Consider the following 111,284-nt stretch of genomic DNA (forward strand, 5'->3'; position numbering starts at 1 on the left):
CTGGCCATCTCGTCGAGCAGCCCCTCCATCAGCATCAGTACCAACTGATGCGGATCAGCGCTAGCAGCCTTGGCCTGAGTAGCGGCAAACTGATAAGCATCGTAACCATCTTGATGTTCAAACATGTAAAACTCGCTTGCTCCGGATGAGGCAGCCAAATAGCAAGACCCCTTACAGGGCGCCCATGGTCTGCATCATCTGATTCATGGTGGTAAATTGGTTGAGGTAGCGCTTATACGCGGAATTCATACGGCGATCCAGCGCTTCCATTCGCTCATTCACCCGCTTTTCACTGGCTTCCAAGCCACTCTTGCGCCCTTTGAGTGCGCCATCGCGCTTGGTGTAGGGATCGAGTGAAGTGCTCATCCGCTTGAGCAGACCATCATCCCCCATCAGTGCCTTGCCCAGCAGCTCGGGATCTTTCTCCAGTGCCTTGTTGAAGTCAGTCTCGTTGAAGGATAGCTTGCCGGTCTTGTCTGTTTTGATGCCAAGGCTGCTCAGGCTGAGCCCATTGGGCAGATCTCGCACACTGTTGGAAAGCACGCTCTTGAGGCTGCGTACTCCGCTATCGGAAGAGAGCGCCCCGGGAGCCTTGGGGTCACTGGACATCATCTTGGCCAGTTCGTCGATCAGCTCGTTATAACTATCGGTGAACTTCTTGAGAGAGCCGGTGACCGCCTCTTTATCCTGTTCGACAGTCACCTGCAGAGGCGCATCGCCGCTCTTCTGTGCTTTGGTGAGCTGGAGGGTCAGGCCATCGACCACATTTTCAATCTTGTTGCTGGCCGAGGTGATGGTTAGCGGATTGTTCCCGCCCATCTGCAACTTGGCATTCTGGGCTTTGGTGATCTCGCTCTTGTTGGCAATGGCAGTTCCCAAGGAAGAGCTTGCATCACCGCTGTAATTCACCGTAATGGCATTCTCTTCACCACTATCCTTGCTGGTCAACACCATGTTGACCTTGCCATCAGTCCGAACCAGTGTGGCTTTCACACCCGGGTTATCCTTGGCATTGTTAATATGGGAAACTAGATCCTTCACTGTCGATCCAGCAGGCAGGGTAGCCAGATCGATATCGAGCGTCTTGCCTTTGACTGTGAGAGAAAAGATACCATCCGCAGGCAGGGGGGCCGTCTCGCTATCAAGGCTAAGACCAACCTGGTGAGACTGGGCTAACTGCTCCACAAAGAAGTTGTATTGCCCCGAGCTGGCCTTTCCATTGCTCGTCACCGTCATGAGCCCTTCTTGGGACATGGTGGCCTTCTGGGCTTGCAGGTTGGATGCCTTATTCAGATCCTTGAGCATGGTCTGGAAGGTCGACAGCTTGGTCGTGAGTGTGCTGATTGCACTCTGCTGCCCCTTGATACTGTCCATCTGCTTTTTCAGCAGCTTATCCATATTCTGGCGCTCGATAGCTACCAGTTGCATTGCCATGCTGGCCGGATCTACTTGCATCACTACACCCTTATTCTGTGGCATGCCTGTTGGAAAATGTCCTTTAATCCCTTTCCAACCGACACGTAATGGCTAAACAAAAGGCCGCCCCCATAGGAGCGGCTATATCACCTGTTAACGCAGCAGGGAAGTGACCATGCCGGTCATCTGGTTGGAGTTGGACAGCACGGACATGCCAGCCTGCATCAGCATCTGGTTCTTGGTCATGTTGGTGCTCTCCTGGGCGAAGTCGGCATCCATGATACGGCCGTTCGCCATATCGGTGTTCTCTTTCATGTTGGAGAGGTTGTTGACGGTGTGCTCCAGACGGTTGATGTTGGCACCGAAAGCAGAACGAGCCTCACCGATCCCCTTAGAGAAAGTATCCAAATCTGTCATCGCTGCCGTTGCTTTGGCCTGGTCAGCAATGCCAGCCTTCACATTAGTACCATCGGTACCTTTACCAGTACCAATCACACTTTTCAGGGCTGTAGCCAGTGTACCTGTATCTTTTAATTCCAGTTTTTCAGCGGTGGTGCCCCCGATCTGGAAAGTTACGTTCCCTTGGAAACCACTACTTGCAGCAAGCAGTTTCTGACCACCAAAAGTGGTGTTGTTGGTGATGTTATCAAGCTCGGAGCGCAGCTCAGTAAATTCTGAGTTCATAGCTGTGCGATCTGCAGAAGTGCTTGTTCCGTTTGCAGACTGGGTGGCCAGATCCTTCATGCGTTGCACGATATTGCTCATCTCGTCCATAGCACCTTCAGCAGTCTGCATCATGGAGATGGCATCCTGAGAGTTACGCATACCAACTTTCTGACCGCTGGACTGCGCTTGCAGACGAGTAGCCATCTGCAGACCTGCGGCATCATCGGCAGCGGAGTTGATACGCAGACCAGTGCCCAGACGCTGCATGGCGGTGCCCAGCATCTTGTTGGTGGAGTTCAGCTGGTTCTGAGTAGTCAGAGAAGCGAAATTGGTGTGAATAGACAAACCCATAACATGATCCTCATTTAAAGCTGCGTTCGCAGCAAATAACTGTACAAAAGTAAGAAGCGACAGCTGTGAGCAAAGACTTGAATCAGGAAATAGAAATTAGAGGAATAGAGGCAAAACAGAAGAAAATAAGAGCGGGCTGAAGAGAGAAAATAAAAAAGGCACCCACACCAAAAATCAGGATGAGTGCCGCACAGAATTAACGCAGCAGGGAAGTTACCATGCCGGTCATCTGGTTGGAGTTGGAAAGCACGGACATGCCAGCCTGCATCAGCATCTGGTTCTTGGTCATGTTGGTGCTCTCCTGAGCGAAATCAGCATCCATAATGCGGCCATTCGCCATGTCAGTGTTCTCCTTCATGTTGGAGAGGTTGTTGACGGTGTGCTCCAGACGGTTGATGTTGGCACCAAATGCAGAACGAGACTCACCGATTTTCTGGGAGAAAGTATCCAGCTTAGCCATAGCATCGGTAGCTTTCTTTTGATCCCCGATCCCTGCAGCAATATCAGTGTCCAAGGTACCCTTACCAGTGCCAACGACCTCCGCCAGAGCCTTGGCTAGGGTTCCTGTTTTTTTCAACTCAAGCTTCTCAGCGGAAGTACCGCCTATCTGGAATGTCACATCTTCCTGGAAGCCCTTGCCAGTCTTGAGCAGTTCTTGCCCGCCGAAAGTGGTGTTGTTGGTGATGTTGTCAAGCTCAGAGCGCAATTCGGTAAACTCGGCATCCATGGCTTTACGGTCTTCTGCGGTACTGGTGCCGTTAGCAGACTGGGTAGCCAGATCCTTCATACGCTGAACGATATTGCTCATCTCATCCATAGCACCTTCAGCAGTCTGCATCATGGAGATGGCATCCTGAGAGTTACGCATACCAACCTTCTGACCGCTGGACTGGGACTGCAGGCGGGTAGCCATTTGCAGGCCGGCAGCGTCGTCAGCTGCGGAGTTGATGCGCAGACCGGTGCCCAGACGCTGCATGGCGGTACCCAGCATCTTGTTGGTGGTATTGAGCTGACTTTGAGTAGTCAGGGAAGCAAAGTTGGTATGAATAGACAAGCCCATGATGTAATCCTCGATATGACGCTGCGGCGCAGCATGGTTAGGTTGACATCAGATAGAGACGACAACTTTTTGCCGGAAATTTAGGGCTCTGTTCTTATATTTTTTCAGGTTGCTCAATGGATAGGAATGGCCGTGCTAAACTCGCCGGATTAATTTATAGGCATGTTTATTGCTTTGAATTGCAATCCTTCACTATCGGAAAGCGACATGGCAGCATTTCTATATACCCCTCTGTTTGTCACGCAATTTCAATGCATTGGAGATGGCTGCAAAGACAACTGCTGTCATAGCTGGACCATCAGTATCGATAAAGCGACGCTCCGCAGTTATGAAAAACACCCGGATCCCGTAATACAATCGCTGAGCAAACAACACATCCGCAAAGTAAAGAGAAGCAATGAACAGTGGGGTGTCATAACCCTTGACGAGCAGGGAGCCTGCCCTTTTCTTGACGAGAAGCGATTGTGTCAGATCCACGGCAAAGCAGGGCCAGATGCACTGAGCCAGACTTGCAAGGCCTACCCCAGAACCCAAACTCGGCTAGCCAACCAGCTCAAGAAATCTCTGGTTCTCTCCTGTCCCGAGGTCTGCCGACACCTGTTGCTAGATCCAATGGCAATGCAGACTGAGGAGACCCCGCTCAGACAGCCTCTCCCCTTTACCACGCCGCCCTCCACGGCAATGGCAACCCTGCATAGTCTGAGCATCCACGTGCTGACAGCCACCGGTCTCCCGGTCGAACTACGCCTATGGCTCATCGGACTGCTGCTTCATCGGGATGCAACCTCCTTGTCGCACGAAGCATTTCTCGAGCAGGTCGCGGTAATGGCCGACCAGGGGGAACTTCACGTCATATTCGAACAGTTGCCCTCCATGCCCACATTGCAGTGGTGGGGACTGAGAACGATCACCCATCAGCTCCTTGCATATTCGCAGGGAAGACGTGGCCGGCAGACCATGCAGTTCTGCCTAGACAAAATAAATCAGGTACTAGAGGGCGTTTATGACGAAGGCAAGCTGGCATTGCTGCAACAAGCCTGGAACAACAAGGTAGCCCCCTTTCTGGCCATAAGGCCTCACATTCTCAACAACTATCTGCTCTATTACGTCTACAACAACAACTTCCCACTGCAGCAGACCACCCCGTTCCAGGCCTATCAGCTCCTGGTGATCGATTACTTCCTGCTGCGTAACTACCTATGTCTTCTAGCAATGGACAAGGAGCTGGAAGAACAGGATGTCATCGATCTTTTCTACAGTTATCACACCATACGCCAGCACAACCGGAACTTTCTCAAGACCATAGAAGAGGGACTAAGTACCTCAGTTTTTTCATCCGACCTCACTCTATACGCCTTGCTGAAACCCTGAAAAAGAGACCGCCAGCATGTTGCTGGCGGTCTCTTTTTCCATCTTGGCGGTGATGTAGCACGTCATCCCTTATGTGAGCAGTGCCACCACATTCTGGCGCGATACGTTGGCCTGAGCCAGCAGACCTGACATGGTTCCCATAAAACCACCCTCCCTGAGCTGCTCACCCAGCTTGCCCTGAAGCTGCTCAAGCTCCTGCTGTTTCATATTCTGGCTACGCGCCTTGACCCGATCGAGCTGCTTGACCATCCGCTGGCGGAACTGCTTCAGCTCCCGCACAGACTGTTCGATCTCCCCAAGCAATCTTTTCAGGCGCTGTTGCTCCTGTCGCAACTCACCTTTGTCGATACCTTCACTCAGCTGGGTCAACTGCCCCGGCTTTGCCTTAAATTGCACCGGAACAGGGTTTCCGGCAGGAATGCGAATGCCTTCCCCACTAAGCAGAACAGGTTCGTCCAGTTTGCGCCGATGTAACTCAGGCACACTTAACTCCAGCTTGCCCAACTCGTTGAGGCGCGCCTGAATATGCTCTTTGCGTAGTGCACGATCCAGCCGGGTGACCACTTCCGATTCATTGGCTCCAGCAGGCAACATCACTTCAACTGCACTGCTGCTCTGTGGGAAAGAGAACACCAGGCGCTCGGCGCCCGACTTGGGGGTGAGCAGGTCAAGCCGCTCTGACCCGTAACTCACCCGACTGTCCCCTGCAGATGCCAGCAAACGTGGCTTTAATTCGGTATTAAGGGGAGCTTGGGGTTGGGTCAACTTCTCTTCCAACACTTTCAGGCGTGACACCAGATCGCCGCTCGCCGCCCGATTCTGGCCGAGTTGCTGTTCGAGGCGCTTCAATTCACCCCAAATCTGGCTCAAAGCCTGCTCTCCCCCTTGAGCCTGAGCGATCCGCTGCTGCGCAGTCCCGATCAAAGCCCACCGATCCAGCCGGACGATATTGGGGTGACGCTCAGTTTCGCCGGTTGGCCGGGACGCACTCTGAGCAGTTAGGCGCCCGTGCAATCTGGGCTGGGCAGGTGTTTCGACCACTCCACCCAAACGGGTTTGCTGAATCTGCATCATGGCTCCCTGAACCTGAATTTATGGCATGTAGTTGAAGAGGCTGAGTCCGTTAACCTTGGCAAATGCCTGCTGCTGAACTTGCAAAGCCATCAACACATGGGCCTGCTGGGTAACAGCACTGGCATAGTCGAGGGACTCTATCTGATTGCTCACTTCCTTGCTATAGACCCCTTTCTCGGCATGCCCCTCATCGACCTGATCAAGCAGGTTCATACGTGCACCGATGGTGCTCACCATCTGGCTGATATCGTCCTGCAACACCTTGCTACGATCCAGCATGCCGCGAGCCTGATCGGCAGCATCGGGGGCTCCGCTCTCCATCGCGGCGACCATGGAATCCAGCTGTTTGAAAAAGTCGCCATTGTCGATAAACAGCTTGTCCGCAGTCTGGTTGAGCCCCACCGTCACACCATTGGCAATGCTGACTTCGCGAACCAGACTATCGCCCTGGTACTTGTAACTGCCGAAGTCAGGATCTGCCGGATCTGTGACCTTGACCAAGGCAGGCTGATCGACCTTGCTACCGGTAAACAGGCTGGAACCACTCTCATTGCGCGCATTGGCAAGATCGAACAAGCCATCTTTGATAATCGCCGCCTCGGTCGCCACGGCACGGCGATCATCTTCAGAAAGCGAGCCGTTTGCAGCAGTCTGGGTCAACTCACGCAAGCGCATCAGCATGTTGGTCATCGACTCCAGCTGGATTTCGCCCTGAGAAAGCTGGCTTTTGGCATTGGCAATATTCTTCTGATACTGCTCCATCGCTACCTGCTCCTTCTTGAGGCCGAGCAGCCGCACACTTCCCACAGGATCATCGGAAGGCTGAAGGATCCGTTTGTTTGAGGAGATCTGGCGATCGAGGCGGGCATACTCGCCGAAACCGTGCTGCAGATTATCAAGCATGCTGAGCTGGATCTGGTTGGTACTGATGCGCATGGTCACTCCGTCAGAACATGTTCAGGATGGAATTGAAGAGCTGATCCGAGGTGCTGATCACCTTGGCATTGGCCTGATAAACCTTGGTGTATGCCATGATCTTGACCCCCTCTTCATCGGTGTTGACCCCACTCACGCTGCTCAGCTTGGTGGCCATCTGCTTCTCCATATTGGCATCAGCCTGCATGGTCGCCTTAGCCTGTCCACTCTGGACCGCAATCCGGCCAAGCAGAGCACTGTACGCGTCGTACTGGCCTTCCTTGATGGTGATGATCTCCTGCAAATTGCGATTGTCACCTTTACCACCGCCGGCCTTTGCAAAGGCAAGATGATCGCCGGTAAAACCATCGGCAACCTTCAAGGTTCCGGAAGGGTTGAGCGGATCGTAGCTAAACAGGGGTTTACCTGGATCACCATTCAAATCGACGCCACCGGCCTGTTTGGCATTGAAGTCATCAGCCAGCTTCTTCGCCATCTGATTAAGCTCGTCGCGAAGCGGACGCAGCACATTGGCGCGATAATCCATCACCCCGGCCAGAGACCCGCCATGCAGCGCTGGAACCTCAAAGGTTTGCGGACCAAAACTCAGGCTAAGTTTGTCACCGGCCAGCGAAAGGGTACTGCTGCTTCCGGATAGTACCAACGGCTGCCCCTGAGGCAGACTGATCGAGAACGAACCATCGCTCTGCCGGTTAACCCTCACCTCCATATAGGTTGAAAGCTCGCGCACGACCTGTTCACGACTGTCTTCCAGTGTGGATGTATTAACCCCTTTGGAAGTCTGCTCGCTGATCTGGGTATTCAGTTCGGCAACCTGCTTCAGATAACTGTTGACCTGAGAAACCGTGCTGTTCAGCTGATCGTCGATCTGCTTCTCCTGGGTCAACATACTCTCGTTGAGCTGACCAAAACGGTTCGCTAACGCACCGGCCGAGCTGACGATTTGGCTGCGTTGTGCCGGGGTTTCCGGGCTGTCGAGCGCAGCGCTGAGGGAGGCAAAGAAGCTGTCGAGCCCCTTGGTGATATTCATCGATTCACTACCCAGCAGCTGCTCTGTAGTGTTGATGTACTGGTAAAACGAGTAGGAGGAGCCTGTCGCCGAGCGGCTACGCCAATGCTGGGAAACCAGATAATCATCCGTGATCCTGCGAACACCGGTTACCTCTACCCCCTGGCCATTATCCAGCCGACCAAAACCGGACAGGCTGCCCATCATGGCCTCCTGGCGACTGTAGCCGATGGTGTTGACGTTGGCGATATTCTGGGCGGTGACATTCAACGCGATTTGGGCCGCGTTAAGTCCGCTAAAACCGATATTGAGCAGCGACATCAATCAACCTTCTTCATTTTTACCGAGTTGAGAGGCTGGCTGAACGCAGCCAGGGTCTGCTGCTCTGAAGCGACCACCCCGTCCGGATTCTTTAATGACGGAGCCAGCTGGTTGACCATCTGCTCCCGCAGACCTATGCCACCTCGCTTGACCATGCTCATCGCCAACTGGCTGTCATACATATCGCGATAGAGGGATTGCCCCTTGATAATCTTGTCGTCCTCATCCTGCAGGGCATCCGTCGCCGAGCGCATATGTTTGAGCACGGTTTGCAAAAAACTGACTTCAAACTGACCGGCTGCAGCATCCAGCGCGGCACGCTGATCCGGGTTGCTTTTGATTTGCTGCAATTCATTGAGATCCTGATAAAAACCGGGATCCGAGCTAATTCTGGTCATGATAATCCTTAGATAACCACCAACTCACCTTCGAGGGCGCCAGCCTCATCAAGCGCTTGCAAGATGGCCATGACATCATCGGGGGTTGCCCCGAGTGAATTGACAGCCTTGACGATCACCTCCAAAGAGGTGCCATCCGGCCAGACAAACATGTTGTTACGTTCCCGATCGACCTGGATCTTGGAGTTGGGGGTAGTCGTGGTTTGCCCATTGGAGAAGGCGTTGGGCTGACTGACCGTCTGACTCTCGCCAATCGTCACCGTCAGACTGCCATGACTGACGGCAGCTTTGTGAACCTTGACCCCCTGCCCCATCACCACAGTGCCGGTTCGACTGTTGAAGACCACCTTCGGCCGCTCCTGACCCGGATCCACCTTGATATCCTCCAGCAGGGCCATAAACGCGATGCGCTGGCTCTCGTCCCTGGGGGCTGCAATCTGAACCCGCCCGGCACTCACCGCTCGGGCAACCGGCCCCAGCTGATGGTTGATGGCGCGCTCCACATTACGGGCCGTCTTGAAGTTGGGTTGATGCAAATTGAGGGTCACTTCCGGCTTTTCGGCAAAATTGCTTACCACCTCTCGCTCGATGGTGGCGCCATTGGGGATAATCCCGGCTGTCGGCACGTTAATCGTGACCGATGAACCTGATTGCCCTTCCGCTTTCACCCCGGCGACGACCAGATTGCCCTGCGCCACGGCATAGACTTCACCGTCGATACCACGCAGGGGGGTCAGCAGCAGAGAACCACCGCGCAGACTCTTGGCATCACCAATGGAAGTCACGGTCACATCGAGCAACTGCCCCTTGCCAGCCAAGGCGGGTAGCGTGGCCTGAACCGAAACGGCTGCCACGTTCTTGAGCTTGGGATCGATATCGTCCGGTAACTGCACGCCAAACTGCTTGAGCATGTTGGCCATGGATTGGCCGGTAAATTTGACCTGGCTTTTGTCACCGGTCCCGGAGAGACCGACCACCAGACCATAACCCACCAGCTGGTTGGTTCTCAGCCCCTGTACATCGGCAATATCCAGCAAGGCTCGTTTGGCCGGTGCGGCAGCCTGACTAACCCAGGGCAAGCAGAGACACAGCAGGGCGATAAACCATCTGTTCATGTGATTCCTCAAAATGGCGCAAACGCCGAGCTAAAGAAGCGGCCCAGCCACCCCATCTGGTTACTGTCGGCGAGGGCACCACGACCGGCATAGGTGATGCGGGCATCAGCAATGCGCTGGGACGAGATACGGTTGCTCTGGTCAATATCCTCGACCCGAACCATGCCGCCCAATCGGATATACTCATCCCCCTGATTGAGGCGGATCCACTTTTCACCGCGGATCCCCAGCACTCCGTTGGGCATCACTTCCGCGACAGTCACGGTTATGGAACCAGCCAGGGTATTTTGCTGGCTGGAGGTCGCACCGCCATCAAAATCCCGATCAGTACTGAGGGTCGCCCCCCAGTCGGGGCGCAGTTTACCGCCAATAGAGGGGGCCGGCACATTCATGCTGCTGTTTTTGCTCATGCTGGTATTGGCTTTCTTGCTCGACTGGGTACGCTCTTCCAGCACCACGGTGAGAATGTCACCAACACGGTAAGCTCGCCGATCCTGAAACAGGGTCATCATGTAGTTGCCACGATAGAGGCCACCATCTTCGCTCTGCGCAGCCGTGGTCACCTTGGGACGGGATGGCGCCCATTTCTCGTCACCTGGCTCGGGCGCCTGCAGCTCATAGGTGGCACAGCCGCCCAACAGCAATACCAACCAGATATAACGCAGCATCGACTTCATCATTACAGTGCCTGAGTGACAAACTTGAGCATCTGGTCGGCGGAAGAGACCACCTTGGCATTCATCTCGTAAGCCCGCTGGGTCGTGATCATGTCAACCATCTCCTCGACCACGTTCACGTTGGAACTCTCCAGCGTGAATTGCTTGACGGCCCCCATCGCCTCTTCACCCGGTACACCTTCAATGGGCTCACCGGACGCGCCGGTTGCACGGTAGAGGTTGCCACCGAGGGCTTCCAGACCAGCCGGGTTGGCGAAATTGGTCAAGGTGATGCGGCCCAGCTCGACGTTCTCTTGCTGACCGGGCAACGAGGCGCTGACAGTGCCGTCGGTACCAATGGAGATCTTGGTTGCGTTATCAGGGATCTGGATCTGCGGCACCATGGGCAAACCATCCGCGTTAACCAGCTGCCCCTCGGCATTGCGATGCCATTGACCATTACGGGTATAGGCCGTCTCGCCATCCGGGCGCTCGACGCCGAAGAAACCGGCACCGACCACCGCCATATCCAGCTCCTGATTGGTATTCTGGAATTGGCCGGAGGTGAAGACCTTCTGGGTACCCACCACCCGCACACCATTACCCATCTGAATACCGATAGGCGCCAGATTCTGCTGATCCTGCTGGGCACCCGGCTGGCGCTGCACCTGATAAAAGAGATCTTCAAACGCTACCCGATCACGCTTGAAACCAACCGTGTTCACGTTAGCCAGGTTGTTGGAGATACTGGACATCTTGGCATCTTGTGCCGACAGACCTGTTTTACTGACCCATAATGCTGCGTGCATTGTTATTCCACCTTGTTCATCAAGCCCAATCCATAAAGAAGTGGCCAGATACCGGACATCAGCCCGATACCGTCAATCTCAACCCTGACCGGAAATCAATTTGGCCCCTTGACGAGCCTGATCATCCGCCGCTTTCATCAACTTGACCTGCAGTTCGAAATTGCGGGTCAATGACATACTGCTGACCAGCTCATCCACAGCATTGACGTTGGCCCCTTCCAAAAAGCCGGATGCCATTACCACCTGCTCGCTACTTTCGGCATCCCCCCCCTGGCGCATCCGGAACAGACCATCGTGGCCTTTTACCAGCTCAGCCGGATCAGGATTGACCAGCTTCAAGCGGCCTACATCAAGCCGGGCGCCACCACCCGGAGGAGTGATGCTCAGTGTGCCATCCTTGCCGAAACTGATGTCACGATAAGCGGGCAGCACCAGCTCGCCCCCCTCCCCCAGCACCGGCCGGCCATTGAGGGTCAACAGCCCGTCGGCATCGGCCTCCAGGTTACCAGCACGGGTATAGGCCTCTTTGCCATCAGGCGTCTGCACCGCCAGAAAACCCTCGCCACGAATCGCCACATCCAGCTTGCGACCGGTCTGCATCAGAGGGCCAGCTTTGAAGTTGGTCCCGGCCATCTCTTCTCTGGCCATTACCCGACTCTGGTAACCATCGCCCGTCAGGGCATAAGCAGAAACCCGCTCAAAGTCAGCCCGAAAACCGGCAGTATTGACGTTGGCCAGGTTATTGGCCCGGATTTGCTGGGCCATCAGGGTATGCTGCGCCCCAGACATGGCGGTGTAGATAAGCTTTTCCACGGGTTACCCTTAGAAGGAGTTGAACAGAACCTGGGTCATCTTGTCAGCGGAACTGATGGTCTTGGCGTTGGCCTGATAGTTACGCTGGGAAGTCATCAGGCTAACCAGTTCACCGGTCAGATCCACGTTGGAGCTCTCGTAGGCCCCGGCAGTCAACTGACCCATGGTGCCGGTTCCCGGCGCCCCCAGTACAGGCTGACCCGAGCTGAAAGATTGCTGCCAGGTGGTGTTGTTGGTCTGCAGCAGACCATTGGGGTTGGCGAAGTTTGCCATGACCACCTGACCCTGCTTCAGGCTCTGACCGTTGGTAAAGGTGGCATAGACACCACCATCGGCATCAACCCGTATACCGGTCAAATCGCCAGCGGTGTAACCGTTGGACTGGTTACGAGTCGCGTTGAAGTCAGAGGCATACTGGCTGACACGTGCAATGTCCACCTGCAGCGAAATGGGGTCTGCCCCCGCTGGGGCAAGTGCCAGAACCGGAGAGGTAGTCGGCGCCTTGAGCGTCCCGTTGCTGTTGAACTCCATAGTCACCGGAGCTCCGGTCGTGGTGCCATTGAAGGCATAGTTGACCTGCCAGGTGTTGGCTCCGGTTTTGACAAAATACTGGGTGACCGTGTGCTCAACCCCGAGCGAGTCATAGACCTTGCTGGATTGGGAGTAGCTGAAACTGTCTGACTTGGCTGGATCGAAGGGATGAAGAGCGGGATCGATCACGCTGGCATCCGCTTTCAGGTTGGCAACAAACTCCAGCTTGTCGGATGCCTTGGCAGGCAGGCTGCCAGCTTTTACCTGAATGTCACCGATCACGCCGGATTGCAGCTCACCAGCGTCATTGGTGGTATAACCCTGCAGTCGGTTGCCATTGGCTGTTGTCAGATAATTATTCGGATCCCGCTGGAACATACCGGCTCTGGTATAAGAGGTCTGTCCGCTGCCATCTTTCAGCACAAAAAAGCCACTGCCAGAAATCGCCAGATCGAGCCCACGCCCGGTCCGCATCACATCGCCGTTACGATCAAAGTTCTGAGAGACGTTGTTCATCTCGACACCGCCAGCCTGACCACCACCATAAATGGCGGCAAACTCGGCACGGCTGGATTTGAAGCCTGCGGTACTGGCGTTGGCCACGTTGTTACTGATTACACTCAATTCCTGGTTCACGGCGCGCAGGCCGCTCAATCCGATACTGAAAGACACAGTGTCGCTCCTCTCTGATTACGCCGATTTACCGAACTGGATTGCACTGAACAGCGGGACATCGCCCACACCGGCAACCTGCAGCATGATTTCACCCGTACCGGGCAAAGTGACGCGTTCCACCTTGCTGGCAACATAATTTTTGGATGTGGTGGCAACTCCGTTGAGTGACGCCTTGACCTCGAAGCTGTACTCCCCGGCAGGCAGCTCCGGCAGTTCATAATCCAGACCGCCAGCCTTGCTTTCGCCCCAGCTCTTGGTCGCCACCAAAGTGCCGTGTTCGTCATACACCTTGAGCTCAACCTGATCGGCGGCCCCCGCCAGCTCGACCTGCCCGCGAATAGCTTTGTCATCACTCTTGGTCAAGGTCTTGCTAGGTACCATCACCTCTTTGTCGATCAGATCCGTGCTCTGCAGTACCTGCTGGGTATCCATCATGTTGATGGACTTCTGCTGCAGAAGCTTCAGGCTCTCGACCCCTTCCACCATGCTGAACTGGGCCAGCTGGGTGACATATTGGGCCCCATCAAGCGGGTTGGTGGGATCTTGGTTCTGGATCTGTGCCACCATCATCTGCAGGAATTCGTTACGTAGCTGCATCCCGCTATTCTGGTTGGCTTGCGTTTCCTGAGCAGCAGCGGCGCCATTGGTGGCGATCTTGGGGTCAGCAACAGCCTGACCCGTACCACGCGCCGTATCCAGACTGCTTATCTGTGGCAGACTCATGGCTTAGGCTCCCTGACCAAGACGCAACAAACCTTGCTGCATGCTGTTGATCCGGTTGATAACCTCTACCGAGGTTTCAAAACCGCGGGAGGCGCTCATCATGTCGGCCATCTCTTCCACCACGTTGACGTTGGAGTAGTAAACAAAGCCATCCTGATCGGCCATCGGGTTGGTCGGCTCCAGCCGTTTCTCGACCTGACGGTCGGACTGTACGATACCCGCCACTTGCACCGACGCGGCTCCGAGGCCATCGGCATCCTGAATCTGCTGATAGAGAGTGGAAAAAACCGGCTTGATGGCACGAAACGCGGAGTCTTCACTGGCGGCCGCGCTATCCACGTTGGCCAGGTTGGAGGCTACGGTATCCAGCCGCACGGTCTGGGCGCGCATGGCACTGCCGGCGATGTCATAAATCTTGTTGAACGACATGGTTAACGGCCCTCGATCGCCTTGGCGATCCCGGTAATCTTCATATTGAGGAAAGTGAGACTGGTCTGAAAATCGGTGGCGTTGTTAGCAAATTTGCCCTGCTCAACCCCCAATTCGGCGGTATTGCCATCCATGGAGACCTGATAAGGAATGCGATAGAGGGGGTGACGCATATCGTCACGCATGGCGCCCAGGCTGATGGCCTGACTCTCCTCGCCCGCAGCAACTTGCTGCGCGACACGGCCCAGAATCGTCTTATAATCGACATCCCGAGCCAGATAGCCCGGTGTATCCACGTTGGCCAGATTTCCCGCCAGAATACGCGCCCGCTCCGCCCTGACATCGAGGGCATAAGGGTGTACGCCGAGGGCGCTGTCAAATGAGATACTCATGCTTCATCCTTTATCGTTCACTCAGACCGGGGTTACCCTTATCAAGACTCATGCCAACCATGAAGATACCTAGTTTCAAGCGGTTACCATGCTCCATCCGCCGCAAGCAGATGAGAAATGAGGAAGTGCGACTTCCCGTGTGGAAATGGAGTGGCATCCTCTGGCTACTGCTGAGCGCATTGACTCACGGTGCCCCACAGGCGCAAAGCGCCATGCTTGAACAGTTGCTTGAACAAGATGCCCGCCAGAATCTTGATGACTACGTCACTCAACAGGGATGGCCTGCAACCTCAGGGGAGTTTCGGGTCTGGCTTGCCCCTTCCGCCGAGCACCTTCCTCCCTGCCCCTCACACTCACTCTCGTTACAAGCAGGCGGTCAGTATCGGCAACCCTGGGGACGACGCCCCTATCTCATCGAATGCACAGATCCCGCCTGGCAAGTGCGCGGACGGGTAGAGGTCTCGTTGCTGTTGCCGGTCTGGGTTGCTGCACGGGATATCGCAAAAGGCCAGGCCATCAGCGCCAGCGATCTAGTGGAGAAAGAGCTGGATGTCAGCCGCATACAGCGCGGGTTTACCCCGAGCAATCACTCCCTGCTGGGCCATAAAAGCAACCGGCATCTGAGAAGCGGACAGCTCATCGGTGAGCTGGACTTACAAAAAAGTTGGGCGGTCAAACAGGGGGAAGGGGTACTGATCCGCGCAGGGAAAGGTGAGTTCTCCGCCACAACCAGAGGAGAGGCCCTCGATAATGGCGGAATAGGCGACGGGGTCAGAGTGAAAAATCTTAGCTCTGGCAAAGAGATACAGGCATGGGTGACTGATATAGGGGAAGTTGAAACCCGTTTTTGAACCAAGATCGCAATTTGATTCAAGTTCGACAAGCCTTGGGTCGCTTGTCATAGACAGACCATCAGGAATTTATGTTATGAAAATTACCCGTACTGACTCGCTCTATATTCAAAACCAGCCTGGCCGCAAACCGGATGTCACGACCAAGCCGGAAACCAGGTCCGCACAGTCATCCGAAACCCGGATCAGCAGCACAGCGCAGTCAGTAGCCAACGCCCGCAGCCAGCTGGCAACCACATCCGACGTCGACATGGACAAGGTCAACGAGATCCGCAAAGCCATCAGTGAAGGCAAACTGGAGATCGATCTGGATGCGCTGGGTCAGGCCATTCTGGATATGCATCGCCGATGAGCGTGGATACCAAGGCCACCGTCAAGGCATTGATCCTCGGGATCCAGCAGGATAACGGCCACTACACCGAGCTTACAGCCTTGTTGCTGCGCCAACATGCACTGCTGGCAAGCCATGATGTCGATGGCCTGCAAGTCCATAACGAGCAGCAGACAGCGCTGATGGCCAAGGTGACACAACAGGCAAAGTTACGCTGCCAGCAGCTGCAGACATTGGGCCTCAAACCCGATGAGAAGGGGATGGCCACCCTGATAGCCAAGCTGCCACTTCCCCTGCGCACCACGGTAACCAATCAATGGCAACAGCTTGAACAGCTGCTGCACCAGTGTCTGCGCCAGAATGATCTCAATGGCCGCCTGCTGGCAGGCCAGATGGAGACGATTCATTCGCTGTTGGGACAAGAGTCAGGTTATCGCGACCCGGACAGCATCACGGATTAACCTTCCGTCTTACTCTTTGCGGGTCAGGTGACGCAAACTCGCCAGCTCATCCAGCTGCAGTTGATCCCGCCTCTCCTGCTGCTGGCGAGCAACATCATCACGTCGTGCCAGCAATAGCTCCAGCCCCTTGACCCGCCCGAACTGCCGGACAAGTTCCCCTTCGTGGCGCTCCAGATCCAGTCTGGCCAGCGCAGATTGCTGCACCTGATGGGAGAGCAAGCGGCGCAACTGGCCATCCATCTGTTGCTTGTTTTGCCATAGCAAAGGGTGAAACTTGTCGGAACCGGGCCGCAGCGAGGAGATCACTTCCTGCAATTTGTGTGCTCGCTGCTCTTCCCGCAACGCCAGCTCCCGCAAGCGTCGACGCTCGGCGCCAAGATTTTCCAGTTCTTCCTGTTGCAACCCCAGATAAGACTTCAGCATAACGAATCCTTATCCCTGCCCCAGCACCTGCTTGAGCCCAACCATCACCTGTTCAAAGGCCATCTCTTCATGCAAGCCTTGCTGCAGAAATGCCGCAATCCCCGGATAACGCTGAACAGCTTCATCCATCTGCGGATCGGCCCCGGGTTGATAACCACCCAGTGGCAGCAGTTCACGCACCTGCTGATAGCGTCCCCACAGCTGGCGCAAGGTGACCGCCAGCTTTTGCCATTCGGCAGGTACGACTTGCGGCATAACCCGACTGACCGAGGCACCGATATCGATGGCAGGATAGTGGCCCTCTTCTGCAAGACGGCGGGTCAGCACGATATGACCATCGAGAATGGCGCGCGCCGCATCGACCACCGGATCCTGCTGGTCATCCCCTTCAGCCAGCACTGTGTAGAACGCACTCAGACTGCCATCCGGATGCGTGCCGTTACCGGCTCGCTCCACCAGCTGGGTCAGCATGCTGAATACCGAGGGCGGATAGCCCCGGGTCGCGGGGGGTTCACCGATAGCCAGCGCGATTTCCCGCTGCGCCTGGGCATAGCGGGTCAGCGAATCCATCAGCAGCAGCACATCCTGCCCCTGCTCACGGAAATACTCGGCAATCCGGTGGCATAGCTGGGCCGCTCGCAACCGCATCAGGGGAGATTGATCCGCTGGCGCCGCAATGACCACGGCGCGAGCCAGACCATCGGCCCCCAGACTGTGTTCGATGAATTCGCGCACTTCACGGCCCCGCTCACCAATCAGTCCCACCACCACAATCTGGGCTGCGGTATTGCGGGTCATCATGCCCAGCAACATACTCTTGCCGACCCCCGAGCCGGCGAACAGCCCCAAACGTTGCCCCTTGCCAACCGTCAGCAGGCCATTGATGGCGCGGATACCGACATCCAGCGGTTCACGTACCGGGGTTCGCAATAGCGGATTGGGGGGAAAAGCAAACAGGGGGACACTGTCACCAACGTCGGGTAACGGCAGCCCGTCGAGGGGCTGCAGCAGGCCATCGAGTACCCGCCCCAGCAGATGACGACCAAGCCGAACAGTTTCCTCTCCATCGATCGGTTCGACCTGAGCCCCCGCGAAGAGGCCACTCATCGGCTGCAGCGGCATCAGGTAAGAGATATCCCGGTTAAAACCGACGACCTCGGCCAGCAAGGGGGCGCCACTTGCCGTGCTGACACGACAACGCTGCCCCATCACAAGTTGGCAGCCGACTACTTCCAGAGTCAAACCGGTCACTCGCACCAACCGGCCAAAGTGACGAAATGCGGGTAGCTCATCCAAATTGTCCAGCGCACTGGTCAGTGCCTGCTGCAAGGCTTCATGCATCTTGCGGCACGTCCAGCGAGCTGTTGAGCTGTTCGATGCAGGTTGCCAGGCGGGAGCTGGTGCTTACCTCGACGACAGCAGCGCGGGTCTCGATACGGGCATCGCCTACCCCAAGCGCGGCATCAACTTGCAATGGCCACCCTTCGCAGCGAGTCACCCCCTGCTCGGCGAGTCGCTGTCGATCTCCCTCATTGAGATAGATCACCAGCTCTTCCGACTCACTCGGCAAGGTAGCCAGCGCCTGCTCGACCTGATTCATCACCTGCTGCGGATTGAGGGTGAACTCGGCCATGATGACCCGCTTGGCCACCTGCGCCACCAGCTGGGCAATCAGCTCTTTCTGCTCGGCCATCCGGGCCCGGCTCAGTGACTCCCACTGCTCTTGCAGCTTGGCAAACGGCACCATTGCCTGTTCGAAGGCAGCGCGTCCCTCCGAAAGGCCCTGAGCAAACCCGCGGGTTTGCCCTTGTTGCAAACCGGTGCTCTCGCCTTCCTGCAGGCCGCTGGTCAGCCCTTGCTGATAGCCGGCTTGATAACCTTCGTCATGACCTTGCTCCAGCCCCTGCTGATAGCCGAATTCAAACTGTTCTTGCTGGCTCCGGGCCTCTTCCCCACTCTGACCGAGCGCAGGGAAACGATACAGACGGGTCGCCCCAGGCATCAATTTGCGCACATTGTGACTCATGAATGCCTCCTGTTAACTGACGGTGGGCTCTTCGAACAGCTGGAACTCGATCTCGCCCTGCTCCACCAACTCGCGGACCAGTTGCATGACCTCTTCCCTTGCCTGTTCGACCTTGCGCAAAGAGACACTGCCCTGGTTCTGGATCTGATCGTCCAGCGCCTGAGCCATCCGCTTCGGCATGGCACCCAACACCACCTTGCGGAAGCTGGTTTCGGTGTTCTTGAGAGCCAATGCCAGCAATTCGCTGGGCAGCTCCTGCACCAACCGTTGCAAGGTGTCGTCGCTCTGACGGCGCAACGCCATGAAATCGAACATGTTCTTCTCAATTTCAAGCGCCATATCACCATCGTGTTCCCGCAACAGGGAGAGCATCTGCTCCTTGTCACCCTGATAACGGTTGAGAATATCGGCTACCTGCCGTACCCCGTTTACCTTGGCACCGGATTGATCTGCCACGTAGGTGAGACAGCGATCCAGTGTCAGCCTGAGTTCGCCCAGCACATGTTCACTGACACTGCTGAGACTGGCGACGCGCACCAGCAAATCGTCATGCACCGAGCCGGGCAAGGCATCGAGCACGGCTGATGCGGTCTGGGGCGGCAGGAAGGCCAGCAGCACAGCCTGCATCTGGGGATGCTCGTTGCGGAAGAAACGGGCAAGCACATCGGCAGGCACCCATTGCAGGCGCTGGATATCCTGACTCATCACATCGCCGTACAGACTGTCGAGCAGACTACGGGAGAGTCGTTGCCCCAGAGCAAGATCCAGCGTCTGTTCCAGATACTCCCGTGAGGCACTGCCAATTCCGCTCTGCTCACGGTAGTGATTGAAGAACTGCTGCAACGTCCACTTGGCTTCCATCGAGCTGACGCCAGAGAGAGAGGCCATCTTGGAAATCAAACGCTGCACTTCGTCACGGGAGAGCTTTTGCATTACCTTGGCTGCTGACTCTGTCCCCATGCTCAGCAACAAGATGGCGGCCTTCTCAAGGTTGTCGATATCGATATCAACGGCACTTTGATTCAAGTTAACGCTGTTCATTGCCACTCACCCATGCTCTGACAACCTCCGCCACCCGGGCGGTATCTTTTTCAACCAGCAACTGCAAATGCTTGAGCTGAACCTCCAGCTCGGATCCAGGTTCCGGCAACGACTCCATATCGAGTGACGAGAACTGGGGCTCCATCTTGTTGTCAGTACGGATCAGACTATTTGAAAGTGCAGACGTCAGCTGGGGATCATCGTCATCCCTGCGCATGGACAATCCGACTGTGGGCTCCAGATCTTCCTCAGTCTCACTCATTTCCATATCCGGCTGTTGCTGGGTGCGAACCAGATGTTTCACCAACGGCCGAATACCGAAGAAGACCAGTGTCAGGCCAAGCAAACCGCCGACCAGATAACGCAGGGAGTCTTGCCAGTAAGGGGTCTCCCACCAACTGGATTCGGGAGCGGCTACTTGTACTGCACCATTGAAATCGAAGGCCTGCAGACTAATCTGATCGCCACGCGTCTCATCGAAACCGACAGCACGCTCTACCATCTGACGGATCTGTTCCAGTTGCTCGGCACTCCAACCACCTTTCGGAGCGATCTGCTGATTGAGCAGAATGGAGACGTTAATTCGCTCCAGCCGCCCCTGCTGGTAACGGGTGTGCACTATGGTGCGACTGTTTTCGTACTGCTTGCTGACTTCCTGACGCTCGGTACGAGTGTCATTCTGTTGTGTAGCGGTATTGGCATTGCCTTTGTCAGCACCAGCCTTTTCATCTTTTGCCGCCGTTTCAGGCGGGCGGTTGGATAACGCCCCCGGGATCCCCATCGCCAACGCATCGATGGTCTTGTCTGACTTGTTGGACTCGCGAGTCACCACACCTTGCGGATCGAGCTGCTGCTGGGTCTCTTCGACAGCGTTGAAGTTAACGTCTGCCGCAATCTGCACCTTGAAATTGGTGCTGCCCAGTATGGGATAGAGCATGTCATTGGCACGCTGACGAATGTATTGTTCCAGCTTGCGGACATACTCCATCTGTTGAACGCTCTGCTTGCCAAAACCGACCTTGTCCCCCAGCTCTGCGCTGAGCAACTGGCCAGATTGGTCCACCACGGTCACGGCACCAGGTTTCATTCCGGAAATACTGCCCGCCACCAGATTGGCAATCGCCTCGACCTGACCCGCTTCGATGGATTGGCCCGGTTGCATATCGAGCATTACCGATGCGCTGGGTTTCTCCTCATCGCGCCCCACGAACAACGTGCGTTTCGGAATAGCCAGATGAACGCGGGCACTGCGCACGGCATCGAGGGCTATGATGGTACGGGCCAGCTCCCCTTCCAGGGCATGACGATAACGCGCCCCTTCCATAAATTCGCTGGTACCCAGTCCGGTTACGTTGTCCAGCCCTTCCAGACCAGACGGCATGGCTGCACGCACCCCTCGTGCAGCAAGCGCCATCCGGACATGAGCAAGCTGGTTTTCAGGAACCAGTACCTGACCAGTACTCTTTTCCAGACGGAAAGGCACCTGCTCTTTCTCCAGCATCTCCATGATGTTGGCGGTATCGTATAGCTCCTGTTTGCCATACAGGGGTACATAGTTTTTGCTGGAGGTCCACAGGATAACGACTATGGTGCCTGCCACAATGGCAGCCAGCAGAGCAATGGTCAGGATCGATTTGTTGTCACGGGAGAGGGTACGCCAGTTGCGTAATCCCTCTTGTAGCCTGATTTTGAGCGAATCAGGGGCTGCCCCCTGAGGAGACGTTACCAGTTCAGTCATCTGTTACCTCAGAGCGGCATGCGCATAATGTCGTCAAAACCGGTCATCAGCTTGTTGCGAACCTGCATCAAGGCTGAAAAACTCAAGCCGGCTTTTTGACTCGCCACCATGGCGCCCACCAGATCATCGCTCTGCCCAGCATCAACCGATGCCATTAATTTTGACGCGACATTCTGCTGTTCATTGACACGCCCGACCACATCCCGCATGGCATCGGTAAATGATGCTCCCGACAGATCATTGGATTCGATAGAAGGGGTCTGACTTGCGACACGCTGCATCTCCTGCATCTGCTGCAGTAGCGTCACCTGTGATGACATCATCTGAATCTTCACTCTTTATCCCTCTGCTTGAATCTGCTGTTCAATATCAATGCCTTGCTCACGCATCGCCGCAAGCTTGTAGCGCAATGCCCGGGTTGTCATGCCCAGTGCATCGGCTGTGCGGGTACGATGGCCACGAAAGCGGCGCAAGGTCTCTAATACAAATTGGAACTCGGCATGCCGCCGGGTTTCACTCAACCCCTCCGGAACATGCCACGCCTCTGATTCAACCATTTCTGGCTCTGCCACACAGTGTGGCAGCATCAGATCGACCGCTTGAATATGCAAACCACGCGCCATAATTAATGACCGTTGAATGACATTATCCAGCTCTCGTACATTTCCTGGCCATTCATATGACAGCAATAGCTGACAGGCACGTTCACTCAGGCGATAGCCCCGCTGGGATGCATAACGTTCAATAAAGTAGTTGGCCAGCGGAATAATATCGTCAGGGCGCTCCCGCAATGCGGGCCAATTCATCGGCAATACATCCAGACGATAGAAAAGGTCTTCACGAAACAATCCATCGGCAACCAGTTTACGCAGATCTTTATTGCTGGCGGCAATGATTCGAACATCAAGAGCAATCGTTTGATTGCTGCCAAGTCGCTCAACTTCTTTTTCTTGCAGCACCCGTAATAATTTTGCCTGCAGGTTCAAAGGAAGCTCTGATATTTCATCCAGCAACAAGGTTCCCCCCTGTGCCAACTCAAATTTGCCGGGCTGGGCAGAAACAGCACCGGTAAATGCACCTTTATTGTGGCCAAAAAGAATTGACTCAAGCATTGCCTCAGGAATGGCTGCACAATTAATCGCCAAAAAAGGTTTTTCCGCTCTGGCAGACATTTCGTGAATATAACGGGCTAACCGCTCTTTACCTGTTCCTGACTCACCACCAATCAGAATGGTGGCAGAGGTTTTGGCTGCTCGTCGGGCCAGTTGCAACACCTGCAGGCTCATGGGAGAAACGGCGATAAGATTAGGGATTGCCTGACGAAGGCGTAAAGCACCACGGACAGCATCGAGCAATTGCTGGGGGCAGAAGGGTTTGACTATATAGTCGATAGCTCCGGCACACATGGCCTCAGCAGCAATGGCTGCCTGATGTTCATTGACAATGATGACACAATCGAGACCATTAAATTCACGCAGAATACGCGGCCCGAGCTCGGTCATGGCATCCATATCGAGCAGGATCAAATTGACACTATCATCAGCGATAATGCCCTTTGATTGTTTAACAGAATTTACACTTGATACCCTGAATCCCTCTGTGGACAAGGCCTGTTTGACATCATTTTCAGCCGTTAATACTGGCTGTATCAATAATATATGTGGTGTGGAACTGCGACTACACACCCCGACTGTTGTATTTATGGATAATCCCGAAAACATAGAAGTCTGACACCTGTTACAGTGGATAGAACAATCAATAAAAATGGAGAGTCAGACACAAAGACGCTGTACAAAATCACACCAAAAACGGCGTGATTTTGTTTAGAGATGGTATCAAGGATATGTCCAGATACACCTTGGTAACCCCGCTGTCATTAGCTTTCCTGCTGTTAGACCGGAGGCTTTGCGTCCTGACTTTTCAGTTCAGTTTGCCCTTATCATGTGATAGTCCGGAACCGGACGACACGGCCAGAATGTTCAATTGACCGTGAAGTAACACATTGTATTGTCTTTTTTGTTATTTATATTGCACACATTGCTGCGTCAAATTTCGCCACATAATATAGTATTCATACGGCAATTCAAGCCAAATGCGGAAAAATCACTTCCCTTTAGGATATTAATTAAGCACACATCAACCCAGCGTACCAATTACTTCCACACGTAACTCTTCCGGTATTTCGTTATAAGAAAGCACTTTGAGTCCCTTTGAAAATGATCGGGCATAACGGGCTATTAATGGTCTCAGTTGCGGCATAACAACCAATACGGGAGCATGTCCCAACTGCTGCAACTGCTCCTTCACCAACGGCATATTTTGCTGCAATTGGGCCAGCAGTTGTGGATCAACCGGGAAGCTGTCCAGCTGGATTTTGCCCTGCTGTTGTGACTGATTCATTGCAGCCAGCAATGTCTGCTCAAGGCGATCATCCAGCGTAAACGTAGCCAACACATCGCGATTACCAATGGCCTGCCGTACAATCTGGCGCTTCAAGGCACAGCGCACATCGGATGCCAGCAAGACAGGGTCTTTGGTCAGCTCGCTCGCATCCAGCAGCGTCGTGGCAACGGTTCGTATATCGGTAAGACTGACCTGCTCCTTTAGCAATTGACGAAACACTCTCAATTGCTGCATCTGGGTCAGCGCCAGATTCAGCTCTTCAGCCAACCGGGGGGACTGACTGGCGAGATATTGGCCCAGTTTGCCAACTTCATCGTGACCAAACAGTGCATCAAGCTGTTCACGCAACAGCTTGCTGGCGTGAGTGGCAATCACGGTGGCCGAATCTACCACCGAGTAACCAAGATTAAGGGCCTTGGCCTTTTGCTCCGGGGAGATCCAGACCGCACTCATGCCGTAGGCCGGGTCCTGGGTCAACTCGCCATCTAGCGCGCCATAGGTCTCACCACTGCTGATGGCCATCAAGCGCTGGCAATCCACATTCCCCATCGCCAACGCGACACCGGACAACTTGATCCGGTACTGATCCGGCTGCAACTGCAGATTGTCGCGCACCCGAATCTCGGGGAGCAGAAAACCGTACTGCTCGGAGAGGGTTTTGCGGATCCCGCGCACTCGTGCAAGCAGTTCAGCCCCTTTATCCGTTTCAGCCAATGGCACCAGACGATAACCAAGCTCGATGGCGACTGTATCGACTGGCGGCAAATCCTGCCACTCCAGTGCCTGCTGTTCAGGCAGAATCATTTGACGAGTCAGCTCTTGCGCTGCATCTAGATCCGGCACATTGACGGCTCGCTTGCTGACACTCCAGCCAGTCCAGGCCAGTACAGCTGCGAAACTGAGGAATGCGAGCATCGGCATCCCGGGCACCAGACCCAGGATCAGCATGATGGTTGCCGAGGTATAGATAACGCGAGGGGATGCCAGGATCTGCTGACCAACCTGATCAGCCATCTCCCCCTCATCACTGACCCGGGTCACGATAATGGCCGCAGCAGTCGACATCAGCAGGGACGGGATCTGGGCAACCAGACCATCACCAATGGTCAGCAGTGCATAGCGCTGGAAGGCCTCCGCGACGGGCAAGGCATGCTGGAAGATACCGATGGCCAACCCACCCACCAGGTTGATGATCAGTACCAACATGCCAGCTATCGCGTCACCACGAACGAACTTGGAAGCACCATCCATTGCACCATAGAAGTCCGCCTCGCGCGCGATCTCCTCACGGCGAGCCCTGGCCTGATGCTGATCCATGGTGCCGGCATTCAAGTCGGCATCGATGGCCATCTGCTTGCCCGGCATGGCATCCAGAGTGAAGCGGGCGGATACTTCCGAAATCCGCTCGCCACCCTTGGTGATCACCACAAAGTTGATGATCATCAGGATCACAAAGACCACCAGACCGACGACATAGTTGCCACCGATCACGACTTCACCGAATGCCTGGATGACCTTACCGGCTGCTTCATGCCCTTCGTGACCGTGCAGCAACACCACCCGGGTAGAGGCCACGTTCAGCGACAGCCGCATCAAGGTGGCAACCAGCAACACGGTTGGGAATACCGAGAAATCGAGTGGTCTGCGGGCCGAGACAGATACCAGCAACACCAGAACCGCCAACACGATGTTGAAGGTAAAGAGCGCATCCAGCAGCCAACCGGGCAGAGGCAGGATCATCATGGCCAGAATGGCCAATAACATCAGCGGAATTGCGGTATAGGATTGGGTGAATACACGCCAGTTCACAACTTACCTCTCAGGTTGACGTAACTCGGGCGGTACATATAACGGGGCAAGAGGGGTCGGTTTCCTCCCCTTGCCTGCCTCATACGCCCTTAACTGCAATACATGGTTCAATACATAGGCAACTGCCGTGTACAGCCCTGCGGGGACTTCCTGATCCACCTTGGTCGAGTGATAGATGGCTCGCGTCAACTCAGGCAAGCTCATCACCATCTTGTCATGCTGCTTGGCAACCTGACGGATCCGCTCAGCCATACTGTCGACCCCTTTGGCAATCACGAAAGGGGCATTGGCACGAGTCGCATCATATTTTATTGCCACCGCATAATGGGTCGGGTTAACGATAATCACATCTGCCTGCGGTACCCGCTGCTCGATACGCGCACGAGCAAGCATTCCCTGTACCTGGCGGATTTTAGCTTTGATTTCGGGACGCCCTTCGCTGTTCTTGTGCTCATCCTTGACCTCTTGTTTGGTCATCCTGAGCTGCTTGTTAAGCGACCAGCGCTGATAGGGCACATCCAGCACGGCAATCAGCATCTGTACACTCCCCAGCAGAATAAATGCCTGGGAGAGGATTCGTAGCGCCTGTTCGAGGGCCGCCTGAGGGGGCATCCGGTTCATCATCAACAAGGAAGGCCATTGATGATTTAACATCAACGCCAGCGTGCCGCCGATCAGCGTCACCTTGAGCAGTGACTTCAGCAACTCCATCAGGCTGTTCTTGGAGAACATGCGCCCCAGCCCCTTCAAAGGGTTCATCTTCTCGCCACTGGGTAGCAGCTTTTTCCAGGTCAACGCCATACCGCCCGGCACTATGCTGAGCAACACCAGCATCAGAGCCAGAAAACCAAACAGGGGCAGCAGCACCCACAGCATGTTTATGAGCGCTTCCCCCAGCCAATGGATCATCATCTGCGGGTCACGGGCACCTTGCCAGTCAAAACGCTGCGGACGCTTCATCAACTCGGCAAAGAACTGGCCAAACCCCGGCACCATCCACTGCATCACCAACCCGCCAAGCAGCAGCAAACCGGCAGAACTGAGCTCTTTTGAGCGGGCGATCTGCCCCTCATCTCTCGCTTTCTGGCGTTTCTGGCTGGAGGCCTCTTCGGTTTTGTCCTGTGCGCTGTTCTGACTCATGCCGGGGTCAAGCCTCGCAGCTGTTCAAGCACATGGGTAACCAAATCCAGATAACGGGAGGGCACACCACTGATGGAGAGCGCCATGGTGAGCAACCCGAGCAACAGGGTCATGGGAAAACCGAGGGAGAAGATATTGAGCGAAGGGGCGGTCCGGTTCATCACCCCGAAGGTCAGGTTAACCATCAACATGGCAACAACGGCAGGCAACGTCAGCAACAGGGCGGCACCGATAGACCAGCCAAACAACCCGATCACACCTTTCATATCGATCAGATCCAGAGATGAACCCGGCGGCCAGCTACGCAGGCTCTGCACCAGAATATCCAGTACCACCAGATGGCCATTCAGCCCCAGAAAGAGCAAGGCGCAGAACACCATCATGACCTGACTGATGATGGGGGCAGAATCCCCGTTGACCGGATCATTCATCACCGCCATCGCGAGCCCCATCTGCATGGAGAGGATCTGCCCCGCAGTGGTCATCACCATATAGAGCAACTGGACACACAGACCAAACAGCAAACCAAACAGCAGCTGCTCCACCGCCAGAACCAGCGCACCGGCACTGAAAGGATCGACAACCGGCATATCTTTCATCATGGGGGCAAGCAGCAGGCTGATGATGAACGCCAGCATCAGGCGAACTTGCGCAGGCACCCGGGTATCCCCAAAGACCGGCATCACCCAGAATGCCATGCCGATCCGGATAAACGGCCACCACCACTGTCCCAACCATGCGGTCAGGTCAGCAGCACTGAGGGACAGCAGCGAATTCATCCGATAAACCCGGGGATTTTAAGAAAAAGATCCTGGAACAAAGTGGTGATCTGCGACAACAGCCAGTTACCCGTAAAGATAAGGGTCATCAGAGTCACGATAAAACGGGGAAGAAAACTGAGTGTCTGCTCCTGGATCTGGGTGGCCGCCTGAAAAATACTGACCACCAAACCTACGATCAGGCCCGGTACAATCAGCACCGAGACCATGGTCACCACCAGATTGACCGCGCCACCAACCAGGGCAACGCTCTGCTCAGGGGTCATATCAGCCTCCCCCACCAAAGCTGGCAGCCAAAGTGCCGACGGTCATCGACCAGCCATCGACCAGCACAAACACCATCAGTTTGAAGGGTAACGAGATGATCAGCGGTGAGAGCATCATCATCCCCATCGCCATCAAGACGCTGGCGACCACCAAGTCAATCACCAGAAAGGGGATAAACAGCATAAAGCCAATCTGAAATGCGGTATTCAACTCACTCAAGACAAACGCGGGTAACAGCACACCGAAAGGCACATCCTCTTTGGCGACCGTAGTTGGTTCGCCAGAGATGCGCAGCATCTGCTCCAGATCCGGTTCACGGGTTTGGGCCAGCATGAATTTACGCAGGGGTTTTTCTGCCTTGGCGATCCCCTCTGACAGGGTTATTTCATTCTGGTCATAAGGGACAAATGCATTTTGATACATGTCCGTCCAGACCGGACGCATAATCACCACAGTCAGGATGAGGCTGATGCCGATCAGCACCCGGTTGGGAGGGCTCTGCTGCAAGCCAAGTGCCTGTCTCAATATGGCCAGTACGATGATGATCCGGGTAAAACTGGTCATCATCAGTAACAAGGTCGGAAGCAGACCCAACAGGGTCATGAAGAAGAGGATCTGCAACTTGATGTTGTAGTCCTCGCCCCCTGAAGCGCCTGGCGATACCGAGAACAGGGTCATGTCCGCCCCCCAGCCGGGCAGCGAAAATAACAGCAGCGTCAGCAGCAGATAGCGCATCAGTCGTCCATGCCACCCAGCAGGTTGGTATCGATGACATCGACCAGGCGCAGACCATATTTGCCATTCACGACGACGACTTCGCCCTTGGCAAGCAGACGGCCATTCACCCGCACATCCAGCGGTTCACCCGCCAGCTTGTCCAGCTCAATGACAGCCCCCTCCTCGACGCGCATCAAATCGCCGAGCGGCACTTCGGTACTGGCCACTTCCAGCGTCACCTTGACCGGGATCTGGCGAAAGAAGGAGAGATCCCGCTGTTTGCTGCTACTGGTGGGGGCCAAGTAGTCTGCAGCGCTAGGCATGCTGATGTCGTCACCAAACAGTTGATCCAGTCCATCCAGATCCAGCGGATCATTCATATTGTGCTCGCTCATGATTCAATTTACTCCTCTACAACCGTCGCAACCTGATAGACCAGGCTGCCTTTGTGTTCTGCGATTCGTCCACTGAAGCAGGGACGGCTGCCAATCAGTGCTGGCACCACCTCAGGCAGGTCCAGTGACAGCACATCACCCACCTTGAGACACTCAAGATCCGCCAGTGTCATGGACAATTGGCCCATCACCACCCGCAGACGAACCGGGACATGAGTCAGAGCCTGTTCCAGCTGACCTTGCGGCAATGAATGACTGACCTGAGAAATGGACTCCTCGGGGGGAAGCAGCCACATCTGCCAGTGATGCGTGCAATTACCTGCATGCAGGGTTGCCTGCGTGGTCCAGAGCTGACGGTGGGCGATGGAATCCCGTGGCACGACATGCAACTGCCACTTCAAATCCCCCAACCCCAGACAAGCACACCAGATATCAACCTGATACTGGCAAAGCCGCAATAACAGCCGCTGTTCGGTATCGGTCAGCCCTTTGCCAGACTGAACGGGCTCCTCTTTTTGCTGCAAGGTGCCACCGAAAAAGAGGACCGCCAGACGATAGATGACCAGAGGTGCGATCGAGAAATAGACGGCGCGCTGAGGTTCAAGCGGACTTCTCGCCTCGACCCAGATATGAGCGTCATCTATCTCTGCCGGACCGGAAAAGGCGAACTCGCCATAATTCAGTTCGCACTCTGCACTATTGAACAGCTGGGCCATACAACTCGCAGCTTGCAGGGAAAATGTGCTCAACTGGCCATTGACCTGCTTCAAGCGGGCGTGATTAAGCCGCTCGACACCCAACAGATCATAATGAGGCAGGGTTCTGCCACGTTCTGCGCTAAGCAGCCGGGAAGGTGTGAGCATTGCGCTGCTTGATGACATTAATAATCCACCTTAACCATTTCATCTCGCCTTATTGCCACAGGGTCGCTCATCAGGCCAGCAGTGTGATAGATACAGACAGTCCAGCCGACGTATATCGACCAAAAAGGGTGAGAACTTTATTACAAATTCCAGAAAGCCGCCATGCAGTGCATCTCGGCGTGAATAATAAAAATCCCGGTGCCGTTAGGCACCGGGATTTTAGCGTGACGGTTCACGCGGAATGAGGTCGGAGTCGGCCTGTAAGCCGGGTTCTGTACCGGGTTGCCCCGGGTAGCAATCATTCCTCTAGGCCAGCAATCGCTCGCTGGCTCAAGCAACCTACCCGCCCCCAACGCGGGCCGCGCCAATAGGGGCCTATTTGGTCTTGCTTCGGGTGGAGTTTACCGTGCCACGAACTGTTACCAGTCGCGCGGTGCGCTCTTACCGCACCCTTTCACCCTTACCTGATCCCTTGCGGGCCATCGGCGGTCTGCTCTCTGTTGCACTGGTCGTAGGCTCACGCCCCCCAGGCGTTACCTGGCACCCTGCCCTGTGAAGCCCGGACTTTCCTCCCCTCCGCCCGTCTGTCCCGAGGGACACAACGACGAAGCAGCGATTGCCCAGCCAACTCCGAGGCGCGAATTATAGCCTTGCGATACGCACGGGGTAAACCGGCAATTCCCGTTTACAGCCATTTATCGCGCTTTGGCCCCCGTTTACAGGCTGACTAATTGTCGATACAAGGGATTGCACAGGTCAAAAAGCAGTCAGCCAGACTATTTCATCGGCTCAATAGTGCTCGAGACCGTACTTGTAGAGGGCATTCTTCTTCACGCCGTGGATCTCGGCGGTTAGCGCTGCTGCTTTTTTGAGCGGCAGCTCGGCAACCAGCAGACCCAGAGTGCGGATCGCCTCGGCCGGCAGCTCCTCTTCCTCTTTACTGGCACCGGCAACCACCAGCACGATCTCGCCGCGGCAGCGGTTGTCATCTTCACCAAGCCAGGCCAGCATTTCAGAGGCTGGCAGACCGTGGATCGACTCGAAGGTCTTGGTCAACTCGCGGCAAACTACCACCTGACGCTCACCGAGAATGCGAGCAATCGCTTCCACTGTATCCTGCACACGGCGCGGAGATTCGTAAAACACCAGCGAACGGGTATCTTCGATAACGGCTTGCAGGCGATCGTCACGCCCCTTGCTCTTAGCGGGCAGGAAGCCTTCAAAGGCAAAGCGATCAGTGGGCAGACCGGCCGCGCTCAGGGCGGTAATGGCGGCACAGGGCCCAGGCAGCGGCACCACTTTGACCCCGGCTTCACGACAGCGGGTGACCAAGTGATAACCGGGGTCGCTGATGAGCGGGGTGCCGGCATCGGAGACCAGCGCAACACTCTTACCCTCTTTGATCCGGCCGATCAGCACATCGGCTTTCTGCTGCTCGTTGTGATCGTGCAGGGCGAAGGTCGGCACCGAGATTTGGTAGTGGCTGAGCAGGATACCGGTATGACGGGTATCTTCAGCTGCCACCAGATCGACACTGCGTAAAATGTCCAATGCACGCTGGGTGATGTCCGCCAGATTGCCGATCGGAGTGGGGACTATATACAGGGTTGGGATGTCACTCATGGGATCTCCGAGTGCCCCGACAATTGTGTCGCCATATTGGCCCGTTTACACTATGGGGAACTTCAACACTGGTCGGGGAATGAACTTGAACCGGGTTACAAAGCAGCTAAGTGTATCACGACTCTTCGGCATCATACTCGCGGCAGTACTGCTCGCCGCCTGTGCGTCGGAGCCCAATCAACCGTCAGGGCAGTCAGGCATGCCCTCAGCGTTCTCCAATCTGACCAAGAATGCCCAGTGGTATCTTGAGCAGGTGGACCCGGCCAAGCCAGCCGAAGCCTTTACTTGGCAGATGCTGGCGGCACGCAGCTATCTGGCGCTGGGCCAGGCCAAACCGGCCTCGGCACTGTTCCAGCAATTGCAGAAGCAGGCCAAGGATCCCGTTCAGAAGGCGCAGTTGCAACTGCTGCAAGCCCATCTGTTGCTGGCGCAAGGCCACGCCAATCAGGCGCTGATCCTGCTGGAAGGCAAACCCGAGGTGGCGCTGGATGCCGATACCCAGAAGGATTGGTATCGCCAGCGCGTAGTGCTGCAGCTCGACATCAACAACAAGTTTGGCGCAGCCAAGTCGTTGATTGCACTGGAGCCCTACCTCAATCAGAGCGAGCAGGCGACCAACCATCAGCAGATCTGGTCGTTACTCAAAAGCATGACCCCCTCCACCCTGCAAGCGCTGGAAGAGGCTCCGGCCCCTGATGTGACCACCGGCTGGCTACGACTGGCGGCACTGGTCAACGAGTTTGGCGCCCAGCCGAACTTGCTGGCCCGCCAGCTGGCAGGCTGGAAGCGCGACTTCCCCAACCATCCAGCCCAGAAGGATATGCCGGCAGGATTGGGCGATCTGGCGGCCACTGCCAGCACCTCGGTGCAACAGATCGCTGTGCTGCTGCCCCTCTCCGGCAATCTGGAGCCGCAGGGTGCCGCCATCCGTAACGGTATGCTGATGTCTTATAAGGAAAATCAGGGGCAATTCACTCTGAACTTCTACGACACCCAGAGCAAGTCGACCGGCGAGCTTTACAAGCAGGCGATTCAGGAAGGGGCGGACATGATCATCGGCCCGCTGCTGAAAGACCGGGTCGAGGAGCTGCTCAAGGCCAATCCGACCGTGCCGGTACTGGCGCTCAACGAGCTGGACAAGCCGGTCGTCAACGACACCACCTACTACTTCTCCCTCTCTGCCGCCGCAGATGCCGCGCAGGCAGCCCAGTACCTCTACACCCAGGGCTACCGCAAACCGCTGCTGATTGCCGCTCAGGGGCGGATCGGTTACAGCAGTATCAAAGCGTTCGAGCAGAGCTGGGCCACCCTGAGCCAGGATAAGCCGGTCGTTGCCACCTTCGGTGCCCGCAACGAAGTGCAGGGGATGGTCAAGAATGCCCTGAGCGGCCGTTCTACCGCCCGAGCTGGTGAAGTGGTGCAACTCTCTGATGCCGCACCGCGCAGCATCGATGCCGTTTATGTGGTGGCCAACAGCCTGGAAACCCGGATGATCAAGCCCTACGTTGATATCTCGGTCAATCCGATGGGCAGCCTGCCCATCTACACCAGCTCCCGTGGCTACGACAGCGCCGCAACCGAGGTCGCCTCCGAGCTCAACGGCATGCATATCGCCGATATGCCGCTGCTGCTGGGTGGCTACGAGAAACAGCGCGAGCAAATCGCCCTGCTCTGGCCGCAGACTCAGGGTGACCTGTTGCGTCTGTTTGCCATGGGCTACGATGCCGTCAGCCTGGCTGAGAACCTGCAGCAGATGCGCAAGGTGGGTGGCATGCAGCAGGCCGGCATGAGCGGTCAGCTGAGCGTGGATGCCCAGGGCAATATCGTGCGGATGCTGAGCTGGGGTACTTACCAGAACGGCAAACTGGTCGACGAGAACGCCGTTCAGCAACTGGAGGAGCCCTCCAATGAAGGAACTATGGAAACGGATACGCCAGCAGTTGCCGAACCTGTTCCCCTCACCAACGAGCAAGGGACAGCACTTTGAACAAGTCGCTGAACGCTGGTTGCAGGCTCGGGGCCTGCAACCGGTAGCTCGCAACTACCGCTGTCGTGGCGGTGAAATTGATCTCATCATGCACCAGGGCCAGACCCTGGTGTTTGTTGAGGTGCGCTACCGGGCCACCGGCAGCCATGGCGGGGCCGCCAGCTCGGTCACCCGCAGCAAACAGCACAAGATCATGCTGGCAGCGCGCCACTATTTGAAGCAACATGCCATCAACGAGGCCAATCAGGCCTGCCGATTCGATGTGATTGCGTTCGAGGGCGACCAACCAGCCTGGATCCAGAACGCATTTTAAGAGGACCCTATGACTGACCGCATCAAAGAGAACTACACCGAAAGCATCCAGACCAAGATAGCCGCCGCCGAGGCGTTGCCGGATGCCATCCATACTGCAGCCCAGATGATCACCATCTGCCTGCTCAATGGCCACAAGGTGCTGGCATGCGGTAACGGTCCTTCTGCCGCACTGGCGCAACTGTTTATCTCCGAGCTGGTCAACTGCTACGAGACCCAGCGCCCCTCCCTGCCCGGCATGGCCCTGACCCCGGACATGGCAACCATCAGCGCCATCGCCACCGACCACGGTTTTGAAGAGGTCTACTCCAAGCAGATCCGCGCGCTGGGCCAGCCTGGCGACATTCTGGTGGTCATCACCACCTCCGGCCACAGCCGCAGCCTGATCAAGGCCGCCGAGGCTGCCCTCTCCCGCGACATGACCATAGTGGTGCTGAGCGGGGGTGACGGTGGCGAAATGGCAGGTCTGCTCGGCCCAAACGATGTGGAGATCCGTGTTCCCTCCGCCCGTCGCCCTCGCATTCTGGAAGTGAACCTGTTGACCCTGCACTGCCTGTGTGATCTCATCGACCAGACACTTTTCCCGCAACAGGAAGATTGAAACCATGAAAAAGCACACTATCCTGCTCGGTCTGCTGGTTAGCACCCTGCTGCTGCAAGGCTGCGCAGCCCTGGTTGTTGGCGGCGCCGCAGGGACTGCCAAGGCCTCTGGCGATCGCCGAACCCTGGGCGCGCAGTGGGATGACCAGACCATCGAGCTGAAAGCGGCCAATCTGCTGGCCGACAACAAACCCCTCAGCGCAGCCAGCAAGATCAGCGTCTACAGCAACAATGGCCGCGTCCTGCTGGTCGGCCAGACACCTTCTGACGTTTACAAGATTGAGGCGGGCAAAATTGTCAGTCGCATCGAAGGGGTCCGCCACGTCTACAACGAATTGCGCATCGGCCAACCTGCCAGTTTCACCACCCGCAGCAATGACTCCTGGATCACCTCCAAGGTGAAAGCCGACATGTTCGGCACCAAGAACTTCGACAGCACCAAGGTCAAGGTGGTCACCGAGAACGGCGAGGTGTTCCTGATTGGTCTGGTGACTCGCCAGGAGGGAGAGCAGGCAGTCAACATCGCCCGCCATGTCACCGGCGTGAAGCGCGTGATCAAGGCCTTCGAATTCGCCCAGAACTAAGCCCGACCGCACATAAAAAAACGCAGCCAATCGGCTGCGTTTTTTATTTGATCACCTTCAGGGTCGGACGACCGCTTGGACGCGGCGGTTCCGGCTCAGGCTCCACCGGCGCTTCAGCCTGCTCCAGCCAGATATCGTAACCCGGCTCAGGCGGGAACATGGTGCCCACGCCGTTCTCCCGGGCATGGATAGCCAGTACGGCTGCCATCGGGATGTAAACCTGCTGGGAGACCCCGCCAAAGCGAGCACTGAAGCTGATAGCCTCGTTATCCATGTGAAATTGCATCACGGCTCGGGGCGCGATATTCAGCACAATTTGCCCGTCCTGAGCAAACTGCATCGGCACCATCACATGGGGAATGTTGACGTTGACCACCAGATGAGGGGTCAGATCGTTGTCCAGCAACCAGTCAAAGAACGCCCGTAACAAGTACGGGCGGCTCGGTGTCATTGTCGGTTCCATGCTCATACGCCAGCACGGATCTCGCGTTCGGCTTCGGTCAGGGAAGCCTGGAAGGACTCACGCTCGAACAGACGAACCATGTAGGCCTTCAGCTCTTTGGCACCACGACCGGTCAGGTCGATACCAAGACTCGGCAGACGCCACAGCAGCGGTGCCATGTAGCAATCCACCAGACCGAACTCTTCGCTCATGAAATAGGGCATTTCACCGAAGATCGGCGCGATGGCCAGCAGGTTGTCACGCAGTTCGTTGCGTGCTGCTTCAGCATCGGTACCGGCCATGATCTTGTCGGCCAGGGAGTACCAGTCCAGCTCGATGCGGTGCATCATCAGACGGCTGTTACCACGGGCAACCGGGTAAACAGGCATCAAGGGCGGATGCGGGAAGCGCTCGTCCAGATACTCCATGATGATGCGCGAGGTGTAGAGTGCCAGCTCACGATCAACCAGGGTCGGTACAGAGTTGTACGGGTTCAGCTCGGCCAGCTCATCCGGCAGATTGGCTGGATCAACCTGGCAGATATCCACGCTAACACCCTTCTCCGCCAGGACAATACGCACCTGATGGCTGAACATATCGTTGGCACCGGAAAACAGCGTCATTACCGAACGCTTATTGGCAGCTACAGCCATTGAACCCTCCCGTCATTAAAAAGCAGAAACGGCAATGAAGCATCTTGGTCTTCATTGCCGTGCATTATATTACCCGTATCTGGTCGCTTAGTGAACGTCGCGCCAGAATTCCTTCTTCAACAGCACAGTGAAGATGAAGAAGATCACGATGAAACCAAGCACCCAGAAGCCCATGCGTTCACGCTCCTGTTGTACCGGTTCAGCCGAGTAGACCAAGAAGTTTACCAGATCCAGTACCGTCTGATCATACTCTTCGTCATCCATTTCACCATTACCGTCAGATTTGATGCTGACAACCTGCTGGGTTTCCACTCCATCGACCGTGTGAGTGACGAACTCGGCACGGGGGGTTCCCTGCAACGGTTCCAACACATGAGGCATACCCACAGACGGGAACACCACATTATTCACCCCAAACGGACGAGTCGGATCCACGTAAAAAGAACGCAGATAGGTGTAAATCCAGTCCGCACCACGTACCCGGGCAACCAGAGTCAGATCCGGAGGGGGAGCACCAAACCACTTGGCGGCATCCTTCTCGGACATGGCGCTCTTCATCAGATCACCCACTTTGGCGCCGGTGAAGATGAGGTTCTCCTTCATCAGCTCCTCGGGGATCTCCAGATCGGCAGCAACCCGGTTGTAGCGTTGATACTGGGTAGAGTGGCAGCCTGCACAATAGTTCATGAAGGTGGCAGCTCCACGTTGCAGGGATGCCTTGTCGCTCAGATCATAATTGGCTTTGTCCAGATGCACGGCCCCAGCATTGGCAAACACCAGTGATGGCAGCAGGGTCAGCACTGCAAATATTATTTTTTTCATTTAAATGTAACCCTCTCCGGCAGCGGCTTGGTGCGTTCGTTTTTGCTGTAGAAGAACAACAGCACGAAGAAACCGAAATAACCCAAGGTACAAATCTGGGCAGCCAGCGTCAGGGTCGGCGTCGACGGCAGTACACCCAGCACCCCCAGGATGATAAAGCAGACCACGAACTGGGCGATGTTAAGCTTGTGCAGCTTGCTGCGATAGCGAACAGAACGCACCTTGCAGCGATCCAGCCAAGGCAGCAGGAACAACACCACAATAGAGAGGCCCATCATGATGACGCCCAGAAGCTTGTCGGGTACGGCACGCAAAATCGCGTAGAAGGGAGTGAAGTACCACACAGGCGCGATGTGAGCAGGAGTCTTCAGGCCGTTGGCCACTTCAAAGTTCGGCTTCTCGAGGAAGTAACCCCACATATCCGGCTTGAAGAAAATGATGGCGCAGAAGAAGAACAGGAAGCCCGCCACACCGATCATGTCCTTGACGGTGAAATAAGGGTGGAACGCCACCGCATCCAGCGGCCAGCCGTTTTCGTCCTTGTGCTTCTTGATGTCGATACCATCCGGGTTGTTGGAGCCCACTTCGTGCAACGCCAGAATGTGCATGGCAACCAGCATCACCAGCACCAGCGGCAACGCGATGACGTGCAGCGCGAAGAAGCGGTTCAGGGTCGCACCGGAGATCACGTAGTCACCGCGGATCCACAGGGTCAGATCGTCACCGATGACCGGAATGGCGCCAAACAGCGAGATGATGACCTGAGCCCCCCAGAATGACATCTGGCCCCAGGGCAGCAAGTAGCCCATAAAGGCCTCTGCCATCAGCACCAGGAAGATCAGCATGCCGAAGATCCACAACAGTTCACGAGGCTTCTGATAAGAGCCATAGATCATGCCGCGGAACATGTGCATGTAGACCACGATGAAGAATGCAGACGCACCGGTTGAGTGCATGTAACGCAGCAGCCAGCCGTACTCCACATCGCGCATGATGTACTCCACGGAGGCAAACGCACCTTCCGCAGAGGGGTTGTAGTTCATGGTCAACCAGATACCGGTGATGATCTGGTTAACCAGCACCAGCATGGCCAGCGAGCCGAAGAAGTACCAGAAGTTCAGGTTCTTCGGTGCCGGATACTTGGCCATGTGGTCGTTGTACATGGCCGTGAGCGGGAATCGATAATCGATCCAGCCCATCAGTTTACTCAACATGGTCAGGCCTCCTTGCCATCGGCACCGACCAGGATGGTGGTGTCATTATTAATGAATTGATAGGGCGGAATGACCAAGTTCAGCGGTGCAGGCACCCCCTGGAACACACGGCCGGCCATGTCGAACTTGGAGCCATGGCACGGGCAGAAGAAGCCGGACGTAACGCCCTGCACCTGCTCGCCAAAGCTGTCAGGCAGATAGGAAGGTGAACACCCCAAGTGGGTGCAAATACCGACCGCGACAAAAATTTCGGGCTTGATCGATCTGTACCCGTTATGGGCATAGTCAGGCTGCTGCGGCTCTTCAGATGAGGGATCCCGCAGCTTGTCATCATGCGCGGCCAAGGCATCCAGCGTCTGTTTGGTGCGTTTCACCACCCAGACAGGCTTGCCTCGCCACTCGACACGGATGAGCTGACCCGGTTCCAACTTGCTGATATCGACTTCAACCGGCGCACCGGCTGCTTTGGCCTTGGCGCTCGGATTCCATGACTTTATAAACGGCACTGCGGTAAACGCAGCTCCTACCCCACCAACGGCAACCGTTGACCAGGTAAGAAATCTGCGGCGACCGGTATCAACTGGCGCATTGCTCATCCAAAAACTCTCCCATGTGGACTCCGCACATTCTTATAGTGTCCCTGTTCCCCATTTTTCCCGTGACAACAGCGGCGGAAGCTGGATTTACAATTGCCACAGAAAACAGGGGAAATTTTAAAGAAAAGATAACAACTTGACAAGAAAGAGCGGTGAGCAATGAAAACAATAAAGAAACAATTTTTTGTCTTTTGTGACGCGTGGTTAGCATTGATGTCGGTAATATTACCAATAAAAAAAGCCTGGCAACCGCCAGGCTTTTTTGACACTCGAAAGAGTGAGTACCAAAAGCGAATTAACGCTTGGAGTACTGCGGACGCTTACGAGCTTTGTGCAGACCAACTTTCTTACGCTCAACCTTACGGGCATCACGAGTAACAAAGCCAGCTTTACGCAGTTCGGAACGCAGGGTTTCGTCGTACTGCATCAGAGCACGAGTGATACCGTGGCGGATCGCACCAGCTTGACCAGAGATGCCACCACCGTTAACGGTGATGTACAGGTCCAGTTTCTCGGTCATCTCAACCAGTTCCAGCGGCTGACGAACTACCATGCGGGCAGTCGGACGGCCGAAGTACTGCTCCAGGGAGCGCTGGTTGATTACGATCTTGCCGCTACCCGCTTTGATAAATACGCGAGCAGTGGAGCTTTTGCGACGGCCGGTACCGTAGTATTGATTTTCTGCCATGTTGCCAGTTCCCGATTAGATATCCAGTACTTGAGGTTGCTGAGCAGCATGAGCATGCTCGGCGCCTGCGTAAACTTTCAGTTTACGGAACATGGCACGGCCCAGAGGACCTTTCGGCAGCATGCCTTTGACGGCTGCTTCGATTACCATTTCCGGTTTACGCTGAATCAGCTTGTCGAAGCTGATTGACTTGATACCACCCGGGAAACCGGAGTGAGCGTGGTACATTTTGTCGGTAAATTTCTTACCGGTTACGTGTACCTTCTCAGCGTTTACAACGATGATGTAATCACCGGTGTCAACGTGCGGAGTGTACTCAGCTTTGTGCTTACCACGCAGACGAGCAGCGATCTCGGTTGCGATACGACCCAGAGTTTTACCTTCTGCGTCCACAATGTACCAGTCACGTTTTACGGTTTCTGGCTTGGCAACGAAAGTTTTCATTAAGTTAAACCCAATTACCTGTTACAGACCCAATTGCTTATGGGGGCTCTCCCACAAACAACAAACGATGGCCTACCTGTACCCCTTCGAATACAAGTAAAGCTTAAAGTGTTGCTGTCTTATCGACAGCTGTAACGTGGGCCGAGCGATTATAAGTGAAGTTGCCTTAAATATCACCTGCTAATTTCACTGCCATGAAACCAGCAAATGTCGCCCGGCCCTACCTGCCGCAGATGCCCATCCGACTGGCAGGCGCGGTATTGTGACTAAGGAAGGTGCACTCTGGCAAGGTATTCGTGCGATTGCATTTCCTGAAGCCGCGAAAGACAGCGTTTGAATTCGAAATTCAGCAGCCCTTCGCCGTAGAGTTCTGTCATGGGAACCGCTGCCGACATGATGAGTTTGACGTGCCGTTCGTAAAACTCATCGACCATGGCAATGAAGCGGCGAGCCGCGTCATCCGTGCCTGTGCCCATTGGTTGCACATTGGCCAACAGAACAGTATGGAACAGCCTGGCCAGCTCGATATAGTCGTTCTGGGAGCGGGGAGTACAGCAAAGTTGCTCAAATTCCATGTAGAGCACCCCTTCCCCCATCCCGAGCGACGCCAGCTGACGATGATTGACCTCGAACGTCCCCTCGCAAGCCGTGTGCCCACCGGTTAATTGCTGAAAATAGTGGTCAAGATTGGCTTTTGCCTGCAAGTCCAGCGGGCAGTGATAAATCTCCGCTTGTTCCAGCGTACGCAGGCGATAGTCGATACCGCCATCCACGTTAAGTACCTCGCAATGACGCTCGATAAGCTCGATAGCTGGCAGAAAACGGGCTCGCTGCAGCCCGTTGCGATAAAGATCCTGCGGCGGAATATTTGAAGTGGCGACCAGCACAACACCGTGACCAAACAGCTCCTGAAACAGCGTGCCCAACAACATGGCATCGGTGATGTCGGAGACAAAAAATTCGTCGAAACAGATGATGTCTGTTTCACTGGCAAGCTTGCTGGCCACCAGCTTGAGGGGATCGGACTGCCCGCTCAGCTCCTGCAGTTCATCGTGAATGCGGTGCATGAAACGGTGGAAATGGCTGCGCATCTTGCGCGTCCCAGGCAGGCTGTCGAAAAAAGTATCCATCAGCCAGGTCTTGCCTCGGCCCACTCCGCCCCACATATAGATACCGAGGACGGGCTCCGGCGGCTTGGGCTTTTGCAGCCAACCCAGCAGCCCTCGAGATCTGGTCGGAGTCGGGCGCCGTAGCAAATCCTGATACAGTCGCTCCAGCCTGCTAATGGCCATCCCCTGCGCGGGGTCGGCCACAAAGCCGGGGCGCAGCAGATCCTGCTGGTATTTTTGCTGCGGTGTCATCCTTGAGCGCCTCTCCAAGTACCTGAATCGAGGACAAAATGGTATCACGGCCTCAGGACGCACGGTATAGTGCCATCAAGGCATGGCGGTTATGACGACCGCATAAACCCACTCTGTTTTAGCTGTAACAAGGAGCATCTATGAGTCTGTTAACTGGGATCCTGCTGGCTGTCACGGCCTTGATTATCGGTATCGTTCTCGGCCGTTTTTCGGTGCGTAGCCGCGATGCTGGCCGTCTGGAACAGGAACTGAAGAAGGCCCACAAGGAGCTCGAGAGTTATCAGGGCCAGATCAACACCCACTTCGCCGACAGCGCTGCCCTGATGGAGCAACTGGCCGAGCAGTATCAGACCCTCTATCGCCACATGGCCGAGCAGAGCAAATTCCTGGCCAAGGCGCAGGAACCGCTGTTCCGCGAGTCATTGGTAGAAGAAGCCCCTGCCAATGTGGCAGAAGAACCGGGCGTTCCGCCTCGCGACTATGCTGGCGCCTCTTCCGGACTGCTCAAGCAACCAAACTAGTTCCTCGCGGAACTAATTGGCCAGTCCCGTGGTCTGACCTTGACGATTGCAATGCAACTTTTTCTGGGAGCTGTTTTTCATATGCGTAAACCTCTTTCCATGCTCAGTGTGCTAGCCCTCAGTGTCGGTATCGCCATGTCTGCGGCCCCTGCTCAGGCTGCACTGCCTTCCCTGTTAGGTTCAAATCAGGAGATGCCAAGCCTGGCGCCTGTTCTCGAACAGGTCACCCCGGCGGTGGTCAATATCTCGGTTTCTGGCAAAAAAATTACCCGTCAGCGTCTGCCGGAACAGTTCAAGTTCTTCTTCGGCCCCAACATGCCCGATGAACAGGTGAGCGAGCAGCCGTTCCAGGCGCTCGGCTCCGGTGTCATAGTCGATGCCAAGAAGGGTTACGTGATCACCAACGCCCATGTGGTTCACGAGGCGGACGAGATCAAGGTCAACCTGAAGGATGGTCGTGAGTACGCGGCCAAGAAGATCGGTGAAGACAAGCAGTCCGACATCGCCCTGCTGCAAATCAAGGCCGAGGATCTGGTGCAGATCAAGTTTGCCGACTCCGACGAGCTGCGGGTGGGTGACTATGCGCTGGCCATCGGCAACCCGTTTGGTCTGGGTCAGACCGTCACCTCCGGTATTGTCAGTGCGCTGGGTCGCAGCGGCCTCAACATCGAGAATCTGGAGAACTTCATCCAGACCGATGCGGCCATCAACTCCGGTAACTCCGGCGGCGCTCTGCTCAACCTGCGTGGCGAGCTGATCGGTATCAACACCGCGATTCTGGGCCCGAACGGCGGCAACATTGGCATCGGCTTTGCCATCCCCTCCAACATGGTGCGGGATCTGACCGAGCAGATCGTCAAGTACGGTGAAGTGCGTCGTGGCCAGCTGGGGATTACCGGCACCGAGCTCACCTCCGACATCGCTAAAACCTTCGGCTACAACAAGAAGGATGGTGCCTTCGTCAATCAGGTCATGCCTGATTCGGCGGCCGACAAGGCGGGCATCAAGGCTGGCGATATCATCGTCAGCATCGATGGCAAACCGGTTCGCTCCTTTGGCGAGCTGCGTGCCAAGATCGCTACCATGGGCGCTGGCAAGCAGGTCGAGCTGGGACTGATCCGCGATGGCAAGTCACAAACGGCCAAGGTGACCCTGAAGCAGGCTGATGACAGCGAAGTACGCGCCAGCGCGCTGCATCCGGCACTGGAAGGGGCCAAGCTGAGCACCACTACCGACCCGGTCTCCGGCGTCGCGGTGGCCGATATTGATCCGCGCTCTCCGGCAGCCGCTTCCGGCCTGCAGAAGGGTGATATCATCATCGGGGTCAACCGCCTGCGCATCAACACCCTGGGCGAGCTGACCAAGGCGCTCAAGAACAAGCCTGACGTGCTGGCGCTCAACATCCAGCGCGGCGACTCCTCGCTCTATCTGGTGATCCGCTAACGCTCAAGTTGTTCGCTACTCTCTCTATCACCCGCGGCCTTCACCGCGGGTGATTTTTATCCATCGATAGTGTTATTCTCTGCGCGCAGCCTGTACGGATGAGAATGACATGAAAATCCCCCCTTTAGTCAGTTACTTGGGCAAGTCTGTCGGTTTTGGATTGACCGTCGCAGCGCTGCTGTTGCTGCTGTTTCCCCATTTTCGCGGTGGTGCCCAACTGCCCGGCATCATCACCAATGCCCGTGAACTGAGTTTCTCCTATGCCGCCCATCGGGCAGGCCCTGCCGTCGTCAACATCTACACCCGCAGCTTTGCCCCCAATCAGGGCAATCAGGGGGAACTGCGCCCGCAAGGGCTGGGTTCTGGCGTCATCATGAATCAGCGCGGCTATGTACTGACCAACTACCACGTCATCGCCGATGCCGACCAGATCATCGTCGCGTTGCAGGATGGTCGGGTCTTCAGTGCCGAGCTGGTCGGCACCGATCAGCTCACCGACCTCGCCGTGCTCTATATCGAGTCAGACAACCTGCCGGTGATCCCGCAGGATCCCGAGCGGCTACCAGAAGTGGGGGATGTGGTGCTCGCCATCGGCAACCCCTACAACGTCGGCCAGACCATCACTCAGGGCATCATCAGTGCGACCGGCCGTACCGGCCTCTCCAGCATGGGACCCGACAGCAATGGCCGTCAGGATCTGCTGCAGACCGATGCCGCCATCAACGAGGGCAACTCGGGTGGCGCGCTGGTCAACGGCCGTGGCGATCTGGTGGGTATCAACACCGCCACCTATCACCTCAACGGCAATCAGGAGAGCTACGGCATCAGCTTCGCCATCCCCTACCGACTGGCAAAACGGATCATGGATGAGCTGATCGCCAACGGCCGGGTGATCCGCGGCTACCTCGGGATCTCCAGTGTCGAGATCAACCCCATAGTCGCGCGGATGATGAACCTCGGCGACCTGCGTGGTCTGGTGGTGGAAAGTCTGGATCCCAACGGCCCGGCGGCCAAAGGCGGCCTGCAGCGAGGGGATGTGCTGCTCAAGATCAACGGAGAGGCCATCAGTGGCGTACGCAGCGCCATGGACAAGATTGTCGAGAGCCGCCCCGGCACCAAGCTGACCATCTCGGTATTCCGCTCCGGCAAGCCGCTGGAAGTGGTGGTCACCATAGAGGAAGACCTGCGCTATCAGCAGAGAACGGCCAGCTCGAGCGCAGCATCGGCCAGCTAGCGTAACTCCTTTTAATGAGAAGGGCGGGAAACCGCCCTTTTCCATATCTGTCCCCTCGGCTACGTCTCTTATCGTGAGATGACTCACAGTTTCCCGCAACGCTTGCCCTGCCCCCGCCCCCCTATTTGTGCGCTACCGATCACACAAAACAGGCCCCAATAAGCACTCCTTTTGTCTTTTCAGTATCCAAACGATCACTTTGGGGCCATTTCCTCAGGAATTTCCGCTTCGAATCGGAAAAACGCTGCCTCCTCCACATCGACGCGCAGGCTTAGGGTAACGCCATACCTTCTGCCAGCCTTGGAGAGCAGACATTGCAAACAGAGACTCACGACCAGACCCTGACCCCGAACAGCCCGGAGTTGCTGCGCCAGACCGATCATATCCTCGCGCGCATTTATCCCCTGCTGGCCGAACAGGGCATCATCCCCAACGAGGTGCAACGGCAGATGCTGGCCTCCCATGTCAAAGCCATGGTGTGGCGCTCCCACAGCGGCGAGCCCCTGCCGGAGGTTGACCTCAGCCTGTTTGAAGAGATCTCCCCCCTCTCACTGCGTCTCGCCGAACAGGTCGTCAGCTGGCTGGATCAGCTTGCTTATGAGGAGGCACACCTCTTGTCCGTCCATTTTGAAGTCGCCAAAGAAAACGAACTCAGCTCGGTGCAGAACCCGTAACTCAAGGAGAAATCGATATGACAGCCATCAAACTCGTGATTGGAGACCGTCTCGGCAAGGGTCAGAAAGTGGGCGCAGGCGCGGAAGCTGCCGGGGCCAACGTGACCATCATCCCAGGCATGGCCGCTGACATGAAGCTCGGCGACGTGATGAACAAGGAGCAGGCGGATCTCGGCATCTCCTTCTGCGGCAGCGGCGGCGCCGGGGCGATCACCGCCCAGACCAAATACGGCTACAAGTGCCGCTACGGCATGCGCTCTGTTGAAGAGGGCGTCACCGCCATCAACGAAGGGTGCGTGGTGCTGGGCTTCGGTTTCATGGACAAGGAAGAGCTGGGCCAGAAGCTGGTCGAAGCCTTCGCCAAGAAGCACGGACGCGCCTGATGAAAGAGAACTTCACCACCCAGGTCATCGTCAACGGCAAGGGGACGACACGCCAGCAGGCGTTTGCCTCCGCCCTCAGCCAGGTGCAACCCACACTGCTCAAGGACAACCAGCAGGTACTGCTGCGCATTGAGCCGGTCGATGTACAGGTGCTCAAAGCCGAGGAGTCGGTCCGGGTGGAGAAGTTCCTGTTCTTCTTCCTGCCGCGCCAGCGCCGCGAATACCGCGTCCAGCTGGAGATCAAGGTTCAGGTCACCAGTCTGGATGTCGCCAAGGTGACGTTCACCCAGGTGTGATGCCTGCGCAGGCACAACCCCACAAGAAGGATACGTTGGATGTTTCTAATCATTTTTATCAAGTCACTCATCATTGGCGGCCTGGTTGGCGTCGGGGTGGGGGCCGGCGCGGCGCGGATGTTCCACGCCCCGACCGTACAGGGCATGGGTGCCTTCCGCACCCTGGGCGAACTTAACTCCTGCGAAGGGGATCCCGCTTCCCACTTCTCGTTTGGTCTGGGCTTCTTCTTCAACGCCTGGGCCTCGACCGTGGCGGCAGGCGCCTTCACCCAGGATGTGGATCACCGCATCATCCCGCACTGGGCCACGGCGGCACTGCTGTTCAAAAATCGGGATCTCGCCACCACCCTGCACGACCCGAAAAAGATGGCCATCGCCGGCGGCATCATAGGTGCCATCGTGGTTGCCTTTCTCAACAGCACGGCCGCAGCCGTCCCGGCCGCCCTGCAGGTCACTGCGGTCAAGGTGCTGGTACCGGCCGCCAACCTGCTGGTCAACACCGTTATGCCGGTGATCTTCTGGCTCGCTGCCATCGAGGCGGGCAAGAAATCCGGTTTCTGGGCCACCATCTTCGGCGGTCTGGCCCAGCTCATCATGGGCAACGCGGTACCGGGTCTGGTGCTCGGCATCCTGATCGGCAAGGGTGTGGAAGAGAGCGGTTGGAACCATGTCACCAAGGTGATGATGGCAGCCATTGTCCTGCTGTTCGTGCTGAGCGGCTTCTTCCGCGGCTTCGACATGAAACTGATTGAATCCTTCCATATGGGCGTCCCCCTGTGGCTGGAAAACGTCCATAACCTGCTGAGCGGCAAATAAGGGGTCACACCATGGATGAGAAACTGAAAAACAACTTCTGGTATGCCGACTGGTCATTCCCTATCTTCGTCGGCCTGCTCTCGGCCGGGGTCTTTGCCGGTACCCACATGTTCTATCTGTACGGGGTCGGTGCCTTCAACGAGGTAGCCTTCGTCGCCATGCTGAAAGCCGGAATGGACACGGGTGCCTACGGCGCGGTAGCCGCGTTCGGTGCCAGCTTCCTGTTCGCCCGCATCATCGAGGGATCCCTGGTGGGGATCCTGGATATCGGCGGTGCCATCCAGACCGGGGTCGGACTGGGCGTTCCCGCCCTGCTGTTGGGGGCCGGCATCGTCTATCCGGTGGAGAACTTCGGTGCCTCGCTGGCAACAGGCATGGGGATTGGTCTGGCCATCGGCTACGTCATCATTCTGGCGCGCAAGTTCACCATCAACCAGAGCAACTCCACTTATGGTGCTGACGTGATGATGGGTGCTGGCAACAGCTCTGGCCGCTTCCTCGGCCCCCTCATCATCCTCTCCGCCATGGGCGCCTCCATTCCCATCGGCATCGGTTCCCTGCTGGGTGCGCTGCTGTTCTACGTGTGGGGCAAGCCCATCACCGGCGGTGCCATTCTGGGAGCCATGCTGCTGGGTACCTTCTTCCCGGTCGCCCTTGTGTAAGTACCAGCCGCCCTGCGGGGCGGCTCGCCAGAGGTTCTCAGCATGTACGACATCATCATCAAAGCGGGGCGCCAGGGAGATGGCCAGCTCGTCGATATCGCCATCAGGGAGGGCAAAATCGCCGCCATCGGCTCCCTGCCGGAGATGGCAGCGGCGCAGCAGACCCTGGATCTCGGCGGCAGGGTGCATGTGAGCGCTGGCTGGATCGATGGCCACACCCACTGCTACCCCGCCTCCCCCATCTATCACGATGAGCCGGACAAGGTGGGCGTAGAGTCCGGCGTCACCACCGTCATCGACGCCGGCAGCACCGGAGCCGATGATGTGGATGACTTCCAGCAGATCGCTGCGGGCTGCAAGACCCGGGTGCATGCCCTGCTCAACATCTCCCGCATCGGTCTGCTGCGCCAGAACGAGCTGGCGGATAGCCGGGACCTCGATATGGATCTCGCCTCGGCAGCCATTCGCCGCCACCCCGACTTTATCGTTGGTATCAAGGCGCGGATGAGCGGTAGCGTGGTAGGCGAGAACGGTCTGCAACCGCTGCGCATGGCCAAGGCGCTGCAACAGGCTCACGACCAGCTGCCGCTGATGGTGCACGTGGGTAACACACCGCCGGATCTGGACGAGATCGTCGCCCTGCTGGGGGATGGCGATCTGCTGACCCACTGCTTCAACGGCAAACCGAACCGCATCCTGACTCCGGCTGGCGAGCTGCGGGTCGCGGTGCGCGAGGCGATGAAACGGGGCCTTTTGCTCGACATCGGCCACGGCGGCGCCAGCTTCAGCTTCGAGGTGGCGGAGCTGGCTATCCGGCAGGGGATCCTGCCCCGCACCATCAGCTCCGACATCTACTGCAAGAACCGCATCAAGGGGCCGGTCTACAGTCTGGCCCACGTGATGTCGAAGTTTCTCGCCATCGGCATGACGCTGGAGCAGGTGATCGCCTGCGTCACCCATCAGGCCGCCGATGCCCTGCGCCTTTCCGGCAAGGGGCGGCTCGAGGTGGGCGCCGATGCCGATCTGACCCTGTTCGAGGTCACCAGCGGCCCGACCCTGTTTATGGATACCGAAGCCCAGTCCCGCAGCGGTGACCAACAACTGCAGCCTCTCGCCGCCCTGGTCGGTGGCGAACTGGTTCTGACTCACTATGGGAAATCACACCATGCCTTCTGTTTATGAGAAATATCAGCTCAAACCTGTGATCAACGCCTCCGGGCGCATGACCATTCTCGGCGTCTCCACCCCCGAGCAGGAGGTGGTCGATGCGGTCAATTTTGGCCTGGGCCACTACTTCGAGGTCAAGGATCTGGTCAACAAGACCGGCGCCTATCTGGCTGGTTTACTGGATGTGGAAGATGCGGTGGTGGTCTCCTGTGCCAGTGCCGGCATCGCCCAGTCAGTCGCCGCCATGATAGTGCGCGGCGATCCCTACCGCCTCGAGCACCTGCATGCCCATCCCCATGAGGTGCCGAGTGAAATCGTGCTGCCCAAGGGGCATAACGTCAACTTCGGCGCCCCGGTCGGTACCATGGTCAATCTGGGTGGCGGCAAAGTAGTGGAAGCCGGTTACGCCAACGAGTGCTCCCCTTCCCAGCTGGCAGCCGCCATCAATGCCAACACCGCTGCGATCCTCTATATCAAGTCCCACCACTGCGTGCAGAAGAGCATTCTGTCGGTGGCAGAGGCCGCCGAGGTCGCCAAGACCCACGGGCTCCCGCTCATCGTCGATGCGGCTGCCGAAGAGGATCTGCGCCTCTACTACAACCAGGGAGCGGATCTGGTCATCTACAGCGGCGCCAAGGCCATTGAAGGCCCCACCAGCGGGCTGGTAGTTGGCAAGCGTCAGTACGTGGAGTGGGTCAAGCAGCAAGCCAATGGCATCGGTCGCGCCATGAAGGTGGGCAAGGAGGGGATCCTCGGCCTGACCCACGCTATCGAGCGCTATCTGGCCAAAGAGAAAGAGAGCGGCGCCGCCATGGTCGCCAAGATGAGCCCCTTCATCGAGCGCCTCAACCTGCTGCCCGGCGTCACCGCCAAGGTGGTGTGGGACAGCGCAGGGCGCGACATCGCCCGCACCGATATCGCCTTCGACCACCAGCAGCTCGGCATGACCACAGTGCAGGTCGTCACCCGTCTGCAACAGGGCACGCCTGCCATCTACTGCCGCGGCTACAAGGCCAACGAGGAGCACATCGAGATCGATGTGCGCAGCGTCACCGTGCCCCAGCTCGACCAAATCCACTCCGCCATTGCCAACCTCGTTCAGGAGAATCGCTGATGTCCCTTACCCCCAACTACTACCGTGATCGGGTCTGTCTCAACGTGCTGGCAGGTTCCAAGGAGAATGCCGTCGAGGTATACGACGCAGCCGAAGGCCACGTGCTGGTCGGTGTGCTCTCCAAAAACTACCCGGATATTCCCTCCGCAGTTGCCGATATGAAGGAGTACGCCAAGCTTATCGACAACGCCCTCTCCATCGGACTGGGCGCTGGCGATCCACGCCAATCCGCCATGGTGGCCGAGCTGGCCTGCCAGCTGCAGCCCCAGCACGTCAATCAGGTGTTCACCGGTGTCGGCGCCAGCCGGGCGCTGCTCGGCCAATCACAAACGCTGGTGAATGGGCTGATCTCCCCTACCGGCATGCCGGGCATGGTAAAGATCTCCACCGGTCCACTCAGCGCCGGGCAGCCGGATGGCATAGTGCCCATCGATACCGCCATTGCCTTGCTCAAGGACATGGGCGGCAGCTCGGTCAAGTTCTTCCCCATGGGCGGGCTGGCCTGCCGCGACGAGTATCAGGCAGTAGCCGAGGCTTGTGCCCGCCACGGCTTCTGGCTAGAGCCCACCGGCGGCATCGATCTGGAGAACTTCGAGGAGATAGTGCGGATTGCGCTGGATGCCGGAGTCGAGAAGATGATCCCTCACGTCTACAGCTCCATCATCGACAGCGCGAGCGGGCACACTCGCCCCGAGGATGTGCGCGCTCTGCTGGCCATAGTGAAACGACTGTTGGCCTGATGGCAGTCACGGCACCGGTTCAATCACTGACCGGTGCCTGGCTTGTTGATGACCCACTTGTTAACATCGACCCTTTATCTCGCAACAGGAGTCTTGCATACCCCCTATGATCAAGCTGCCACACCCCAGGCTCCATCAACTGCTGATCCAGCTCCATGCCGAACCACTGCCACAGGAGGAGCTGGCTCGCCGCCTCAATGTCTCCACCCGCACGGTGCGCACCGATGTGGCGACCCTCAACGAACTGATTGCCACGCACGGCGCTCACCTGATCCACCAACGTGGCAGCGGCTACCAGCTGAAAATCTACAATCAGGGACTGTTCGAGGCTCTGCTGGCGGCACAGGGTCAGGATAGCGGCCTGCCACGCACCAGCCGCGAGCGGGTGCTGCACCTGCAGATCCTGCTATTGACGGCAGAGCAGGGGATCAAGCTCGATGAGCTGGCTGATACCTGGTATCTGAGCCGGGCGGCACTGCAGGGGGATATGGCGGAAGTCCGTGAGCAACTCAGCCACTTCAGGCTCAGCGTTGAGAGCAAACCCCGCCTGGGGATGCGCATTCAGGGTGAGGAGACGGCGATCCGGGCCTGCCTGACCCAGCTGCTCTATCAGGAGTTGCTGCACAACAACCAGTTGCAAACCCTGCTACCCAACCTCTGCCCCAGCAAGACGATGGAGGTAGTGGGCAATCACATCCATGCCCAGCTTGCCCGACATCAGCTGCGTCTCGCTGACGAGAGCCTGCAGCAGCTCACCATCTACTGCGCCGTTGCCCTGCTGCGTCAGGCATCCGGTCACGAGTTGCGCCACTTCGCCAGCGAGGATCTGACTCTGCCGCTGCTGGCAGTATCTCGCGATATATATGCGGTATTGCCAACCTTGACGCCCCCCGTAGAGGACGAGATCGCCGGTCTCGCCATCCAGATCCAGGCGCGCCTGATTGCCGATACTCCCCAGCTCAGCCCGGCAATGGCCGCCGAGAGCGAACAGCTGGTGGAGCATCTGCTGACCTACATTCATCAACACTACCCTTACGACCTGCGAGGCGACCAACAGCTGCGGGCCGACCTGCAAACCCATATCAGCGCCATGCTGCTGCGGGTCAAATACCAGATTGGCAACCACAACCCGCTGGCCGATCACATCAAGCAGTACTACCCGCTCGCCTATGACATCACGTTGGCGGCCATTTCGGAGTGGATCAAGCAGACCCCCTACCGACTGACCCACCACGAGATCGGTTATCTGGTGATCCACATCGGGGTCGGGCTGGAGCGCCATTACGACATCGGCTATACCAGACGCCCGCAGGCATTGCTGCTGTGCGATGCGGGTAACGCCACCTTCCGGGTGCTGGAGGCGCGCATCAAGCGGGAGTATCCCCAGTTGCAGCTGACCACGCTGGAGTCGGTGCGGGATTACGAAGGGCTGGCGCAAATCGCGCAGGACTTTGTCATCAGTACCGTCAAGGTGAACGAAAAAAACGCCCCCGTGGTACTCGTTGCCCCCTTCCCGACCCAATATCAGCTGGAGCAGCTTGGCAAGCTGGTGCTGATCGACCGCACCCGCCCCTACATGCTCGACAAATATTTCGATGCCGACCACTTCATGGTGGTCAAAGAGCCCCTCACCCAGGCCGAACTGTTTGCCCGTATCTGTGATCAGCTGGAGGCTGAAGACCTGGTGGAGAGCGGCTTCAGAGCCTCACTGCAGGAGCGGGAGCGGATCGTCTCCACCATGCTGGGAGAAGGGATCGCCCTGCCCCACTCCCTCGGTCTGCTGGCGCGCCGCACTCTGGTTTACACCGTACTGGCCCCGCAGGGGATCGACTGGGGCAACGGAGAAATCGCGACGCTCATCTTCGTGCTGGCCATCAGCAAGGCCGACTACGAGGAGGCGATGGGTCTCTACGACCTGTTTCTGGCACTGATGAACGAAAAAGCCAGCAGGAATCTGCTGGCTTGTCGGGATTTTGCCAGCTTCAAAGCGCTGGCGCGTACCGGTTCATAACATAAAACGAGGAGTGACTACTCCTCATTGAAGCCGGAGGTGAACAGCTCCACCACGGCGGCCAGGGCCTCGACCTCTTCGGGCCCCTCAACCTGCACTTCCACCTGCCGCCCTTGCGCGGAATCCAGCATCAGCAGGCCGATGATGCTGTCAGCATCGGCCTCCACACCATCTTCATTGCGCAGTAGCACGTGGGCATCGAAACCCTGCACCAGCTCGAACAGCATCATGGCTGGTCTGGCATGAATACCCAGCTTGTTTTTCACTTCAACCGAGGCGGAAACAGTCATCGGGTCGTCCTATTGGTCCGTCAGGATTGGGGAGCACTCTTGTCGAGAGTGCGGTGGCGGATCTGCACGTTCTTGCCGAGCAAACGAAATGCACTGGCCAGCCGTTCTGCAATAAAGACCGAGCGGTGCTGACCGCCGGTGCAACCGATGCCGACAGTGAGGTAGCTGCGATTGTTACGCTCCAGATGGGGCAACCATGTCACCAGCATGTTTTCGATCTGCTGGGTAAACAGCATCACATCGGCCTGCGCCGAGAGGTAGTTGGCAACCGGCTCATCCTTGCCGGTGAACGGCTTGAGCTCGGTGATCCAGTGCGGGTTAGGCAGGAAGCGGGCATCGAACACGAAGTCGGCATCCTTGGGAATGCCGTACTTGAAGCCGAACGACTCGAACACCAGCACCAACTCATTCTCTTTCTTGCCGAGTACCCGGGTCTTGATGAGCTCGCTCAGGTCGTGAATGCTGAGGGTGGTGGTGTCGATACGCAGGTCAGCAGTCGAGGAGAGTGGCGCCAGCAGGTGGGTCTCCTCCCGAATCGCCTCATCCAGCGACAGCTTGTTGCGCGAGAGGGGGTGCAAACGGCGGCTCTCGCCATAGCGCTTGAGCAGGGTGCCGTTGTCGGCGTCGAAGAAAAAGCTGGAGAACTCTACCCGCCCCTCATTGCGCACCTGTGCCAGCAGATTTTCCAGTTTCTCCGGATCGCTCGGCAGGTTGCGCACATCGATGCTGACCGCCAGCTTGTCATACTGGCTCTCGACCGAGACGATCAGCTGGGGCAGCAGATTGACCGGCAGGTTGTCCACACAGTAGTAACCCAGATCTTCCAGCACTCGCAGGGCTACCGTTTTACCGGAGCCCGAACGTCCACTTACCACGATTAACTGCATCTTGTTCCCTCACGCCAAAACGGGTGTTTCATCCTTGGCCTGCTGTCAGGCCGAGGTCATGATCTGATAGAGCTCTTCGTCGCTGGTTGCCTGACGCAACTGGCGGCAAACCGCCTTGTCACCCAGCTTGGAAGCCATCAGAGAAAGGGTCTTGAGATGCTGCTTGCACTCGCTTTCCGGCACCAGCAAGGCAAACAGCAGGTCAACCGGTTGATTGTCGATGGAGTCGAAAGGAATAGGGTCGGCAAAGGTCATCAGGATCGCGGTTGGCGGGAACTCATCGTCAATGCGACCGTGGGGGATCGCAATACCGGCACCGATCCCGGTACTACCCATTTTTTCGCGGGCCAGCAAGCATTCAAACAGCGCCTGACGGGAGGTGCCAAGGCGTTCGGCGGCCAGCTCGCTGATGATTTCGAGGGCGCGTTTCTTGCTGGTACAAGGGACTGCACTCTTGGTGCAGTCCCGACTCAGTATGTGTTCAAGTTGCATGGTTATTTTTTATTTAACTTATCTTTGTGCTTGATGATCTGCCTGTCCAGCTTGTCGAGCAAGGTGTCTATCGCAGCATACATATCGGCATGTTCAGAGTTGGCAAACACTTCGCCACCGCTGACGTGCAATTTGGCTTCCGCTATCTGGTTCAGTTTTTCCACGCTAAGCACCACATGAACATTGTTGATGTGGTCGAAGTGACGCTCGAGTTTGGCAAATTTGTTATTCACATAATCACGCAGAGCTTCGGTGATCTCGACATGGTGTCCGGTCAGGTTAATTTGCATAACATCATCCTTTTGTTTGCCTAAACCAGGCGTTTGCGCTGATTGGAAGGTGGGATAAACAAGGATTCGCGATACTTAGCGATCGTGCGTCTCGCCACCATAATACCCTGTTCGGCCAGCAAATCCGCGATCTTGCTATCACTTAACGGCTTGGCAGGATTCTCTGCCGTGACCAGCTTCTTGATGAGCGCGCGAATTGCGGTCGATGAGCACTCTCCTCCTCCTTCGGTGTTCACATGGCTGGAGAAAAAAAACTTCAATTCGAAGATACCACGGGGGGTATGCATGTACTTCTGGGTCGTCACCCGGGAGATGGTCGACTCATGCATCTCCACCGCTTCGGCGATATCATTGAGCACCATCGGCTTCATCGCCTCTTCACCATACTCGAAAAAGGCCTGTTGCTGCTCGACAATGCAACTGGCCACTTTCAGCAGGGTGTCATTGCGACTTTCCAGGCTCTTGATGAACCACTTGGCTTCCTGCAAATGGGAGCGGATAAACTGGGTGTCGGTGCTGCTTCGGGCGTTGCGGGCCATGGCGGCATAGGTCTCGTTGACCCGAATGCGGGGGGCAGAGTCGGGATTGAGCTCGACCACCCACTTGCTGCCCTTCTTGACCACGGAGACGTCGGGGATCACGTACTGGGAGTCGCTCTGGATGATGCCGTTGCCGGGACGCGGCTCCAGTAGCTGGATCAGATCCAGCACCTCCTTGAGGTCGCTCTCTTTGAGTTTTGTCTTGCGGGCGAGGGTGCGGTAATCCCGGTTGCCGAGCAGCTCCATGTGCTCGAGGATCACCTCCTTGGCCTCGTTGAGCCAGGGGGTCTGCGGGTCATACTGATCCAGCTGAATGAGCAAACACTCCTGCACAGAACGGGCAGCAATGCCGACCGGATCGAAGTGCTGCACCCGCTTGAGTACCGCTTCGACCTCATCGAGCTCCACCTCTACGTCATCACTGGTGACGGCAGCCTGGATATCCTCCAGCTCAACGGTCAGATAACCGGATTCGTCGATGGCATCGATGATGGCGAGCGCGATGGCGGCATCCACATCGCTGAACGGTGTGAGCCGCATCTGCCACAGCAGATAATCCTGCAGGTTTTCGGTGGTTTCCCCCTGATAGACGCTATCTTCCCCATCATGGATGGGGCCCGCGCTCTGGGCGGTGCCGGCAGAGTAAACCTCGTCCCAGGTGGTATCCACCGGTAACTCGTCCGGCATCTGCTCCTGAGCCATGGCATCGCTGGAATCCAGCTGGCTGGCATCGACCGGCGCTTCCGGACTGGTCTCTTGCGCCTCGCTCTCTTCCTGCTCCAGCAGAGGGTTGTTTTCGAGCGCTTGCTGAATTTCCTGCTGAAGTTCCAGAGTGGAGAGCTGGAGCAGACGAATCGCTTGTTGTAATTGCGGCGTCATGGTCAGGGACTGACCGAGACGCAACTGTAATGTCGGCTTCATCTACGTCGGGATATCCTTATGTTCAGCGAGGCACTCGTCAAAGGAAATGAAGGCATGCCCCCTTACTATAGACTGAATTGATCGCCCAAATAGACGCGCTTGACCTGCTCATCGGCAAGGATGTCAGCCGGTGCACCTTCGGCAATCATCTTGCCGTGGCTGACGATATAGGCCTTCTCACATACGTCCAGAGTCTCTCTGACGTTGTGGTCGGTAATCAAGACGCCAAGGCCTCTATCTTTCAGATGCTGAATGATCTTCTTGATGTCTATCACAGAAATCGGGTCAACCCCTGCAAAGGGTTCATCCAGCAGAATAAAACGCGGCTCGGCCGCCAGCGCACGGGCGATCTCGACCCGACGGCGCTCACCGCCGGAGAGGCTCTGACCCAGGTTGTCGCGAATGTGGGTGATATTGAACTCTTCCAGCAGTTGCTGAACTTTGTCCTCACGCTCCTCGCGACTCAACCCTTTGCGGGTCTGCATCACTCCCATCAGGTTGTCGAATACCGACAGGCGACGGAAGATGGAGGCCTCCTGCGGCAGGTAACCGATGCCGTTGCGCGCCCGCACATGCATGGGCTGCAGGCTGATGTCCTGATCGTCGATGGTGATGAGACCGGCATCGCGCTGCACCAGCCCCACGATCATGTAGAAGGAAGTGGTCTTGCCCGCCCCGTTGGGGCCGAGCAGGCCGACAATCTGGCCAGTGCCCACTTCAAGGCTGACGTCACTCACCACCATGCGGCGCTTGTAGCTCTTCTGCAGGCCCACTGCTTTTAACACTGCCATGGCTTATTTTCCCTGCTGCTTCTGGTCGGCGGGCTTGTCGAAATTCTCTACCTGATCCGGCAGGAACACGGTTTTGACCCGCTGGCTCGGGCTTTTGCTCTCGGCGATCATCTTCTGTTTGACGATGTCGTAGCGGATCAGATCGCCATTGACCTGACTATCTTCCTGCTTGAGCTGACCGTTGCCGGTGATGGTCACCAGCCGGTTCTTCAGCTCGTAGCGGATGGTATTGCCGTGGGCATTGACCGGCTTGCCGTTATCCAGGATCTGGAAGAAGGTGGCGGGCTTGCCGTAGGCAGTCATCACCTCCGCCCCTTTCTCGCCGGAGCGGGTCACTACCACCTTGTCAGCCTTGATCCGGATGGTGCCCTGATTGATGGTCACATCCTCTTCGAAGGTGATGCGGTTGTCCTGCATCTCGGCCACCTGTTTGACGGCATCGACGTAGACCTTCTCGGCAAAGTCGGACTCTTTGGCAGTCACCGCACCACACAACAACAGGGCTACGAGGGCCAGATTAGCGTTTTTCATTGAAATAGATGGCATGGCCTTGATCCAGTAACTCAAAATATTTGCGGTCCAGATGGCCCTTGAGGCCAACCCCTTGGGTCTGGAAATCCCGACCCAGAATGTTCACTTCCCGGTTGCTGCGCACATCCTGTGTCACCAGATCCAGCTCCAGATAGGGGGTATCCAGTGTGGAGATAAAGGAGGTGGGTAGCAGACCATCCAGATGCACCTTGTCCCGCAGGATGACGTTGTCGCCGGTGTTGAGCACGCCGGTTTCGGCGGTCACCTTCCACTCGGCGGCACCCTGATTGTCATACATGTAGACCACCGGCTTGTCGAAGGTGGCCTGCTCGAGGATTTGATAATACTCGGCGTAGGTCGACTCCAGCCGCTCGGTGCGCTTGCCATTGATATCAAAACGGGTGGTCACCAGATCTTTGGCGACAAAATCCGGCTGATAGTTTTCGATTTTGACGGCGCTCTCAGGCACCAGCTCCACCTTGCCCAACTGCCAGGCAACAAGCGCAACCAGAAACAGCAGGGCAAACAACAGGGTCTGTCTGCTCATACCGAGGCCTCGGGCTGATAATCGTCGTGGCCCTGCGCCTGCAAAATGAGGTCACACACCTCGCGCACCGCGCCCATGCCACCGCCAAGCCGGGTCACCATATCGGCACGACTCAGCACCAGCGGATGGGCATCGGCCACCGCGATACCCAGGCCGCAAGCGGCCATCACCGGCAGATCGATGGTGTCATCGCCCATATAGGCGGCCTGTTCAGCAGTCAGCCCCAGCTTGGCCAGCAGCGCTTCGAAGTTAGGCAGCTTTTTATCAGCCCCCTGCACCACATGAGCCACCCCCAGGCTTTTCATCCGATCGCTGACGATACGGGAGTTGCGCCCGGTGATAATGGCGATCTCGATCCCGGCATTGAGCAATGCTCGCATGCCCGCACCATCGCGGGTACAGAAGGTTTTCAGCTCTTCGCCGTTGTTTCCCATGTAGATGAGGCCGTTGGAGAGCACCCCGTCCACATCGCACACCAGCAGGCGGATTTGCGCCGCCTTGTCGAACTGGCTGCGCGTCACCGGACCATAGAGGGTCGGTACGTTTTGCATCAAATTACTCCGGCTTTCAGCAGGTCGTGCATGTTGAAGGCGCCGAGCAGGCGTTTCTCTTCATCCACGACCAGTAATCCGTTGATTTTTCTCGTTTCCATCAGCTTGACGGCTTCTGCAGCCATCATCTCTGGACCTACGGTAACACAGTTGGCCGTCATCACACGGCTGATGGGGGTGTGATGGATATCGATCTGCTGGTCAAGAATGCGGCGCAGGTCGCCATCGGTAAAGAGCCCGGCCAGCAGGCCATTGCCATCGACCACCGCCGTCATACCGAGCCCCTTGCGGCTCACTTCCAGCAGCGCTTGGCTGATGGTGGCATCTATCCCCACCCGGGGCAACAGCTCGCCGCTGTGCATCAGATCGCCAACCCGCAGCAACAGACGCTTGCCAAGGGAACCGCCCGGGTGAGAGAGGGCGAAGTCATCGGCGGTAAAACCGCGTGCTTCCAGCAGGGCGACCGCCAGGGCATCGCCCATGACTAAGGTTGCCGTGGTGCTGGAAGTGGGTGCCAGACCCAGCGGGCAGGCCTCTTTCTCCACCTTGATACACAGGTGCACGTTGGCCTCTTTGGCCATGGTGGAGGCGGGATTGCCAGTCATGCAGATGAGCGGAATGCCGCGGCGCTTGAGTACCGGCAGCAGGGCCAGGATTTCGTCACTCTCGCCGGAGTTGGAGATGGCGATAATAAGGTCGCCACTGGAGATCATCCCCAGATCGCCGTGACTCGCTTCTCCCGGGTGAAGGAAGAAGGCCGGGGTGCCGGTGCTGGCGAGGGTGGCGGCGATCTTGCTGCCGATATGGCCCGATTTGCCCATGCCGGTGACCACTATCTTGCCACCGCAGCGCAGCACCATTTCGCACGCCTTGTCGAAGGCGTCATTCAGATACTGATAGAGTCCATCAATGGCTTGCTTTTCTGTGTCCAGCACCGCGCGGGCACTGCGACGAAAATCGAACAGTTCAGACACTTTCTCAGGCTTTACAGACATAAAGACACAGCTCCGGGCCGAAATTAGCTGCGGGATTATAAAAAAGTCTGCCCGGATAAGCGAATCGGATGGCGAGTCCCGCTCTCAATGACGCACTTTGTTACAGAAAACTGTCGTGCAAATGGGCTTGCAGCCTGTTCAATAGTTGTTCCTTGCTGTTGCTTAGACCTAGACTACCCCATAAAATTCGCACCTCATTTACACCGGATGGACAATTGTTTGAACAATGACCTGATCACCATCTCCGATCTGACCTTCAGTCACGGAGATCGGCTGTTGTATGACGGGATCAACCTGACCATTCCTCGTGGCAAGGTGACCGCCGTCATGGGCCCGAGCGGCATCGGTAAAACCACCCTGCTGCGGCTGATCGGTGGCCAGCTCAAGCCGGAGTCCGGTCACATTCTGTTTGACGGGGAAGATATCCCCACCCTCTCCCGTTCGCGCCTCTATGAAGTGCGCAAACGGATGAGCATGCTGTTCCAGAGCGGCGCCCTGTTTACCGGCATGACGGTCTACGACAACGTGGCCTTCCCGCTGCGGGAACACTCCGGCCTGCCGGAGGAGCTGATCCACACCATCGTCATGATGAAGCTGCAGGCGGTGGGCTTGCGCGGCGCGGCGAAACTGATGCCCTCCGAGCTCTCCGGCGGCATGGCGCGCCGGGCGGCGCTGGCACGGGCAATTGCGCTCGATCCTGACCTCATCATGTATGACGAGCCGTTCGTCGGGCAGGACCCCATCACCATGGCGGTGCTGGTCAAGCTGATCAAGGAGCTGAACGATGCCCTCGGTATCACCTCCGTCATCGTCACCCACGATGTGAAAGAGGTGCTGAGCATCGCCGATTACGCCTACATCATTGCCAATCGCAAGGTGGTGGCGCACGGTACGCCGGATCAGCTGCGCGAGGAGCACAATCCCGAAGTCGAGCAGTTCCTCAAAGGATTGCCCGATGGTCCTGTCCCGTTTCATTTTCCGGCAGGCGATCTGCTACAGGATCTCTGATGTTGATAAGTCAAATAAGCAAGCTGGGGCGGGTCGGAGTGCGGTTTATCAGCTCCGTCGGTCGCGCCACCATCATGTTGTTCCATGCGCTGGCGGGCAAACCCGAGCCGCACAAGCACTTCCCGCTGCTTGTCCAGCAGCTCTATGTGGTGGGTGTGCAGTCGGTGGCCATCATTCTGGTCTCCGGCCTGTTCATCGGCATGGTGCTCTCGCTGCAGGGTTACAACGTATTGAAGGATTTCGGCGCCGAGCAGAGCCTGGGACCGCTGGTCTCCCTCTCCCTGCTGCGTGAGCTGGGCCCTGTAGTCACGGCGCTGCTGTTTGCCGGCCGTGCCGGTTCGGCCCTGACCGCTGAAATCGGCCTGATGAAAGCCACCGAGCAGCTTTCAAGCCTCGAGATGATGGCGGTCGACCCGCTGCGTCGAGTGGTTGCCCCCCGCTTCTGGGCTGGCGTCATCAGCATGCCGCTGCTGGCCTTTATGTTCAGCCTGATCGGTATCTTCGGCGGCAAGCTGGTCGGTGTGGACTGGCTCGGCGTGGACGAAGGGGGCTTCTGGTCTGCCATGCAGGCCTCCGTCGACTGGCATGAAGACATCATGCAGGGCGCCATCAAGAGCCTGATTTTCGCCCTGGTGGTCACCTGGATTGCGCTCTTTAACGGCTATGATGCCAAGCCGACCTCGGCCGGGATCAGTCAGGCCACGACCCGTACCGTGGTCCACTCATCCCTCGCCGTGCTCGGCCTGGATTTTATACTCACTGCAGTCATGTTTGGATAAGGTAAAGATGAAGTTCAGCAAAGTAGAATTCTTGGTCGGCACCTTCATGCTGGCTGGCATCGGTGCCATTCTGGCACTGGCCCTGCAAGTGGCCGGTTTGAGCTTCAAACCGGAAGGAGAAACCTATACCCTGCGCGCGCATTTCGATAATATCGGCGGCCTGAAAGTCCGTTCGCCGGTCAAGGTCGGCGGCGTGGTGGTAGGCCGGGTCAGCGACATCGTACTGGACCCGAAAACCCAGGTGCCCGAAGTGACCCTGATGATGCAAAAGAGCGCTGGCCAGTTTGCCGATACCAGTTCCCTCTCCATCCTCACCTCCGGTCTGCTCGGCGAGCAGTACATCGGTCTGGCCCCCGGCTTCAGCGATGAGGAGATGGGCACCGAGATGCTCAAGGATGGCGACCTGATTGAAGACACCAAATCCGCCATCGTGCTGGAAGATCTGATTGGCAAGTTCCTCTACAGCCAATCCTCCGACAGCAAATCAGACAGCAAGAAGGAGTAACCATGTTCAAGAAAATCGCCCTGCTGCTGGGTCTGATGACCAGCATGCTCTTTTCCCTGTCTGCCCAGGCCGCAGTCGATGCCACCGACCCCAACGCGCTGGTGGACCAGGCTGCCAAGCAGACCTTTGCCCGCCTGAAAGCCGATCAGGCCCAAGTGAAGAGCAATCCGGATCACCTGCGGGTGATCATCCGCGAAGAGCTGCTGCCCTATGTGGACAACCGCTTCGCCGCCTACAAGGTGCTTGGCAACCAGATTAAAGAGACCACCGAAGCGCAGCGCAATGCCTTCGTCGAGGTGTTCACCGAGTACATGGTGAGCTCCTACGCCGATGCGCTGGCCCATTTTGACAAGCAGACCGTCAAGGTCGAGCCGGGCAAAGCCCCCAGCGGCAATATCACCGCCGTCAACGTCAGCGTGAAAGAGGCCGGCAAGCCGGACATCTTCCTCGAGTTCAAGCTGCGCAAGAACAACAAGACCGGCGAGTGGAAAGCCTTCGACATGGTGGCAGAGGGGATCAGCCTGCTCTCCGCCAAGCAGAGCGAGCTGGGCGGTTTGATCCGCCAGAACGGCATCGATGCGGTGATCGCCCAGTTGCGCGAGCACAACGCCAAGCCGCTGGTACTCAAACCATGACCCTCAGCGGTGAGCTGCAGGCGCCACAGGTCAATGACCTGTGGCAACGCCGCGCTGAATGGTGGCAGGACGACCAGCTTGAGCTCGGCGGCGTCACCACCCTCGACTCTGCCGGACTGGCCCTGCTGGTCAAATGGGCCAAAGCCGTATTAGCGCGAGGCGCCACACCGCAACTGGTGGGCGCCTCCAGTGATTTCTATACCCTGGCCAACCTCTACGGGGTGGCCGGGCTGTTTCAGTCAACCCCGCTCACAACTGAGGACGCATAATGCAAGTCTCTGAAATTGAAGCGATACTCCTTGAGGCTCTGCCATTGTCCGAAGTCCATGTCAAAGGGGACGGTAGTCACTACCAAGTGATCGCCGTCGGTGACATGTTTGACGGCATGAGCCGGGTCAAGAAGCAGCAAGCCATCTATGCCCCGCTGATGGACAAGATCGCCAGCAACGCCATTCACGCCCTCTCCATCAAGGCGTTCACCGACGCCGAGTGGAAACGCGAACGTAAATTCCTATTGCCCTCCTGATTTGGTAACGAAGTAAAAATGGACAAATTCAAAATCGATGGTCGTTGTACTCTCAACGGCGAAGTGACCATCTCCGGCGCCAAAAACGCCGCACTGCCGATCCTGTTCGCGACCCTGCTCTGTGATGAAGAGGTACACCTCTCCAACGTGCCGCGCCTGAAAGATGTGGGCACCACCATCAAGCTGCTGGAGATGCTGGGCGCGACCACCAAGGTCAACGGCAACGTCACCGTGCTGACCGGTGCGGTGAACAACCATGTCGCTCCCTACGAGCTGGTGAAGACCATGCGCGCCTCCATTCTGGCGCTGGGCCCGCTGGCTGCCCGTTTCGGCGCCGCTGATGTCTCCCTGCCCGGCGGCTGCGCCATCGGTGCCCGTCCGGTCAACCTGCACGTCCACGGCCTGGAGTTGATGGGTGCCAAGATCACCATCGAAGATGGTTACATCAAGGCCCGTGTCGATGGCCGCCTGAAAGGCGCCCACATCCTTATGGATATGGTCTCCGTGACCGGTACCGAAAACCTGATGATGGCTGCGGCCCTGGCTGATGGCCGCACCGTGATCGAAAACGCCGCGCGCGAGCCGGAAGTAGTCGATCTGGCCAACTTCCTCAATACTCTGGGCGCCAAGATCCAGGGCGCGGGCACCGATACTCTGACCATCGACGGTGTCGAGCGTCTGCACGGCGGCAACTACAGCGTGCAGCCTGACCGCATCGAAACCGGTACCTTCCTGGTGGGTGCAGCGGTCACCGGCGGCAAGATCACCTGCCGCAAGACCGACCCGACCCTGCTGGAAGCGGTACTGGTCAAGCTGGAAGAAGCTGGCGCCCTGATTGAGAAGGGTGAAGACTGGATCACCCTCGACATGACTGGCCGCACCCTCAAGCCGGTCACCATCAAGACTGCCCCTTATCCGGCCTTCCCGACCGACATGCAGGCCCAGTTCACCGTGCTGAACGCCGTCGCCAAAGGCACCGGCATGGTCACCGAGACCATCTTCGAGAACCGCTTCATGCACGTTCCCGAGCTGGTACGGATGGGCGCAGACATCGAACTGCAGGGCAACGTAGCCATCTGCCGTGACACCGAGCAGCTCAAGGGTGCCCAGGTGATGGCGACCGATCTGCGCGCCTCCGCCAGTCTGGTGCTGGCCGGCTTCGTGGCCGAAGGCTCCACCATCGTCGACCGTATCTATCACATCGACCGTGGCTACGAAGACATCGAGCAGAAGCTTCAGGGTCTGGGTGGCCGCATCGAGCGTATCAAGGGCTGATAGCCCACTGATCGCCAGCCGATAAAAAGGCCCCCTCGCGTTGGCGAGAGGGCCTTTTTCATGGCTTCGGTTCTGTTGAAACCGGGATCAGTGACCCGCCAGCTTCATATTCTCTACCAGCACCGAGCCGGTCTTGAGACTGGAGCGCTCATCCTCGTCACGACCCACCGCCACGATATGGCTGAACATCTCGGCCAGATTGCCGGCGATGGTGATCTCCTCGACCGGATAGGCTATCTCGCCATTCTCGACCCAGAAACCGGCAGCACCGCGGGAGTAGTCACCATTGACGATATTGACCCCCTGCCCCATCAGCTCGGTCACCAGCAGACCGGTGCCCATCTCTTGCAGCATGCCTTGAAAATCCTGGCCGGTATTGGAGACCTGCCAGTTGTGGATGCCACCGGCGTGACCCGTAGTGGTCAGCCCCAGCTTGCGCGCAGAGTAGGAGGTAAGCAGCCAGCTCATCAGCTCGCCGTTACGGATGATATCCATGTCGCGGGTACGCACCCCTTCGCCATCGAACGGGGTACTGGCGAGCCCGCCCAGCAGGTGGGGGAACTCCTGAATGGTGAGCCACTCGGGCAGGATCTGCTTGCCCAATTTGTCGAGCAGGAAGCTCGACTTGCGATAGAGGTTGCCACCGCTGATGGCCATCACCAGATGGCCCCACAGACCGGAGGCTGTGTCAGGGTGGAACAGCACAGGGGCATGACGGGTAGAGATCTTGCGGGCGCCGAGGCGGGAGACGGTACGCTCAACGGCTTCGTCGGCAATGCGCTGCGGGCTCCAGAGCCCGTCGAGGGTACGGCTGGAGGAGTAGCCGTAATCACGCTGCATATCGCCATCCTGCTCGCCGATCAGCACGCAGCTCAGTGAGTTGCGCGACGCCGCGTAGCCTTTGACGAAGCCGTGGCTGTTGCCATAGACCTTGATGCCGAGATGGCTGGAGAAACCGGCACCGTCGGAGTGCTTGATGCGGGCATCGCGACCCAGAGCGAGTCGTTCGCACTCGATGGCCAGTTCGATGCCGCGCTGGGGATCCAGTTCGATTTGGTGACACAGTTGCAGATCGGGGGCATCCCAGGCCAGCAGCTCGGCGTCCGCCAGACCGGCGCAATCATCGGCCGAGGTGTGGCGAGCAATCTCGATGGCCGCTTCAACGGCGGCACGAATGGCGGGTTTGCTCAGATCGGTGGTCGAGGAGGATCCCTTGCAACCATCGCGATAGACGGCGATACCGAGGGCGCCATCCTTATTGAATTCAATGCTTTCCAGTTCACAACCCCGGGTGTTCACCGACAACCCGGTCTGCTTGCTGATGGAGACTTCGGCCAGCGAGGCGCCCAGTCCTTTGGCTATCTCCAGGGCTTCGGCAACCACGGCCTCGAGATGGGCTTGATCCTGGCGGATTTGGTCTTGCTGATCCATAACTCACATCTGTATGAAAGAAGGAAAGGGGGGTAAGCATATCAGACCCCTGCGCCCAGCGGGAGAAGCTGGTAACATATCCGCCAAACGTGAATGACAGGAATCAAGAGACCGATGAGTCAATATCAAGACGACAACGAGTTCGAAGACTGGGGCCCCAGCAAGAGCCAGCTCAAGCGCGATGCCGAAGCATTGCAGAAAATGGGGGAAGAGATCGTCTCCCTCAGCCACAGCGAACTGGAAAAAATCCCGTTGGATGAAGAGCTTGCAGAAGCTGTCGAGCTGGGTCGCAAACTCAAGCCGAAGAAGGATGAGTCCTTCCGTCGCCATCTGCAGTTCATCGGCCGCCTGATGCGCAGCCGCGATATCGAGCCGATTGCCGAAGCGCTCTCTATCATCAAGAACCGTCACTCCACCGTGAATGCCCGCCTGCATCGCCTGGAGCAGTGGCGCGAGCGCCTGATCACCGAAGGTGACAGCGCCCTCAACGAGCTGATGTCCCAGTTCCACGAGCTGGATCGCCAGAAGCTGCGCCAGCTGATCCGCTCCGCCAACAAGGAGCGGGAGCTGAACAAGCCGCCTGTCGCCTACCGCGAGATGTACCAGTATCTGCGCGGCGAGATCGAAGACCTGCTGTGATCCCCGAAACACGCCTCCCCTTGCGGAGGCGTGCTTCTATTGATGCCTTTTCCTCTCCACATCCCTGTGCGTTTAATATATCCACCATTTTTCTACCCCAGCCATAACGGCCCATCTCAACAACCCCGTTAAATCGGCGCTTCAGAGCAGACCAAAACAGACACGTTAACAATTTGGTATCATTTTGTTTGACATATTGAACGGCCTTGGCAGACTGAAGAGAGGATCCAGGCTATCGCTGCCCAGGCTGACCAACGATTCTGCCACCCGGCCCGACGCGGGATCCCATGACCATGCCTTGAGGCATGCCCTTGCCCTGACGGTTTGCAAGGGCCTGCCCAAGGCGAAGGATGAGACTTCAACGCCAAGGATAATCAAGGTGCCCTATGCCAAATCCCCAGCCTCCCGCCACCCGTAAACCTGTCGTGCTGATGACCATGGGCGCCCAGCCCCGCAACGGCCACGCCTATCAGGTGATGACCCACAAATACATCATGCCGCTGGTGGAGATAAGCGGCTGCGTCCCGCTGCTGGTACCCACCTGCTGCGGCACCGCCGATCTGGAGCAGTATCTGGATCTCGCCGATGGGGTCTATCTGAGCGGCGCCGGCTCCAACATCGATCCAGCCCTCTACGGCCAAGAGAACCTCACGCCGGAGAAACAGCAGGACAGGGATCGCGATCTGTTCGATCTGCCCCTCATCAAGGGGGCGCTCGCCCGTGGCTTGCCGCTCCTCGGGATCTGCCGCGGAATGCAGGAGATCAACGTGGCGCTGGGGGGAGACATCCATCAGAAGGTCTACAGCGAGCCGGGTTATGACGATCACCGGGAGGATGCCGACGATCCGGTCGACGAGCAGTATGGGCCGAGCCATCAGATCAAACTGCTGCCCGGCAGCTGGTTTGCCGAACTGATGGGGGAAGAACAGATTCCGGTCAACTCCCTGCATGGGCAGGGCATCAACCGGTTGGGGAAGGGTCTGGAGCCGTTGGCCCACGCCGAAGATGGGCTGATAGAGGCACTTCATGCTCCCGCACTGTCACCCTTTTTGCTGGCAGTGCAGTGGCATCCGGAGTGGAAGGCCAATGAAAACCCCCACTCCATCAAGATCTTTCAAGCCTTTGGCGATGCCTGCCGCCAACGCTGTACATTGATGGCAGCGAGTTAATCCCTCATCGATTCAGTCGCCAAACCCGCGCGCCTTGAGCTTGGGCAGTCCACCGCGCTCGGGGCGCAAGGTGCGGCAGATATCCATCCCCTTGAGCCCGCGCTGGATATGGTCAGGCGAATGACCAAACACCATGCCGTTGCTGCGGTAGAGGTTGTTGTCATCCAGCTCGAACTTCTCGCCGCCGATCAGCAACTGCTCGCGGCCATTGACCGTATCACCCCGCTTGATGGGAACCTTCATGTCGCTCAGCACCTCGCCGGTGGCACACCCCTCGCGCCAGCGCGCCTCGCTGGAGAAGGGGGTAATGGCTATTTCACGCCAGGAGCCATCCCGGAATTCGACCCGATACTTCTCGGCCAGCAGGTCGCAGCCAACCAATGGCAACAGGGCCATCAAACAGATGATTTTCTTTGAAAATTTCACTCAATAGCACTCCTTTGCCCGGTTCTGCACAGGATAAATAAATTGCCGCCCCAACGCACCATTTCCCCGCGCCGCAGCAGCTATGCTGGAAATAAAACCACAATAAGGTGCTGCTATGGCTGGCGAAAACCTCACCGCGCTACCGACGCTGATCTGGATTGGCGAACACCCGTTCTGGACCCTGCTCACCCTCTCCCTGATGCTGATCCACTTCTGGCGCCGTCCGGGACAGCGACGGGAGCTGCTCTCCGAGCTCAGTTTCGTGATGATAAGCGCGGTGGTGATCCTGCTGATCCAGCTGGAAGGGGGCTGGTTCAAACTGCCGCTGCCCCATCAATTGCTGATCGAGATCTCCACCCTGCTGGCCGGCCTGATACTGGTCAAGATATGGGGGATCCTGCTGTTCGAGTTTCTGCTCCCCCTCTGCCATGTGCGGATCCCGCGGATCATCGCCGATATCGTCATCACCATCGGCTATATCGGCTGGGGTCTGTTTCGCCTCTACGCCTCCGGCATGGCGCTCGGGGAGATAGTCACCACCTCGGCGGTGATCACCGCGGTCATCGCCTTCGCCATGCAGGACACCCTTGGCAACCTGCTGGCCGGGGTCTCCATTCAGCTCGACAACTCCATCGCCATCGGTGACTGGCTGCAAGTCGACGCCACCCAGGGCCGGGTGGTGGAGATCAACTGGCGTGCCACCACCATCGAAACCCGCAACTGGGAGACAGTCGTCATCCCCAACAGCCACCTGCTCAAACAGCGCTTCACCGTGCTCGGGCGCCGCCGTGGCGAACCCTTGCAGTGGCGGCGCTGGGTCTGGTTCGATCTGACCCTGGATACCCTGCCGACCCAGATCATCGCGCTGATCGAGAAATCCCTGCGGGAGACCAAGCTCCCCTGTGTCGCCAAGCATCCGCAACCGGACTGCCTGCTGATGAATGTCGAGGGGGGCATCGCCCGCTATGCGGTGCGCTACTGGCTCACTGACCTGGCTCGCGACGATCCGACCGACTCCATGGTGCGCAGCCTGATCGATGCAGCCCTGCGCCGCAACGATCGCCGCCTCACCCCGCCGATCTTCAACGTCTTTATGGCCAAGGAGAAGCAGCATCTGGATGCTCGCCACAAGCGCCACACCGCCGAACGAACCGATACCCTGCGCAAGCTGCCGCTGTTTGCCATGTTGCAGGAGAACGAGCTGCTCCAGCTGGCCGATCAGGTGAAGTTCGCCCCCTTCGTCAGCGGCGACATCATGCTGGAGCAGGGGGATGTCTCCAGCTGGCTGTTCGTGCTGGTCAAAGGGGAGGCCGAGATGGTGGTCAATGTCGAAGGGCGAGAGCTGAAACTCGGTACGCTCAACGCGGGAGACTTTTTTGGCGAACTGAGCCTGCTCACCGGCGAGCCCAGCTCCTTCACGGTGCGGGCGGTGGCCACCGTCGAAACCTATCGCATCAATCAGGCAATGTTTCAGGAGTTGGTGATGCAGCGCGAGTCGCTGGTCGAGCCCCTCTACCGGGTGCTGAGCGACCGCCAGCAGGAGCAGCGGGCGCTGCTGGAGCGGGAGGCGGAAGCCATGAAACAGCCACCACAACAGCTTGATCTCCTTGATAAACTGATGAAGTTGTTCGGTGGAAGATGACGTAGCATGGCACGATATTGAGGACGTGAAGAGAGAACCGCAGCCATGTTACTGACAACCCTGGCCCTTGCCGCCAGCCTGCAATTTGATTGTCCCGCCACCATCGAGACTCGCCAGCAGCTGCTGACCCCGCAGCAGGGCTGGCAGGCGTTCACCCGCAATGACGATGGCAAACCGGACGAAACCCTCAGTCACCGGCTCGATAATCTGGCCCTGTTCGACGGAGATCCTGCCGAACTGGCCCAACTCAAACCGGATAATGGCGACAGCGACGAGATCCATTACTGGAGCCAGCTCGATAGCAGCCTGCGCCCGCTCTATCTGGTCTGCCGCTATCAGAACAGCGCCATCACCCTGCAGCAGGCGCTGCCCGTCGGCATCAGTTACTGCCGCGTCAACCAGCGCGATCGCTACACCCTGCTCGGGCTGGTTTGTCGCAAATAGCCGGCGTAACCCCTTGCCATATATTGCTATTCGCTGACAGCCATTACCGCCTGAGCCGGGCCACCCGCCAGCGCCATCAGAGCAGCAGCTCGGCCAGCTCCTCCAGTGCCGTCAGCTCCACGTCCGGCAACAGTTGCAGCTGTTGCCACGGTTGTTGCCGCTCGTTGAGCCAGGCGGCGCGAAAGCCGTGCAAGCAGGCACCCAGCACATCGGTCTCGGGATGATCCCCCACATGGAGGATCCGCTCCGCTGGCAACTTGAGGGCGCTGCGGGTCTGCTCAAACATATCCGGTGCCGGTTTCATCCTGGCGCCCGCCCCCGCCTTGCAGACCAGCGTGAAGTAGCGATCCAGCCCTGCCTGAACCAGATCCAGATTGCCGTTGGTGATCACCACCAGCGGATAGCGTTCGGCCAGTCTGGCCAACAGCTGATGAGTGGACTCGCTCACCTCGATCTTCGAGCGTTCTGCCAGAAACGCGGCAAAGACCTGCTCCGCCTCACGACTGGCCTGCTGGTCGGCCATCCCCCCCTCGACCATGGCGGCGCGGATGGTCTGCTGGCGCGCCAGGCTGACATCGTGGCGCAGCTCGGGCCAGGCCAGCAACACGGCGCGTTTTAGCTCCAGCCAACGCGGCTTGTCGAGCATGGCGGTGGCCAGATATTCGCTGCGCAGATGGCTCAGCATCCACTGCTCGGCGCGCACGATGGCGGGGCCGTTGTCATAGAGGGTGTCATCGAGGTCAAACGAGATGGCAGCAACCGGCTGCCAGCGGCGATAGAAGTGCATGGACTCTCCTCTGCAACGGGGTTCAGGGCCCGTTATTCATCGTCCTGCGCATCCGGGCCACGCTTGGCCCTGGGGTGGGCGCTGTCGTAAACCTTGGCCAGATGCTGGAAGTCGAGGTGGGTATAGATCTGGGTGGTAGAGAGGTCTGCATGTCCCAGCAGCTCCTGCACCGCCCGCAGATCGCCGGAGGACTCCAGCATATGGGTGGCGAAGCTGTGGCGCAGCTTGTGGGGGTGGACATGGGCGTTGAGCGCCTGCTTGTTGCCCCAGCCATCGAGACGGGCCTGCACCGAGCGGGCCGACAGCCGCTGCTTGCGGCTGGAGACAAACAGCGCCTCGCTCTCGTCCCCGGCCAGCAGCGGGCGCACCTTGAGCCACTTCTGCAGCCACTCGACCGCCATCCGGCCGATAGGCAGCACCCGCTCCCGCGAGCCCTTGCCAGTCACCTTGAGCTGACGGTCGTCGAGCTTCAGATCCACCAGATTGATCCCCACCAGCTCAGCCAGACGCAGCCCTGAAGAGTACATCAGCTCCATGATGGCGCGATCCCGCACCGCCAGCGGATCCTGCTCGTCGGTGATGTTGAGCAGCTGGTGCATCTCGTCCACATCGAGGTTTTTCGGCAGCGGCCGCCCCTGTTTGGGGGTGACGATGCCACGGGCCGGATTGGCGGTCAGCCGCCCCTGCCGCACCTGCCAGTCGCAAAAGCTGCGCAGGGCCGAGACCTTGGAGGAAAGGGAACGAGGAGCAAGGCCCGCCTTGTGCATCCGGGTCAGCAGAGTGCGCACCTGACTCGCCTCGAGCCGAGCCCAGTCAGTGAGCCCGAGGGCCACCAGCTCGGCGGTCATCGCCTCCAGATGGGCTTGATAGTTATTGCGGGTATGAGGGCTGAGCTGGCGCTCGACCCTCAGGTATTCGATAAAGGCCGCCAGTTCGTCCGCCAGTGCCGCAGGCAGTGGCGGTGCGACGACGGGAGTTTTGGCGGGCGCCCTGGCCGGTGTTCTAGCCATGAGTCAACTCGGGCAGACGCAGTTGCAGCAGGCGCCCCAGTTGGCCCAGCAGCAGGGTATCGTTGTGGGGAGTAAAGTGGCTGGGATCCGAGCTGGCGAAGGCCAGCACACCGAGATCGCCGAGCCGCATCAGGGCCACCGAGTTGACCAGCACATCGTGGCCAAACAGCGCCTGCTTCTCGCTCTGGCTCAGGCGGCCAAAGTAGTAATCCTGCCCCGGCAGACGCTGACCCAGCAGGGATTCGAGCTGCTTGCCCTGTGCCAGAAAGCGCTGCTCGGGCCCGCTCAGAGCAAACTTCTTGGGGTTGAGCCAGAGTCGCAGCCCGGTCAGGCGCAGCCGCTGGACAAAGGCCTTGCCCATCACGGCACTCACTTCGAACAGGGTCTGGCAACCGTACAGCTCGCCGTAGAGATCGGCATAGACCCGGAAGATCCGTTCGTTCTCGCTGGCGATCCCCATCAATTCGGTGATCTCCTGCTCCAGCTGTTCGATCCGCTCGCGCTGACGCTCCAGCTGGCGCTCGACCAGCGAGACCGACCCTTTGCGTTCATGGGGAATGCGGATCCGGTCCAGCACGGCGGCATGGCGTTGGAAAAACTCGGGATAACGGGCCAGGTACTCCAGCACAGTGGCTTCATCCACCGATTGCTCCTGCCGTTTGAGTTCGCTCATAAATTGGTTGATCCATCAGAGAAATGGGGCTCGCTGCCCCGACATCATGGGCAAAGGGGGCCAACGCCCCCCGTACCTGAACCTTTATCGGCTAAACCTCTATCTGGCCGTCAAACACATGCTCGGCGGGACCTGTCATATAGACCGGCTGGCCCGGCCCCTTCCAGGCGATGGTCAGCTTGCCGCCCGGCAGACTGACGGTGACCCGCTCCTTGAGCTTGCCCTGACTGATGCCAATCACCGCCGCCGCACAGGCACCGGTGCCGCAGGCCAGGGTCTCGCCACAGCCCCGCTCGAATACACGCAGTTTGATCTCGGTAGCATTGACCATCTCCATGAAGCCGACGTTGACCCGTTCGGGAAAACGCTCATGGCGCTCCATGATGGCACCGAGCGTCTCGACCGGCGCATCGGCGACCGAAGGCACCTCGATGACGCAGTGGGGATTGCCCATGGAGACCACGCCACACATCACGGTATGCTCCTGCGCCCGCAGCAGATAGGTTTTCTCTGCCTTCTGGGCCCGGAACGGGATCTTGCCCGGCTCAAACTGGGGAACCCCCATGTTGACCGTGACCTGATTCTCCCCCTCCAGCTGCAATACGATGCGACCCCGGGCGGTACTGACCGCGATGCGATCCCGGTTTATCAGCCCCTTGAGACGCACGAAACGGGCAAAACAGCGGGCACCGTTGCCACACTGCTCCACCTCGCTGCCATCGGCATTGAAAATGCGATAGTGAAAGTCGAGTTCAGGGTCATAGGGCGGCTCCACCAGCAGCAGCTGGTCAAAGCCGATACCGAAGTGGCGATCTGCCAGCTTCTTGATGACGTCATTGCTGAAAAATACCTTCTGGGTGACGCCATCCACCACCATGAAGTCGTTGCCCAAGCCATGCATCTTGGAAAAATCTATCAACATCGTGCATTCCTGTGCTGTTAGGGCTGTAAATACTCGCCATCAACCACTATGAAGTCATTGGCCACAGCCCCATGCATCCTGGAACAATCTGTCCACATCGCGCACTCCTGTGCTGTCAGGGCTGTAAAATTCTGTCGTCTCTATCTACGGCATCAGGGCAGCAGGTGCTCACCACGCCAGAGATCGGCCAACTGCTCACGCTCACGGATCAGGTGTGCTTCGGCACCATCCACCAACACTTCGGCTGCGCGCGGACGGGTGTTGTAGTTGGATGACATGGTAAAGCCGTAGGCTCCGGCCGAACGCACCGCCAGCAGGGAACCCTCGGCAATCGCCAGGGTGCGCTCCTTGCCGAGGAAGTCGCCGGTCTCGCACACCGGGCCCACCACGTCATAGATCGCGGGAGCATGGCCGGCACGGCTATCCACCTCGATGATGTTCATCCAGGCGCCGTAGAGCGAAGGGCGCAGCATGTCGTTCATGCCGGCATCGATCAGCGCGAAGTTGCGGGTCTCGCCCGGCTTCAGGTACTCGACCCGGGTCAGCAGCACGCCGGCATTGGCGACGATGGCACGGCCCGGCTCGAACAGCAGGGTCAGATCCCGGCCCGCCAGCTTCTGCTTCAGCGCTTCGGCATACTCGGTCGGATGGGGTGGCTGCTCGGAACCATAGTTGACCCCCAGACCGCCGCCCACATCCAGATGGTGGATATGAATCCCTTCCGCCGCCAGACCGTCGATCAACCGAAGCAACTTGTCAGCCGCTTCCATAAAGGGATTCAATTCAGTGAGTTGCGAGCCGATATGGCAATCCACCCCGACGATCTCGATATTCGCCATCGCGGCCGCCTTGCGATAGATGGCTGGCGCCAGCTCGATGGGAATGCCGAACTTGTTCTGCTTGAGGCCAGTGGAGATATAGGGGTGAGTACCGGCATCGATATCCGGATTGACCCGCACCGAGACGCGAGCCTTCTTGCCCATGCTGCCCGCCACCCGATTGAGGCGCTCCAGCTCGGCTTCCGACTCCAGATTGAAGCAGAGGATCTCTTTATCCAGCGCAAGGCGCATCTCCGCTTCACTCTTGGCCACGCCGGAGAAGACCACCTTGGCCGGATCACCGCCCGCCGCCAGTACCCGCGACAGCTCGCCACCGGAGACGATGTCAAACCCCGAGCCCAGTCGGGCCAGCAGGTTGAGCAGCGCCAGGTTGGAGTTGGCCTTCACCGCATAGCAGATCAGATGGGGAATATCGCCAGCGGCCTTGTCGAAGGCGTGCCAGTGGCGCTCGAGGGTCGCACGGGAGTAGACGTAAAGCGGGGTACCGTACTGCTCGGCAAGCTGTTGCAGCGAGGTTTGCTCGGCCTGAAGCTGGCCGGCGGCGTCGTAGTTAAAGTGATCCAAGGGGGCGGTTCCTTCCTAGAATGGGTGCGGCATTAGTGCGGCGCGGCCTCGGTGGCAGCCTCAGTGGTCGCAGGCGGTGCTGCTTGCGGTGTACTCTGGCTCTGTGGCTGCTCGGGGGGCGGCATATAGAGCGGCCCCTTCAGACCGCACGCGGCCAACCCGAGGGACAGAAGAGTGGCAAGCAGACACTTGGTGAACTGAGTGATCATAATGGTTCGCTGCGAAAAAATTTTTGGCCCTCTATAATCGCACTCACATTGTTAAAAGCAACAGGATAAACCGATGAAGGATCACGAGTATCACGCCCTGACCGACGCCTTTTTCCAATATGTGGAAGACACGCTCGACGAGGGGTATCCGGATATCGACTGCGAACGCAACGGCGGCGTATTGACCCTCTCTTTCGAGAACAAGACCAAGGTCATCATCAACAAGCAGGAGCCACTGCACCAGATTTGGGTCGCCACCCGCGAGAACGGCTTCCACTTCGAACTGCAGGGTGACACCTGGATCGACAACCGCTTCGGCCACGAGCTCAAGGCGCTACTGAGCCAATCCTGCACCGCCCAGGCGGGCGAAGAGGTGGTGTTCCCATGATCGACCTGCACCCGCAGGGCGCCCGTCACGCAGTGATCTGGCTGCACGGGCTGGGTGATTCCGGCGCCGGTCTTGCCCCGCTGGTGGACGCGCTGGACCTGCCCGCCGAGCTACCGGTGCGTCACCTGCTGCCGGATGCCCCCGAGCGCCCCATCACCATCAACATGGGCTACAAGATGCGCGGCTGGTACGACATCAAAAGCTTCGAGGATCCCGCCGAGCGGGCCGTGGAGTCCCATGTCCGTGAATCGGCCGACCAGATCAGCGCCCTGCTGGATCAGCTGGTGGCCGACGGGTTTGCCCCCGAGCATATCGTGCTGGCAGGTTTCTCTCAGGGCGGGGTGATTGCCTCCTTCACCGCGCTGCGCTATCAGGCAACGCTGGCGGGCCTGCTCTGCATGTCCACCTATCTGGCCGCCCCCGACAAGCTGCTCGGCGAGATGAGCGAGTCCGCCCGCACCCTGCCCATCTGTTACATGCACGGCATCTACGACGATGTGGTGAGCCTGTCGCTCGGTTGGGATGCCAAGAACCGGCTGGAAAGCGCCGGACTAGTCCCCGAGTGGCACGAGTACCCGATGCGTCACGAGATCTGCCGTCCGCAGCTCGGCGACATTCGCAGCTGGCTGCTGGCTCGCCTCGGCGCCTGAGCCTCTCCAGTAAAGCAAACGGCCTGCATCTGCAGGCCGTTTTTTATGGCGATTCCAACTGACGGGTCAGCCCACTTCTCGAGCGGGCGGCACCTGTTCGCGCAGAGTGCCCTGACTGCGATAGGGGATCACATCCAGCTCGCCATTCACTTGTACTATCTCGTAGTACTGCGGCAGGTTGAAGTTGATGAACTGCCCATCATCGCTGAACCGCTCGTGATTGGAGGTGTAGAAGCGGTTGACCCCCGCCACCAGCTCATCCTTGTTTCCGGCAAAGTGCTGGTAGATCTCCACCCGGTTCGCCTCATCGAGGATATAGATGTTGGTGCCCGCATCCCGGGTATCGAAGAAAAACTGCACCAAGCCTTCGCTGGCGTAGGCATCGACGATGCTCGGCAGATGCTGGCTGTGGGTCTTGTCGAGCCGCAGCGGCAGGTGATCCAGCTTGTTGTGGGAGATGTGACGGTAAAAATCGATGGCGTTTTCCAGCTTCTTCACCGACACCCCGCGCCGCTCGAAGAAGATGCCGTACTTCTCGCGGCCAAGGGCCATGGTCTTGACCAACTGCTGCTTGTCGCGGGCAAGGCGCAGATCGATACACTCCGCCACCAGCGTCTGGAAACGGGAGCGCACCAGAGAACGGAAGTGCTGGCTGTAGCAGAACACCTCGATCATCTCGGGGGCGGCGGCATCCTGATGCATCTTGCCGAGGATGGTGGTGAGGGCATCGACCACCGCCTCGTCCCCCTGAAAATGCAGGGTGCGGATCTCGCTCCAGGAGTTGCGATAGACCAGATCCACCGAACCGACCAGACACTCCTGATTGCGGCCGAACGAGAAGACATCCACGGTGTTGGCGTCAAACTCGATCACCTGACCGACCCAGTGGCTGGTCGGGTCCATCTCCAGATTGAGGAAGATCGAGAGCTGACGGATCTCGCACGGCCGACTGAGGGCAAGGTTGGTGGCCAGCGGGTACTTCTCGGGGAAACAGCCGGAGAGATCGCGGCAGAACTGGTGCAGATTGTCGATGTGCAGATCCGAACCCTGATTGAACAGGTGCACCCGCGACTGGGGCGTCAACAGATCGTTGAAGTAGGCCCAGGAGACCAGCTTGCTGATGTAACCGTTGAACTCCAGCGGCGCGCGGCCAATGATGTCCACCGGCTCCAGCGAATGTTTGTAGAGATACCAGCCGGCGCGATTTAGGCGACCGTGCGGCACCTGCACGAAGCTGAGGTCCGGCTCGCTGAGATCCGGCGCAATCTTGAGGTTGATGCGCTGCACCTTGCCCGGCAGGCTCTCGAACGCGGCGTAGAGTTTGCGCGACAGAATGCCGATATCTTCCGGGTTGATCGACTCGCTGATGTTGTTGCGGCGGGCGAACTGGATCAGGTTGCGGTAGCTCTGCATCAGGGCTTCCAGCAGCTCGGCGTGAGCGATCTTCACCTCTTCGATCTTCCACTCGTGGCGATGATCGAGTTGATAGAGTTTGTCCTGACTCCAGCCCCAGTAGGAGACCAGCTGGCTCATCTGCTCGCGGCGCCACTCGGGGGAGTGATCATCCTTGGGATGACTGAGACCGTCGCACACCTTGAGGTAGAAGCAGCGGCGTACCAGATCGAGCCGCGCCATGTCGCCGATGGACTTGAGGTAGTTGGTCACCTTGTCCAGCATCAGACAGTAGTTGTCGAGCCGGTAGTGCATCCCCTCGTTGTGCTGGAACCAGTCGCGACCAATCATCGACAGCAGGCGGGTATTGGGATACTCGTGCGAGTAGGCTTCCATCAGCACCGACTTGAGCACCGCCTTGTAGGGGGAGTCGATCCCCTTGTAGAGCTGCCACAGGGCGGAGCCGAAATACTCTTCGGCCGGAATACGGTCAAAACTGCCTAGATCGAGCCAGTCGTCCTGCTTGAGCTTGCCGCTCTCGAACAGCTCGTTCACATACTCATCGTAGTGATCATCACACTCGGTGGGCACCAGATACCAGATCAAGCGTTTGCCTGCGATACGCATGGCACTGCGGTAGAACTCGTCGAGCAACAGCAGGTGCTGGGCACTGCCGCAGCTCTCCCCCTGCATCTGGGCATCGTTGGTCTGGCGGAACTTGTCTTCCGGGATCAGGAAGAAGTTGAGATCGACCCCGCGCTGTTCGGCCCACTTGGAGAGTTGTTGGCATTTCAGCTCCAGCAGATCGAGCCGCTCCTGCGACAAACCGGCCACGTGGCAGACCCAGATATCAAGATCGGAGTGACAGCACTGGCCGATGGAGGAGGTGCTGCCCATGGAGTAGAGCCCCTGAATGGCTCGATCATGGGTGGCAAGACCACTCTGGCAGTTGGCGTTGCGGCAGAGGTCATCGATAAAGGCTTGCTGCTCGGCGGTGGCGCTGAAGCTCCAGATACCATGAGGAACATCACCGGATACATAACCGGGCAGCAGGGGATGATTGAAGTGCAGCATGACAGGCAGCAGTTGGAATACCTGCTGCCCATAGCGACTCATGAGGCCTAACGCCCGTTGCGTCTTGAGACGGGTAATGTCGTCATAACGCGCAACCAGCGTATCGATGTGTTCCTGCAATGCCCTGCCTATCACCTAAGTGAAAATGACGCACCAAAAGGGGGATACGTCAAAAAAGTGTGATCATGTTAACAATGCAAACAGCGGTGGTAAACAAGCCTTCAGCTAAACACCAGATTATTTCTGGTATGACCACATCAAGTATCAGGGGAAATCATTAAATCCCAATACATTCAATGAATTAATCAACACCCCTTGCTTAATGAAAATCATTTTCAGCATGCATTTTTGAGCTTGGCCCCGCTTTTGCCGGCTCCGCCATGAAAGCCCGGGCAAAGGGTGGTAATATCGATTTCCTTCTAAAAATGAAACAACTGATTGATATGGCAGCCCGAACCCTGAAAATTGCCACTCGCAAGAGCCCGCTGGCCCTGTGGCAGGCCAACTTTGTCAAAGACCAGCTCGAAGCCCTGCACCCGCAGTTGCAGGTCGAACTGGTGCCCATGAGCACTCAGGGTGACAAGATCCTCGATACCCCGCTGGCCAAAGTAGGCGGCAAGGGATTGTTCGTCAAGGAGCTGGAGACCGCCATGCTGGAAGGACGGGCCGATATCGCCGTTCACTCCATGAAAGATGTGCCGGTGGAGTTCCCCGAGGGACTTGGTCTGCACACCATCTGCGAGCGGGAAGATCCCCGCGATGCCTTCGTCTCCAATCGTTTCAAGGCCATTGCCGAACTGCCACAAGGGGCCGTGGTCGGCACCTCCAGCCTGCGCCGCCAGTGCCAGCTGCGCGCCGCCCGCCCGGATCTGGTGATCCGCGACCTGCGTGGCAACGTCAACACTCGCCTCGCCAAGCTGGATGCCGGTGAGTACGACGCCATCATCCTCGCCGCCGCCGGTCTGAAACGATTGGAGATGGCGCACCGCATCACCGCCTTTATCGAGCCGGAGCAGAGCCTGCCGGCCAACGGTCAGGGCGCCGTCGGCATCGAATGCCGCCTCGACGATGTTGAACTGCACGCCCTGCTGGCGCCGCTGGAACACACCGAGACCCGCGCCCGGGTGCTGACCGAACGCGCCATGAACCGCGCTCTGCAAGGGGGATGTCAGGTGCCTATCGGAGCCTACGCACTGGTCGAAGGCGAGCAGATATGGCTGCGCGGTCTGGTGGGTAGCCCGGATGGCACCTGCGTCATCCGCGACGAGATCCGCGGTCCGCTGGCCGATGGTGAGGCCCTCGGCGAGCAGCTGGCCCAGCGCCTGCTGGCCGCTGGTGCCGACGAGATCCTGGCCGAGGTCTACCGCGCATGACCCCGCTGGTGGTGCGTCCGGCCATTCAGGCCGCCGAGCTGGTGCAGTTGCTGCGCCAGCACGGCCATGCACCACTCTGCTGCCCGCTGCTGGAAACCGTGGCGGGCAGTGAACTCCCTCTCCTGCCCGACCTGCTGCGCAGTGCCGACGTGGTTATCGCCGTCAGCATCCATGCCGTTCATTTTGCACACGATTTTCTGTTGCAAACTGGTCAGACCTGGCCACATATTGAGTACTTTGCGGTGGGTCAGGCCAGCGCCGATGCGTTTGCCGCCATCGGCATCACGGCAAGTTGCCCGGATGACCCGCGCAGCGAAGGGCTGCTGGCCCTGCCCGCTCTGCAGCAGGTAGCAGGCAAACGGGTACTGATCCTGCGCGGCAATGGCGGGCGGGATCTCATCGCCAGCACACTGGCCTCACGCGGTGCTCTGGTGCACTATTGTGCGGCCTATGAGCGCCACTACCCCGAGCTAGACGGGGACACATTAACCCGCCACTGGCAGGCAGCGGGGCTGGACAGCCTGCTCATTACCAGTGGTGAACTGTTGCAACGGCTGCTGGAGCTGGTTCCCGACCACCAGCGGCCCTGGCTTTTTGACCGCCTGCTGGTGGTCCCCAGCCCGCGCGTGGCCGAGATGGCCCACTCCGCGGGCTTTATCCATATCACGATTGCCCAAGGTGCATCCAACCAGGCCCTGACGGCCGCACTGGAACTGAGGAAGATGGAATGACAGAACAACAAGAATCCCAGGTCAAACCCCAGCCGACCGCTGCGGTCAATGGCAGCAAGAGCCGCTCCGGTGCCGTACTGGGAGGGGTTGCCATCCTGCTGGCCCTTGGCCTGACCGGCGGTCTCTATCTGCACGGTCACAAGAATGCCGTTGCCCAGCAGGCCGAACTGGCCCAGCTCAAGCAACAGCTGGCGAGCGCCCTGAGCAAGATCGACCAGACCAGCAGCAAGGATGCCGAGCAGCTGGCCGCGCTGGATCAAACCCAGCAGCGGCTGCAAGGGGAGATGCAGGGTCTGCAGAACCGGGTACTGGATCTGAATGACAAGCGCCCCAACGACTGGATGCTGGCCGAATCCGAATATCTGGTACGGATGGCGGGCCGCAAACTGTGGCTGGAACATGACCTTGTCTCCGCCATCACATTGCTCGGCAACGCTGACGAGCGCATCGCCGCCCTCAACGACCCCAGCTTGATGCCGATCCGCAAGGCACTGGCCGAGGATATCGCCAAGCTCAAGGGGATGCCGCGCATCGACCGCGAGGGGCTGACCCTCAAGCTGGCTGCCCTGTCCGACCAGATCGAGCTGCTGCCTCTCTCCACCGTCAGCATGCCGGAAGCCAAGGCCGAGCCGGATCAGGCGGTCAGCACCAATCCCGACGAGTGGGAGAGCAACCTGAAGAAAAACTGGGTCAAGTTCACCGAGAACTTCGTCACCATCCGTCGCCGCGATGGCGCGGTCGAGGCGCTGCTCTCCCCGCAGCAGGAGATCTTCCTGCGTGAAAACCTCAAGACCAAGCTGTTGCAGGCCCAGCTCTCCGTCTATCGCGAGCAGCAGGCGCTCTACGAAGACAGCCTGGACAAGGCCCAACGCTGGCTGACCCAGTATTTCGACACCGACAACAGCGCCACCCGCTACATGCAGGGCGAGATCGACAAGCTCAAGGGTGAGCAGATCCAGATCGACTATCCGGCCCAGTTCAAGACCCAGGCCATGCTGGAGCAGGTGCTGACCGAACGCCTGCAACGCATTCTGGCCAGCAGCTGAGGAGGGCACCATGATCCGTATAATTATTCTGGTTGCCGTGATGGTCGCAGGGCTGATCTTTGGCCCACAAGCCTCCGGTAACAAGGGCTATGTGCTGATTGCCCTTGGCAATTACACCATCGAATCCTCCGTCACCAGCGCGGTGATCATGGCCGTGCTGTTCTACGGCGCCCTGCTGATCGTCGAGTGGCTGCTGGGTCGGGTATTCGGCCTGCGCCGCAAGACCCTCGGCTGGTATGGCTCGCGCCGCCGCCGCAAGGCCAATCAACAGACCGTCGCCGCCACCCTGGCGATGGCCGAAGGGCACTACAGTCAGGCTGAAAAGCTGCTGATCAAGGGGGCCAGCAACAGCGACACCCCGCTGCTCAACTACCTGAGCGCCGCCAAGGCGGCACAGGCCCGTGGTGACGACGCCCGCCGGGATCAATACCTGCAAAAAGCGCAGGAGGAGAATCCCAAGGCCGAGCTGGCGCTCACCCTGACCCAGACCCAATTGCAAATCGAGCAGGGCCAGTACGATACCGCGCTGGCGATGCTGGAGTCGGTCTACGCCCTCAACCCGCGCCACCCCATGGTGCTGGATCAGCTGCGCCAGGTGCATCTGGCCCGTCAGGACTGGAGCGCCCTGTGCGACCTGATCCCGGCGCTGCACAAGGTGGGCAAGCTGACCCCGAAACAGGAAGAAGATCTGCTGCAACAGGCTTGGTGTGGTCGCCTGCAACAGGCTGCTGGCAGCCTCGAAACCCTCAAGGCGGTATGGCAGGATCTGCCGCGCAAGCTACGCCTCGAGCCGGAACTGCTAGCCTGCTACGGCGATCTGCTGCGCCAGCTGGGTGCCGATGGCGAGGCCGCCACCCTGTGGCAGGAGGCGCTGCACAAACAGCCGATGCCGCAGTTGCTGACTCGCCTGCCCAAGCTGAAACTCGACAGCTACCAGCCGCTGCTGGCACTGCTGCAAAAACAGCAGGGGCAACCGGAGGTGGACACCGCACTGGCCCAGATCTATCTGCTGGCCGGTCAGCTGGACGACGCCCAGAAGCTGCTGGAGCAGGAGGTGGAGCGGGCGCCGAGCGCCGCCGCCTACCACGCCCTCGGCCAGCTGATGGACAAGCGCCGCCTTACCAACAAGGCCAACGAGTACTATCGTCAGGCACTGGAACTGGCGGGAGTCTGATCCCCGGCAAACAGAAACGCGAGAGGCCGCATGATGCGGCCTCTTTTTTTATCTCTTCGCCCTGCCCTCGTCAGGTGGTGAGCCGTTCCAGCTCGCCGATCAGCCAGATGGCCTCGGCACGGTGGCTGCCGCACACATCCATCATGGGGCGAAAACCGCCGCACACCGCCGGCCGCTCCGGTTGACCGAAGATCTTGCAGCCAAGGGCGCTATCGAGCTGGATACAGGGGACGCCAGCCGGTTTGCCATCTGGCATACCGGGAATGGCACTGCTGATACTGGGGGCGATGCAACAGGCAGCGCAGCCGCTACGACATTCCATAGACTCCACTCCTTTGGGATGGTCTGAGCCACCATAGCCGAAGCGGCGGCACAAACGTAGCTGGCGCACAACAAAAAGCCCGACCGCACGGGCGATCGGGCTTCAGACAACACAGCCGGTTCAGCGAGCCATCATCACAGGATGATATCGCGTACCACGCTGTCTTTGCGCTCCAGGTAATGGATCGACTTGATACGACGAATGGTACGGGATTTACCACGGATCAACAGAGTCTCGGTGGTCGCCATCACGCCATCGCTGGTGATGCCATCCAGCAGATCACCCTTGGTGATGCCGGTGGCGGAGAAGATGACGTTGTCATTCTTCGCCATGTCTTCCAGCTTGAGCACCTTGTTGACATCGATGCCCAGCGCTTCGCAGCGGGCAATTTCCTGCTCGCCCAGCGCACGCACTTCCGGGCTGTCGCCCTTGACGCGGTGACGCGGCACCAAACGGGCCTGCATGTCACCATCCAGCGCGCGGATCACCGCCGCGGAGATCACCCCTTCCGGTGCGCCGCCGATGCCATACAGCATGTCGACTTCGCTGTCCGGCAGACAGGTGAGGATGGAGGCGGCAACGTCACCATCAGGAATGGCGAACACCCGCACGCCCAGACCCTGCATCTCCTTGATTGCCTTGTCATGACGCGGCTTGGCCAGGGTAATGACGGTCAGACGGGAGAGCGGCTTGCCCAGCGCCTTGGCCACGGACTTCAGGTTCAGCTCGAGAGCCTGATCCAGGTCGATGGCGCCTTTGGCCTTGGGCCCGACGATCAGCTTTTCCATGTACATATCAGGCGCTTTCAGGAAAGACCCCTTGTCGCCCACCGCCAGCACGGCCAGCGCGTTGGCCTGACCCATAGCAGTCATGCGGGTACCCTCGATGGGATCGACCGCGATATCCACCGCGTCGCCGTGTCCGGTACCGACCTTCTCGCCGATATAGAGCATCGGCGCTTCATCAATTTCACCTTCGCCGATCACAATCTCACCATCGATCTCGATCTGGTTGAGAATGTGGCGCATGGCCGCTACGGCCGCCCCATCAGCGATATTCTTGTCACCACGTCCGAGCCACTTGTAGCCAGCCAGTGCAGCCGCTTCCGTCACTCGGGAAAACTCGATTGCCAGTTCACGTCTCATCGCATATCCAACCTATGGAGCTCGAAAACGGGCGGCATTCTACCACAAGGGCAAACCTTTGCGCACAAAAGTAGCCGCTGCGAGCAAGAATGTAGCCAATTCATCCAATTGCAACCCAATTGCCATCGACTCTTCATCCAACTGTCACCCCGCTGTCATCCCCGCTACCTAGCATGACCCCGTTTTCAAAACAAAAGCTTGCAACACCACAAGGGATTAAGATGAAAAAGCTGACTGTAGTGGCACTGGCTCTCACCGCAGCCTTCCAGGCTCAAGCCGTTGAAGTGTACAAAAATGACACCTCCATGCTGGATCTCTATGGCCGCGTCTATGCGGGTCACTTCTTCGGTGACAAGAAAGACGACACCAATGCTACCAAGGAGTACAGCAACAAACAGGGCGCCAACCAGTTTGTCCGTTTCGGCGCCAAAGCCGAGACCCAGATCCAGAGCGGTCTGAAAGCACTGGCCCAGTACGAAGTGCAGATGTACATCAACGACAGCGAAAAGACCCTGGGTAAAGATGGAAACGCGGACAACTTGCGTACCCGCCTGGCCTTTGCCGGTGTCGGTGCCGATTGGGGCAATATCACTTTCGGACGCCAAAAAGGGGCAATGGGAACTCTGGTTGACTGGACTGATGTGGCACTATCCGATGGTTATGGCGCTGATGCCACCGGGGCAGGTACTGACACGTTTGCTACCAACCGAGCAGGCTCCGTACTGAAGTATTCAGGCCTGTTCAATGGCTTCCAGTTCGACACCAGCTACAAGTTCGATGGTGGCAAAGTGGAAGACAAAGGTAACAAGAACAGCGACCCAGCCTATGGCGCTGCGCTTTCCTACACCTTCCCGTTCAACCTGGCACTGGGCACCGCCTACAACGTCGGCCAGCGTCAGGATAAAGACGCCAAGGATGCCAAACTGTGGTTGATCTCCGCCAAATACGATAACAAGGCTCTGTATGCAGCACTGACCTACGCTGATGGTGCAGACTTTGTCAAAACCGGCACCGATCACACCGGTTGGGAAGCCGCGCTGGGCTACAACTTCGAGAATGGCTTCGGCCTGATGGCCCTGTGGAACAAGCAGGAGCAGGAAGTAACCGGTGGCCAGAAAACTGATGCTGTTGATTACTACACCCTGGGTGCCCAGTACAAATTCAACAAGAACCTGCGGGTGATTGGCGAGTACCGTATCAACAATCTGGACAGCAAAGAAAGCGGTCGCTTTGATGTGAAAGATGACTTCCAGCTGGCTGCCCGCTACGACTTCTAATCGAGGTTTTGCGGATCCCCAAAGCGCGATGGCTTGCCATCGCGCTTTTTGCTGAGCGTCGCTCACGACCGGAGAAAGTGGCCTAGGCTCAACAGTAGATGTATCGCCGGAGAGATGATCATGGTCAGGCTGCTTTTCGTCCTGCTGTTACTACTGGCTCTTCCCGCTCACGCCCTCTCTATCGCCATGGTGCTGTGGCGCGGTGAAACCGCAGCCGAAGCGGGCTTTCGGGCAGAGCTGACCCGCCTTGGCTATCAGGCCACCATCACCACCTATAACGCCGATCAGGATCGTACGGCGCTGGCAACCATGCTGCGCCAGCAGATGCTGCCGAAACTGGCCGAATACGACTACATCTACACCTTTGGCACCACCGCCACCACCATGACCAAGAGTCTGGTTGCCAACCGCAAGCCACTGATTTTCAATGTGGTTTCCGATCCGATCGGGGCAGACATCCTCTCGGAAGACAAAGCCCAGAACAGCATGGTGGCCGGGGTAAGCAACATGGTGCCGATGGCGCTGCAACTGGCCAACGCCAGCGAGCACCTGGCCACCGGAAAACGGCTGCTGCTACCCTTCAACCCCCGTGAGCAGAACACCCTGCTGGTGGCCGATATGTTGCTCAATGAAGCGAAACGCTACCAGTGGCAGATGGTCACCTGGCGAATGGCCCCTGACCCACGGCGGCTGGACAACGAACTGAAGCGGCTGCAACAGGATGCCAAAAACGACATCGTCTTTCTGGCCGCAGACAGCTATCTGCTCTCCATCGCCCCCCGCCTGCTGAATGCGCTCAACGCAGCTGCCATCCCTACCATCTGCAGTGCCGAGCTGTTCGTCGAGCACGGCTGCAGCGTTGGCACCATCAGCAGCTACGAGGCACTGGGCAAGATGGCCGCCGGGATCATCCACCGCCACCAGCAGGGAACAGAGTTGCAGGATATTCCGCTGCAGACCGACCCCCATCCCAAACTGGTGTTGGGGCAACTGGGTAACGCCACCACGCAGGAGGCGAGCCTCGAAAAGCCGAAGCCTTGATAAAGATCTCGGCCAATCAGGCTCCGGGCGGGTATGCTGTTGACCCCCATCGCCCGAGAGCCCTTTCCCATGAGCACCACCGTCTTTTTTGCCGTTTTGCTGGCAGCCCTGCTTCACGCCAGCTGGAATGCGCTGGTCAAAATTGGCGAAGAGCGGCTGGTGGGCGTGTCACTGGTGGCGATCTTCTCAGGGCTTATCGCCGCCGTGGCGCTGCTGCCCATGGGGCTTCCCTCTGCTGCCGAGCTGCCCTGGCTCGGCCTCTCAGTCCTGCTCCATATCGGTTACTGCCTGTTTCTCAGCCATGCCTACAATCAGGGCGATTTTGGCCAGATCTATCCGCTGGCCCGTGGCAGTGCCCCACTGCTCGCCATGGCGTTAAGTTCCCTGCTGCTGGGGGACTACCCCGGTTACGGCGGCATCATCGGTGCCTGCGTGCTGATCATGGGGGTCTTGCTGATGGCCTGGCGAGGTGGGCAGCAACGCCTTGACAGCAAAGCGGTTCGGGCAGCACTGGTCACGGCCATGTTTACGGCGACCTATACCCTCTCGGATGGGGCCGGCGCCCGCGCAGGGGGTGAACCGGTACGCTACACCCTCTGGCTCTTTGCCTGCACCGGGCTGGCAATGCTGCTGGTGCTGCTCGTCCACCAGAAACGCAACGCATGGCGCCAGATCCGTCGCCATGCGATGGCGGGAATGGCAGGAGGTGCCATGTCACTGCTCGCCTACGGGATTGTTATCTGGGCCATGACCCAAGCCCCCATTGGCGTGGTTGCGGCTCTGCGCGAAAGCAGTGTGCTGTTTGCCATGCTGCTCTCGGTTTGGCTGCTGAAAGAGCCGCTCGGGCGCATGCGGCTGACGGCGGCGGCCATTATCACTGGCGGCGTGCTGCTGACCCGGCTGGGAGGATAAGCGCTGTCGCCATTGGTGCGTATTTATCAGGCAGGATGGCGTAATTCACTCCGCCAAATATACCGAATACCAATAATGGAAATAAGTGTCGGCCCGGGCGTAAATGTTTACATCCGCAACGTATCAATTAACTGGCAGGTCTGTTTATTTCAACCACAGCTTCATTCGGGAAACTTACCTGCCCAGCAGCATTAATGATAAAATCGTTCACAGTTAATTTTCGGCAACGCTGACCAATACCGCGCATGGCACAGACCATGCCGCTCCGCCCATACATTCATTGACCGCCTGACGGGTAAGCCAGCCCGGTCAGAGATGACCCGATCGCGCCCGCCACAGCAGGATGGCATGGCGCTACCGCGTTATTAATGGGCCCAGTTTCGTCTGTTTAATTTTTGATTATTTTAAATCCAGCACCATCAGGGAGTTTTTAATATGTCAGCAAAAAAGCTGAAGTTGGGCGCCTTTATATTGATGATATTAACATCGGTATTTGGCGTCACTAATATCGGGATCGGTTTTTACCGAATGGGATATGCCGCCATTCCGATGTTCGTGATCGGCGGTCTGTTCTTCTTCATCCCGTTCATTTTGATGATGATTGAGTTTGGTACCGGTTTTCGCAAAAAGGCGGGCGGCATCTTTACCTGGATGCGCCACTCGGTCTCGACCCGATTTGCCTTTATCGGTCTGACCATGTGGTTCGCCTCCTACGTCATCTGGATGTTTGGTAAGGCGCTCTCCATGTGGGTGCCCCTCTCCTTCATGCTGTTTGGCCGCGACATCACCGTCATCCCGGTCACCCTGGGCACCGGTATCGACTTCGGCCCCTTTATTCTGGGAGTGGTCGCCATCGCACTGGTTGTCATCGTCACCAAGCTCATCACCCTGGGTAGCGCCCGCTTCGCCAAAGTGGCGGCCATCGGCGGTCTCTCCGTGGTGGCACTCAACGTGTTGCTGCTGGTCGGTGGCATCTTCACCTTCGCGGTGAGCGGCATGACTCTGCAGGAGCCCTTCACCCAGGCATCGCTGACGGCTTCTCCCAATGCCGCTTTCAACGACATCATCCCCTTCCTCGGCTTTATGGTGTTCGCCATCTTCGCCTACGGCGGGGTCGAGGCGATGGCCGGGGTGGCTGACGAACTGGAAGATCCGGAGCGCGACCTCAAGCGCGGCATCTTCCTCTCCGGCGCCTTCATCGTGCTCTGCTACATCATCGGCTTTCTGGCGGTCGGCTCCATCATGCGCTGGAGCGACTTCCCGGCCGAGGGGATCACCTCTCTCTCCGCCCTCTTCATCATCATGCTGGAGCTGGGGCGCCATCTCGGTGGCGAGTGGCTGGGACAGGTATTCATGCGCTTTGCGGGCCTTGGTATGTTCCTGAGCTATCTGGGTGCCTTTATCGCCCTCTCCTACGCGCCACTGCGCCAGTTCATCACCGGCACCCCGAGTTACTTCTGGCCGGAGCGTTTCCAGCGCGAGAACGAGAATGGAGTGCGCATTGAAGCCCTCAAGGTGCAAGCCTGGGTGGTCTGTCTGTTCATTGCCGCCAAATCCATCTTTACCCTGATCAACCCGGAAGGGGCCGCCGCCCTCTATGAGCTGATCATCACCATGACCAACGTCGGCATGACCCTGCCCTACATGTTCCTCATCTACGCCTGGTATCGCTATCGCAACAACCCGGCGCTGGGCAAGGACCTGATCTTCTTCAAGAGCTCGGGTTCCGTGCTGCTGGCTACCATCATCAGCCTGATCCTAGTCGCCTTCGGCAACGTCTTTACTGTGGTCGCCCCCTTTATCTCCGGCGATATCTCCACCGGCGTCTGGACCATCATTGGCCCGCTGCTGTTCGTGGTGATCGCCATGCGCTTCAAGATCAAGCAGGAAGATGCCCACTAAACGGCAAGCAATGCTCCATGCCAATCGGGACTGTTCTGGTCCCGATTTTTTTAGTGCCGGCTTCCGCTTGCCATCACGACCAGTCCATAGTTTTAATGTAAGAAAAGACTCCATAGAGACCTATTTTGCGCTCTCCTCGCCGTCAGAGCGCGCTCAACGCCGTAAATTATCAATATCAAGGTGAGAATGATTGTGAAGCGCCAGTTCACGACATATAACTTAGCGAGATATCCCTGTATTTCGTCCGGTAGAGCTGATCATGATGATGCGTTCCCTCCTTCCCCTGTTGCTTGGCGCAGTAATGCTGCCGGCCACTATGGACAGTGCCCATGCCAACCCCTTTTCCGCCAGCAGCAAGAGCAGCAGCGGCTTTCTCGAGCGACGGGATGTGCCCAACCTCAGCTCGGCTGCCTTCGTGGTGGCCAACCACAGAACCGGCGAGGTGATCTCCGAGCGCAACGGCAACCGGGTAATGCCCATCGCCTCACTCACCAAGCTGATGACGGCGCTGGTGGTGCTGGATGCCAACCTGCGCCTGAATGAAATGCTCACCGTGACCAATGCCGACATCGACCGCATCAAGGGAACCGGCTCACGACTGGCCATCGGCTCCAGGCTCAGCCGCGCCGAAATGCTCCATATCGCCCTGATGTCCTCTGAAAACCGCGCCGCCTCGGCGCTGGCCCGCCACTATCCCGGCGGCCAGCGTGCCTTCGTCGAGGCGATGAACGCCAAAGCCCGCATGCTGGGGATGTGGAATACCCGCTACGCCGACAGCACAGGGCTCAACCCGCGCAATGTCTCCACCGCGCAGGATCTCGCCAAACTCGCCGCCGCAGCGGCCTCCTATCCGCTGATCCGCCAGTACTCCACCGACGAGCAGAGTTATGTACGCACCAACAAGCGTCAGCTGCACTACCTCAACTCCAACCGGCTGATCCGCGAAGGGCAATGGGAGTTCACTCTCTCCAAGACCGGCTATATCCGCGAAGCGGGCCGCTGTCTGGTGCTGGGCACCAAGGTCAATCGCGAGCCGGTGATCATGGTGCTGCTCAATGCCGAGACCACCAACGATAGGGTCGCCGATGCCAAGCGGATCAAAACCTGGCTGGAGAGCTCGGGCAGAACCACCCTGGCCGCCAACCAGAGCAGCATGCTGACTCACCAGTAAGCTCGAGCTCCCCAACCAAGCGAGGCGTCCGCCTCGCTTTTTTTATCTGCATGAGCGCGCCCAAAAAACGGGAGCTTGCTCCCGTTACAGGTAACACCTTCCACCATCCCGTTACAAAACGTAACTACTCAACAGCGTGATTCACACTAATAGAATCAATTGGTTGTAAGTTTTCGGCAAGAATTTTAGCGTGCCGTCACAACCCCTGTAGTGACGAGCCACCATGCGTATTTCCAGTATCGAGTGCGGGCGGGTACTGGCCATTCTGGCCGTGATGACCATTCACATATCCCCCTTCGCCAATCCGTTCAATCCCGCCCTGTGGGGAAGTGGATCCTGGCTCTGGCTGAGCGGCACCATCAACCAGTTATGCCGCTTTGCCGTGCCGCTGTTTTTCCTCTGTGCCGGTTACTTTCTGCAGCCGAGACTGAGTCGCGAGGCGCCGCTGACCGTGGCCTGGCACTACTGCCGCCCCTTGCTGTTGCTCTGGCTGGTTTGGAGTCTGGTCTACCTGCTGGTGCCGTTCAATCCGCTGGATGCCGTGCAACAGGGCTATCTGGCCTCCCTGCGCGGGCAGTGGCAATTCCAGCTCGGCGACCCCCTCAACGGCTGGCTGGTGGGCGGCATGATCCACCTCTGGTTTCTGCCAGCCCTGGTCATGGCGGTGGCCCTGCTGGCACTCTGCTACCGGCTTGGCAGACCATCGCTCGCCCTCTGGCTGGGCCTTGGCCTTTACCTGCTGGCGCTGCTGGGGGGCTCCTATGCCAAGCCGCTGCTGGGCGCCGAGTGGCCACTGCTCACCCGTAACGGCCCCTTCTTCTCCCTGCTGTTTGTGGCGCTTGGTGCCCTGCTGCGCCAGCGTCAGTGGCAGCCCGATGCCCGCATCGGCTGGCAACTGCTGCTGGCGGGCGTGGCGCTCTATGGCTGTGAAGCCTGGGCGCTGCAGCACTTCGCCGCAGTGCCGCTCACCCGCCACGACTTCCTGCTCGGCTCCCTTCCCTGGTCTCTCGGTCTGTTTGGACTGCTGCTGGCCAACCCCGAGTGGGGCAAGGGCAGCTGGCTTGAACGTCAGGCCCCCAAAGTGCTCGGGATCTACTGCCTGCACATGATGCTGGTGGTCTGGCTCTTCGTGCTTGGCCCGCAGGGCGCATCCATCCTGTGGGAGATTGCCAAGGTGCCGCTGCTGCTGGGATCGTCTCTGCTGGCCTATCGCCTGCTGGCGGCCCTGCCACTCGCCCATCGACTGCTGCGTACTCGCTGAGTCCGATATCCGGCCCGTCCTATCGGGCCGGATATCGCTTCACATTTCGCACCTTTTTCTTCCGCTAAGCCCTTTTCCCTCGCTTCGTTCTCGCGGTTTGCTGCAATGGCTCTGCTTTTCAGCCGAGCCCCCCCGACCGCACAACCAGTCCCCAATGCTCCCCTCCATTTTCACCTTGCCAGACAAATGAAAATCAATATCATTGGCATCCCGCTTTGGCGGGTCAGGCTAATTATAATTAAATCAATATGTTCGAGCCGTCAGGTCGACATCCAAAGAGTCAATATTGAATATGCAGCACCCTCACTTTCGCAGAACGCTGGTCTCGCTGGCACTGCTGGGCACCGGCTTCACTGCCCAAGCCGCCGATGAAACCATGACAGTGGTTGGCAAACGATCCCAACATCAGGAAGTTGCCACCGCAACCCGTACCAATACGCCAGCCAAGCTGGTTCCCCAGACCATCGACAGCGTCAAGGTCAGCGAGCTGACCGCCTTCGGCCAACCGACGCTGAGTGAAGCCCTGAGCGGCATTCCCGGGGTCAATGCCAACGGTGATACCCGCTTCGACGGGGTCAATATCCGCGGCTTCAGCGCCAGCAACGACTTCTATCTCGATGGGTTCCGCGACGACATGCAGTACACCCGGGATCTCGGCAACATCGAGCGGGTGGAAGTGCTCAAGGGCCCGGCTGCCGTGCTCTACGGCCGCGGTAGCACGGGGGGCATCGTCAACCGGGTCAGCAAAAAGCCGCAAAAAGGGCAGGAGTCCAGCGTCACCGCCCGGGTCGGCAGCTTTGACAGTCAGCGACTGGCCGCCGACCTCAATGGTGAGGCGAGTGAGCAGGTGCAACTGCGCCTCAACATGGTGCAAGAGGACAAAGATAGCTTCCGCAACGGCGTGAAGAGCAAGCGCACCCTGCTGGCCCCTTCCGCCAACTGGGAGATCAGCGACAACCTAAACTGGCTGGTACAGTACGAGCGCAACGAGCATGACCGCACCCCGGATCGCGGCATTCCCGGGGTCAATGGCCGTCCGGCCGATGTGCCGAGGGAGTATGTTTACAGCGATACCAGCCGCGACTTCATCGATGACGTGGCGCAATCCACCCGCTCCCGCCTCTCCTGGGATATCAACGATCAGTGGCAGTTGCGCCAGCAGCTCGGTTACTCCACCCTCGACAGCCAGTTTGACAACACCTATGTCACCAGCGTCAAAGGGGATAAGGTGACCCGCTCCCGCTGGCAGCAGGATCTGAAAGCGAAGAACCTGATCAGCAACACCGAGGCAGAAGGTCTGTTCCAGACCGGCCCGGTGGAACATCGCCTGCTGGTTGGCTTCGAGCAGAACTGGCAGGAGCGCACACCCAAGCTCTACCAGAACGCCACCGCCATCCCGTCTGGCAATCTCTACGATCCGGGCTCACTGCCTACCTACAATGGCGCCATGAAGCTCTCCAGCGACGCCAAACACAAAGTGCGCGGCAATGGCCTCTATCTGCAGGATCAGCTCAGCCTGGGTGACTGGCATCTGGTGGGCGGGCTGCGCCGTGACGACTTCACTGTCACCAGTCGCCGCTACGACCTCAACAAGGAGGAGAGCGTCTCGGTCAACAGCCTGAGCCCGCGCCTCGGTCTGGTGTGGAACCCCCTCGAGGATCACGCCTTCTACACCTCTTACAGCAAGACCTTCACTCCGGTGGGCGGCGAGCTGATCGGCATCACCCCGGGTGACAAGAACAACGGGCTGGAACCCCAGCACACCCGCCTCTACGAAGGAGGTGTGAAGAGTGACTGGCTGAACGGCAAGCTGGCGACCACTCTCTCCCTCTATCGACTGGAGATGTACAACAAGCGCACCAAGGATCCGCTGGATCCCACCAAGGTGATCCTCACCGGCCTGCAGCGTACCGAGGGTGTCGAGCTGAGCGCCCGTGCCGAGCTGACCGACGAGATCTACCTGCGTGGCGGCTTCGCCATTCAGGATGCGGAGCAGGTCAAGGCGGATGCGGATCTGCAGGGCAAGCGCCCGATGAACGTCTCCCGCCAGAATGGCCAGTTCTATCTCGGCTACAAGAGTGGCGAGCAGGGCTGGTTCGGCGAAACCGGCGTGACGGCAGTGGGCGATCGCTTTGCCGACAACGCCAACACCACCACTCTGCCCGGTTACGCTCGCTTCGATGCGCGCGCCGGTTATCGCTGGCAGCAGTGGGAAGCCGAACTGAGCGCCGAAAACCTGACCGACCACGAGTACTTCGTCAGCGCCACCAGTGCCACCCAGATCATGCCGGGTACGCCCCGTCAGCTGAGCCTGACCGGAACCTACCGCTTCTGATCTCTGTGACAACCACCCCGACTGGCCAGCCCTTGCTGGCCAGTTTTTTTATGAAGCAACCACGATGAAACGCAGAAGAGTTCCCCTTCACAACAACAAATGGGTACGCCGCCTCCATGCCTGGGCCGGTTTTTTTACCCTCGCCCTGATGCTGATGTACGGCATCACCGGCCTCTGGCTGCAACACCGTGCCGTGTTGCCCATCCCCGGCCCCCACACCGACAAATCGAGTGAAGAGATAGTGCTGGAGGCGCCGCTCGCCAGCCCGGAGCAGCTGAAAAGCCTGCTGCAACAGCGCTATCCCGATACCTTTGCCGACGGGCGAACCATGATCACCCCGGCCCAGACCCTGCCCACCCCGAACGGCCCGCTCACCCTGCCCGCCAAGTGGGAGATGCGCGGCGTTACCCTCAGCCAGAGCGTGGCCGCCAGCTATGTTGAGGGCACCTTGCTGGTACGTACCGACCTGCAACTGGCCAACTTTGCCGCCAGCCTCAACCGGCTGCACCGCGGTATGGGCACCGGCCTCGGCTGGCAGCTGTTTGGCGATATCGCCGCCCTGGCCCTGCTGCTGCTCGCCCTCACCAGCCTGTTTATGTGGACCAAGCTGCACGGCACACCCAGAGCCATCATAGCGCTGACACTCGCTGGCACCCTCGGCACCCTGCTGTTTGCCCTGCTGGGGTAACGCAGCAATCATGATCTGATGCAGCAAGGTTTGGAAAGAAAACCGCAATAGAAACAGGCCGCTGGCGGTGATGTCGTCAGCGGCCACATCAAGAAAAGGAAATAACGGAGAGCGGAAAAAGAGAAGGGATACCAAGAGGTAACGGGAAGTACTGCCTGCTCAGCAGCAACGCACCAATGCGCAGGAACGCCAAAAAACAAAAGGCCATCATTGCTGATGGCCTTTTGTCATGAATTTGATGGTGCCCGGGGTCGGACTCGAACCGACACGGTTATTCACCGGCGGATTTTGAATCCGCTGCGTCTACCGATTTCGCCACCCGGGCAACTGCGAGGGATTATACGAATGGCGCGATGCCATGCAAGGTGTTTTTCGATTGAACACTCCCGTTTGTTCATTTATTCAACGCCTTGCCGATGCGGGGCCAGTTACATAGAATGCCGCCATCATCTTAATGGAATAAAAACGATGGCCAAGCCTAAAAAAGTCCAACAAAAATCCCCCTCTCCCGCCACTCAGCCATACCCGTCAGCGGGTCTGCTGCGTCGCCTCGGCGCCCTGATCTATGATGCGCTGGTGGTGACTTCGCTGCTGATCATCGCCGGCTTTATCGGCATGGGTGTCGCCAAGCTGTTGCTGGTCACCGGCATGGCCAGCGTACCGGCGGGTGAAGATACCGTCTGGTTGCTGACCCGCCACCACCTGAGCCTGATCTACACCCTGTGGCTCGCCTTCGTCATCTGTGGTTTCTACACCTGGTTCTGGACCCGCGCTGGCCAGACCGTCGGTATGCGCGCCTGGCGGCTGCGCATTCAGAACGAGGATGGCAGCCACATCCGCATTACCCAGGCGCTGATCCGTCTCGCCACTGCCGCCTTTGGTCTGGGCAACCTGATGTGCCTGTTCAATCGCCAGCGCCCGCGGGCGTTTCAGGATATCTGGGCCGAGTGCGAAGTGATCGTGCTGAGCAAGCAGGCAAATCTGGAATTGTTGAACAAGTAATCCCGGATCAATGCAATAACGAAAGAGGGCACCAACAGGTGCCCTCTTTGCATTTCCTCATAACCTCGTGCGGATTACTGCTTGCGGCTGAGGATGTAGAAGGAGATACCGCCAAACAGCAGGCTGGGCGCGATAGCCGCCAGAATGGGCGGTACCGCATAGACCAGACTGATGGGGCCAAACACCCGATCACTCACGTAGACGGCGAAGCCGGTCATGATCCCCATCAGCATCCGCGCCCCCATGCTCACCGAGCGTAGCGGGCCAAAGATGAAGGAGGAGGCCAGCAGGATCATCGCCACCACCGAGAGTGGTGACAGCAATTTGCGCCACATCTCCAGCTTGTAGCGACCGGCATCCTGCTTGTTGGCATCGAGATAGCCGATGTAGTCGAGCAGACCGGAGACCGAGAGGTTCTCGGGGTCGATACTCACCACCCCCAGCTGTTTGGGCGTCAGCTCCGAGCTCCACTCCATCTTGTCATGCTGCTCGCTGCGGATCTGCGCGGGATCGTCGAAGCGGGTAACCTGGGTCTGCTTGAGCAGCCAGTGGTGGCGCTCGAACACCCCCTCCTGCGCCTGCACCACGTCGATCAGCTTGCGCTCGGGGGTGAAGCGATAGAGGGTGATGCCGGTGAGGGCGCCATCGTTGCGCACCCCGTTGATATTGACGAAGTTGTTGCCATCGCGAGCCCACACCCCGTAGGCGGAAACCGTCAGACGACCTTCGGACAGCGCGCCCGCCTTGATGTCATCAGCTATCCGCTTGGCGGCGGGGGCCACATATTCCCCCATCAGCCCCACCATGATCATCAGCGGGATCGCCGTCTTGAGCGCCGCCATCACGATACTGATCTTGGAGCGACCCGCCGCCTGCATCACCACCAGCTCGGAGCTGGTCGCCAGCTGACCCAGACCAATCAGGCCACCCAGCAACGCGGCCAGCGGGAAGAACAGTACCGCCTCCTTGGGCATGGAGAGCAGCACATAGTAGAGGGCGTTGATCATGTCGTAGTTGCCGTCACCGACCGACTTGAGCTGCTCCACATACTTGATGAGCGCCGCCAGACCAACGAGCGTGATTTCACACAGCAGGATCGACATAAAGATGACCCTACCGATATATCTATCGAGAATGCCAAACATCAGCAGAAGTTCCTATGTTGCAGCATCATGCTGATTTTCTGTTGAAATAGCGCCCTTTCACCCCGTTCCACCAGCTGGTGCCCTGCAGATTGAGGGGCAGGCCGATAAACAGCAGGTAACCGAGCGGCACCAGGAACATCCCCGGCCAATAGGGCAGCCGACCGCTGTCGATGGCCGAACGGGCGGCGCTGAGCAGCAGGAAGTAGGAGAGATAGAGCATGATGGCCGGCAACAGCTTGGCGTAGCGCCCCTGACGGGGGTTGACCCGCGCCAGCGGTACCACCAGCAGGGTCAGCACCGGAATGGAGAGGGGCAGCGAGATACGCCACTGCAATTCCGCCATCATGGCGTTGTCCTGGGTACCGAACAGTTCCATGGTCGGCTTGGCCGCCGCCTTGCGGTTGGAACGCTCCATCTCTTGCTGGCGGATCACCAGACCATATTCGCGAAAATCGGAGATCTGGAACTGCTTGCCGGAGAAGTTCCCCTCGTAGCGGGAGCCATCCATCAGGGTCAGCCACTGCAGACCGTTCTCATCGACCGTCACCACCCCTTCGGTCGCCACCACCACCGAGGGAGGACTATTCCCCTCCGCCCGCTGCAGCACGAAGATCTTTTGCAGTTTTGAGCCGTTGTCGTTCAAATCCTGGATATAGGCAACCAGACGCCCCTTGTCGAGCTCCATAAAGCGGCCAGGCTGCAGGAAGGAGATACCCGGATCGGCTTTGAACTGGTCGATCACCTGCGACTCGCGCTCCTTGGCCTGCGGGGCGATCCAGCCGGTGTTGAACGCCGCAACCACCGCCGTCAGCAAGGCCAGCAACATGGCGCTGCGCATCACGAAACGGTGGCTGAAGCCGACCGCATGCATCACCGTCATCTCGCTTTCGGCGTAAAGGCGACCATGGGCAAACAAAATGGCTAAAAAGAGACTGATAGGCAGCATCAACAACGCCATATTGGGCAAGTTGAGTAGCAGCAGGGTGGAGACCAGACGTGTCGGCACCTCGCCATCGGCGGCGTCACCGATGATCTTGATAAATTGTTGGCTGACAAAGATAAGCAGCAATACGAATAACACTGCCAGCTGGGTTTTCAGGGTTTCCCTGAACAAATATCGGAAAACGATCACAGTCATTCCCAAGTAAACTTGTGTTTTTAGTCGAATGCCTGAAAAATAGGGCCGTATATTGGATTTTTACCAGTTTGAACTGCGGAGCCTGTGGCTGTTCGCTCCGCCTCTGATACCCCAACAAGCACCGCATTATTCAATAAAAGGTGCCTTTTGTCTTTAGGATGTAGGAGATTCCATGGAGTTCAGTGTAAAGAGTGGCAGTCCAGAGAAGCAACGGAGCGCCTGCGTCGTAGTCGGCGTATTTGAGCCTCGTCGCCTCTCTCCGGTTGCCGAACAACTGGACAAGATCAGCGATGGCTATATCAGTTCGCTGCTGCGCCGTGGCGACCTGGAAGGGAAACCAGGCCAGATGCTGCTGCTGCATCAAGTACCGGGCGTGCTCAGCGAGCGCGTACTGCTGGTCGGATGCGGCAAGGAGCGGGAACTCGACGAACGCCAGTACAAGCAGATCATCAACAAGACCATCACCACCCTGAACGAAACCGGCTCCATGGAAGCGGTCTGCTTCCTCACCGAGCTGCACGTCAAGGGTCGGGATACCTATTGGAAGGTGCGCCAGGCGGTAGAAACCACCAAGGCGGGCCTCTACAGCTTTGATCAGTTCAAGACCAACAAGGCCGAGCCACGTCGCCCGCTGCGCAAGCTGGTATTCAACGTGCCGACGCGTCGGGAACTGACCATTGGTGAAAAAGCCATCGCTCACGGTCTGGCCGTGGCCAAGGGTGTGCGGGTCTGCCGCGACGTGGCGAACATGCCGCCCAACGTCTGCAACCCGGCCTATCTGGCCTCCCAGGCCCGTCGTCTGGCCGATGCCTACGACAACATCACCACCAAGGTGGTGGGCGAGCAGGAGATGGCCGAACTCGGCATGAACTCCTATCTGGCCGTGGCTCGCGGCTCCGACAACGAAGCCATGATGGCCATCATCGAATACAAGGGTCATCCGGATGCCAAGCCCATCGTGCTGGTCGGCAAGGGTCTGACCTTCGACTCCGGCGGCATCTCCATCAAGCCGGCCGACGGCATGGACGAGATGAAGTACGACATGGGTGGCGCCGCCTCCGTGCTCGGTACCATGCATGCGCTGGCCCAGCTGCAACTGCCGATCAACGTCATCGGCGTGCTGGCAGGCTGCGAGAACATGCCGGGTGGCAACGCCTATCGCCCGGGTGACATCCTCACCTCCATGTCCGGCCAGACCATCGAAGTGCTCAACACCGATGCGGAAGGTCGTCTGGTGCTGTGTGATGCGCTGACCTATGTGGACCGCTTCGATCCGGAAACCGTGATCGACGTGGCGACCCTGACCGGTGCCTGCGTCATCGCGCTGGGCCACCACACCTCGGGTCTGCTGGCCAACCACAACCCGCTGGCCCACGAGCTGCTCAACGCCTCCGAGCAGGCGGGTGATCGCGCCTGGCGTCTGCCGCTGTTTGACGAGTATCAGGAGCAGATCGACAGCCCGTTCGCCGACATGGCCAACATCGGCGGTCGTCCGGCCGGGACCATCACCGCAGCCGCCTTCCTGTCACGCTTCACCAAGAAGTACAACTGGGCCCACCTGGATATCGCCGGGACCGCCTGGAAGAGTGGCAAGGATAAAGGCTCCACCGGTCGTCCGGTGCCCCTGCTGACCCAGTTCCTGCTGAACCGGGCTGGCGTGGATATCGAAGAGAAGGAGTAACTTCCCTGCCCCTTTCGATGAATGTATCGGAAGCCCGGGAGTTACCCAGTACCACAAGGAAGAGGCCCGCCTCTTCCTTGTTTCATTCTTGAATCAGTGAGCTGCGGACGGGAAACGCCCCGTCAGCCTCATGAGGCGGTCAACAGTCCGTCACCGCAAAACGGGATCAACCTGATGAGCCAAGTGACCTTTTACCTGATGAGCGAACAGGATGACGCGCAGGCCTCTGCGGTCGAGCGACTGGCCTGCACTCTTGCGGCCGAGTCGTGGGGCGCGGGCCATATCTACCTGTTCTGCGACGATGAGGCTCAGGCTCTGCGCCTCGACGAGCTGCTGTGGCAACTGCCGCCGGAGCGCTTCGTACCGCACCAGCTGCAGGGCGAAAGCGGTCAGGCACCGGTGGAGATCGGCCACCAGCCGCCACGCCGGCGCTACGCCCGCCTCATCAATCTGGCCAAACAGACACCTTTGTTTGCAGGACACTTCGCTCAAGTGGTAGATTTTGTCCCCACTGACGAAACACAAAAGCAGCAAGCCCGCGAGCGCTACAAGCACTATCGCCAGGCAGGCCATGCCCTCGAGATGAGGGATCAGCCCGTCCTTGCCGCACCGGATCCGGCGCAGCCCTGACTGCGCCGCCTGTGATCCACGACGAATCAACACCAGAATCCATCCATCCAGATTACGGCGAGACCATGGAAAAGACTTTTAATCACAACGCCATCGAACAGGCGCTCTACCAGCACTGGGAAGCCCAGGGTTACTTCAAGCCCCACGGCGACACCAGCAAAGACTCCTTCTGCATCATGATCCCGCCGCCGAACGTCACCGGCAGCCTGCACATGGGTCACGCCTTCCAGCAAACCCTGATGGATACCCTGATCCGCTACAACCGCATGCAGGGCAAGAACACCCTGTGGCAGGCAGGTACCGACCACGCCGGTATCGCCACCCAGATGGTGGTTGAACGCAAGATCGCTGCAGAAGAGGGCAAAACTCGCCACGATTACGGCCGTGATGCCTTCATCGACAAGATTTGGCAGTGGAAGGAAGAGTCCGGTGGCACCATCACCCGCCAGATGCGCCGTCTGGGCGACTCCGTGGATTGGGAGCGCGAGCGCTTTACCATGGATGAGGGTCTCTCCGCCGCCGTGCAGGAAGTATTTGTTCGTCTTTACGAAGATGGCCTGATGTACCGCGGCAAGCGTCTGGTGAACTGGGATCCGAAACTCAACACCGCCATCTCCGATCTGGAAGTGGAGAACCGCGAAATCAAGGGCCACATGTGGCACCTGCGCTACCCGCTGGCCAACGGCGCCAAAACCGCCGAAGGCAAGGATTACCTGATCGTCGCCACCACCCGTCCGGAGACCATGCTGGGCGATACCGCCGTGGCAGTGAACCCGGAAGACCCGCGCTACAAGGCGCTGATCGGCCAGCACATCCTGCTGCCGCTGGTGAACCGTCTGATCCCCATCGTTGCCGACGAACACGCCGACATGGAGAAGGGCACCGGTTGCGTGAAGATCACCCCGGCCCACGACTTCAACGATAACGAAGTGGGCAAGCGCCACAGCCTGCCGATGATCAACATCTTCACTCTGGATGCCCACGTGCGTGCCGAGGCCGAAGTGGTCGATACCAACGGCAACCCGAGTACCGCCTATGACGCAGCCCTGCCGGCCGAGTTCGCCGGCCTGGAGCGCTTCGCCGCCCGTAAAGCGATTCTGGCCAAGCTCGAAGAGCTGGGTCTGCTGGACGAGATCAAGGATCACGTGCTGCAACAGCCGTACGGCGATCGCGGTGGCGTGCCCATCGAGCCGATGCTGACCGACCAGTGGTACGTACGCGTGGCACCGATGGCCAAGACCGCCATCGAGGCGGTGGAAGATGGCCGCATCCAGTTCGTGCCAAAGCAGTACGAAAACATGTACTTCTCCTGGATGCGCGACATTCAGGACTGGTGCGTCTCCCGTCAGCTGTGGTGGGGTCACCGCATCCCGGCATGGTATGACGATGCCGGCAACGTCTACGTTGGCCGCAGCGAAGATGAAGTGCGCGCCAAGCACAGCATCCCGGCCGTAACCGTACTGCGTCAGGACGAAGACGTGCTCGACACCTGGTTCAGCTCCGCTCTGTGGACCTTCTCCACCCTGGGCTGGCCGAACAACACCGAGGCACTCAAGACCTTCCACCCGACCGACGTGCTGATGAGCGGCTTCGACATCATCTTCTTCTGGATCGCCCGGATGATCATGATGACCATGCACTTCATCAAGGACGAAAACGGCCAGCCGCAAGTCCCGTTCAAGACCGTCTACATCACAGGTCTGATCCGTGACGAAGAGGGCCAGAAGATGTCCAAATCCAAGGGCAACGTGCTGGACCCGCTCGACATGATCGACGGCATCTCGCTGGAAGATCTGCTGGAGAAGCGCACCGGCAACATGATGCAACCGCAGATGGCCGAGAAGATCGCCAAGCGTACCGCCAAGCAGTTCCCGGAAGGGATCGATGCCCACGGCACCGACGCCCTGCGCTTCACTCTGGCGGCGCTGGCCTCTACCGGTCGTGACATCAACTGGGACATGAAGCGCCTGGATGGCTACAACAACTTCTGCAACAAGTTGTGGAACGCCTCCCGCTATGTGCTGATGAACACCGAAGATCAGGATTGCGGCTTCAACGGCGGCGAGATGCAGTTCAGCCTGGCGGATCGCTGGATCCAGTCCCAGCTGCAAGTGGCCATCCGTGACTTCCGTACCGCCCTCGATACCTACCGCTTCGACATCGCGGCTGGCGTGCTGTACGAATTTATCTGGAACCAGTTCTGTGACTGGTATCTGGAGCTGACCAAGCCGGTACTGACCAAGGGCTCTGAGGCCGAGCAGCGCGCTGCCCGCCACACCCTCGTCAGCGTCCTCGAGACCCTGCTGCGCTTGGCCCACCCGATCATCCCGTTCATCACCGAGACCATCTGGAAATCGGTCGCCCCGCTGGCTGGCGTACACGCCGACACCATCATGATTCAGGCTTTCCCGGAGTTCGACGCCGCCAAGGTGGACGAAGCCGCGATGGCGGATCAGGAGTGGGTGAAGGAGTTCATCGTCAGCATCCGCAACATCCGCGCCGAGATGAACGTGGCCCCGAGCGTGCCCCTCAACGTGCTGCTCCAGTGCGATGCCAAGGATGCCCAGCGCGCCGCTGACAACGAGGCCTTCCTCAAGTCGCTGGCCCGTCTGGAATCCATCCGCGTACTGGCGGCCGGTGAAACCGCCCCGCTGTCGGTCAAAAAATTGATCGGTGCTACCGAACTGATGATCCCGATGGCTGGTCTCATCGACAAGGATGCCGAACTGGCCCGTCTGGCCAAAGAGGTTGCCCGTCTGGTGGGCGAGTGCGGCCGTATCGAAGGCAAACTTGGCAACGAAGCCTTCGTCGCCAAGGCGCCGGAAGCTGTCATCGCCAAAGAGCGCGAGAAGCTGGAAGATTACCGTCTCCAGCTGACCAAGCTGGAAGCCCAGCAGGCCGAGATCGCCGCGCTGTAAGCACCGCCCCAACCGATACAACAAAGCCCCCTGCCAAGGGGGCTTTTTCATATCCACGCATCCCGCTTCAGCTCACCAGCAGCCAGCCGCAGAAACCGAGATAGAGCAGACCGACCAGCGCCAACCGCCCGGCGGTCATGGCTCCCTTTCTGAACCACCACCAGAGCAACCCCACCGCCAACAGCGTCACCAGCGAGGAGGCCATCATGGCGCCATCCAGCAGCCAGGGGGTAAAGAGCAGACAAAACGCCTTGGGGATAGTGCCCTGGATCATCATGGCCCCGGAGATATTGGCCAGCGCCAGCCGGTTCTTGCCCTGCCGCACCCAGATCAGCACGTTCATCAGCTCCGGCATCTCGGTCGCCACCGGACTCAGCAGCAGGGCCGCCAGCACCGGCGAGAGGCCAAACAGCTCGCCCATGCTCTCCAGCTGATGGACAAACAGCTGGGCCGCCAGCGCTACCACCACCAGCGCAGCCAACGTCTGCAGCAACACCTTGCCAAGGGGCGGGATCCCGGCATCGGGTGCCAATTTGAGGGGCTCCGGCAATTCGACCTCGTGGCTGTCACTCTGTTTCAGCTCGCGCCTTACATAGACGAGGTAGACCAGCAGGAAGAGCGGGGCCAGCCAGCTCTTGCCGGTGAAGGCGACCAGCCCCAGCGCGGTCGCCACCAGAAAGATGCCGATAAACCAGCGCTGATCCCGGCCAATCTCGCGCTGCACCTCGCCATCGATGGCCCGTTCGGTACGCCCCATGCAAAGCAGCAGGGTGAGGCCGACTGCCGCATAGCCGATGGTCGCCAACACCAGCGGCCCGCCAAGGGCGGCGCCAATGCCGATCTCCTGCTGGGCGGTTGTGTTGCCCATCAGCAGAGCGGTCAGGGTCACGATACACTCGGGTAGCGCCGTACCCAGTGCCGCCAGCAGCGAACCGGTGGCGCTTTGGGAGAGTTTGAAGTGGTGGCCGGTCCACTCGATGCCGTTGACGAAGTATTCGCAGGCAAGGTAGATGGTGACCGCAGAGACGAGAAATAACAGCAGGGTAATCAACATAATAGATACCGCCAGGCGAGCAGAATAACCGATGGACCCGACATGGCTCGCCCGGCTGGCGTGCATATCGAGGCCAAAGGTCTTGCAGAGCGATAGTGCCTATCGCCGCCCATGCCATGGATGCGAGGATCCAAGAGTGTTGACATGGGCCCGGCCCGGAATGCGGGCGGGTTGCTACTCCCCAATGACTGAGGAGACGTTTTAGCAACTCGACCACCGCCTCACAAGGCAAATTAATGACAACTCATTCAATAAGTTGTAAGGGAATGTAACCTCGCCAGTCCCTCCTCCCCACCGCTATTGCGCTGTTGGCACACCGATTGCTGTAGGTAGTTCACTATCCACAACAGTTTGGGAAGGATGAACAATGAAACGGTGGATCCAACATTTCTATCAACTGAACCGCCTCAATTGGCTGATGGTCTGGTTGTTGCTCTGCTGCAGCATCATTCTGCTGTTTCCGGCCGGGCTGATAAAAGGGGCCGTCAGCCAGTGGGCTGCGGATCATGCGGCCTGGCTGGGGGTCGGCATGCTGATCGCCATCTCCTACTTCTGCAGTCAGGGCTTCCTGATCGCCTGGGAGTGGGCATGCGAAGAGTGGCAGGCGCGCCGTCAGCAGGACCAGCTGGCCCAGATGATCGGCTTCCTCGACTTCAACGAGAAGGCGGTGCTGCGCGAGTTCGTGCTGCAGCGTAAAAGCGTCATAAACTTGCCGATCACCGAGCCCGCCGTCAAAAACCTGATGGATGCTGGCGTCCTCACCTACGCCTACGGCAAGCCGACCCGGGAGAAGGATGACGAGAACCAGATCCGCGCCCTGATGATCGCCCTGCCCGCCCGACCGCTGCTCACCTACAAGGTGCTGGGGCTGTCGCGCGGCAAGATGAGCGACGAGCAGGTGGAACAGATCATGAACGCCCGTCCCAAGTTCGCCCAGAAGGGGTTCCAGCGCTAACCGCCGCCCTATCCGCCAGATGCAAAAGAGCCGGACACTGTCCGGCTCTCTCGTTTCTGCGCGACGTTCTGTACCATCCCTTCCGTCTTGCTGCGTCCTACCCCTTGAGGCTGGAGCAAAAGCTGACATCGTCCTGCACAGGATCATCGCTCATGCTGTGATAAAGCTCGAAGCAGGGACCATTGCCAAACTCCAGCCCGGCAGCAACGATGTCGCCGATATGCTCCTGCCAACGAGGGCCATACTGACTGCGGTCGGTAATAAGATAACGGGACTGGGCGTAACGACCGGCGGGAATAATCTGGATCTCGACCGCACCCATCCCCACCGTCCCCGCAGGCACCGTCACCCCGATGTCAGTGCGACACTGGGCTGGCGGAGTCACCTCGGGGTTATCGTGATAGATGAAGTTCCACTCCCCACCTTCCAGACCGCGGGCGCTGGCCCACTGATGCAGCTGACTACAAACGGGACCATACCCCTCGCCATAGGGGCCGGTGACACGTATATAAGCCAGAGTGCGGGCGTCCATCTCGATGGTTTTCATGGTATTACTCCTTGCTGATGAGTGACCCTCAGCATAAGGATTAGGCAGTACAAGTGCGTGTCCATCCTTGCTCATCAAGTGTCTATTCTTGCTCTTGTCGCGGCGAAACTCTCCCGGCGTGCAACCATAGTAACGGCGAAATACCTTGGCAAACGCCTGGGAGCTGGCGAGCCCCGCCCCCAACGCAATGGCCGTGACACTGGCATCGGAATAGCAGAGCTGCCAAGCAGCCCGCTGGATGCGCAGACGACGACACATCTCCCCGGGCGTCTCCCCCGCCACAGCCGTAAACACCCGGTGAAAATGGTAGAAAGACAAGCAGGCACTGCTTGCCAGCGTTTCAATGGAGAGATCGGGATTCTGCTCCAGCGCCCGGATCACCGGGCGCAATCTGGCATGATAGTCGACCATACCGTTAGCGACTGGCGCCCCCCGAGACTCTAGCCATATAGAGTGCATCCACATAGCGCCCCTGGCGGAAGGCATAGTCACGGGCTCGCCCCTCCTCGGTAAAACCGAACTTGCGATAGAGCGCCTGTGCGGCCTCATTGTCGGTATAGACGGTCAGCTCAATCCGGTGCAGGTTGAGCCAGTTATCGGCCAGATCCAGCGCCGCGGCCATCAGGGCAGAGCCCACCCCTTTGCCTGCCCAGTCATCCCGTACCCCCATACCGATACAGGCCACATGCTTGCGTCTCGGATTGGACTCAACCAGCAGCGAGAGCTGGCCTACCAGCAGGCCGTCAACGTCGGCGACCAGTGCCACCACGCTGTCGCTCTCCAACCGTTTCTGCCACTGGCTAAGGGGAGGCATAGGCAAGTGCAAAGTGCCCGCCTGGGCATTGGGCATGGCATAGAGATCCCGCAAGGCGGGGGCATCAGCGGGTTCGGCATGACGGATAGTAATCTGCATATGAGGCTCCTTCTCGAAGCCACCATCATGCAATATCCGGCGCGGTTACACATCCCCCACCTGCACCCATTTGTCTTGCCTATCAAAGGGCGAGGAAAGGCCCATTGGCCGAGCACGGCGCAGATCCGTAGGCTGACCCCATATCAACAAGGAGAGAAGCCATGACTGACAAGACCCTGCACAGCGCCAACGGCGCCCCCGTCGTCGACAACAACAACAGCCTCACCGCCGGTCCGCGCGGCCCCATCCTGATGCAAGATATCTGGTTGATGGAGAAACTCGCCCACTTCGACCGCGAGCGCATTCCCGAGCGGGTGGTTCACGCTAAGGGCTCGGGCGCCTACGGCACCTTTACCGTGACCCACGACATCAGCCAGTTCAGCAAGGCCGATCTGTTCAGCGCCATCGGCAAGCAGACGCCTGTATTCCTGCGCTTCTCCACCGTGGCCGGTGAGAAGGGCGCCGCCGATGCCGAACGCGATGTGCGCGGCTTCGCCCTCAAGTTCTATACCGAGCAGGGCAACTGGGATCTGGTGGGCAACAACACCCCGGTCTTTTTCATCCGCGATCCGCTGAAATTCCCTGACTTCATCCACACCCAGAAGCGGGATCCGCGCACCAACCTGCGCAGCGCCACTGCCGCCTGGGACTTCTGGTCACGCCATCCGGAATCCCTGCATCAGGTCACCATACTGTTCAGCGATCGCGGCATCCCCAAGAGCCTGCGGGAGATGAACGGCTACGGCAGCCACACCTTCAGCTTTATCAACGATGCCAACGAGCGCTTCTGGGTCAAGTTCCACTTCAAGACCGAGCAGGGCCACAGCTTCTACACCGATGAAGAGGCCGCCACCGCCGTCGGGCAGGATCGGGAGACCAGTCAGGCGGATCTGTTCAATGCCATCGAGCGGGGCAACTTCCCGCGCTGGAAGGTCTATGTGCAGGTGATGCCGGAGGCCGACGCCCAGACTTACAACATCCACCCGTTCGACCTCACCAAGGTGTGGCCGCACAGCGACTACCCGCTGATCCCAGTGGGCGTGCTGGAGCTCAACCAGAACCCGGACAACTACTTCGCCCATGTGGAGCAGGCCGCCTTTACCCCGGCCAACGTGGTGCCCGGTATCGGCTTCTCGCCGGATCGCATGTTGCAAGGGCGGCTCTTCTCCTACGGAGACACCCAGCGCTATCGCCTCGGCGTCAACCACGGTCTGCTGCCGGTCAACGCCCCGCGCTGCCCGTTCCATCACGGTGCCCATCGTGACGGTGCAATGCGGGCAGACAGCAATGGCGGCGCCAGCCCCAACTATCAGCCGAACCGTTTCGGTACCCAGCAGCCGAGCGAACAGCACGAACCGGCGCTGAGTCTGGAAGGGGCCGCCCTGCACTACGACTTCCGTGACTACGACAGCGACTACTACAGCCAGCCGGGCAACCTGTTCCGCATCATGGACGAGGGACAGCGTTCGCGGCTCGCCGCCAACCTGGCCCGCTCCCTTATCAATGTGGAGGATGACGCCATCGTCGCGGCCCAGCTCAAACACTTCGAGCAGGCCGACCCCGAGTATGCCAAACGGGTCGAACTGGCACTGGCCGCCTTGCAGCGCTAAGCCACAAGCAGGCAACATCTGCAAAAACAAAACGGGGGCCTGATGGCCCCCTTTTTCTATTGCGAGCAAGCTAGCTCAGAAAGCAGGCTCCTGCACGGCCTGCCACCGCAACGCGTTCGCCTCGTGCTCTTTGACAAAGGCATTCTTGCCCGCACAGTAGCGCTCGATATCATGCTGACAGCTCGCGGCTACCGCCTGCTTTAACTCGGCGTATTCCCGACATACCGCAGGGTGGGTCCTTAGATAGTCACGAAAGGCCAGATGGCGATGCACATGGTCATCCCCTTGCAAGAAGGCGTGGATCTGGTGGGTTCTCTCATCACCCCCCTTGCGAAAATAGCGGCGGCGCGCAATCCCGCACTCACCCATCGCCTCATAGCCCAGCGCCTCCAGCTGACCGTTCTGCTCATCGAGCCGCTCCAGCGATGATACCTCCAGCATGATGTCGATGATGGGCTTGGCGGCCAAACCGACGACAGAGGTACTGCCGATATGGTGGACAGCTAGCAAGCAGTTATCCAGCGCACTGCGTAATTGAACCTCTTCAGCTACAAAGCTGGCTGGCCATTGGGGGTTGTAGGAGACAACGTCGACTCTCACAGTTTCAGCTCTCTGGATAGTTGCCGATGGCATAGGGCAACAAGGTATGCGATGGGTGGACAAGATAACCAGACGGCAAATTACCAGCAACAAAAACGGAGCCTGAGGCTCCGTTTTTTCAATGCTGTATCAATCCCGGACGGAACGCGCTTCGCGCTCTTCCCGCTCCCTTGCCAACAAGCGTTTGTACCACCAGCTACTGCGACGACGTTGTGCATTGGAAGAGCGACGAGCCATTTCTTAGGTTCCAGCCAAGAGAAGAAAGGAGCTGCATTATGCGACAGGGATCACGTCCATGTCTTTAGCTGGATCAAGAAAAGCCTCACTGACCCACGGAAATCGTCTTCTGATCTTTCGCACCACGGGTGGCAGGCAACACCACCGCAGGAGAGCGCCAGGCCAACGGGCCATTGCTCTCGAGGTCGTTCTGCGGGCCGCACTCCAGCCAGATATCTCCCTGCAGAATGCGGGCCCCTTCGGAATATTTCTGATCCGCAAACCAGCAGACCCGCTCGGGCAATGAGCCCAGCGGCAACAGCAGCTCGGGACTGGCAGACTCGCCCACCACAGTGGTTTTGGACGCAGCCAGAGCGGGGGTAAGCCAGAGGGAGGCCAGCAGGCAGAGCAGTACATTTTTCATGAGGGGGATCCTGTTGCGATGGGAGGCACTCTCGAAGAGTCGACCAGCTCCGTGGTTTACTTGACTGACAATCATACTGCCTGCTGGCATTGTGGAACCAATATGGTAGCCTGCCAGCGCCTGCGGGCAGTCTCTCGCTGCCACGCGCAAACTTCCGGTGAATTTGTCACGTCCTGACAAAATATAACCTTATTTATCAAATCGTTATTTGGATATTATCCCAATGCGTATCATGCCGTTGCTTCAGGCGGCCTGCCTGAGCCTGATGTTGTCCGCCTGCGTTGCCCCATTGCTGATGATGAGCCCCACCAGCCAGCTGATGTGGGCCCTGCTCAAGCCGCTGGTCGGCTTTGACCCGAACGAGGTCAATCTGTTCGAACAACCCCTGATCAAGGATCGGATGACCGCCATCCTTGGCCCCAACTACGACAGCACCATGCAGTTGCTCAAGACTGCCGACAAGTTACAGCAGGAGGGGCCGCTTTTCTATGTGGTCTCCGAGTATGCGCCCGTGCCGGATATCGCCAAGCAGGCGGGGATGGTGTGGAACTCGCAAACCAACCAGATGTCGGTATTGCTGCAAAAAGGGGATGGCACCACCCTGACCTTCGGCGAAAATCTGGCGGGCACGGCACCGACCTGGCCAACCGCTATGCAGGGCTGGCAGACCCCCGCCAGCCAGCTCACCCCGGCGACCAATGCCTTGACCGGCGCGGCAACCAGTCAGAGTGGCGCCTCCCCCTTCTCCCTTGGCAGCGCGCTGGGCACAGTGACTCGCGGCGTCACCGGCTCGCTGACCAACAGCGCCAGCCAGGCCATCAGCGGCGCAGCCGCCAACGCCAAAGGGCAGGCCACCAGGCAAGCCACCGGACTGGCGGTAAGCAGCACTGCTGCCACAGTGACGCAAGAGGCCACCAAGGCCGTTGCCACTCCTGCCAAGCAAGCAGTCAGCAGCACTGCTGCCACGGTGACGCAAGAAGCCACCAAGGCCGTTGCCGTTCCTGCCAAACAGGCCGTCAGTAGCGCCGCTGCGGCCGCGACCCAAGAAGCCACCAAGGCCGTTGCTGCTCCTGCCAAGCAAGCAGTCAGCAGCACTGCTGCCACCGTGACGCAAGATGCGACCAAGGCCGTTGCCGCTCCAGCCAAGCAAGTCGTCAGTAGCGCTGCTGCGACCGCGACCCAAGAAGCCACTAAGGCCGTAGCCGCTCCTGCCAAGCAAGCCGTCAGTAGCGCAGCTGCCACCGTGACGCAGGAAGCTACCAAGGCCGTTGCCGCTCCAGCCAAACAAGCTGTCAGTAGTGCCGCTGCGACCGTGACGCAAGAGGCAACCAAGGCTGTTGCCGCTCCGGCCAAACAGGCCCTCAGCAGCGCCACAGCAACCGCGACGCAAGAAGCCACCAAGGCTGTTGCCGCTCCGGCCAAACAGGCCGTCAGCGCAGCCTCTCATACGACCGGAGAGAGCGTCGCCGATGCCGCCAGAGCGGCGGAAGCCAAGGCTCGCGCCAAGGCAGAGGCGGAGATGGAAGCCCTGCTCAAATAAACCGACAGGCCACCGCAAGGTGGCCTGTTTTTTATCCCGCTACCGGATCATGACGTTATGGAAAAGGCCACATAGACTGTTAGGTAACTGCCCGCACAAGGAGTGCATCATGCGTCGTCTACTCCCTGCTCTCGCTTCTCTCGCCCTGTTTATCGCGCTCCCGGCTCCGGCACTTATCTACTATTCGGAGCAGAACATGCCGCTCAATGGCCAGGATAAAAAGGGTCAGCCTGTGGGGTTGGCAGTCGAGTTGCTGCGCCTGATGTGGCGTGAAATGGGGGAGCCGGAACAACCCATCCACTTTCTGCCCTGGGCCCGCGGCTGGTATCTGCTGAC

At 58.4% G+C, this 111,284-nt stretch carries 120 protein-coding genes, 1 tRNA gene, 1 other RNA gene and 2 riboswitches (2 of these 124 running past the window's edge); of the genes, 53 read left to right on the forward strand and 69 right to left on the reverse strand.

The window, feature by feature from the left end; translation table 11 throughout:
- From lafC to lafA (AB5Y83_RS06070), 4 genes are all read right to left on the reverse strand, one after another.
- Positions 1–125, reverse strand: partial view of a lateral flagellar export chaperone LafC gene (gene lafC, locus AB5Y83_RS06055; protein WP_019444801.1) — the beginning only. Its footprint begins 268 nt before the window's first position; 125 of the gene's 393 nt are visible here — the first part of the coding sequence; the start codon lies at positions 123–125; its stop codon lies off the left edge, out of view.
- Positions 126–171: 46 nt separating this feature from the next.
- Positions 172–1,455 carry a lateral flagellar capping protein LafB gene (lafB, locus tag AB5Y83_RS06060; protein WP_139428326.1) on the reverse strand — a complete coding sequence of 428 codons (1,284 nt, stop codon included), beginning with the start codon at positions 1,453–1,455 and terminating at the stop codon, positions 172–174.
- Positions 1,456–1,569: 114 nt separating this feature from the next.
- Positions 1,570–2,433: a lateral flagellin LafA gene (gene lafA, locus AB5Y83_RS06065; protein WP_019444803.1), complete on the reverse strand. Its 864-nt coding sequence runs from the start codon at positions 2,431–2,433 to the stop codon at positions 1,570–1,572.
- A gap of 196 nt (positions 2,434–2,629) precedes the next feature.
- The gene (gene lafA, locus AB5Y83_RS06070; protein WP_019444804.1) at positions 2,630–3,493 is read right to left on the reverse strand and encodes a lateral flagellin LafA; all 864 of its coding nucleotides are present in this window, start codon (positions 3,491–3,493) and stop codon (positions 2,630–2,632) included.
- Positions 3,494–3,655: 162 nt separating this feature from the next.
- Here lafA (AB5Y83_RS06070) and fliB point away from each other — a divergent pair, with 162 nt between their 5' ends.
- A complete protein-coding gene (gene fliB, locus AB5Y83_RS06075) occupies positions 3,656–4,864 on the forward strand; it encodes a flagellin lysine-N-methylase (RefSeq protein WP_368174852.1) in 1,209 nt (402 codons plus the stop codon).
- A 69-nt stretch (positions 4,865–4,933) separates the two neighbouring features.
- On the opposite strand, the gene AB5Y83_RS06080 is transcribed toward fliB, so the two are convergent.
- The 12 genes from AB5Y83_RS06080 to lfgB all read right to left on the reverse strand — a co-directional run bounded on the left by AB5Y83_RS06080 (position 4,934) and on the right by lfgB (position 14,745).
- Positions 4,934–5,734, reverse strand: a complete 801-nt coding sequence (locus AB5Y83_RS06080) for a hypothetical protein (RefSeq protein ID WP_234880010.1) — start codon at positions 5,732–5,734, stop codon at positions 4,934–4,936.
- 222 nt (positions 5,735–5,956) lie between these two features.
- Positions 5,957–6,874, reverse strand: coding sequence for a lateral flagellar hook-associated protein LfgL (lfgL, locus tag AB5Y83_RS06085; RefSeq protein ID WP_021231865.1), 918 nt, complete (start codon positions 6,872–6,874; stop codon positions 5,957–5,959).
- 10 nt (positions 6,875–6,884) lie between these two features.
- On the reverse strand, positions 6,885–8,204 hold the full coding sequence (gene lfgK / locus AB5Y83_RS06090) for a lateral flagellar hook-associated protein LfgK (protein WP_139747758.1): 1,320 nt from the start codon (positions 8,202–8,204) through the stop codon (positions 6,885–6,887).
- Positions 8,204–8,602: a rod-binding protein gene (locus AB5Y83_RS06095; protein ID WP_019444809.1), complete on the reverse strand. Its 399-nt coding sequence runs from the start codon at positions 8,600–8,602 to the stop codon at positions 8,204–8,206. Before AB5Y83_RS06095 ends, lfgK begins: the two co-directional genes overlap by 1 nt.
- Positions 8,603–8,610: 8 nt before the next feature.
- Positions 8,611–9,717 (reverse strand): lateral flagellar basal body P-ring FlgIL, encoded by a 1,107-nt coding sequence (fgIL, locus tag AB5Y83_RS06100; protein WP_368174853.1) that lies wholly within the window; start codon positions 9,715–9,717, stop codon positions 8,611–8,613.
- Positions 9,718–9,725: 8 nt separating this feature from the next.
- Positions 9,726–10,397, reverse strand: coding sequence for a flagellar basal body L-ring protein FlgH (flgH, locus tag AB5Y83_RS06105; RefSeq protein WP_265773890.1), 672 nt, complete (start codon positions 10,395–10,397; stop codon positions 9,726–9,728).
- Positions 10,397–11,182, reverse strand: coding sequence for a lateral flagellar basal-body rod protein LfgG (gene lfgG, locus AB5Y83_RS06110; RefSeq protein WP_005336212.1), 786 nt, complete (start codon positions 11,180–11,182; stop codon positions 10,397–10,399). Before lfgG ends, flgH begins: the two co-directional genes overlap by 1 nt.
- 78 nt (positions 11,183–11,260) lie before the next feature.
- Positions 11,261–11,995 (reverse strand): lateral flagellar basal-body rod protein LfgF, encoded by a 735-nt coding sequence (gene lfgF, locus AB5Y83_RS06115; RefSeq protein ID WP_005336213.1) that lies wholly within the window; start codon positions 11,993–11,995, stop codon positions 11,261–11,263.
- 9 nt (positions 11,996–12,004) lie between these two features.
- Positions 12,005–13,198: a lateral flagellar hook protein FlgEL gene (flgEL, locus tag AB5Y83_RS06120; protein WP_043821922.1), complete on the reverse strand. Its 1,194-nt coding sequence runs from the start codon at positions 13,196–13,198 to the stop codon at positions 12,005–12,007.
- An 18-nt stretch (positions 13,199–13,216) separates the two neighbouring features.
- Positions 13,217–13,924, reverse strand: coding sequence for a flagellar hook assembly protein FlgD (locus tag AB5Y83_RS06125; protein ID WP_368174854.1), 708 nt, complete (start codon positions 13,922–13,924; stop codon positions 13,217–13,219).
- A 3-nt stretch (positions 13,925–13,927) separates the two neighbouring features.
- A complete protein-coding gene (gene flgCL / locus AB5Y83_RS06130; protein WP_021231858.1) occupies positions 13,928–14,353 on the reverse strand; it encodes a lateral flagellar basal body rod protein FlgCL in 426 nt (141 codons plus the stop codon).
- Between the two features lie 2 nt (positions 14,354–14,355).
- Positions 14,356–14,745, reverse strand: coding sequence for a lateral flagellar basal body rod protein LfgB (gene lfgB, locus AB5Y83_RS06135; protein ID WP_021231857.1), 390 nt, complete (start codon positions 14,743–14,745; stop codon positions 14,356–14,358).
- Between the two features lie 212 nt (positions 14,746–14,957).
- Between lfgB and flgA the strand changes: the two genes are divergently transcribed.
- The 3 genes from flgA to AB5Y83_RS06150 all read left to right on the forward strand — a co-directional run bounded on the left by flgA (position 14,958) and on the right by AB5Y83_RS06150 (position 16,388).
- Entirely contained in the window at positions 14,958–15,596 is a 639-nt protein-coding gene (gene flgA, locus AB5Y83_RS06140; protein WP_272901694.1) for a flagellar basal body P-ring formation chaperone FlgA, read from the forward strand.
- Positions 15,597–15,672: 76 nt separating this feature from the next.
- A complete protein-coding gene (gene flgM / locus AB5Y83_RS06145; RefSeq protein ID WP_043821914.1) occupies positions 15,673–15,948 on the forward strand; it encodes a flagellar biosynthesis anti-sigma factor FlgM in 276 nt (91 codons plus the stop codon).
- A complete protein-coding gene (locus AB5Y83_RS06150) occupies positions 15,945–16,388 on the forward strand; it encodes a flagellar protein FlgN (protein ID WP_021231854.1) in 444 nt (147 codons plus the stop codon). The genes flgM and AB5Y83_RS06150 overlap by 4 nt, the downstream gene beginning before the upstream one ends.
- A 9-nt stretch (positions 16,389–16,397) precedes the next feature.
- Here AB5Y83_RS06150 and lfiJ read toward each other — a convergent pair whose 3' ends face one another.
- The 16 genes from lfiJ to rsmI form a co-directional block, all read right to left on the reverse strand.
- Entirely contained in the window at positions 16,398–16,811 is a 414-nt protein-coding gene (gene lfiJ, locus AB5Y83_RS06155) for a lateral flagellar protein LfiJ (protein WP_005336226.1), read from the reverse strand.
- A 9-nt stretch (positions 16,812–16,820) separates the two neighbouring features.
- Positions 16,821–18,152 carry a lateral flagellar FliI-like assembly ATPase LfiI gene (gene lfiI, locus AB5Y83_RS06160; protein ID WP_236398730.1) on the reverse strand — a complete coding sequence of 444 codons (1,332 nt, stop codon included), beginning with the start codon at positions 18,150–18,152 and terminating at the stop codon, positions 16,821–16,823.
- Positions 18,145–18,837, reverse strand: coding sequence for a lateral flagellar assembly protein FliH (lfiH, locus tag AB5Y83_RS06165; RefSeq protein WP_005336232.1), 693 nt, complete (start codon positions 18,835–18,837; stop codon positions 18,145–18,147). The genes lfiI and lfiH overlap by 8 nt, the downstream gene beginning before the upstream one ends.
- Positions 18,838–18,849: 12 nt before the next feature.
- Complete coding sequence (gene fliGL / locus AB5Y83_RS06170) at positions 18,850–19,878, reverse strand: lateral flagellar motor switch protein FliGL (protein WP_005336238.1); 1,029 nt, start codon at positions 19,876–19,878, stop codon at positions 18,850–18,852.
- Positions 19,865–21,607, reverse strand: coding sequence for a lateral flagellar M-ring protein FliFL (fliFL, locus tag AB5Y83_RS06175; RefSeq protein ID WP_368174897.1), 1,743 nt, complete (start codon positions 21,605–21,607; stop codon positions 19,865–19,867). Before fliFL ends, fliGL begins: the two co-directional genes overlap by 14 nt.
- Before the next feature lie 17 nt (positions 21,608–21,624).
- Positions 21,625–21,951, reverse strand: coding sequence for a lateral flagellar hook-basal body complex protein LfiE (gene lfiE, locus AB5Y83_RS06180; protein ID WP_005336241.1), 327 nt, complete (start codon positions 21,949–21,951; stop codon positions 21,625–21,627).
- Between the two features lie 3 nt (positions 21,952–21,954).
- The gene (gene lafK / locus AB5Y83_RS06185) at positions 21,955–23,337 is read right to left on the reverse strand and encodes a lateral flagellar response regulator transcription factor LafK (protein WP_050576524.1); all 1,383 of its coding nucleotides are present in this window, start codon (positions 23,335–23,337) and stop codon (positions 21,955–21,957) included.
- A 136-nt stretch (positions 23,338–23,473) separates the two neighbouring features.
- Positions 23,474–23,561: riboswitch (cyclic di-GMP riboswitch) on the reverse strand.
- Between the two features lie 191 nt (positions 23,562–23,752).
- On the reverse strand, positions 23,753–25,828 hold the full coding sequence (gene lfhA, locus AB5Y83_RS06190) for a lateral flagellar biosynthesis protein LfhA (RefSeq protein ID WP_279488492.1): 2,076 nt from the start codon (positions 25,826–25,828) through the stop codon (positions 23,753–23,755).
- Positions 25,829–25,831: 3 nt separating this feature from the next.
- A complete protein-coding gene (gene flhB / locus AB5Y83_RS06195) occupies positions 25,832–26,968 on the reverse strand; it encodes a flagellar biosynthesis protein FlhB (RefSeq protein WP_069527055.1) in 1,137 nt (378 codons plus the stop codon).
- Complete coding sequence (gene lfiR / locus AB5Y83_RS06200) at positions 26,965–27,747, reverse strand: lateral flagellar biosynthetic protein LfiR (protein ID WP_005336245.1); 783 nt, start codon at positions 27,745–27,747, stop codon at positions 26,965–26,967. The genes flhB and lfiR overlap by 4 nt, the downstream gene beginning before the upstream one ends.
- Positions 27,744–28,013, reverse strand: a complete 270-nt coding sequence (gene fliQ, locus AB5Y83_RS06205) for a flagellar biosynthesis protein FliQ (protein WP_005336246.1) — start codon at positions 28,011–28,013, stop codon at positions 27,744–27,746. The genes lfiR and fliQ overlap by 4 nt, the downstream gene beginning before the upstream one ends.
- A 1-nt stretch (position 28,014) precedes the next feature.
- Positions 28,015–28,749, reverse strand: a complete 735-nt coding sequence (gene fliP / locus AB5Y83_RS06210; RefSeq protein WP_005336248.1) for a flagellar type III secretion system pore protein FliP — start codon at positions 28,747–28,749, stop codon at positions 28,015–28,017.
- Positions 28,749–29,126, reverse strand: a complete 378-nt coding sequence (lfiN, locus tag AB5Y83_RS06215; protein WP_019444828.1) for a lateral flagellar motor switch protein LfiN — start codon at positions 29,124–29,126, stop codon at positions 28,749–28,751. Before lfiN ends, fliP begins: the two co-directional genes overlap by 1 nt.
- A gap of 8 nt (positions 29,127–29,134) precedes the next feature.
- Positions 29,135–30,007, reverse strand: a complete 873-nt coding sequence (gene lfiM, locus AB5Y83_RS06220; protein WP_368174855.1) for a lateral flagellar motor switch protein LfiM — start codon at positions 30,005–30,007, stop codon at positions 29,135–29,137.
- A gap of 227 nt (positions 30,008–30,234) precedes the next feature.
- An RNA gene (rnpB, locus tag AB5Y83_RS06225) (RNase P RNA component class A) lies at positions 30,235–30,621 on the reverse strand.
- 157 nt (positions 30,622–30,778) lie between these two features.
- Positions 30,779–31,612, reverse strand: a complete 834-nt coding sequence (rsmI, locus tag AB5Y83_RS06230; RefSeq protein WP_118854508.1) for a 16S rRNA (cytidine(1402)-2'-O)-methyltransferase — start codon at positions 31,610–31,612, stop codon at positions 30,779–30,781.
- A gap of 199 nt (positions 31,613–31,811) precedes the next feature.
- Here rsmI and AB5Y83_RS06235 point away from each other — a divergent pair, with 199 nt between their 5' ends.
- The 4 genes from AB5Y83_RS06235 to dolP are packed head-to-tail and all read left to right on the forward strand — an operon-like array spanning position 31,812 to position 35,095.
- Positions 31,812–33,599: a penicillin-binding protein activator gene (locus AB5Y83_RS06235; RefSeq protein ID WP_234829624.1), complete on the forward strand. Its 1,788-nt coding sequence runs from the start codon at positions 31,812–31,814 to the stop codon at positions 33,597–33,599.
- Positions 33,520–33,912: a YraN family protein gene (locus tag AB5Y83_RS06240; protein ID WP_118854506.1), complete on the forward strand. Its 393-nt coding sequence runs from the start codon at positions 33,520–33,522 to the stop codon at positions 33,910–33,912. The genes AB5Y83_RS06235 and AB5Y83_RS06240 overlap by 80 nt, the downstream gene beginning before the upstream one ends.
- A 9-nt stretch (positions 33,913–33,921) precedes the next feature.
- Positions 33,922–34,512, forward strand: coding sequence for an SIS domain-containing protein (locus AB5Y83_RS06245; RefSeq protein WP_118854505.1), 591 nt, complete (start codon positions 33,922–33,924; stop codon positions 34,510–34,512).
- A 4-nt stretch (positions 34,513–34,516) separates the two neighbouring features.
- A complete protein-coding gene (dolP, locus tag AB5Y83_RS06250) occupies positions 34,517–35,095 on the forward strand; it encodes a division/outer membrane stress-associated lipid-binding lipoprotein (RefSeq protein ID WP_005336277.1) in 579 nt (192 codons plus the stop codon).
- A 43-nt stretch (positions 35,096–35,138) separates the two neighbouring features.
- Here dolP and AB5Y83_RS06255 read toward each other — a convergent pair whose 3' ends face one another.
- From AB5Y83_RS06255 to zapE, 8 genes are all read right to left on the reverse strand, one after another.
- Complete coding sequence (locus AB5Y83_RS06255; protein WP_005336278.1) at positions 35,139–35,564, reverse strand: ClpXP protease specificity-enhancing factor; 426 nt, start codon at positions 35,562–35,564, stop codon at positions 35,139–35,141.
- Positions 35,561–36,190 carry a stringent starvation protein SspA gene (gene sspA / locus AB5Y83_RS06260; RefSeq protein ID WP_005336279.1) on the reverse strand — a complete coding sequence of 210 codons (630 nt, stop codon included), beginning with the start codon at positions 36,188–36,190 and terminating at the stop codon, positions 35,561–35,563. Before sspA ends, AB5Y83_RS06255 begins: the two co-directional genes overlap by 4 nt.
- An 87-nt stretch (positions 36,191–36,277) precedes the next feature.
- Entirely contained in the window at positions 36,278–37,012 is a 735-nt protein-coding gene (locus tag AB5Y83_RS06265) for a cytochrome c1 (protein WP_040068844.1), read from the reverse strand.
- Positions 37,009–38,226, reverse strand: a complete 1,218-nt coding sequence (locus AB5Y83_RS06270; protein ID WP_164535923.1) for a cytochrome bc complex cytochrome b subunit — start codon at positions 38,224–38,226, stop codon at positions 37,009–37,011. The genes AB5Y83_RS06265 and AB5Y83_RS06270 overlap by 4 nt, the downstream gene beginning before the upstream one ends.
- Positions 38,227–38,228: 2 nt before the next feature.
- A complete protein-coding gene (gene petA, locus AB5Y83_RS06275) occupies positions 38,229–38,822 on the reverse strand; it encodes a ubiquinol-cytochrome c reductase iron-sulfur subunit (protein WP_368174856.1) in 594 nt (197 codons plus the stop codon).
- A gap of 295 nt (positions 38,823–39,117) precedes the next feature.
- Positions 39,118–39,510 (reverse strand): 30S ribosomal protein S9, encoded by a 393-nt coding sequence (gene rpsI, locus AB5Y83_RS06280; RefSeq protein WP_005336286.1) that lies wholly within the window; start codon positions 39,508–39,510, stop codon positions 39,118–39,120.
- A 15-nt stretch (positions 39,511–39,525) separates the two neighbouring features.
- A complete protein-coding gene (gene rplM / locus AB5Y83_RS06285; protein WP_005336289.1) occupies positions 39,526–39,954 on the reverse strand; it encodes a 50S ribosomal protein L13 in 429 nt (142 codons plus the stop codon).
- Between the two features lie 266 nt (positions 39,955–40,220).
- Positions 40,221–41,315 (reverse strand): cell division protein ZapE, encoded by a 1,095-nt coding sequence (gene zapE, locus AB5Y83_RS06290; protein ID WP_019444836.1) that lies wholly within the window; start codon positions 41,313–41,315, stop codon positions 40,221–40,223.
- A 140-nt stretch (positions 41,316–41,455) separates the two neighbouring features.
- On the opposite strand from zapE, the gene AB5Y83_RS06295 reads away from it, so the two are divergent.
- The 12 genes from AB5Y83_RS06295 (at position 41,456) to AB5Y83_RS06350 (ending at position 52,376) form a co-directional block, all read left to right on the forward strand.
- Entirely contained in the window at positions 41,456–41,836 is a 381-nt protein-coding gene (locus AB5Y83_RS06295) for a YhcB family protein (RefSeq protein ID WP_181269566.1), read from the forward strand.
- A gap of 81 nt (positions 41,837–41,917) precedes the next feature.
- A complete protein-coding gene (locus tag AB5Y83_RS06300) occupies positions 41,918–43,279 on the forward strand; it encodes a Do family serine endopeptidase (protein ID WP_005336295.1) in 1,362 nt (453 codons plus the stop codon).
- A 109-nt stretch (positions 43,280–43,388) separates the two neighbouring features.
- Positions 43,389–44,513, forward strand: a complete 1,125-nt coding sequence (gene degS / locus AB5Y83_RS06305; RefSeq protein ID WP_005336297.1) for an outer membrane-stress sensor serine endopeptidase DegS — start codon at positions 43,389–43,391, stop codon at positions 44,511–44,513.
- A gap of 314 nt (positions 44,514–44,827) precedes the next feature.
- Positions 44,828–45,187 (forward strand): transcriptional regulator, encoded by a 360-nt coding sequence (locus tag AB5Y83_RS06310; RefSeq protein WP_005355140.1) that lies wholly within the window; start codon positions 44,828–44,830, stop codon positions 45,185–45,187.
- Positions 45,188–45,204: 17 nt separating this feature from the next.
- Positions 45,205–45,570 (forward strand): SFCGS family glycine-rich protein, encoded by a 366-nt coding sequence (locus AB5Y83_RS06315; RefSeq protein ID WP_005355141.1) that lies wholly within the window; start codon positions 45,205–45,207, stop codon positions 45,568–45,570.
- The gene (locus tag AB5Y83_RS06320; protein ID WP_019444839.1) at positions 45,570–45,866 is read left to right on the forward strand and encodes a DUF4312 family protein; all 297 of its coding nucleotides are present in this window, start codon (positions 45,570–45,572) and stop codon (positions 45,864–45,866) included. Before AB5Y83_RS06315 ends, AB5Y83_RS06320 begins: the two co-directional genes overlap by 1 nt.
- A 39-nt stretch (positions 45,867–45,905) precedes the next feature.
- Entirely contained in the window at positions 45,906–46,682 is a 777-nt protein-coding gene (locus tag AB5Y83_RS06325; RefSeq protein ID WP_005341754.1) for a DUF4311 domain-containing protein, read from the forward strand.
- Between the two features lie 11 nt (positions 46,683–46,693).
- Positions 46,694–47,344 (forward strand): DUF4310 family protein, encoded by a 651-nt coding sequence (locus AB5Y83_RS06330; protein WP_005355144.1) that lies wholly within the window; start codon positions 46,694–46,696, stop codon positions 47,342–47,344.
- Between the two features lie 42 nt (positions 47,345–47,386).
- A complete protein-coding gene (locus AB5Y83_RS06335; protein ID WP_368174857.1) occupies positions 47,387–48,526 on the forward strand; it encodes an amidohydrolase/deacetylase family metallohydrolase in 1,140 nt (379 codons plus the stop codon).
- The gene (locus AB5Y83_RS06340) at positions 48,510–49,625 is read left to right on the forward strand and encodes a DgaE family pyridoxal phosphate-dependent ammonia lyase (RefSeq protein WP_368174858.1); all 1,116 of its coding nucleotides are present in this window, start codon (positions 48,510–48,512) and stop codon (positions 49,623–49,625) included. The genes AB5Y83_RS06335 and AB5Y83_RS06340 overlap by 17 nt, the downstream gene beginning before the upstream one ends.
- Positions 49,625–50,365, forward strand: coding sequence for a KDGP aldolase family protein (locus tag AB5Y83_RS06345; protein WP_368174859.1), 741 nt, complete (start codon positions 49,625–49,627; stop codon positions 50,363–50,365). Before AB5Y83_RS06340 ends, AB5Y83_RS06345 begins: the two co-directional genes overlap by 1 nt.
- 106 nt (positions 50,366–50,471) lie before the next feature.
- Positions 50,472–52,376, forward strand: a complete 1,905-nt coding sequence (locus tag AB5Y83_RS06350) for a transcription antiterminator (RefSeq protein ID WP_064335269.1) — start codon at positions 50,472–50,474, stop codon at positions 52,374–52,376.
- A gap of 17 nt (positions 52,377–52,393) precedes the next feature.
- Here AB5Y83_RS06350 and npr read toward each other — a convergent pair whose 3' ends face one another.
- The 10 genes from npr to AB5Y83_RS06400 form a co-directional block, all read right to left on the reverse strand.
- Positions 52,394–52,666, reverse strand: coding sequence for a PTS phosphocarrier protein NPr (npr, locus tag AB5Y83_RS06355; RefSeq protein ID WP_005336318.1), 273 nt, complete (start codon positions 52,664–52,666; stop codon positions 52,394–52,396).
- Between the two features lie 20 nt (positions 52,667–52,686).
- A complete protein-coding gene (gene rapZ, locus AB5Y83_RS06360) occupies positions 52,687–53,553 on the reverse strand; it encodes an RNase adapter RapZ (protein WP_368174860.1) in 867 nt (288 codons plus the stop codon).
- A gap of 45 nt (positions 53,554–53,598) precedes the next feature.
- Positions 53,599–54,045, reverse strand: coding sequence for a PTS IIA-like nitrogen regulatory protein PtsN (gene ptsN, locus AB5Y83_RS06365; protein WP_005336322.1), 447 nt, complete (start codon positions 54,043–54,045; stop codon positions 53,599–53,601).
- 2 nt (positions 54,046–54,047) lie between these two features.
- Positions 54,048–54,335, reverse strand: a complete 288-nt coding sequence (gene hpf / locus AB5Y83_RS06370; RefSeq protein WP_005336323.1) for a ribosome hibernation promoting factor — start codon at positions 54,333–54,335, stop codon at positions 54,048–54,050.
- A 20-nt stretch (positions 54,336–54,355) separates the two neighbouring features.
- Positions 54,356–55,795, reverse strand: coding sequence for an RNA polymerase factor sigma-54 (locus AB5Y83_RS06375; RefSeq protein ID WP_368174861.1), 1,440 nt, complete (start codon positions 55,793–55,795; stop codon positions 54,356–54,358).
- A 65-nt stretch (positions 55,796–55,860) separates the two neighbouring features.
- Positions 55,861–56,586: an LPS export ABC transporter ATP-binding protein gene (gene lptB / locus AB5Y83_RS06380; RefSeq protein WP_005336333.1), complete on the reverse strand. Its 726-nt coding sequence runs from the start codon at positions 56,584–56,586 to the stop codon at positions 55,861–55,863.
- 3 nt (positions 56,587–56,589) lie between these two features.
- Positions 56,590–57,117, reverse strand: coding sequence for a lipopolysaccharide transport periplasmic protein LptA (gene lptA / locus AB5Y83_RS06385; RefSeq protein ID WP_368174898.1), 528 nt, complete (start codon positions 57,115–57,117; stop codon positions 56,590–56,592).
- Entirely contained in the window at positions 57,104–57,664 is a 561-nt protein-coding gene (gene lptC / locus AB5Y83_RS06390) for an LPS export ABC transporter periplasmic protein LptC (protein ID WP_021231837.1), read from the reverse strand. Before lptC ends, lptA begins: the two co-directional genes overlap by 14 nt.
- Positions 57,661–58,215, reverse strand: coding sequence for a 3-deoxy-manno-octulosonate-8-phosphatase KdsC (gene kdsC / locus AB5Y83_RS06395; RefSeq protein ID WP_021231836.1), 555 nt, complete (start codon positions 58,213–58,215; stop codon positions 57,661–57,663). The genes lptC and kdsC overlap by 4 nt, the downstream gene beginning before the upstream one ends.
- Positions 58,215–59,210: a KpsF/GutQ family sugar-phosphate isomerase gene (locus tag AB5Y83_RS06400; RefSeq protein WP_021231835.1), complete on the reverse strand. Its 996-nt coding sequence runs from the start codon at positions 59,208–59,210 to the stop codon at positions 58,215–58,217. Before AB5Y83_RS06400 ends, kdsC begins: the two co-directional genes overlap by 1 nt.
- Before the next feature lie 207 nt (positions 59,211–59,417).
- Here AB5Y83_RS06400 and mlaF point away from each other — a divergent pair, with 207 nt between their 5' ends.
- The 7 genes from mlaF to murA are packed head-to-tail and all read left to right on the forward strand — an operon-like array spanning position 59,418 to position 63,938.
- Positions 59,418–60,218: a phospholipid ABC transporter ATP-binding protein MlaF gene (mlaF, locus tag AB5Y83_RS06405; RefSeq protein WP_005336343.1), complete on the forward strand. Its 801-nt coding sequence runs from the start codon at positions 59,418–59,420 to the stop codon at positions 60,216–60,218.
- On the forward strand, positions 60,218–60,997 hold the full coding sequence (mlaE, locus tag AB5Y83_RS06410; RefSeq protein ID WP_069554191.1) for a lipid asymmetry maintenance ABC transporter permease subunit MlaE: 780 nt from the start codon (positions 60,218–60,220) through the stop codon (positions 60,995–60,997). Before mlaF ends, mlaE begins: the two co-directional genes overlap by 1 nt.
- Positions 60,998–61,004: 7 nt before the next feature.
- Positions 61,005–61,502, forward strand: coding sequence for an outer membrane lipid asymmetry maintenance protein MlaD (gene mlaD, locus AB5Y83_RS06415; protein WP_019444849.1), 498 nt, complete (start codon positions 61,005–61,007; stop codon positions 61,500–61,502).
- 2 nt (positions 61,503–61,504) lie between these two features.
- Positions 61,505–62,137 (forward strand): phospholipid-binding protein MlaC, encoded by a 633-nt coding sequence (locus AB5Y83_RS06420; RefSeq protein WP_005336350.1) that lies wholly within the window; start codon positions 61,505–61,507, stop codon positions 62,135–62,137.
- A complete protein-coding gene (locus tag AB5Y83_RS06425; RefSeq protein ID WP_005336352.1) occupies positions 62,134–62,406 on the forward strand; it encodes a lipid asymmetry maintenance protein MlaB in 273 nt (90 codons plus the stop codon). The genes AB5Y83_RS06420 and AB5Y83_RS06425 overlap by 4 nt, the downstream gene beginning before the upstream one ends.
- The gene (ibaG, locus tag AB5Y83_RS06430) at positions 62,406–62,663 is read left to right on the forward strand and encodes a BolA family iron metabolism protein IbaG (RefSeq protein WP_005306001.1); all 258 of its coding nucleotides are present in this window, start codon (positions 62,406–62,408) and stop codon (positions 62,661–62,663) included. The genes AB5Y83_RS06425 and ibaG overlap by 1 nt, the downstream gene beginning before the upstream one ends.
- A gap of 18 nt (positions 62,664–62,681) precedes the next feature.
- On the forward strand, positions 62,682–63,938 hold the full coding sequence (gene murA, locus AB5Y83_RS06435; RefSeq protein ID WP_368174862.1) for a UDP-N-acetylglucosamine 1-carboxyvinyltransferase: 1,257 nt from the start codon (positions 62,682–62,684) through the stop codon (positions 63,936–63,938).
- A gap of 87 nt (positions 63,939–64,025) precedes the next feature.
- On the opposite strand, the gene pmbA is transcribed toward murA, so the two are convergent.
- Entirely contained in the window at positions 64,026–65,369 is a 1,344-nt protein-coding gene (gene pmbA, locus AB5Y83_RS06440) for a metalloprotease PmbA (protein WP_204420127.1), read from the reverse strand.
- A gap of 114 nt (positions 65,370–65,483) precedes the next feature.
- Here pmbA and yjgA point away from each other — a divergent pair, with 114 nt between their 5' ends.
- On the forward strand, positions 65,484–66,008 hold the full coding sequence (gene yjgA, locus AB5Y83_RS06445) for a ribosome biogenesis factor YjgA (RefSeq protein ID WP_005336359.1): 525 nt from the start codon (positions 65,484–65,486) through the stop codon (positions 66,006–66,008).
- Positions 66,009–66,394: 386 nt separating this feature from the next.
- The gene (locus AB5Y83_RS06450; RefSeq protein WP_368174863.1) at positions 66,395–67,177 is read left to right on the forward strand and encodes a gamma-glutamyl-gamma-aminobutyrate hydrolase family protein; all 783 of its coding nucleotides are present in this window, start codon (positions 66,395–66,397) and stop codon (positions 67,175–67,177) included.
- A 12-nt stretch (positions 67,178–67,189) separates the two neighbouring features.
- Here AB5Y83_RS06450 and AB5Y83_RS06455 read toward each other — a convergent pair whose 3' ends face one another.
- Positions 67,190–67,573, reverse strand: a complete 384-nt coding sequence (locus tag AB5Y83_RS06455; RefSeq protein ID WP_041236100.1) for a hypothetical protein — start codon at positions 67,571–67,573, stop codon at positions 67,190–67,192.
- A gap of 145 nt (positions 67,574–67,718) precedes the next feature.
- On the opposite strand from AB5Y83_RS06455, the gene AB5Y83_RS06460 reads away from it, so the two are divergent.
- Both AB5Y83_RS06460 and AB5Y83_RS06465 read left to right on the forward strand, forming a co-directional pair.
- Entirely contained in the window at positions 67,719–69,245 is a 1,527-nt protein-coding gene (locus AB5Y83_RS06460) for a cyclic nucleotide-binding domain-containing protein (RefSeq protein WP_182963124.1), read from the forward strand.
- A 45-nt stretch (positions 69,246–69,290) separates the two neighbouring features.
- On the forward strand, positions 69,291–69,689 hold the full coding sequence (locus AB5Y83_RS06465; RefSeq protein WP_005336367.1) for an STY0301 family protein: 399 nt from the start codon (positions 69,291–69,293) through the stop codon (positions 69,687–69,689).
- A 76-nt stretch (positions 69,690–69,765) separates the two neighbouring features.
- Here the strand turns inward: AB5Y83_RS06465 and AB5Y83_RS06470 are convergent, their stop codons facing one another.
- The 6 genes from AB5Y83_RS06470 to AB5Y83_RS06495 form a co-directional block, all read right to left on the reverse strand.
- Positions 69,766–70,476 (reverse strand): HAD-IA family hydrolase, encoded by a 711-nt coding sequence (locus AB5Y83_RS06470; protein WP_368174864.1) that lies wholly within the window; start codon positions 70,474–70,476, stop codon positions 69,766–69,768.
- Between the two features lie 32 nt (positions 70,477–70,508).
- Complete coding sequence (gene xerC / locus AB5Y83_RS06475; protein WP_368174865.1) at positions 70,509–71,486, reverse strand: tyrosine recombinase XerC; 978 nt, start codon at positions 71,484–71,486, stop codon at positions 70,509–70,511.
- The gene (locus AB5Y83_RS06480; RefSeq protein ID WP_058053479.1) at positions 71,479–72,159 is read right to left on the reverse strand and encodes a DUF484 family protein; all 681 of its coding nucleotides are present in this window, start codon (positions 72,157–72,159) and stop codon (positions 71,479–71,481) included. The genes xerC and AB5Y83_RS06480 overlap by 8 nt, the downstream gene beginning before the upstream one ends.
- 91 nt (positions 72,160–72,250) lie before the next feature.
- A complete protein-coding gene (gene dapF / locus AB5Y83_RS06485) occupies positions 72,251–73,081 on the reverse strand; it encodes a diaminopimelate epimerase (protein WP_005336371.1) in 831 nt (276 codons plus the stop codon).
- 152 nt (positions 73,082–73,233) lie between these two features.
- The gene (gene lysA, locus AB5Y83_RS06490; RefSeq protein ID WP_123172212.1) at positions 73,234–74,484 is read right to left on the reverse strand and encodes a diaminopimelate decarboxylase; all 1,251 of its coding nucleotides are present in this window, start codon (positions 74,482–74,484) and stop codon (positions 73,234–73,236) included.
- 32 nt (positions 74,485–74,516) lie between these two features.
- On the reverse strand, positions 74,517–74,693 hold the full coding sequence (locus tag AB5Y83_RS06495; RefSeq protein WP_019444858.1) for a lipoprotein: 177 nt from the start codon (positions 74,691–74,693) through the stop codon (positions 74,517–74,519).
- A 73-nt stretch (positions 74,694–74,766) separates the two neighbouring features.
- On the opposite strand from AB5Y83_RS06495, the gene cyaY reads away from it, so the two are divergent.
- Together cyaY and AB5Y83_RS06505 are read left to right on the forward strand one after the other, a co-directional pair.
- Positions 74,767–75,081 carry an iron donor protein CyaY gene (gene cyaY / locus AB5Y83_RS06500; protein ID WP_069554181.1) on the forward strand — a complete coding sequence of 105 codons (315 nt, stop codon included), beginning with the start codon at positions 74,767–74,769 and terminating at the stop codon, positions 75,079–75,081.
- A complete protein-coding gene (locus AB5Y83_RS06505) occupies positions 75,078–75,731 on the forward strand; it encodes an alpha/beta hydrolase (RefSeq protein WP_368174866.1) in 654 nt (217 codons plus the stop codon). Before cyaY ends, AB5Y83_RS06505 begins: the two co-directional genes overlap by 4 nt.
- Positions 75,732–75,797: 66 nt before the next feature.
- Here the strand turns inward: AB5Y83_RS06505 and AB5Y83_RS06510 are convergent, their stop codons facing one another.
- Positions 75,798–78,317 carry a class I adenylate cyclase gene (locus AB5Y83_RS06510; RefSeq protein ID WP_021231823.1) on the reverse strand — a complete coding sequence of 840 codons (2,520 nt, stop codon included), beginning with the start codon at positions 78,315–78,317 and terminating at the stop codon, positions 75,798–75,800.
- Positions 78,318–78,640: 323 nt separating this feature from the next.
- Here AB5Y83_RS06510 and hemC point away from each other — a divergent pair, with 323 nt between their 5' ends.
- From hemC to AB5Y83_RS06530, 4 genes are read left to right on the forward strand one after another with little or no spacing between them, the layout of a single operon-like run.
- Positions 78,641–79,570: a hydroxymethylbilane synthase gene (gene hemC, locus AB5Y83_RS06515; RefSeq protein ID WP_368174899.1), complete on the forward strand. Its 930-nt coding sequence runs from the start codon at positions 78,641–78,643 to the stop codon at positions 79,568–79,570.
- The gene (locus tag AB5Y83_RS06520) at positions 79,567–80,301 is read left to right on the forward strand and encodes a uroporphyrinogen-III synthase (RefSeq protein ID WP_368174867.1); all 735 of its coding nucleotides are present in this window, start codon (positions 79,567–79,569) and stop codon (positions 80,299–80,301) included. Before hemC ends, AB5Y83_RS06520 begins: the two co-directional genes overlap by 4 nt.
- Positions 80,298–81,347 carry a uroporphyrinogen-III C-methyltransferase gene (locus tag AB5Y83_RS06525; protein ID WP_005336380.1) on the forward strand — a complete coding sequence of 350 codons (1,050 nt, stop codon included), beginning with the start codon at positions 80,298–80,300 and terminating at the stop codon, positions 81,345–81,347. The genes AB5Y83_RS06520 and AB5Y83_RS06525 overlap by 4 nt, the downstream gene beginning before the upstream one ends.
- Positions 81,348–81,357: 10 nt before the next feature.
- Positions 81,358–82,521: a heme biosynthesis HemY N-terminal domain-containing protein gene (locus AB5Y83_RS06530; protein ID WP_368174868.1), complete on the forward strand. Its 1,164-nt coding sequence runs from the start codon at positions 81,358–81,360 to the stop codon at positions 82,519–82,521.
- 70 nt (positions 82,522–82,591) lie between these two features.
- Here AB5Y83_RS06530 and AB5Y83_RS06535 read toward each other — a convergent pair whose 3' ends face one another.
- Both AB5Y83_RS06535 and glpX read right to left on the reverse strand, forming a co-directional pair.
- On the reverse strand, positions 82,592–82,843 hold the full coding sequence (locus AB5Y83_RS06535) for a YkgJ family cysteine cluster protein (protein ID WP_005336384.1): 252 nt from the start codon (positions 82,841–82,843) through the stop codon (positions 82,592–82,594).
- Positions 82,844–82,977: 134 nt separating this feature from the next.
- Positions 82,978–83,988: a class II fructose-bisphosphatase gene (glpX, locus tag AB5Y83_RS06540; RefSeq protein WP_005336386.1), complete on the reverse strand. Its 1,011-nt coding sequence runs from the start codon at positions 83,986–83,988 to the stop codon at positions 82,978–82,980.
- 221 nt (positions 83,989–84,209) lie between these two features.
- Here glpX and AB5Y83_RS06545 point away from each other — a divergent pair, with 221 nt between their 5' ends.
- From AB5Y83_RS06545 to AB5Y83_RS06580, 8 genes are all read left to right on the forward strand, one after another.
- Positions 84,210–85,265, forward strand: a complete 1,056-nt coding sequence (locus AB5Y83_RS06545) for a porin (RefSeq protein ID WP_040068785.1) — start codon at positions 84,210–84,212, stop codon at positions 85,263–85,265.
- A 120-nt stretch (positions 85,266–85,385) separates the two neighbouring features.
- A complete protein-coding gene (locus AB5Y83_RS06550) occupies positions 85,386–86,306 on the forward strand; it encodes an ABC transporter substrate-binding protein (RefSeq protein WP_031227937.1) in 921 nt (306 codons plus the stop codon).
- A gap of 33 nt (positions 86,307–86,339) precedes the next feature.
- Complete coding sequence (locus AB5Y83_RS06555; protein ID WP_341536165.1) at positions 86,340–87,218, forward strand: DMT family transporter; 879 nt, start codon at positions 86,340–86,342, stop codon at positions 87,216–87,218.
- A 435-nt stretch (positions 87,219–87,653) separates the two neighbouring features.
- Positions 87,654–89,120, forward strand: a complete 1,467-nt coding sequence (yjeM, locus tag AB5Y83_RS06560; protein ID WP_368174869.1) for a glutamate/gamma-aminobutyrate family transporter YjeM — start codon at positions 87,654–87,656, stop codon at positions 89,118–89,120.
- Between the two features lie 259 nt (positions 89,121–89,379).
- Entirely contained in the window at positions 89,380–90,291 is a 912-nt protein-coding gene (gene pbpG, locus AB5Y83_RS06565) for a D-alanyl-D-alanine endopeptidase (RefSeq protein WP_005336410.1), read from the forward strand.
- A 223-nt stretch (positions 90,292–90,514) separates the two neighbouring features.
- Positions 90,515–91,552 carry an acyltransferase gene (locus AB5Y83_RS06570; protein ID WP_368174870.1) on the forward strand — a complete coding sequence of 346 codons (1,038 nt, stop codon included), beginning with the start codon at positions 90,515–90,517 and terminating at the stop codon, positions 91,550–91,552.
- A 292-nt stretch (positions 91,553–91,844) separates the two neighbouring features.
- Positions 91,845–93,887 (forward strand): TonB-dependent receptor, encoded by a 2,043-nt coding sequence (locus tag AB5Y83_RS06575; RefSeq protein WP_368174871.1) that lies wholly within the window; start codon positions 91,845–91,847, stop codon positions 93,885–93,887.
- A 64-nt stretch (positions 93,888–93,951) separates the two neighbouring features.
- Complete coding sequence (locus tag AB5Y83_RS06580; protein WP_064335250.1) at positions 93,952–94,575, forward strand: PepSY-associated TM helix domain-containing protein; 624 nt, start codon at positions 93,952–93,954, stop codon at positions 94,573–94,575.
- A 239-nt stretch (positions 94,576–94,814) separates the two neighbouring features.
- On the opposite strand, the gene AB5Y83_RS06585 is transcribed toward AB5Y83_RS06580, so the two are convergent.
- A tRNA-Leu gene (locus AB5Y83_RS06585) sits at positions 94,815–94,900 on the reverse strand.
- Between the two features lie 143 nt (positions 94,901–95,043).
- Between AB5Y83_RS06585 and AB5Y83_RS06590 the strand changes: the two genes are divergently transcribed.
- Positions 95,044–95,577 (forward strand): RDD family protein, encoded by a 534-nt coding sequence (locus AB5Y83_RS06590; RefSeq protein ID WP_368174872.1) that lies wholly within the window; start codon positions 95,044–95,046, stop codon positions 95,575–95,577.
- A gap of 74 nt (positions 95,578–95,651) precedes the next feature.
- Here the strand turns inward: AB5Y83_RS06590 and lptG are convergent, their stop codons facing one another.
- A complete protein-coding gene (gene lptG / locus AB5Y83_RS06595; protein WP_005336421.1) occupies positions 95,652–96,722 on the reverse strand; it encodes an LPS export ABC transporter permease LptG in 1,071 nt (356 codons plus the stop codon).
- Between the two features lie 25 nt (positions 96,723–96,747).
- On the reverse strand, positions 96,748–97,860 hold the full coding sequence (lptF, locus tag AB5Y83_RS06600; protein WP_064335214.1) for an LPS export ABC transporter permease LptF: 1,113 nt from the start codon (positions 97,858–97,860) through the stop codon (positions 96,748–96,750).
- Positions 97,861–98,032: 172 nt separating this feature from the next.
- Here lptF and pepA point away from each other — a divergent pair, with 172 nt between their 5' ends.
- From pepA to AB5Y83_RS06615, 3 genes are all read left to right on the forward strand, one after another.
- Complete coding sequence (gene pepA / locus AB5Y83_RS06605) at positions 98,033–99,541, forward strand: leucyl aminopeptidase (protein WP_005336423.1); 1,509 nt, start codon at positions 98,033–98,035, stop codon at positions 99,539–99,541.
- A 174-nt stretch (positions 99,542–99,715) separates the two neighbouring features.
- Positions 99,716–100,171, forward strand: coding sequence for a DNA polymerase III subunit chi (locus AB5Y83_RS06610; protein ID WP_108573206.1), 456 nt, complete (start codon positions 99,716–99,718; stop codon positions 100,169–100,171).
- Between the two features lie 65 nt (positions 100,172–100,236).
- Positions 100,237–103,089: a valine--tRNA ligase gene (locus AB5Y83_RS06615; protein WP_368174873.1), complete on the forward strand. Its 2,853-nt coding sequence runs from the start codon at positions 100,237–100,239 to the stop codon at positions 103,087–103,089.
- A gap of 67 nt (positions 103,090–103,156) precedes the next feature.
- On the opposite strand, the gene AB5Y83_RS06620 is transcribed toward AB5Y83_RS06615, so the two are convergent.
- The gene (locus AB5Y83_RS06620) at positions 103,157–104,143 is read right to left on the reverse strand and encodes a sodium:calcium antiporter (protein ID WP_368174874.1); all 987 of its coding nucleotides are present in this window, start codon (positions 104,141–104,143) and stop codon (positions 103,157–103,159) included.
- An 88-nt stretch (positions 104,144–104,231) separates the two neighbouring features.
- Positions 104,232–104,338, reverse strand: a riboswitch (yybP-ykoY riboswitch).
- 172 nt (positions 104,339–104,510) lie between these two features.
- Here AB5Y83_RS06620 and AB5Y83_RS06625 point away from each other — a divergent pair.
- On the forward strand, positions 104,511–105,098 hold the full coding sequence (locus tag AB5Y83_RS06625; protein ID WP_182969938.1) for a superinfection exclusion B family protein: 588 nt from the start codon (positions 104,511–104,513) through the stop codon (positions 105,096–105,098).
- Between the two features lie 97 nt (positions 105,099–105,195).
- Here AB5Y83_RS06625 and AB5Y83_RS06630 read toward each other — a convergent pair whose 3' ends face one another.
- Complete coding sequence (locus AB5Y83_RS06630; RefSeq protein WP_368174875.1) at positions 105,196–106,056, reverse strand: GyrI-like domain-containing protein; 861 nt, start codon at positions 106,054–106,056, stop codon at positions 105,196–105,198.
- Positions 106,057–106,060: 4 nt separating this feature from the next.
- Positions 106,061–106,558, reverse strand: coding sequence for a GNAT family N-acetyltransferase (locus AB5Y83_RS06635; protein ID WP_368174876.1), 498 nt, complete (start codon positions 106,556–106,558; stop codon positions 106,061–106,063).
- A 161-nt stretch (positions 106,559–106,719) separates the two neighbouring features.
- Here AB5Y83_RS06635 and AB5Y83_RS06640 point away from each other — a divergent pair, with 161 nt between their 5' ends.
- Positions 106,720–108,168: a catalase gene (locus AB5Y83_RS06640; protein ID WP_019444882.1), complete on the forward strand. Its 1,449-nt coding sequence runs from the start codon at positions 106,720–106,722 to the stop codon at positions 108,166–108,168.
- 75 nt (positions 108,169–108,243) lie between these two features.
- On the opposite strand, the gene AB5Y83_RS06645 is transcribed toward AB5Y83_RS06640, so the two are convergent.
- The gene (locus AB5Y83_RS06645) at positions 108,244–108,768 is read right to left on the reverse strand and encodes a GrpB family protein (RefSeq protein ID WP_026034868.1); all 525 of its coding nucleotides are present in this window, start codon (positions 108,766–108,768) and stop codon (positions 108,244–108,246) included.
- A 322-nt stretch (positions 108,769–109,090) separates the two neighbouring features.
- Positions 109,091–109,408, reverse strand: a complete 318-nt coding sequence (locus AB5Y83_RS06650) for a YnjH family protein (RefSeq protein ID WP_019444884.1) — start codon at positions 109,406–109,408, stop codon at positions 109,091–109,093.
- Positions 109,409–109,631: 223 nt separating this feature from the next.
- On the opposite strand from AB5Y83_RS06650, the gene AB5Y83_RS06655 reads away from it, so the two are divergent.
- Entirely contained in the window at positions 109,632–110,948 is a 1,317-nt protein-coding gene (locus AB5Y83_RS06655) for a hypothetical protein (RefSeq protein WP_368174877.1), read from the forward strand.
- 109 nt (positions 110,949–111,057) lie between these two features.
- Positions 111,058–111,284, forward strand: partial view of a substrate-binding periplasmic protein gene (locus AB5Y83_RS06660; RefSeq protein ID WP_368174878.1) — the 5' portion only. It continues 550 nt past the right edge of the window; 227 of the gene's 777 nt are visible here — the first part of the coding sequence; the start codon lies at positions 111,058–111,060; its stop codon lies off the right edge, out of view.

It is taken from the genome of Aeromonas sp. R5-4, assembly GCF_040908215.1.
Lineage (GTDB): Bacteria > Pseudomonadota > Gammaproteobacteria > Enterobacterales > Aeromonadaceae > Aeromonas > Aeromonas veronii.

Excerpts from the sequence above, each read along its gene's own strand:
- lafB (WP_139428326.1), bottom strand. The coding sequence starts at position 1,455 with ATGCAAGTAGATCCGGCCAGCATGGCAATGCAACTGGTAGCTATCGAG.
- lafA (WP_019444803.1), bottom strand. The coding sequence starts at position 2,433 with ATGGGTTTGTCTATTCACACCAATTTCGCTTCTCTGACTACTCAGAAC.
- lafA (WP_019444804.1), bottom strand. The coding sequence starts at position 3,493 with ATGGGCTTGTCTATTCATACCAACTTTGCTTCCCTGACTACTCAAAGT.
- fliB (WP_368174852.1), top strand. The coding sequence starts at position 3,656 with ATGTTTATTGCTTTGAATTGCAATCCTTCACTATCGGAAAGCGACATG.
- lfgL (WP_021231865.1), bottom strand. The coding sequence starts at position 6,874 with ATGCGCATCAGTACCAACCAGATCCAGCTCAGCATGCTTGATAATCTG.
- lfgK (WP_139747758.1), bottom strand. The coding sequence starts at position 8,204 with ATGTCGCTGCTCAATATCGGTTTTAGCGGACTTAACGCGGCCCAAATC.
- AB5Y83_RS06095 (WP_019444809.1), bottom strand. The coding sequence starts at position 8,602 with ATGACCAGAATTAGCTCGGATCCCGGTTTTTATCAGGATCTCAATGAA.
- fgIL (WP_368174853.1), bottom strand. The coding sequence starts at position 9,717 with ATGAACAGATGGTTTATCGCCCTGCTGTGTCTCTGCTTGCCCTGGGTT.
- flgH (WP_265773890.1), bottom strand. The coding sequence starts at position 10,397 with ATGATGAAGTCGATGCTGCGTTATATCTGGTTGGTATTGCTGTTGGGC.
- lfgG (WP_005336212.1), bottom strand. The coding sequence starts at position 11,182 with ATGCACGCAGCATTATGGGTCAGTAAAACAGGTCTGTCGGCACAAGAT.
- AB5Y83_RS06125 (WP_368174854.1), bottom strand. The coding sequence starts at position 13,924 with ATGAGTCTGCCACAGATAAGCAGTCTGGATACGGCGCGTGGTACGGGT.
- flgCL (WP_021231858.1), bottom strand. The coding sequence starts at position 14,353 with ATGTCGTTCAACAAGATTTATGACATCGCCGGCAGTGCCATGCGCGCC.
- lfgB (WP_021231857.1), bottom strand. The coding sequence starts at position 14,745 with ATGAGTATCTCATTTGACAGCGCCCTCGGCGTACACCCTTATGCCCTC.
- flgA (WP_272901694.1), top strand. The coding sequence starts at position 14,958 with ATGCTTGAACAGTTGCTTGAACAAGATGCCCGCCAGAATCTTGATGAC.
- flgM (WP_043821914.1), top strand. The coding sequence starts at position 15,673 with ATGAAAATTACCCGTACTGACTCGCTCTATATTCAAAACCAGCCTGGC.
- AB5Y83_RS06150 (WP_021231854.1), top strand. The coding sequence starts at position 15,945 with ATGAGCGTGGATACCAAGGCCACCGTCAAGGCATTGATCCTCGGGATC.
- lfiJ (WP_005336226.1), bottom strand. The coding sequence starts at position 16,811 with ATGCTGAAGTCTTATCTGGGGTTGCAACAGGAAGAACTGGAAAATCTT.
- lfiI (WP_236398730.1), bottom strand. The coding sequence starts at position 18,152 with ATGCATGAAGCCTTGCAGCAGGCACTGACCAGTGCGCTGGACAATTTG.
- lfiH (WP_005336232.1), bottom strand. The coding sequence starts at position 18,837 with ATGAGTCACAATGTGCGCAAATTGATGCCTGGGGCGACCCGTCTGTAT.
- fliGL (WP_005336238.1), bottom strand. The coding sequence starts at position 19,878 with ATGAACAGCGTTAACTTGAATCAAAGTGCCGTTGATATCGATATCGAC.
- lafK (WP_050576524.1), bottom strand. The coding sequence starts at position 23,337 with ATGTTTTCGGGATTATCCATAAATACAACAGTCGGGGTGTGTAGTCGC.
- flhB (WP_069527055.1), bottom strand. The coding sequence starts at position 26,968 with ATGAGTCAGAACAGCGCACAGGACAAAACCGAAGAGGCCTCCAGCCAG.
- lfiR (WP_005336245.1), bottom strand. The coding sequence starts at position 27,747 with ATGAATTCGCTGCTGTCCCTCAGTGCTGCTGACCTGACCGCATGGTTG.
- fliQ (WP_005336246.1), bottom strand. The coding sequence starts at position 28,013 with ATGACCCCTGAGCAGAGCGTTGCCCTGGTTGGTGGCGCGGTCAATCTG.
- fliP (WP_005336248.1), bottom strand. The coding sequence starts at position 28,749 with ATGCGCTATCTGCTGCTGACGCTGCTGTTATTTTCGCTGCCCGGCTGG.
- lfiN (WP_019444828.1), bottom strand. The coding sequence starts at position 29,126 with ATGAGCGAGCACAATATGAATGATCCGCTGGATCTGGATGGACTGGAT.
- lfiM (WP_368174855.1), bottom strand. The coding sequence starts at position 30,007 with ATGTCATCAAGCAGCGCAATGCTCACACCTTCCCGGCTGCTTAGCGCA.
- rsmI (WP_118854508.1), bottom strand. The coding sequence starts at position 31,612 with ATGAGTGACATCCCAACCCTGTATATAGTCCCCACTCCGATCGGCAAT.
- AB5Y83_RS06235 (WP_234829624.1), top strand. The coding sequence starts at position 31,812 with ATGCCCTCAGCGTTCTCCAATCTGACCAAGAATGCCCAGTGGTATCTT.
- AB5Y83_RS06240 (WP_118854506.1), top strand. The coding sequence starts at position 33,520 with ATGAAGGAACTATGGAAACGGATACGCCAGCAGTTGCCGAACCTGTTC.
- AB5Y83_RS06245 (WP_118854505.1), top strand. The coding sequence starts at position 33,922 with ATGACTGACCGCATCAAAGAGAACTACACCGAAAGCATCCAGACCAAG.
- dolP (WP_005336277.1), top strand. The coding sequence starts at position 34,517 with ATGAAAAAGCACACTATCCTGCTCGGTCTGCTGGTTAGCACCCTGCTG.
- AB5Y83_RS06255 (WP_005336278.1), bottom strand. The coding sequence starts at position 35,564 with ATGAGCATGGAACCGACAATGACACCGAGCCGCCCGTACTTGTTACGG.
- sspA (WP_005336279.1), bottom strand. The coding sequence starts at position 36,190 with ATGGCTGTAGCTGCCAATAAGCGTTCGGTAATGACGCTGTTTTCCGGT.
- AB5Y83_RS06265 (WP_040068844.1), bottom strand. The coding sequence starts at position 37,012 with ATGAAAAAAATAATATTTGCAGTGCTGACCCTGCTGCCATCACTGGTG.
- AB5Y83_RS06270 (WP_164535923.1), bottom strand. The coding sequence starts at position 38,226 with ATGTTGAGTAAACTGATGGGCTGGATCGATTATCGATTCCCGCTCACG.
- petA (WP_368174856.1), bottom strand. The coding sequence starts at position 38,822 with ATGAGCAATGCGCCAGTTGATACCGGTCGCCGCAGATTTCTTACCTGG.
- rpsI (WP_005336286.1), bottom strand. The coding sequence starts at position 39,510 with ATGGCAGAAAATCAATACTACGGTACCGGCCGTCGCAAAAGCTCCACT.
- rplM (WP_005336289.1), bottom strand. The coding sequence starts at position 39,954 with ATGAAAACTTTCGTTGCCAAGCCAGAAACCGTAAAACGTGACTGGTAC.
- zapE (WP_019444836.1), bottom strand. The coding sequence starts at position 41,315 with ATGACACCGCAGCAAAAATACCAGCAGGATCTGCTGCGCCCCGGCTTT.
- AB5Y83_RS06295 (WP_181269566.1), top strand. The coding sequence starts at position 41,456 with ATGAGTCTGTTAACTGGGATCCTGCTGGCTGTCACGGCCTTGATTATC.
- AB5Y83_RS06300 (WP_005336295.1), top strand. The coding sequence starts at position 41,918 with ATGCGTAAACCTCTTTCCATGCTCAGTGTGCTAGCCCTCAGTGTCGGT.
- degS (WP_005336297.1), top strand. The coding sequence starts at position 43,389 with ATGAAAATCCCCCCTTTAGTCAGTTACTTGGGCAAGTCTGTCGGTTTT.
- AB5Y83_RS06315 (WP_005355141.1), top strand. The coding sequence starts at position 45,205 with ATGACAGCCATCAAACTCGTGATTGGAGACCGTCTCGGCAAGGGTCAG.
- AB5Y83_RS06320 (WP_019444839.1), top strand. The coding sequence starts at position 45,570 with ATGAAAGAGAACTTCACCACCCAGGTCATCGTCAACGGCAAGGGGACG.
- AB5Y83_RS06325 (WP_005341754.1), top strand. The coding sequence starts at position 45,906 with ATGTTTCTAATCATTTTTATCAAGTCACTCATCATTGGCGGCCTGGTT.
- AB5Y83_RS06330 (WP_005355144.1), top strand. The coding sequence starts at position 46,694 with ATGGATGAGAAACTGAAAAACAACTTCTGGTATGCCGACTGGTCATTC.
- AB5Y83_RS06335 (WP_368174857.1), top strand. The coding sequence starts at position 47,387 with ATGTACGACATCATCATCAAAGCGGGGCGCCAGGGAGATGGCCAGCTC.
- AB5Y83_RS06340 (WP_368174858.1), top strand. The coding sequence starts at position 48,510 with ATGCCTTCTGTTTATGAGAAATATCAGCTCAAACCTGTGATCAACGCC.
- AB5Y83_RS06345 (WP_368174859.1), top strand. The coding sequence starts at position 49,625 with ATGTCCCTTACCCCCAACTACTACCGTGATCGGGTCTGTCTCAACGTG.
- AB5Y83_RS06350 (WP_064335269.1), top strand. The coding sequence starts at position 50,472 with ATGATCAAGCTGCCACACCCCAGGCTCCATCAACTGCTGATCCAGCTC.
- npr (WP_005336318.1), bottom strand. The coding sequence starts at position 52,666 with ATGACTGTTTCCGCCTCGGTTGAAGTGAAAAACAAGCTGGGTATTCAT.
- rapZ (WP_368174860.1), bottom strand. The coding sequence starts at position 53,553 with ATGCAGTTAATCGTGGTAAGTGGACGTTCGGGCTCCGGTAAAACGGTA.
- ptsN (WP_005336322.1), bottom strand. The coding sequence starts at position 54,045 with ATGCAACTTGAACACATACTGAGTCGGGACTGCACCAAGAGTGCAGTC.
- hpf (WP_005336323.1), bottom strand. The coding sequence starts at position 54,335 with ATGCAAATTAACCTGACCGGACACCATGTCGAGATCACCGAAGCTCTG.
- AB5Y83_RS06375 (WP_368174861.1), bottom strand. The coding sequence starts at position 55,795 with ATGAAGCCGACATTACAGTTGCGTCTCGGTCAGTCCCTGACCATGACG.
- lptB (WP_005336333.1), bottom strand. The coding sequence starts at position 56,586 with ATGGCAGTGTTAAAAGCAGTGGGCCTGCAGAAGAGCTACAAGCGCCGC.
- lptA (WP_368174898.1), bottom strand. The coding sequence starts at position 57,117 with ATGAAAAACGCTAATCTGGCCCTCGTAGCCCTGTTGTTGTGTGGTGCG.
- lptC (WP_021231837.1), bottom strand. The coding sequence starts at position 57,664 with ATGAGCAGACAGACCCTGTTGTTTGCCCTGCTGTTTCTGGTTGCGCTT.
- kdsC (WP_021231836.1), bottom strand. The coding sequence starts at position 58,215 with ATGCAAAACGTACCGACCCTCTATGGTCCGGTGACGCGCAGCCAGTTC.
- AB5Y83_RS06400 (WP_021231835.1), bottom strand. The coding sequence starts at position 59,210 with ATGTCTGTAAAGCCTGAGAAAGTGTCTGAACTGTTCGATTTTCGTCGC.
- mlaF (WP_005336343.1), top strand. The coding sequence starts at position 59,418 with ATGGACAATTGTTTGAACAATGACCTGATCACCATCTCCGATCTGACC.
- mlaE (WP_069554191.1), top strand. The coding sequence starts at position 60,218 with ATGTTGATAAGTCAAATAAGCAAGCTGGGGCGGGTCGGAGTGCGGTTT.
- mlaD (WP_019444849.1), top strand. The coding sequence starts at position 61,005 with ATGAAGTTCAGCAAAGTAGAATTCTTGGTCGGCACCTTCATGCTGGCT.
- AB5Y83_RS06420 (WP_005336350.1), top strand. The coding sequence starts at position 61,505 with ATGTTCAAGAAAATCGCCCTGCTGCTGGGTCTGATGACCAGCATGCTC.
- AB5Y83_RS06425 (WP_005336352.1), top strand. The coding sequence starts at position 62,134 with ATGACCCTCAGCGGTGAGCTGCAGGCGCCACAGGTCAATGACCTGTGG.
- ibaG (WP_005306001.1), top strand. The coding sequence starts at position 62,406 with ATGCAAGTCTCTGAAATTGAAGCGATACTCCTTGAGGCTCTGCCATTG.
- murA (WP_368174862.1), top strand. The coding sequence starts at position 62,682 with ATGGACAAATTCAAAATCGATGGTCGTTGTACTCTCAACGGCGAAGTG.
- pmbA (WP_204420127.1), bottom strand. The coding sequence starts at position 65,369 with ATGGATCAGCAAGACCAAATCCGCCAGGATCAAGCCCATCTCGAGGCC.
- yjgA (WP_005336359.1), top strand. The coding sequence starts at position 65,484 with ATGAGTCAATATCAAGACGACAACGAGTTCGAAGACTGGGGCCCCAGC.
- AB5Y83_RS06450 (WP_368174863.1), top strand. The coding sequence starts at position 66,395 with ATGCCAAATCCCCAGCCTCCCGCCACCCGTAAACCTGTCGTGCTGATG.
- AB5Y83_RS06455 (WP_041236100.1), bottom strand. The coding sequence starts at position 67,573 with ATGGCCCTGTTGCCATTGGTTGGCTGCGACCTGCTGGCCGAGAAGTAT.
- AB5Y83_RS06460 (WP_182963124.1), top strand. The coding sequence starts at position 67,719 with ATGGCTGGCGAAAACCTCACCGCGCTACCGACGCTGATCTGGATTGGC.
- AB5Y83_RS06465 (WP_005336367.1), top strand. The coding sequence starts at position 69,291 with ATGTTACTGACAACCCTGGCCCTTGCCGCCAGCCTGCAATTTGATTGT.
- AB5Y83_RS06470 (WP_368174864.1), bottom strand. The coding sequence starts at position 70,476 with ATGCACTTCTATCGCCGCTGGCAGCCGGTTGCTGCCATCTCGTTTGAC.
- xerC (WP_368174865.1), bottom strand. The coding sequence starts at position 71,486 with ATGGCTAGAACACCGGCCAGGGCGCCCGCCAAAACTCCCGTCGTCGCA.
- AB5Y83_RS06480 (WP_058053479.1), bottom strand. The coding sequence starts at position 72,159 with ATGAGCGAACTCAAACGGCAGGAGCAATCGGTGGATGAAGCCACTGTG.
- dapF (WP_005336371.1), bottom strand. The coding sequence starts at position 73,081 with ATGTTGATAGATTTTTCCAAGATGCATGGCTTGGGCAACGACTTCATG.
- AB5Y83_RS06495 (WP_019444858.1), bottom strand. The coding sequence starts at position 74,693 with ATGATCACTCAGTTCACCAAGTGTCTGCTTGCCACTCTTCTGTCCCTC.
- cyaY (WP_069554181.1), top strand. The coding sequence starts at position 74,767 with ATGAAGGATCACGAGTATCACGCCCTGACCGACGCCTTTTTCCAATAT.
- AB5Y83_RS06505 (WP_368174866.1), top strand. The coding sequence starts at position 75,078 with ATGATCGACCTGCACCCGCAGGGCGCCCGTCACGCAGTGATCTGGCTG.
- hemC (WP_368174899.1), top strand. The coding sequence starts at position 78,641 with ATGGCAGCCCGAACCCTGAAAATTGCCACTCGCAAGAGCCCGCTGGCC.
- AB5Y83_RS06520 (WP_368174867.1), top strand. The coding sequence starts at position 79,567 with ATGACCCCGCTGGTGGTGCGTCCGGCCATTCAGGCCGCCGAGCTGGTG.
- AB5Y83_RS06525 (WP_005336380.1), top strand. The coding sequence starts at position 80,298 with ATGACAGAACAACAAGAATCCCAGGTCAAACCCCAGCCGACCGCTGCG.
- AB5Y83_RS06530 (WP_368174868.1), top strand. The coding sequence starts at position 81,358 with ATGATCCGTATAATTATTCTGGTTGCCGTGATGGTCGCAGGGCTGATC.
- AB5Y83_RS06535 (WP_005336384.1), bottom strand. The coding sequence starts at position 82,843 with ATGGAATGTCGTAGCGGCTGCGCTGCCTGTTGCATCGCCCCCAGTATC.
- glpX (WP_005336386.1), bottom strand. The coding sequence starts at position 83,988 with ATGAGACGTGAACTGGCAATCGAGTTTTCCCGAGTGACGGAAGCGGCT.
- AB5Y83_RS06545 (WP_040068785.1), top strand. The coding sequence starts at position 84,210 with ATGAAAAAGCTGACTGTAGTGGCACTGGCTCTCACCGCAGCCTTCCAG.
- AB5Y83_RS06550 (WP_031227937.1), top strand. The coding sequence starts at position 85,386 with ATGGTCAGGCTGCTTTTCGTCCTGCTGTTACTACTGGCTCTTCCCGCT.
- AB5Y83_RS06555 (WP_341536165.1), top strand. The coding sequence starts at position 86,340 with ATGCTGTTGACCCCCATCGCCCGAGAGCCCTTTCCCATGAGCACCACC.
- yjeM (WP_368174869.1), top strand. The coding sequence starts at position 87,654 with ATGTCAGCAAAAAAGCTGAAGTTGGGCGCCTTTATATTGATGATATTA.
- pbpG (WP_005336410.1), top strand. The coding sequence starts at position 89,380 with ATGATGATGCGTTCCCTCCTTCCCCTGTTGCTTGGCGCAGTAATGCTG.
- AB5Y83_RS06570 (WP_368174870.1), top strand. The coding sequence starts at position 90,515 with ATGCGTATTTCCAGTATCGAGTGCGGGCGGGTACTGGCCATTCTGGCC.
- AB5Y83_RS06575 (WP_368174871.1), top strand. The coding sequence starts at position 91,845 with ATGCAGCACCCTCACTTTCGCAGAACGCTGGTCTCGCTGGCACTGCTG.
- AB5Y83_RS06580 (WP_064335250.1), top strand. The coding sequence starts at position 93,952 with ATGAAACGCAGAAGAGTTCCCCTTCACAACAACAAATGGGTACGCCGC.
- AB5Y83_RS06590 (WP_368174872.1), top strand. The coding sequence starts at position 95,044 with ATGGCCAAGCCTAAAAAAGTCCAACAAAAATCCCCCTCTCCCGCCACT.
- lptG (WP_005336421.1), bottom strand. The coding sequence starts at position 96,722 with ATGTTTGGCATTCTCGATAGATATATCGGTAGGGTCATCTTTATGTCG.
- lptF (WP_064335214.1), bottom strand. The coding sequence starts at position 97,860 with ATGACTGTGATCGTTTTCCGATATTTGTTCAGGGAAACCCTGAAAACC.
- pepA (WP_005336423.1), top strand. The coding sequence starts at position 98,033 with ATGGAGTTCAGTGTAAAGAGTGGCAGTCCAGAGAAGCAACGGAGCGCC.
- AB5Y83_RS06610 (WP_108573206.1), top strand. The coding sequence starts at position 99,716 with ATGAGCCAAGTGACCTTTTACCTGATGAGCGAACAGGATGACGCGCAG.
- AB5Y83_RS06615 (WP_368174873.1), top strand. The coding sequence starts at position 100,237 with ATGGAAAAGACTTTTAATCACAACGCCATCGAACAGGCGCTCTACCAG.
- AB5Y83_RS06620 (WP_368174874.1), bottom strand. The coding sequence starts at position 104,143 with ATGTTGATTACCCTGCTGTTATTTCTCGTCTCTGCGGTCACCATCTAC.
- AB5Y83_RS06625 (WP_182969938.1), top strand. The coding sequence starts at position 104,511 with ATGAAACGGTGGATCCAACATTTCTATCAACTGAACCGCCTCAATTGG.
- AB5Y83_RS06630 (WP_368174875.1), bottom strand. The coding sequence starts at position 106,056 with ATGGTCGACTATCATGCCAGATTGCGCCCGGTGATCCGGGCGCTGGAG.
- AB5Y83_RS06635 (WP_368174876.1), bottom strand. The coding sequence starts at position 106,558 with ATGCAGATTACTATCCGTCATGCCGAACCCGCTGATGCCCCCGCCTTG.
- AB5Y83_RS06640 (WP_019444882.1), top strand. The coding sequence starts at position 106,720 with ATGACTGACAAGACCCTGCACAGCGCCAACGGCGCCCCCGTCGTCGAC.
- AB5Y83_RS06650 (WP_019444884.1), bottom strand. The coding sequence starts at position 109,408 with ATGAAAAATGTACTGCTCTGCCTGCTGGCCTCCCTCTGGCTTACCCCC.
- AB5Y83_RS06655 (WP_368174877.1), top strand. The coding sequence starts at position 109,632 with ATGCGTATCATGCCGTTGCTTCAGGCGGCCTGCCTGAGCCTGATGTTG.